At 45.7% G+C, this 115343-nt stretch carries 100 protein-coding genes, 7 tRNA genes and 2 pseudogenes (2 of these 109 cut by a window edge); 51 read left to right on the plus strand and 58 right to left on the minus strand.

Annotation, left to right across the window (positions count from 1 at the left end; all coding sequences use genetic code 11):
* The 13 genes from C9I99_RS07365 to C9I99_RS07425 form a co-directional block, all read left to right on the plus strand.
* Positions 1-922, plus strand: the 3' portion of a protein-coding gene (locus tag C9I99_RS07365; RefSeq protein WP_166645376.1) for a diguanylate cyclase domain-containing protein. Its footprint begins 863 nt before the window's first position; only the last 922 of its 1785 coding nucleotides appear in the window; its start codon lies off the left edge, out of view; the stop codon is at positions 920-922.
* A 180-nt stretch (positions 923-1102) separates the two neighbouring features.
* The gene (locus C9I99_RS07370) at positions 1103-2473 is read left to right on the plus strand and encodes an MATE family efflux transporter (RefSeq protein ID WP_107348214.1); all 1371 of its coding nucleotides are present in this window, start codon (positions 1103-1105) and stop codon (positions 2471-2473) included.
* Between the two features lie 99 nt (positions 2474-2572).
* Positions 2573-3670 carry a DUF3080 domain-containing protein gene (locus C9I99_RS07375; protein WP_107348215.1) on the plus strand — a complete coding sequence of 366 codons (1098 nt, stop codon included), beginning with the start codon at positions 2573-2575 and terminating at the stop codon, positions 3668-3670.
* A 117-nt stretch (positions 3671-3787) separates the two neighbouring features.
* Positions 3788-4048: a DUF5062 family protein gene (locus tag C9I99_RS07380; protein ID WP_107348216.1), complete on the plus strand. Its 261-nt coding sequence runs from the start codon at positions 3788-3790 to the stop codon at positions 4046-4048.
* Between the two features lie 70 nt (positions 4049-4118).
* Positions 4119-4907: a ParA family protein gene (locus tag C9I99_RS07385; RefSeq protein ID WP_107348217.1), complete on the plus strand. Its 789-nt coding sequence runs from the start codon at positions 4119-4121 to the stop codon at positions 4905-4907.
* Positions 4908-5179: 272 nt separating this feature from the next.
* A tRNA-Val gene (locus C9I99_RS07390) sits at positions 5180-5256 on the plus strand.
* A 29-nt stretch (positions 5257-5285) separates the two neighbouring features.
* A tRNA-Val gene (locus tag C9I99_RS07395) sits at positions 5286-5362 on the plus strand.
* A 20-nt stretch (positions 5363-5382) separates the two neighbouring features.
* A tRNA-Val gene (locus C9I99_RS07400) sits at positions 5383-5459 on the plus strand.
* A gap of 28 nt (positions 5460-5487) precedes the next feature.
* Positions 5488-5564: transfer RNA gene (locus tag C9I99_RS07405), tRNA-Val, on the plus strand.
* 20 nt (positions 5565-5584) lie between these two features.
* Positions 5585-5661 (plus strand) — tRNA-Val (locus C9I99_RS07410).
* Between the two features lie 34 nt (positions 5662-5695).
* Positions 5696-5772: transfer RNA gene (locus C9I99_RS07415), tRNA-Val, on the plus strand.
* 48 nt (positions 5773-5820) lie between these two features.
* Positions 5821-5896: transfer RNA gene (locus C9I99_RS07420), tRNA-Val, on the plus strand.
* Between the two features lie 259 nt (positions 5897-6155).
* Positions 6156-6911, plus strand: coding sequence for a glutathione S-transferase N-terminal domain-containing protein (locus C9I99_RS07425; protein WP_107348218.1), 756 nt, complete (start codon positions 6156-6158; stop codon positions 6909-6911).
* A 65-nt stretch (positions 6912-6976) separates the two neighbouring features.
* On the opposite strand, the gene katG is transcribed toward C9I99_RS07425, so the two are convergent.
* The 4 genes from katG to C9I99_RS07445 form a co-directional block, all read right to left on the minus strand.
* Positions 6977-9169: a catalase/peroxidase HPI gene (gene katG, locus C9I99_RS07430; RefSeq protein ID WP_208113367.1), complete on the minus strand. Its 2193-nt coding sequence runs from the start codon at positions 9167-9169 to the stop codon at positions 6977-6979.
* A gap of 136 nt (positions 9170-9305) precedes the next feature.
* Positions 9306-10202, minus strand: coding sequence for a hydrogen peroxide-inducible genes activator (locus C9I99_RS07435; protein ID WP_107348220.1), 897 nt, complete (start codon positions 10200-10202; stop codon positions 9306-9308).
* Positions 10203-10338: 136 nt separating this feature from the next.
* Entirely contained in the window at positions 10339-10677 is a 339-nt protein-coding gene (locus tag C9I99_RS07440; RefSeq protein WP_243734348.1) for a bactofilin family protein, read from the minus strand.
* Between the two features lie 8 nt (positions 10678-10685).
* The gene (locus tag C9I99_RS07445; RefSeq protein ID WP_107348222.1) at positions 10686-11639 is read right to left on the minus strand and encodes a M23 family metallopeptidase; all 954 of its coding nucleotides are present in this window, start codon (positions 11637-11639) and stop codon (positions 10686-10688) included.
* 198 nt (positions 11640-11837) lie between these two features.
* On the opposite strand from C9I99_RS07445, the gene C9I99_RS07450 reads away from it, so the two are divergent.
* The 3 genes from C9I99_RS07450 (at position 11838) to C9I99_RS07460 (ending at position 17652) form a co-directional block, all read left to right on the plus strand.
* Positions 11838-12956 carry an efflux RND transporter periplasmic adaptor subunit gene (locus C9I99_RS07450; protein ID WP_107348223.1) on the plus strand — a complete coding sequence of 373 codons (1119 nt, stop codon included), beginning with the start codon at positions 11838-11840 and terminating at the stop codon, positions 12954-12956.
* A complete protein-coding gene (locus C9I99_RS07455) occupies positions 12956-16171 on the plus strand; it encodes an efflux RND transporter permease subunit (RefSeq protein WP_107348224.1) in 3216 nt (1071 codons plus the stop codon). Before C9I99_RS07450 ends, C9I99_RS07455 begins: the two co-directional genes overlap by 1 nt.
* A gap of 239 nt (positions 16172-16410) precedes the next feature.
* Positions 16411-17652, plus strand: coding sequence for an NADH:ubiquinone reductase (Na(+)-transporting) subunit B (locus C9I99_RS07460; protein ID WP_107348225.1), 1242 nt, complete (start codon positions 16411-16413; stop codon positions 17650-17652).
* A gap of 82 nt (positions 17653-17734) precedes the next feature.
* Here C9I99_RS07460 and C9I99_RS07465 read toward each other — a convergent pair whose 3' ends face one another.
* The 3 genes from C9I99_RS07465 to C9I99_RS07475 form a co-directional block, all read right to left on the minus strand.
* Positions 17735-18409: a GNAT family N-acetyltransferase gene (locus tag C9I99_RS07465; protein WP_107348226.1), complete on the minus strand. Its 675-nt coding sequence runs from the start codon at positions 18407-18409 to the stop codon at positions 17735-17737.
* 163 nt (positions 18410-18572) lie between these two features.
* Entirely contained in the window at positions 18573-21326 is a 2754-nt protein-coding gene (locus C9I99_RS07470) for an EAL domain-containing protein (protein ID WP_107348227.1), read from the minus strand.
* A 131-nt stretch (positions 21327-21457) separates the two neighbouring features.
* Positions 21458-23437, minus strand: a complete 1980-nt coding sequence (locus tag C9I99_RS07475) for a tetratricopeptide repeat-containing diguanylate cyclase (RefSeq protein WP_107348228.1) — start codon at positions 23435-23437, stop codon at positions 21458-21460.
* Between the two features lie 506 nt (positions 23438-23943).
* On the opposite strand from C9I99_RS07475, the gene C9I99_RS07480 reads away from it, so the two are divergent.
* Positions 23944-24873 carry a carbamate kinase gene (locus C9I99_RS07480; RefSeq protein ID WP_107348229.1) on the plus strand — a complete coding sequence of 310 codons (930 nt, stop codon included), beginning with the start codon at positions 23944-23946 and terminating at the stop codon, positions 24871-24873.
* A gap of 87 nt (positions 24874-24960) precedes the next feature.
* Here the strand turns inward: C9I99_RS07480 and C9I99_RS07485 are convergent, their stop codons facing one another.
* A complete protein-coding gene (locus C9I99_RS07485; RefSeq protein WP_107348537.1) occupies positions 24961-27330 on the minus strand; it encodes an ATP-dependent helicase in 2370 nt (789 codons plus the stop codon).
* A gap of 269 nt (positions 27331-27599) precedes the next feature.
* Between C9I99_RS07485 and C9I99_RS07490 the strand changes: the two genes are divergently transcribed.
* On the plus strand, positions 27600-28703 hold the full coding sequence (locus C9I99_RS07490) for a phosphoribosylaminoimidazolesuccinocarboxamide synthase (protein ID WP_107348230.1): 1104 nt from the start codon (positions 27600-27602) through the stop codon (positions 28701-28703).
* Positions 28704-28886: 183 nt separating this feature from the next.
* Complete coding sequence (locus tag C9I99_RS07495) at positions 28887-29486, plus strand: START domain-containing protein (RefSeq protein WP_243734380.1); 600 nt, start codon at positions 28887-28889, stop codon at positions 29484-29486.
* Between the two features lie 250 nt (positions 29487-29736).
* Here C9I99_RS07495 and def read toward each other — a convergent pair whose 3' ends face one another.
* Both def and C9I99_RS07505 read right to left on the minus strand, forming a co-directional pair.
* Positions 29737-30252 carry a peptide deformylase gene (def, locus tag C9I99_RS07500; protein WP_107348232.1) on the minus strand — a complete coding sequence of 172 codons (516 nt, stop codon included), beginning with the start codon at positions 30250-30252 and terminating at the stop codon, positions 29737-29739.
* A 103-nt stretch (positions 30253-30355) separates the two neighbouring features.
* Positions 30356-30823: an ASCH domain-containing protein gene (locus C9I99_RS07505; RefSeq protein WP_107348233.1), complete on the minus strand. Its 468-nt coding sequence runs from the start codon at positions 30821-30823 to the stop codon at positions 30356-30358.
* Between the two features lie 164 nt (positions 30824-30987).
* Here C9I99_RS07505 and C9I99_RS27660 point away from each other — a divergent pair.
* A pseudogene (locus C9I99_RS27660) lies at positions 30988-31698 on the plus strand (IS110 family transposase); the annotation flags it as partial.
* Between the two features lie 183 nt (positions 31699-31881).
* On the opposite strand, the gene C9I99_RS07515 reads toward C9I99_RS27660, so the two are convergent.
* Positions 31882-32943 carry an alpha/beta hydrolase fold domain-containing protein gene (locus tag C9I99_RS07515; RefSeq protein WP_107348234.1) on the minus strand — a complete coding sequence of 354 codons (1062 nt, stop codon included), beginning with the start codon at positions 32941-32943 and terminating at the stop codon, positions 31882-31884.
* A 296-nt stretch (positions 32944-33239) separates the two neighbouring features.
* Between C9I99_RS07515 and C9I99_RS07520 the strand changes: the two genes are divergently transcribed.
* The 3 genes from C9I99_RS07520 to C9I99_RS07530 all read left to right on the plus strand — a co-directional run bounded on the left by C9I99_RS07520 (position 33240) and on the right by C9I99_RS07530 (position 36283).
* Positions 33240-34181, plus strand: a complete 942-nt coding sequence (locus C9I99_RS07520) for a LysR family transcriptional regulator (protein WP_107348235.1) — start codon at positions 33240-33242, stop codon at positions 34179-34181.
* Complete coding sequence (locus tag C9I99_RS07525) at positions 34178-35110, plus strand: LysR family transcriptional regulator (RefSeq protein ID WP_244916302.1); 933 nt, start codon at positions 34178-34180, stop codon at positions 35108-35110. The genes C9I99_RS07520 and C9I99_RS07525 overlap by 4 nt, the downstream gene beginning before the upstream one ends.
* A 216-nt stretch (positions 35111-35326) precedes the next feature.
* Positions 35327-36283 carry a DUF2860 family protein gene (locus tag C9I99_RS07530; RefSeq protein ID WP_107348237.1) on the plus strand — a complete coding sequence of 319 codons (957 nt, stop codon included), beginning with the start codon at positions 35327-35329 and terminating at the stop codon, positions 36281-36283.
* Positions 36284-36358: 75 nt separating this feature from the next.
* Here C9I99_RS07530 and tnpB read toward each other — a convergent pair whose 3' ends face one another.
* From tnpB to C9I99_RS07555, 4 genes are all read right to left on the minus strand, one after another.
* On the minus strand, positions 36359-36595 hold the full coding sequence (gene tnpB / locus C9I99_RS07535; RefSeq protein ID WP_107348238.1) for an IS66 family insertion sequence element accessory protein TnpB: 237 nt from the start codon (positions 36593-36595) through the stop codon (positions 36359-36361).
* On the minus strand, positions 36592-36915 hold the full coding sequence (gene tnpA, locus C9I99_RS07540; RefSeq protein ID WP_107348239.1) for an IS66 family insertion sequence element accessory protein TnpA: 324 nt from the start codon (positions 36913-36915) through the stop codon (positions 36592-36594). The genes tnpB and tnpA overlap by 4 nt, the downstream gene beginning before the upstream one ends.
* A gap of 323 nt (positions 36916-37238) precedes the next feature.
* Positions 37239-37700, minus strand: a complete 462-nt coding sequence (locus tag C9I99_RS07550) for a hypothetical protein (RefSeq protein ID WP_107348240.1) — start codon at positions 37698-37700, stop codon at positions 37239-37241.
* 635 nt (positions 37701-38335) lie between these two features.
* Positions 38336-38626, minus strand: a complete 291-nt coding sequence (locus C9I99_RS07555; RefSeq protein WP_107348241.1) for a hypothetical protein — start codon at positions 38624-38626, stop codon at positions 38336-38338.
* Between the two features lie 105 nt (positions 38627-38731).
* Here C9I99_RS07555 and C9I99_RS07560 point away from each other — a divergent pair, with 105 nt between their 5' ends.
* Entirely contained in the window at positions 38732-38917 is a 186-nt protein-coding gene (locus tag C9I99_RS07560; RefSeq protein WP_107348242.1) for a hypothetical protein, read from the plus strand.
* Between the two features lie 33 nt (positions 38918-38950).
* Positions 38951-39094, plus strand: coding sequence for a hypothetical protein (locus C9I99_RS27165; protein ID WP_166645377.1), 144 nt, complete (start codon positions 38951-38953; stop codon positions 39092-39094).
* A gap of 195 nt (positions 39095-39289) precedes the next feature.
* On the opposite strand, the gene C9I99_RS07565 is transcribed toward C9I99_RS27165, so the two are convergent.
* Positions 39290-39715, minus strand: a complete 426-nt coding sequence (locus C9I99_RS07565; RefSeq protein WP_107348538.1) for a GNAT family N-acetyltransferase — start codon at positions 39713-39715, stop codon at positions 39290-39292.
* A 114-nt stretch (positions 39716-39829) separates the two neighbouring features.
* Here C9I99_RS07565 and C9I99_RS07570 point away from each other — a divergent pair.
* Both C9I99_RS07570 and C9I99_RS07580 read left to right on the plus strand, forming a co-directional pair.
* Positions 39830-40183, plus strand: a pseudogene (locus C9I99_RS07570) (IS110 family transposase); the annotation flags it as partial.
* 627 nt (positions 40184-40810) lie between these two features.
* Positions 40811-40993, plus strand: coding sequence for a hypothetical protein (locus C9I99_RS07580; RefSeq protein WP_208113361.1), 183 nt, complete (start codon positions 40811-40813; stop codon positions 40991-40993).
* Between the two features lie 295 nt (positions 40994-41288).
* Here the strand turns inward: C9I99_RS07580 and C9I99_RS07585 are convergent, their stop codons facing one another.
* The 3 genes from C9I99_RS07585 to C9I99_RS07595 form a co-directional block, all read right to left on the minus strand.
* Positions 41289-42128, minus strand: a complete 840-nt coding sequence (locus C9I99_RS07585; RefSeq protein ID WP_107348539.1) for a hypothetical protein — start codon at positions 42126-42128, stop codon at positions 41289-41291.
* A gap of 145 nt (positions 42129-42273) precedes the next feature.
* Positions 42274-43029, minus strand: a complete 756-nt coding sequence (locus C9I99_RS07590) for a hypothetical protein (RefSeq protein ID WP_133638214.1) — start codon at positions 43027-43029, stop codon at positions 42274-42276.
* Positions 43030-43156: 127 nt separating this feature from the next.
* The gene (locus C9I99_RS07595; RefSeq protein ID WP_170108143.1) at positions 43157-43948 is read right to left on the minus strand and encodes a DUF2971 domain-containing protein; all 792 of its coding nucleotides are present in this window, start codon (positions 43946-43948) and stop codon (positions 43157-43159) included.
* A gap of 432 nt (positions 43949-44380) precedes the next feature.
* Between C9I99_RS07595 and C9I99_RS07600 the strand changes: the two genes are divergently transcribed.
* The 4 genes from C9I99_RS07600 (at position 44381) to cspE (ending at position 45871) form a co-directional block, all read left to right on the plus strand.
* Positions 44381-44689, plus strand: coding sequence for a hypothetical protein (locus C9I99_RS07600; RefSeq protein ID WP_107348246.1), 309 nt, complete (start codon positions 44381-44383; stop codon positions 44687-44689).
* Between the two features lie 17 nt (positions 44690-44706).
* Positions 44707-45048, plus strand: a complete 342-nt coding sequence (locus C9I99_RS07605) for a PDC sensor domain-containing protein (RefSeq protein ID WP_166645378.1) — start codon at positions 44707-44709, stop codon at positions 45046-45048.
* The gene (locus C9I99_RS07610) at positions 45032-45439 is read left to right on the plus strand and encodes a methyl-accepting chemotaxis domain-containing protein (protein ID WP_133638215.1); all 408 of its coding nucleotides are present in this window, start codon (positions 45032-45034) and stop codon (positions 45437-45439) included. The genes C9I99_RS07605 and C9I99_RS07610 overlap by 17 nt, the downstream gene beginning before the upstream one ends.
* Before the next feature lie 219 nt (positions 45440-45658).
* Positions 45659-45871, plus strand: a complete 213-nt coding sequence (gene cspE / locus C9I99_RS07615; protein ID WP_107348249.1) for a transcription antiterminator/RNA stability regulator CspE — start codon at positions 45659-45661, stop codon at positions 45869-45871.
* 51 nt (positions 45872-45922) lie between these two features.
* Here the strand turns inward: cspE and C9I99_RS07620 are convergent, their stop codons facing one another.
* The 9 genes from C9I99_RS07620 to C9I99_RS07660 all read right to left on the minus strand — a co-directional run bounded on the left by C9I99_RS07620 (position 45923) and on the right by C9I99_RS07660 (position 58274).
* Positions 45923-46390, minus strand: coding sequence for a 2TM domain-containing protein (locus C9I99_RS07620; protein WP_107348250.1), 468 nt, complete (start codon positions 46388-46390; stop codon positions 45923-45925).
* A gap of 312 nt (positions 46391-46702) precedes the next feature.
* Positions 46703-48241: an alanine/glycine:cation symporter family protein gene (locus C9I99_RS07625; protein WP_107348251.1), complete on the minus strand. Its 1539-nt coding sequence runs from the start codon at positions 48239-48241 to the stop codon at positions 46703-46705.
* Between the two features lie 523 nt (positions 48242-48764).
* Positions 48765-50213 carry a decarboxylating NADP(+)-dependent phosphogluconate dehydrogenase gene (gnd, locus tag C9I99_RS07630; RefSeq protein ID WP_107348252.1) on the minus strand — a complete coding sequence of 483 codons (1449 nt, stop codon included), beginning with the start codon at positions 50211-50213 and terminating at the stop codon, positions 48765-48767.
* Positions 50214-50948 (minus strand): 6-phosphogluconolactonase, encoded by a 735-nt coding sequence (gene pgl, locus C9I99_RS07635; protein WP_107348253.1) that lies wholly within the window; start codon positions 50946-50948, stop codon positions 50214-50216.
* On the minus strand, positions 50945-52444 hold the full coding sequence (gene zwf / locus C9I99_RS07640) for a glucose-6-phosphate dehydrogenase (RefSeq protein ID WP_107348254.1): 1500 nt from the start codon (positions 52442-52444) through the stop codon (positions 50945-50947). Before zwf ends, pgl begins: the two co-directional genes overlap by 4 nt.
* A 343-nt stretch (positions 52445-52787) precedes the next feature.
* Entirely contained in the window at positions 52788-54380 is a 1593-nt protein-coding gene (locus C9I99_RS07645) for an ABC transporter ATP-binding protein (protein ID WP_107348255.1), read from the minus strand.
* A gap of 2 nt (positions 54381-54382) precedes the next feature.
* Positions 54383-55405, minus strand: coding sequence for an ABC transporter permease (locus tag C9I99_RS07650; RefSeq protein ID WP_107348256.1), 1023 nt, complete (start codon positions 55403-55405; stop codon positions 54383-54385).
* Positions 55405-56490, minus strand: coding sequence for a microcin C ABC transporter permease YejB (locus C9I99_RS07655; RefSeq protein WP_107348257.1), 1086 nt, complete (start codon positions 56488-56490; stop codon positions 55405-55407). The genes C9I99_RS07650 and C9I99_RS07655 overlap by 1 nt, the downstream gene beginning before the upstream one ends.
* 2 nt (positions 56491-56492) lie before the next feature.
* Positions 56493-58274: an extracellular solute-binding protein gene (locus C9I99_RS07660; protein ID WP_420849225.1), complete on the minus strand. Its 1782-nt coding sequence runs from the start codon at positions 58272-58274 to the stop codon at positions 56493-56495.
* 275 nt (positions 58275-58549) lie between these two features.
* Here C9I99_RS07660 and C9I99_RS07665 point away from each other — a divergent pair, with 275 nt between their 5' ends.
* Together C9I99_RS07665 and C9I99_RS07670 are read left to right on the plus strand one after the other, a co-directional pair.
* Positions 58550-58882, plus strand: a complete 333-nt coding sequence (locus tag C9I99_RS07665; protein ID WP_107348259.1) for a PBPRA1643 family SWIM/SEC-C metal-binding motif protein — start codon at positions 58550-58552, stop codon at positions 58880-58882.
* A gap of 166 nt (positions 58883-59048) precedes the next feature.
* Positions 59049-59504: an RNA methyltransferase gene (locus C9I99_RS07670; protein ID WP_107348260.1), complete on the plus strand. Its 456-nt coding sequence runs from the start codon at positions 59049-59051 to the stop codon at positions 59502-59504.
* Positions 59505-59513: 9 nt separating this feature from the next.
* On the opposite strand, the gene C9I99_RS07675 is transcribed toward C9I99_RS07670, so the two are convergent.
* Positions 59514-61262 (minus strand): ATP-binding protein, encoded by a 1749-nt coding sequence (locus C9I99_RS07675; RefSeq protein WP_243734351.1) that lies wholly within the window; start codon positions 61260-61262, stop codon positions 59514-59516.
* A gap of 2 nt (positions 61263-61264) precedes the next feature.
* The gene (locus C9I99_RS07680; RefSeq protein ID WP_107348261.1) at positions 61265-61810 is read right to left on the minus strand and encodes a heme NO-binding domain-containing protein; all 546 of its coding nucleotides are present in this window, start codon (positions 61808-61810) and stop codon (positions 61265-61267) included.
* Positions 61811-62071: 261 nt separating this feature from the next.
* Between C9I99_RS07680 and C9I99_RS07685 the strand changes: the two genes are divergently transcribed.
* Together C9I99_RS07685 and fusA are read left to right on the plus strand one after the other, a co-directional pair.
* Positions 62072-62329 (plus strand): c-type cytochrome, encoded by a 258-nt coding sequence (locus tag C9I99_RS07685; RefSeq protein WP_243734352.1) that lies wholly within the window; start codon positions 62072-62074, stop codon positions 62327-62329.
* Between the two features lie 395 nt (positions 62330-62724).
* Positions 62725-64812 (plus strand): elongation factor G, encoded by a 2088-nt coding sequence (fusA, locus tag C9I99_RS07690; protein WP_107348263.1) that lies wholly within the window; start codon positions 62725-62727, stop codon positions 64810-64812.
* 116 nt (positions 64813-64928) lie between these two features.
* Here the strand turns inward: fusA and C9I99_RS07695 are convergent, their stop codons facing one another.
* From C9I99_RS07695 to C9I99_RS07705, 3 genes are all read right to left on the minus strand, one after another.
* Positions 64929-65726: a DUF4922 domain-containing protein gene (locus C9I99_RS07695; RefSeq protein WP_107348264.1), complete on the minus strand. Its 798-nt coding sequence runs from the start codon at positions 65724-65726 to the stop codon at positions 64929-64931.
* Positions 65727-66158: 432 nt separating this feature from the next.
* On the minus strand, positions 66159-67334 hold the full coding sequence (locus C9I99_RS07700; protein ID WP_107348265.1) for an amino acid permease: 1176 nt from the start codon (positions 67332-67334) through the stop codon (positions 66159-66161).
* Between the two features lie 459 nt (positions 67335-67793).
* On the minus strand, positions 67794-68051 hold the full coding sequence (locus C9I99_RS07705; RefSeq protein ID WP_107348266.1) for a hypothetical protein: 258 nt from the start codon (positions 68049-68051) through the stop codon (positions 67794-67796).
* A gap of 386 nt (positions 68052-68437) precedes the next feature.
* On the opposite strand from C9I99_RS07705, the gene nirB reads away from it, so the two are divergent.
* The 4 genes from nirB (at position 68438) to cobA (ending at position 73218) form a co-directional block, all read left to right on the plus strand.
* Complete coding sequence (gene nirB / locus C9I99_RS07710) at positions 68438-70996, plus strand: nitrite reductase large subunit NirB (RefSeq protein ID WP_107348267.1); 2559 nt, start codon at positions 68438-68440, stop codon at positions 70994-70996.
* Positions 70997-70998: 2 nt separating this feature from the next.
* Positions 70999-71322 carry a nitrite reductase small subunit NirD gene (nirD, locus tag C9I99_RS07715; RefSeq protein WP_107348268.1) on the plus strand — a complete coding sequence of 108 codons (324 nt, stop codon included), beginning with the start codon at positions 70999-71001 and terminating at the stop codon, positions 71320-71322.
* Between the two features lie 112 nt (positions 71323-71434).
* Positions 71435-72289, plus strand: coding sequence for a formate/nitrite transporter family protein (locus tag C9I99_RS07720; protein ID WP_107348269.1), 855 nt, complete (start codon positions 71435-71437; stop codon positions 72287-72289).
* Between the two features lie 170 nt (positions 72290-72459).
* Positions 72460-73218: a uroporphyrinogen-III C-methyltransferase gene (cobA, locus tag C9I99_RS07725; RefSeq protein WP_107348270.1), complete on the plus strand. Its 759-nt coding sequence runs from the start codon at positions 72460-72462 to the stop codon at positions 73216-73218.
* An 87-nt stretch (positions 73219-73305) separates the two neighbouring features.
* On the opposite strand, the gene C9I99_RS07730 is transcribed toward cobA, so the two are convergent.
* Positions 73306-73728 carry a YeeE/YedE family protein gene (locus tag C9I99_RS07730; protein ID WP_107348271.1) on the minus strand — a complete coding sequence of 141 codons (423 nt, stop codon included), beginning with the start codon at positions 73726-73728 and terminating at the stop codon, positions 73306-73308.
* A 13-nt stretch (positions 73729-73741) separates the two neighbouring features.
* Positions 73742-74161: a YeeE/YedE family protein gene (locus C9I99_RS07735; RefSeq protein WP_107348272.1), complete on the minus strand. Its 420-nt coding sequence runs from the start codon at positions 74159-74161 to the stop codon at positions 73742-73744.
* A 179-nt stretch (positions 74162-74340) separates the two neighbouring features.
* On the opposite strand from C9I99_RS07735, the gene C9I99_RS07740 reads away from it, so the two are divergent.
* Positions 74341-76044 (plus strand): FAD-dependent oxidoreductase, encoded by a 1704-nt coding sequence (locus C9I99_RS07740; protein WP_107348273.1) that lies wholly within the window; start codon positions 74341-74343, stop codon positions 76042-76044.
* 90 nt (positions 76045-76134) lie between these two features.
* Here C9I99_RS07740 and C9I99_RS07745 read toward each other — a convergent pair whose 3' ends face one another.
* Positions 76135-77097 carry a hypothetical protein gene (locus C9I99_RS07745; protein ID WP_133638216.1) on the minus strand — a complete coding sequence of 321 codons (963 nt, stop codon included), beginning with the start codon at positions 77095-77097 and terminating at the stop codon, positions 76135-76137.
* Positions 77098-77432: 335 nt separating this feature from the next.
* Positions 77433-77819 (minus strand): DUF805 domain-containing protein, encoded by a 387-nt coding sequence (locus tag C9I99_RS07750; RefSeq protein WP_107348275.1) that lies wholly within the window; start codon positions 77817-77819, stop codon positions 77433-77435.
* Positions 77820-77997: 178 nt separating this feature from the next.
* Between C9I99_RS07750 and C9I99_RS07755 the strand changes: the two genes are divergently transcribed.
* A complete protein-coding gene (locus tag C9I99_RS07755) occupies positions 77998-78354 on the plus strand; it encodes a YcgJ family protein (RefSeq protein ID WP_107348276.1) in 357 nt (118 codons plus the stop codon).
* A 29-nt stretch (positions 78355-78383) separates the two neighbouring features.
* Here the strand turns inward: C9I99_RS07755 and C9I99_RS07760 are convergent, their stop codons facing one another.
* A complete protein-coding gene (locus C9I99_RS07760; RefSeq protein ID WP_107348277.1) occupies positions 78384-79286 on the minus strand; it encodes a LysR family transcriptional regulator in 903 nt (300 codons plus the stop codon).
* Between the two features lie 166 nt (positions 79287-79452).
* Between C9I99_RS07760 and C9I99_RS07765 the strand changes: the two genes are divergently transcribed.
* Positions 79453-81141, plus strand: coding sequence for an L-lactate permease (locus C9I99_RS07765; RefSeq protein ID WP_107348278.1), 1689 nt, complete (start codon positions 79453-79455; stop codon positions 81139-81141).
* Between the two features lie 203 nt (positions 81142-81344).
* Positions 81345-84200 carry an FAD-binding and (Fe-S)-binding domain-containing protein gene (locus tag C9I99_RS07770; protein ID WP_107348279.1) on the plus strand — a complete coding sequence of 952 codons (2856 nt, stop codon included), beginning with the start codon at positions 81345-81347 and terminating at the stop codon, positions 84198-84200.
* An 83-nt stretch (positions 84201-84283) separates the two neighbouring features.
* On the opposite strand, the gene C9I99_RS07775 is transcribed toward C9I99_RS07770, so the two are convergent.
* The 12 genes from C9I99_RS07775 to C9I99_RS07830 all read right to left on the minus strand — a co-directional run bounded on the left by C9I99_RS07775 (position 84284) and on the right by C9I99_RS07830 (position 99734).
* Entirely contained in the window at positions 84284-85561 is a 1278-nt protein-coding gene (locus tag C9I99_RS07775) for a glycosyltransferase (RefSeq protein ID WP_107348280.1), read from the minus strand.
* Positions 85562-85709: 148 nt separating this feature from the next.
* Positions 85710-86669 carry a hypothetical protein gene (locus C9I99_RS07780; protein WP_107348281.1) on the minus strand — a complete coding sequence of 320 codons (960 nt, stop codon included), beginning with the start codon at positions 86667-86669 and terminating at the stop codon, positions 85710-85712.
* Positions 86666-88048, minus strand: a complete 1383-nt coding sequence (locus C9I99_RS07785) for a DUF3131 domain-containing protein (RefSeq protein WP_107348282.1) — start codon at positions 88046-88048, stop codon at positions 86666-86668. The genes C9I99_RS07780 and C9I99_RS07785 overlap by 4 nt, the downstream gene beginning before the upstream one ends.
* A gap of 20 nt (positions 88049-88068) precedes the next feature.
* The gene (locus C9I99_RS07790) at positions 88069-89472 is read right to left on the minus strand and encodes a DUF3131 domain-containing protein (protein ID WP_107348283.1); all 1404 of its coding nucleotides are present in this window, start codon (positions 89470-89472) and stop codon (positions 88069-88071) included.
* A gap of 26 nt (positions 89473-89498) precedes the next feature.
* The gene (locus tag C9I99_RS07795; RefSeq protein ID WP_107348284.1) at positions 89499-90821 is read right to left on the minus strand and encodes a DUF3131 domain-containing protein; all 1323 of its coding nucleotides are present in this window, start codon (positions 90819-90821) and stop codon (positions 89499-89501) included.
* Positions 90811-92676, minus strand: coding sequence for a glycosyltransferase family 2 protein (locus tag C9I99_RS07800; RefSeq protein ID WP_107348285.1), 1866 nt, complete (start codon positions 92674-92676; stop codon positions 90811-90813). The genes C9I99_RS07795 and C9I99_RS07800 overlap by 11 nt, the downstream gene beginning before the upstream one ends.
* 15 nt (positions 92677-92691) lie before the next feature.
* Entirely contained in the window at positions 92692-94359 is a 1668-nt protein-coding gene (locus tag C9I99_RS07805) for a glycoside hydrolase family 9 protein (protein WP_243734353.1), read from the minus strand.
* Between the two features lie 3 nt (positions 94360-94362).
* The gene (locus tag C9I99_RS07810) at positions 94363-96510 is read right to left on the minus strand and encodes a glycoside hydrolase family 2 protein (protein WP_107348287.1); all 2148 of its coding nucleotides are present in this window, start codon (positions 96508-96510) and stop codon (positions 94363-94365) included.
* Between the two features lie 19 nt (positions 96511-96529).
* A complete protein-coding gene (locus tag C9I99_RS07815; RefSeq protein WP_107348288.1) occupies positions 96530-96979 on the minus strand; it encodes an ATP-binding protein in 450 nt (149 codons plus the stop codon).
* Positions 96980-96997: 18 nt separating this feature from the next.
* On the minus strand, positions 96998-98179 hold the full coding sequence (locus C9I99_RS07820) for a nucleotidyltransferase family protein (RefSeq protein WP_107348289.1): 1182 nt from the start codon (positions 98177-98179) through the stop codon (positions 96998-97000).
* Positions 98180-98190: 11 nt separating this feature from the next.
* Positions 98191-98523, minus strand: coding sequence for an STAS domain-containing protein (locus C9I99_RS07825; RefSeq protein ID WP_107348290.1), 333 nt, complete (start codon positions 98521-98523; stop codon positions 98191-98193).
* Entirely contained in the window at positions 98475-99734 is a 1260-nt protein-coding gene (locus C9I99_RS07830) for a PP2C family protein-serine/threonine phosphatase (RefSeq protein ID WP_107348291.1), read from the minus strand. Before C9I99_RS07830 ends, C9I99_RS07825 begins: the two co-directional genes overlap by 49 nt.
* 241 nt (positions 99735-99975) lie before the next feature.
* On the opposite strand from C9I99_RS07830, the gene C9I99_RS07835 reads away from it, so the two are divergent.
* The 3 genes from C9I99_RS07835 (at position 99976) to C9I99_RS07850 (ending at position 103842) form a co-directional block, all read left to right on the plus strand.
* Positions 99976-100905: a hypothetical protein gene (locus tag C9I99_RS07835; RefSeq protein WP_243734354.1), complete on the plus strand. Its 930-nt coding sequence runs from the start codon at positions 99976-99978 to the stop codon at positions 100903-100905.
* Between the two features lie 530 nt (positions 100906-101435).
* Positions 101436-102851, plus strand: coding sequence for a DUF3131 domain-containing protein (locus C9I99_RS07845; protein ID WP_166645379.1), 1416 nt, complete (start codon positions 101436-101438; stop codon positions 102849-102851).
* Positions 102852-103047: 196 nt separating this feature from the next.
* The gene (locus tag C9I99_RS07850) at positions 103048-103842 is read left to right on the plus strand and encodes a family 16 glycosylhydrolase (RefSeq protein WP_107348293.1); all 795 of its coding nucleotides are present in this window, start codon (positions 103048-103050) and stop codon (positions 103840-103842) included.
* Between the two features lie 34 nt (positions 103843-103876).
* On the opposite strand, the gene C9I99_RS07855 is transcribed toward C9I99_RS07850, so the two are convergent.
* The 3 genes from C9I99_RS07855 to C9I99_RS07865 all read right to left on the minus strand — a co-directional run bounded on the left by C9I99_RS07855 (position 103877) and on the right by C9I99_RS07865 (position 106728).
* A complete protein-coding gene (locus tag C9I99_RS07855) occupies positions 103877-104152 on the minus strand; it encodes a hypothetical protein (RefSeq protein ID WP_107348294.1) in 276 nt (91 codons plus the stop codon).
* A gap of 179 nt (positions 104153-104331) precedes the next feature.
* Positions 104332-105549, minus strand: a complete 1218-nt coding sequence (locus tag C9I99_RS07860) for a NupC/NupG family nucleoside CNT transporter (protein ID WP_107348295.1) — start codon at positions 105547-105549, stop codon at positions 104332-104334.
* Positions 105550-105810: 261 nt separating this feature from the next.
* On the minus strand, positions 105811-106728 hold the full coding sequence (locus C9I99_RS07865) for a LysR family transcriptional regulator (RefSeq protein ID WP_107348296.1): 918 nt from the start codon (positions 106726-106728) through the stop codon (positions 105811-105813).
* A gap of 650 nt (positions 106729-107378) precedes the next feature.
* Between C9I99_RS07865 and C9I99_RS07870 the strand changes: the two genes are divergently transcribed.
* The 4 genes from C9I99_RS07870 (at position 107379) to pstB (ending at position 110855) form a co-directional block, all read left to right on the plus strand.
* The gene (locus C9I99_RS07870; protein ID WP_107348297.1) at positions 107379-108197 is read left to right on the plus strand and encodes a phosphate ABC transporter substrate-binding protein; all 819 of its coding nucleotides are present in this window, start codon (positions 107379-107381) and stop codon (positions 108195-108197) included.
* Between the two features lie 106 nt (positions 108198-108303).
* The gene (pstC, locus tag C9I99_RS07875; protein WP_107348298.1) at positions 108304-109215 is read left to right on the plus strand and encodes a phosphate ABC transporter permease subunit PstC; all 912 of its coding nucleotides are present in this window, start codon (positions 108304-108306) and stop codon (positions 109213-109215) included.
* Between the two features lie 5 nt (positions 109216-109220).
* Positions 109221-110087 carry a phosphate ABC transporter permease PstA gene (gene pstA / locus C9I99_RS07880; protein ID WP_107348299.1) on the plus strand — a complete coding sequence of 289 codons (867 nt, stop codon included), beginning with the start codon at positions 109221-109223 and terminating at the stop codon, positions 110085-110087.
* Between the two features lie 18 nt (positions 110088-110105).
* Positions 110106-110855 carry a phosphate ABC transporter ATP-binding protein PstB gene (pstB, locus tag C9I99_RS07885; RefSeq protein WP_107348300.1) on the plus strand — a complete coding sequence of 250 codons (750 nt, stop codon included), beginning with the start codon at positions 110106-110108 and terminating at the stop codon, positions 110853-110855.
* A gap of 685 nt (positions 110856-111540) precedes the next feature.
* Here the strand turns inward: pstB and C9I99_RS07890 are convergent.
* The 4 genes from C9I99_RS07890 to C9I99_RS07905 all read right to left on the minus strand — a co-directional run bounded on the left by C9I99_RS07890 (position 111541) and on the right by C9I99_RS07905 (position 113834).
* Positions 111541-112644: an endonuclease/exonuclease/phosphatase family protein gene (locus tag C9I99_RS07890; RefSeq protein ID WP_107348301.1), complete on the minus strand. Its 1104-nt coding sequence runs from the start codon at positions 112642-112644 to the stop codon at positions 111541-111543.
* 159 nt (positions 112645-112803) lie between these two features.
* Positions 112804-113001 carry a hypothetical protein gene (locus C9I99_RS07895; protein ID WP_107348302.1) on the minus strand — a complete coding sequence of 66 codons (198 nt, stop codon included), beginning with the start codon at positions 112999-113001 and terminating at the stop codon, positions 112804-112806.
* Position 113002: 1 nt separating this feature from the next.
* Complete coding sequence (locus C9I99_RS07900) at positions 113003-113578, minus strand: phage regulatory CII family protein (RefSeq protein ID WP_107348303.1); 576 nt, start codon at positions 113576-113578, stop codon at positions 113003-113005.
* A gap of 40 nt (positions 113579-113618) precedes the next feature.
* Complete coding sequence (locus C9I99_RS07905; RefSeq protein ID WP_107348304.1) at positions 113619-113834, minus strand: DNA-binding protein; 216 nt, start codon at positions 113832-113834, stop codon at positions 113619-113621.
* A gap of 91 nt (positions 113835-113925) precedes the next feature.
* Here C9I99_RS07905 and C9I99_RS07910 point away from each other — a divergent pair, with 91 nt between their 5' ends.
* Complete coding sequence (locus tag C9I99_RS07910; RefSeq protein ID WP_107348305.1) at positions 113926-114513, plus strand: phage repressor protein CI; 588 nt, start codon at positions 113926-113928, stop codon at positions 114511-114513.
* A gap of 74 nt (positions 114514-114587) precedes the next feature.
* On the opposite strand, the gene C9I99_RS07915 is transcribed toward C9I99_RS07910, so the two are convergent.
* On the minus strand, positions 114588-115343 hold the 3' portion of the coding sequence (locus C9I99_RS07915; RefSeq protein ID WP_107348306.1) for a hypothetical protein. The gene runs 606 nt beyond the window's last position; only the last 756 of its 1362 coding nucleotides appear in the window; the start codon falls outside the window, past its right edge; it ends in the stop codon at positions 114588-114590.

The raw sequence follows: 115343 nt of genomic DNA on the forward strand, positions 1-115343 counted from the left end.
CGCACAGGTTGATGAAGTCAAGATTGCTTTCTATTCACCGATGAGTGATTTTGCGCCCGAGCTCAAAGTGGCGCAAAACGTTGCGATTCTGCTCACCTTAGTTCTGATGTTCATCGCAATCATGCTTGGAAAAAAAGCGGCTCGTCAAATTAGCCAACCCATTCAGGCCCTCACCCATGCCGCAGAACAAATCAGCAGAGGGCACTGGGGAAGTAAAATTACAATAACGCGTGATGACGAACTAGGAACACTTGCTGAGTCTTTCAACAAGATGCAATGCAACCTTGAAAAAACCATATTCAAACTGGATAACGAACAGCAAGAAACAACACGCCTCAACGCCCTATTAGCCATTCAAAATCAAGAGCTTGAAGAGCGCGTCGAAGAGCGGACCCATGCGTTGAAAACAGCCAATAGCAAATTGCACCAAATGGCCTACTTTGATGCACTCACAGGCATCGCTAATCGCCGTTATTTTTGGCAGCAACTCGACGACAAATGCACCGAGAGCAGTGGTTGGCTACTCATCTTAGACATCGATAACTTCAAACAAATCAATGATGCCTTTGGTCATATCGAGGGGGATAATATTCTCAAGCACTTCACCGCAGTCTGCCTAGGTGTATTACCTGAACAGTGCCTGTTTGGTCGCATTGGCGGTGAAGAGTTTGCAATGTGGCTAAATGATATGCCAAGGGCTTGTATTGAGGAGTTGACTGATGAATTAGTATCGACGCTTGCCAGCACCCCTTATATCAATGATGGAACAACAGTGACGATTTCAACCAGCATTGGGGCCTGTCGTTGTTTCTCCCAACCACAAAAAGCCTATGCGATAGCCGACAAATTACTCTATGAGGCGAAACATCGTGGAAAGAACAGAGCAGTTATTGAACCGACAACAAGCGGTAATTGCACTTAACCAAGCCTAGTGACATTCAGTTCCATACTAAACAGAACGAGCACCAAAAAGCTCACACAAGCCTATGAAATTAATGATAAAGTAATTAATTCAAATAATTTCATTCAATGTGAATTGTGTCGGTTCCCTTAACCGTTATAATTCCCGCGTAATTTCCCCTCTTTTACCAGGAGCGCACCTGTGCACAACTACCGGCGTGAGACACGTCATTTACTCAAACTCGCGGTTCCCGTACTGATTGCTTCTGTCGCACAAACCTCAATGGGATTCGTTGATACCGTTATGGCCGGTGGTGTCAGTGCAACGGATATGGCAGCGGTGTCTGTGGCTGCAAGCATCTGGTTACCCGCAATCCTATTCGGTGTTGGCTTGCTCATTGCACTGGTGCCGATTGTCGCAACCCTAAATGGCTCAGGTAAACGAGAGAGCATTCCTTTCGAGGTCCAGCATGGCTTTCTGCTCGCGGCATTGATTTCTGTCCCCATTATATTGGTGCTATACAATGCCGGTATATTGATCGATATGATGGATGTTGAAGAAGTCTTGGCAGATAAGACCAACGGCTACCTTTTTGCCGTCCTTTTCGCCGTACCGGGCTTCCTGTTCTTCCAAACCTTAAAAAGCTTTTCTGAAGGGGTGTCGATGACGGTTCCCGCCATGGTGATCGGTTTTATCGGCCTAGCTGCAAACATTCCACTTAACTGGATTTTTGTTTACGGTAAATTTGGAGCACCAGCACTGGGCGGCGTCGGTTGCGGTGTCGCGACTGCAATTGTTTATTGGCTGATGTTCTTCTCGATGCTGGTGTATATCCGACTGAATAAAAGATTACATAACATTGGCATTTTCGATCATTGGCACAAACCTGAATTCAAAGCGGTTATCCGTTTATTCCGCTTGGGCTTTCCTGTTGCTGCTTCGATTTTCTTTGAGGTCTCTCTTTTTGCGGCGATTGCCTTGCTGATCTCCCCGCTTGGCTCAACCATTGTGGCCGCCCATCAGGTTGCCAGTAACTTCTCATCTCTGATTTTTATGATCCCGATGAGTTTAGGGGCAGCATTGAGCATCCGTGTTGGCCACTTACTCGGACAGCAAGATTTCACAGAAGCCAAAATCGCCAGTCGCTGCGGCTTGATCGTGGCTTTTTGCATTGCAGCAATAACGGCAGTAATGACCATTGTTCTGCGTGAACCGATTGCCCAGATGTACACCAATAACCACGAAGTGATTTCCATTGCAGGCCAGTTGTTGTTCCTCGCAGCTATTTACCAGTGTACTGATGCCATCCAAGTCGTTGCCGCGGGTGCGCTGAGAGGGTACAAAGATATGCGTGCAATCTTTATTCGTACGTTTATCGCTTACTGGATTCTCGGCCTGCCAATTGGCTATATCCTAGGTATGACAGACCGGATTGTCGAACCGATGGGACCTCACGGCTTCTGGATCGGTAATATTGTCGGCTTAACCGCCGCAGCAATCATGCTTGCGTCCCGGATGTTCTGGGTGCAAAAACAAGATAGAGACGCACAACGACAAATGTCATTGCGCTAACTTGTCACTTTCTACTGGTACCAGAATGAAAAGCGGCCTATGGTCGCTTTTCTGTTTTGCTGCGTATACTTGTCATACTCTCAGTACTGATTAGCTAGTATGCATACACGGCCAAGTTTTGCACTCTCACCGCGACTTTTCCCCTTTCGGCCCCCAGCGTGGAGAAAAGGTCACCTGTGTTTTGTTCTGCTGCTCATTATCTTCTTAGCCGGATGCGAACCCAATACCACGAAACGTAGCTTTGATACGTACAACAACAGGCTAGCCAACGTCCTTGAGACCTCGCCGGTTACCATCAACGACGGTGATCTCAGCGCTTTCCCTGTATCCCGTGAGTTGTTGCTGCCTATTGAAGATATTCGAATTGATTTGCTCGACGCCTATGAATTGAGAAAATGTGGATTGTTTAACCTCATTGCTGAACGCAACTCTATTCTGGGTAAGGTACAGGACAAAACCCGTCAGCTTCGCTATGAACTGATCCTGCTCAGCGGGCTAAACCACTGCCAGCAAGTACTCCCCGAAGACTCAGACGTTCTCCCGATGCTGGAAGGCTTTAAACAGCAAAAACAAGCCCAGCTAAACAACCACCTTTGGAATATGTTAACCACGGAAAAGGAATGGCGGCAACAACTAACAATACATTACCAACCTTTTGAGTTAGGGCTCTTTTATGGGTTTGATGAAAACTTAAATGCCTTTAACTATTTAACGTTTATCCAGCAGCATATACGCACGGGAACCAGTGTTGAAGAAAAGCAAGCCAATAGGCTGATACAACATCAAAAGCAACTTCATGCCCACCACTACTTCGGTCAGTTAATTTACTCAATGCACTACTCTTCCCTGTGGCTAGAAAGTATTACTGAGATGCTCGAACAACATGAAGCAACACTCATCTGCGGCCCTAACCGTAACCAACAAAAAGCGGAATACTTGAGTAATGTCTTCTACAAGTTCTTTGCCAATGAGCTACAACCTTACCTTGCCGAGCTCGATTCCCAGTACAGCCAAGTTACTCCCGCACTTATCGAGCTTCTGGCACCGGCACAATCACAAAGCCCGGCATTAGTGCCCTATTACAAACAATACTTGGGCGGTCGTTTGCATGATGATTTCAGGCAAGTAACGCTTAAACATGTCGGTTTTTGGCAACGGACTTTCAAACGCTGCAATATCAAAGTCGGTGTTCGCTAACTTGCTAGCCGCTCATATATAAATTCACAGACTCAGTGCAAAGAATTGTCCTGTCTTGGTATGAATGCATGGCAACAGGCTCTAAGATGAAACAATAAATATCAGGAGGAGCCTAACATGAAGAAAAACAAAAACGATGCAAAGCTTTTGAAAAAAGCGCTAGAACTAGGCATGTCCTTTGCTAAGCAACAAGGATTTGATGATTTGGACAAGTCTGTTTCATCAAAAGACAAAGTAGAGTGTGTTTACCGCTTACTGGTTCAATTCAAGCAAATCACCCCGCTTCCTGAAGACAAAGAAGATGGCCCCACGATGAAACATAAACTCATCTTGTGGATTTCTCGGCTGTTACCAGCTGATCACGAGTTACTACAATAAGCATTGCAGCTCATATTAGACTGAGTTACCGTATTCTTTTTCCAAATATACCAAGGTAGGTTCAAGCATTATGCGTCGTGTTGTCTTCAATCAAAAAGGTGGGGTGGGAAAATCGAGTATTTCAGCCAACCTTGCCGCCATCAGTGCCGCGAAAGGCTATAAAACACTGCTGATCGACTTAGATGTCCAGGGAAATAGTAGCCATTACCTCGGCTTTGATATCAATGTCGACAATAACAAGAATGTTGCTGAGTTACTCAACCAGACCGTCGGATGGTTCTCGGTTTCAACGCCTATCAAGTCTTATCCACAATCAACGGCATTCGACAACTTAGATATTATTCCTTCCAGCCCTAAGTTGGAAAAAATCGAATCTGAGCTAGAACGCCGCTACAAGATTTATAAGCTGCGTGACGCCCTCGACGAATTAGAAAAAGAATATGACCGTATTTATATCGATACCCCACCAAATTTAAATTTCTTCAGTAAGGCAGCCTTGATAGGTGCTCATAAATTGCTGATCCCTTTTGATTGCGACAGCTTCTCGCAACAGGCTTTAATGACCTTGCTCAATAATGTCTCCGAGCTGCGCGACGACCATAACCCCAACCTTGAGGTAGAAGGCGTTATCGTCAATATGTTCAATGCCCAGGCTAAGTTCCCAGCCCAGATCATTGAAGATCTCAAAGGTATCGGCTTACCGATTCTTGAGCCTTACCTACCGCTTTCGATTAAAATGAAAGAATCCCATTACCACCAACAGCCGCTAATTCACTTATTACCGAACCATAAGCTTAGCCAGTCGTTCATCGATCTATTTGCCACGCTGGAACAAACAGAAAACGTAGCAGTCAGTTAAGTACTCTTTTTATTAGGTATATATCGTATTTAAGCCAGCACCCGTCACTGCAATGACATGCTGGCTTAACTGTATCCATAACTATTCGCTGATCGTCCCTATTGAATTAAAGTGATTGAAATCACACTTTTACTCCCGTTTGCGGTGAGAATTAATCCGCCGCGCTCAAACCATAAGCAAACAGTCACCATAACTTAAAAAAGCCAACTCAAATGCTTGCACGAGGGATCATCAGTCGCTAATATGCTCCTCGTTCTCTGAGAGAACACAGTACGACCGTAGCTCAGCTGGTTAGAGCACCACCTTGACATGGTGGGGGTCGGTGGTTCGAGTCCACTCGGTCGTACCAATTTTCTCGTTTAAACTAGAACATAAAATGCGTCTGTAGCTCAGCTGGTTAGAGTACTACCTTGACATGGTAGGGGTCGGTGGTTCGAATCCACTCAGACGCACCATCTTCTTTTGAAGATACAGTACGACCGTAGCTCAGCTGGTTAGAGCACCACCTTGACATGGTGGGGGTCGGTGGTTCGAATCCACTCGGTCGTACCAATTTCTAGTTTTAATTAGAACACACTATGCGTCTGTAGCTCAGCTGGTTAGAGTACTACCTTGACATGGTAGGGGTCGGTGGTTCGAGTCCACTCAGACGCACCATCTTCTTTTGAAGATACAGTACGACCGTAGCTCAGCTGGTTAGAGCACCACCTTGACATGGTGGGGGTCGGTGGTTCGAGTCCACTCGGTCGTACCAACTTCTTACTTAACCACTAAGAAGAACAAAATTTGGGTCCGTAGCTCAGTTGGTTAGAGTACTACCTTGACATGGTAGGGGTCGGCGATTCGAGTTCGCCCGGACCCACCAAATTCCAATAAACGCACTACCTCGTTAGAGGCTCCCAAGCGTTTATTCGGGCGATTAGCTCAGTTGGGAGAGCACCTCCCTTACAAGGAGGGGGTCACTGGTTCGAGCCCGGTATCGCCCACCATTTCTTTCGTAAGAAGCAAAAGCCTGTTCATTGAGCAGGCTTTTTTGCGTTTGGCCCGAGCTCTTAGCTGATTGATTGCAATCTCACCCCCATCACCGTCCCCTGTTAATCATTGCTGATAACGGCACTGATTATGCAAACCTAATCACTGCAAGAGCGGGTTTTCATGCATATACTTATTTCTACATAACCGCTCGTTTCGTTGTTCAAAGGAAGGTTGTGCAACGGCTTGTTATCGCTAAAAGGAATTAGGCAAACAATGAATCATATAATAAATGTCACCAGTTCGCTTCTTGCCTCTACGTACCGCTGTTGGAATGGCACAATCGCTGATAAAGATGTCGTACAACCGGAGCAAACACTCATTTTGTTCGACCAGGAAAATGATGCCGAGTGTCGACAGGTACGCGAGTCACTCACCCAGCTTAACTTAGATATTCTCATTGTTCCCTGCCCAAAGGGCGGTAAAAATTTAGCGTCACTACAATCCGAATACGGTGATATTCGCCTTCCTCTTTTTGTCGATAACAACCAATCAAAAGCGATGTATGGGGCGGATTCAATACTCACCTATTTAAACCGCTACTACGGCAAAGTAAGCGTGTCGACGTCCTTGCTGGGAAAAGTGACCAACCAACTAAGTTCGACCATGGCGACAACAGTACGATTGAGGTCGGGGGTTAACGCCCGCCCCTCTTATCAACCTGAGCTTCCGCTAATTCTATATAGTTTTGAATCAAGTCCGTTCGCAAGATTAGTACGTGAAAAGCTCTGCGCACTGGAACTGACCTATATTTTGATTAACATTGGCAAGCAGCAAATCTCCGACATGGGGCCAGCCAAAATGCGATGGAGCCTAAAACCGTATCATCCCCTTCCTAATACCAAACGGGATGAATTCTTTAAGCTATACGGCAACGTACAGGTCCCCTTCTTGATGGATCCCAACACCAATAAGGCCATGTTCGAATCGAAAGACATTGTGGCGTATCTTGAACAGACTTATGAGCGATAAAAATAAAGCCGTGTTTGAGATAAACACGGCTTCTCTTTCAGAGATCGACACTCATAACCGGAGGATCACTGCAGATCAAAACGATCAGCATTCATTACCTTAGCCCATGCGTTGATAAAGTCATTCACAAACATCTCTTTACCGTCATCCGAGGCATAGACTTCGGCTACCGCCCTTAGCTCGGAGTTGGAGCCAAAGATGAGATCGACCGTCGTTGCAGACCATTTCTTATCACCGGACTGGCGATCATGACCTTCATAAATCCCTTCTTCTTCGGCTTTGCTCCACTTGGTTGACATGTCCAACAAGTTAACAAAGAAGTCATTGCTCAGGTTACCGGGGTTATCGGTTAAGACACCATGCTGACTTCCGCCAGTATTGGCATCAAGTACCCGCATCCCCCCCACTAACGCTGTCATTTCTGGCACCGAGAGATCAAGCAAACTGGCTTGATTTACCAAGGCTTCTGCAGGGCCATAGTAGCTGCCTTTACCAAAATAATTCCTAAAGCCATCGGCTTGTGGCTCAAGCACGGCAAATGATGATACCTCGGTTTGCTCTTGGCTGGCATCACCACGCCCCGGCGTAAACGGTACTTCAACCTCATAACCGGCTTTTTTCGCCGCTTCCTCAACCGCGACTGAACCGCCAAGGACGATCAAATCAGCCATCGAGATCTGTGCCCCGCCCGCTTTATTGAAATCAGTTTGTACTTTCTCAAGTGCAGCGAGCACTTTGCCAAGCTCTTCCGGATTATTCACCATCCAGTCTTTTTGAGGTTCGAGGCGAACCCTCGCACCGTTAGCCCCACCGCGCATATCACTGGCACGGTATGTAGAGGCTGACGCCCATGCGGTTCTTATTAATTCAGGGCTGGAGATCCCCGAGTCGATGATTGCCTTTTTCAAGTCAGCGATATCGCTATCGCCAATTTCAGGTGATGGTGCTTTGGGAATAGGGTCTTGCCACAGCAACACCTCTTCCGGTACTTCACTACCTAGGTACCGTGCCTTCGGTCCCATATCGCGGTGGGTTAATTTAAACCATGCTTTGGCAAACGCTTTATCAAATTCGTTAGGATCATCGCGGAAACGCTGGGTAATTTTCAAAAATTCAGGGTCTTTCTTCAATGCCATATCCGTGGTGAACATAATAGGCGCATGGCGCTTATCGGCAATGTGAGCATCAGGAACAAGACTGGCTGCACTTTCATCTGTTGGGATCCACTGGGTTGCTCCCGCCGGACTCTTCACCTGTTTCCACTCGAACTTGAGCAGGTTATCAAGGTAGAGAATTGACCATGCCGTCGGTGTCGAGGTCCAAGCCCCTTCCAGACCACTGGTAATCGTGTCTTCAGCGTTACCCTTACCACATGTATTCATCCACCCGAAACCTTGCTCTTCAATCGGAGCGGCGCCAGGCTCTGGCCCGACACAGTCTTTCGGTGGTTTCGCACCATGCGCTTTACCCAAAGTATGCCCCCCGGCTACCAGTGCGACGATTTCTTCATCATTCATGGCCATACGCCCAAAAGACAGCCTCATGTCTTTTGCTGCATCAAGCGGGTCATGATTACCACCAGGTCCTTCAGGGTTTACATAGATCAGCCCCATCTGAATGGCAGCAAGATCTCCTTGTAATTTACCATCACCCGTGCGACGTTCGTCCGCCAAAAATTCTGTTTCAGGCCCCCAGTAAACTAAATCCGGCTCCCAATCATCGACACGACCACCAGCAAAACCGAAGGTTTTAAAACCCATCGATTCCAACGCCACATTACCGGTTAATATCATTAAATCAGCCCAGGATAACGAACGGCCATATTTCTGTTTCACCGGCCAAAGTAACCGCTTGGCTTTATCAAGGTTGGCGTTATCAGGCCAACTGTTCAGTGGGTCAAAGCGCAACTGGCCACCATCAGCACCGCCTCGGCCATCCCCAACCCGATAAGTTCCGGCGCTGTGCCACGCCATTCGGATCATAAAAGGCCCATAATGATTAAAGTCTGCCGGCCACCAGTCTTGGGATGTCGTCAGCACTTGCTCAATGTCCTTTTTCACTTGTGCAAGATCGAGCGTTTTGAATGCTTCGGCGTAATTGAATTCATCGCCATAGGGATTAGAACGGGCATCATGATCACGCAAAGCACTCAGATTGAGCTGTTCAGGCCACCAAAACTGATTGGACTTTGCATCTCCGGCTATTGCCGAGGCAGGCTGTGCGATCAAAAGAGCTGATATGATCGCTGAAGCAAGCATAGTTCGTGAATAGGTTTTCATTATTAGACCCCTTTCAGCAAGCTCTAAGAGCAGTGACTTTAGATTAGGTGTGCTTAGTTGAAAACAACATTGGTTTTTTTCGAACACTGTTATCAGAAAATATGATTGATAAATATCAGCCGCTAAGCAGCGAGGATTTACAAATATCAACCAAGGCTTCAATGCTAGACATACAGGTATAATTGGGGCGAAACACAAACGCGATTCTTCGATGGGGGCCAGGTTCGTTAAGGTGAATAACTGAGAGTTGATCGTTGGCGGCAATCAATTGTTCTTTGGCCATCGCCGGGATAAAAGTGGTACCCAAGTTACCCTGTACCATCTGGATCAGGGTATTCAAACTGGTTGCGCCAAAACCATGGTTGGCTCTCTGCGCTGTCAACTGACACACATCCAACGCATGATCTTTCAGGCAATGCCCCTCTTTGAGCAGCATCAAGCGAGTTTGGGTGACTTGATCACTCGTGATTTCGCTCTGCTGCGAATGCATGGTGCCTTTGAGGGTAACCCAATAGAAATCTTCTTGCCAAAACTCCAAGCTCAATAATCCCTCACAGGGATAAGGTAAGGCCAAAATAGCGGTATCAATCTCACCGCTTCGCACCATCGCCACCAGTTGTTGCGACTGCTCCTCAACCACATTAATTTGCGCCAATGGAAAATGTTGATTTAGAAAAGGAAAGATTCTTGGTAGTAAATACGGTGCGATGGTTGGGATCACCCCAATACTCATGGGAAAACTCAGCGGCGCACTCTGGCTTCCAGCTAAATGCTCCAGATCCTCAATACTCAACAGAATATTTTTTGCCCGCTTGAGAACCTCACGGCCAATTGGCGTCACCAGCACTTGCTTGTTATTTCGCTCAAAGATCTGCAGCCCGAGCTGCTTTTCCAGTTCACTTAACGCAGCACTAAGAGCAGACTGACTCACAAAACAGAGATCAGCCGCTTTCTTGAAATGCAAAGTCTTCTCTACCGCAATGGCATAACTCAGCTGTTTGATTGATATCATTCTGCCCCAAAGTCAGTACTGTTTCCCCAAAACAAGCAGCGTAACTCAATTCGACGGCAACCAAACGGTACGTCAAGACGGCGACAATACGCTGCTAACTAATGAGTATAGACAGAGGGTTTCAGCTATAAATGTATCACTGCGCTTTTTTGATTTTTTGCTCCGTAACCCTTTTTTCTGTTTTTTCTTCAGACTTCGCTTTCGGGGTAAACTCGACCACCTGCTGGGTTTCGGCCGGGTGCGTGGTACCGAAGAACTTGCCACCACGATCGATGCTCAGGTTATCGCAGTAAATGCTGCCCGATACGACTCCCTTATCCAGGATCTCGATGGCATTGGCGCGGCACACGCCTTCTATCTGGCCATTGACGATGATCTTGTCAGCCCAGATTTCTCCTTTGATAGAGCCACTACGGCTGACAATCAAGCCTTTTTCCAGCTTGAGTGTTCCCTCGATGATCCCATCAACCTGCATATCGCAACTCAGCTTGAATTCTCCTTGGATGTCACATCCCGCTGCGATGACAGTTGTAGTTGTTTGCTGACTTTCTGTTCCACTTTGTTTATCAAAGATGCCCATTGAATATTTCTCTCTTTCTCAAAAATATGTTCAAAATTATCCAAGCTCCAATCAACGAATGGCCGTGGATTCAACGCCCGCCCTACAAACCGCACCTCGTAATGCAGGTGTGGTCCGGATGACAAACCGGAATTGCCGGAGTACGCAATGAGATCGCCCTTATTGACAAAATCACCGGATTTCACAGCAAATTTGTGTAAATGGGAATAAGATGACGAAAAGCCGAAGGTGTGCTGCAGGCGAAGAAAGTTACCTGAGCCTTCATTACTGGGTCGCACTGTTTCTACCACACCATCTGCAGGCGCATAGATTGGCGTGCCGGTATTCACGGCAAAGTCCAACCCCCGGTGCAGTCGACGACTTCCCGTTACAGGATGGACACGATAGCCATACTGGGAAGACTGCCGCGCCTTCCCCACCGGCGACCCATTAGGTAAGCTTTCCAAGATGGCTGTACGTACCGCAGAGTTGATCGCGGCAACATCCAAGCGCTGCTCGATAGCATCAACTTCTCCGGTAATATCTACGCCAAGCAAAGCTTCAAGCTCATGCAGCCTATCCGATACCCCACTCAAACGATTTTCACGGGCATCCAAGTCCGCCTCTAAATCGAATTTCAACGATTTCAATTGATCAAGCTCTTCAGTCAATGATGATGACTGGGCTTCCAATTCCATCTGTTTATATTTCGCGTCATCGGCCTCAGACTTCAAATACACCATCCAACCTGCCGCCGTCACCGTAACCACCACTGCAGAGATTGCCAGCCAGCGCAAATTACGCTGAGCTTTGATACTCAACTGGAAGTGCCTCGAACCATGTATCGATGAAACCGATATCGTGATTTGTTCCTTCATAGTAGTACTGCTATTTATAAATCACTTTTACATCAAACGACCGAGATTTCGTTGTTATTAAGCGAGTTAGGTCAAATTCTTCAAATTAACATTCAGCTAGTTTGCTGTTAGTATGCAATCAACTGTAGTTAAAGCCTTTTTTTACAACCTTTCTTTAACAATACATGTTGATATTTTGCTTACTAAGGACAGTAACAGATGATTTCTCTCAAGGAACTCTTAAGACGTAAACCTTGGATACTCTCCGCATTTATTTTGCTCGGAATAGGCCTTTGGTTGTTCAGTGGCCACTACTCTCCCCCCTCTGATACATCTGATTCTCAGGCATTAAAAGACCATTCATCCAGCCCTCCACCACTGGCCAAAGTGGTGACCGAACAGTTTATGGTACAACCGGTAACCCGCACTCTCTCCCTCTATGGCCGTACTGCACCAAACCGCAAAGCCACCCTAGGTGCAGAAGTAGCGGGAAAAGTTGATACCTTGCTAGTTCGCAAAGGGCAGCATATTAAAACCGGCCAGCCACTGATCCAACTTGATAAGGCAGACCGAGAACTTCAACTTGCCCGAGCCAATGCTATCCTCAAAGTCAGGAACCAAGAATTTAATGCCTCAAAGTCACTGAGAAAGCGTGGCTTGCAGGGTGAAGTGGCTTTCAGTCAGGCTGAAGCCAACCTGATTGAAGCCAAAGCTCAAGTCAGAAGCTTGGAGCTTGCATTAACTAATACTGAAATTTATGCCCCTTTCGACGGCGTTATCGAACGCCTTTATATTGAGAAAGGTGACTATTTAGGCGTGGGTGATCCCATCATTTCCATTGTTGATTTAAACCCATTAGTAATCAGTGCCGATGTCAGCGAGCGCCACATCGATAAGGTCTACAAGAACCAAAAGGCTGAAATCGAACTGGTTACCGGATTTGTCGCAACAGGTACCCTCAGCTTTCGGGGGGCTGTCGCCAATGAGTCAACCAATACCTACCCAATCGAAGTGGAAATCAGCAACCCAGACATGGCGCTAACGGCAGGCACCAGCGCTAACCTCGAATTGCTCCTAGCAACCGAACCGGCGATAAAAATCACCCCTTCCATGTTAGCGCTTGATGAAGCTGGCAATCTGGGGATAAAAACCTTGGCCGCAGGCGATAAAGTTCATTTCGTGCCTATCTCAATCGTCAAAGTCGAGCCCGACGGTGTGTGGCTGGCCGGTACCGAGAATACCGTGGAGATCATCACGACAGGCCAAGGCTTTGTCAGGGACGGTGATACGGTAATACCTGTTCGCCGCCATTCCGTTGACCTCGATGGGAGTGAGTAATGTTTGCCATTATTGATGCGGCGATAAACCGCTCACGCACCATGCTCACTTTGCTGGTTCTGATCTTGTTGGCAGGTGCCATCACCTACCGAATCATTCCAAAAGAGTCCAATCCCGATATCACTATTCCTGTGATTTATGTCTCGGTGGGTCATCAGGGGATCAGCCCAGCTGATGCCGAGCGGCTTTTGGTAAGGCCGCTGGAAAAAGAGCTGCGCTCTATCGAAGGGGTCAAAGAAATGAGCGCCATCGCCTCTGAAGGCCATGCTTCTGTGACACTTGAGTTTATTGTGGGTTCAGATATCAATGTCGCCCTGACCGATGTGCGTGAAGCTGTTGATCTGGCCAAAGCTAAACTGCCCGACGATGCCGATGAGCCGACGGTGCATGAAGTGACTCTGGCCAGTTATGAACCGGTATTGTCTCTGGTGCTGTACGGTACCGTACCAGAGCGGACCACGATTCAGGTTGCACGTGATCTTCAAGACAAGCTGGAGAGTTTCAAGCAAGTACTTGAAGTGGATATCGCTGGTGATCGGGAAGATGTTGTCGAAGTGATTGTCGAGCCGCTATTGATGGAGAGCTACGGTCTTGACCAAGAAGATGTCTTTCGTTTGGTTGCCCGCAATAACCGAGTGGTGGCCGCTGGTTTTGTCGATACCGGTTATGGCCGCTTTTCGGTCAAGGTACCATCGGTATTCGATTCGCTGAAAGATATCCTTGAGCTGCCGATAAAAGTGGATGGCAACACAGTCGTCACCTTCAGCGATGTTGCCACAATCCGCCGTGCTTACCGTGATCCTAACAGCTTTGCACGCCTTAACGGCGATACTGCTATTGTGCTGGATGTCAAAAAGCGCGCTGGCGAAAATATCATCGAAACAGTCAGCATCGTCAAGGCGGTTGTTGAAGAAGCGCAAAAACGGGAGGAGTGGCCAGATAACTTGTTGGTGGAGTACACCCTCGACCAATCTGAAGATGTTAATACCATGCTCAACGATCTTCAAAACAACATTTTGTCGGCCATTATCTTGGTTGTCATTGTGATACTGGCCATTTTAGGGACTCGTACCGCCTTTTTAGTCGGAGTCTCCATTCCCGGTGCTTTCCTAACCGGTTTACTCATGCTGGCTGTTAGCGGCATCACCGTTAACATGATCGTCCTTTTCGCTCTGATTATGGCTGTCGGTATGCTGGTAGACGGTGCCATCGTCGTCACTGAGTATGCCGATCGAAAAATGCAGGAAGGGACGGCACGCAAGCAAGCTTACCGAGAGGCCGCCAAACGCATGGCCTGGCCGATTACCGCCTCGACCGCCACCACCCTCGCGGCATTTGCGCCATTGCTATTTTGGCCAGATACCACCGGCGAGTTCATGCGCTACCTCCCTCTGACACTGATTGCGACTTTATCTGCTTCACTATTGATGGCACTGCTCTTTGTCCCCGTATTAGGTAGCGTTGTCGGCAAACCCCAGTACACCACAAAGGCGGAACAACAACGTAAAATCGCCATGGAAAAAGGCGACTTCAGCCAAGCCCGGGGCATCACCAAGCTTTACCTCACCACTTTGGCAGTCGCCATTAAACACCCAATTAAAATACTGATCTCCGCCTTTATTTTTGCCATTGCAGTCGGGGTGACCTATAGCAAGGCCGGTTTAGGTGTCGTCTTCTTCCCTGAGGTTGATCCGCCTCACTTTACCATCAAAGCTCGCTCCCATGGTGACCTGTCTATCTATGAAAAAGATAAGCTGATGAGCCAAATTGAGCAGCGAATTATCGATACAGAAGGGATAAAAAGTGTCTATACCCGCACAGGTGGCAGTAATGAAATCGGCCAGATCCAGCTTAATCCAATGGATTGGCAGGACCGCCGCCCCATCAAAGCGATCATTGCTGAGATGCGTGAAAAAACAGCCGATATAGCCGGTATAGAACTAGAGTTCAAATATCCGCAAGCCGGTCCGCCAAGTGAACATGATGTTGTCATTGAGGTGTCCGGTAATAACACCGAAGACATGAACGATGCCGTCCGCCAAGTCCGTTACTGGCTGGAATCGCACCAGGCGTTTACCAATATCTCCGATTCTGCCGATAAAGAAGGCATCGATTGGGAAATCAAGATTGATCGTGATGACGCCGCCCGATTTGGTGGGGACGCAACCTTGGTGGGCAATACCGTGCAGTTTGTCACCAACGGACTCAAGATTGGGGATTTCCTACCCGATGATACCGATGAAGAAGTCGATATTCTGGTTCGATACCCCGAGGACAAACGGGATATCGGGCGGTTCGATGAGCTGAGGGTCAAAACGGTTTACGGCATGGTACCAATCACCAACTTTGCCAGTATTACCCCCTCTCCGAAACAAGGCACTATTAACCGCCTTGATGGCAAGCGGGTTATTGAAGTGATGGCGGATATGTCCACTGGCTACAACCTCAGCTTGCAACTGCCTATCATTAATTCGGCAATTGCAGAGATGCCTCTCGCCACGGGCACGCAGGTTATCGTCAGAGGCCAAAATGAAGATCAGGAGAAATCTTCTGCCTTCCTGCAAAATGCCTTTTTGATCGCCCTCGCGGTAATGGGGCTCATATTGGTCACCCAGTTCAATAGCTTCTATCAAGCACTCCTGATACTCAGCGCGGTGTTGTTTTCTACTGTCGGCGTTTTCCTGGGACTGCTGATTTTCCAACGTCCCTTCGGCATCATCATGTCTGGTATTGGGGTGATTTCATTGGCGGGTATTGTGGTCAATAACAATATCGTATTGATTGACACGTATAACCAACTGCGCCACAGCGGATTGGATAAAGTGACGGCCATCATGCACACCGGCGCGCAGCGTTTGCGCCCAGTACTGTTAACCACAATTACCACAATCCTAGGCCTGTTGCCGATGGTACTTGAAATGAACATTAACCTGATTAGTCGGTTGGTCGAGTTCGGCGCTCCGAGTACCCAGTGGTGGTCACAATTAGCCACTGCTGTCGCCGGAGGGCTCGCCTTTGCAACGTTGTTGACGTTGATCCTCACGCCGTGCCTACTCATGCTGGGGCGGGATCACAAACAGCTGCTCGATCAACACCACTCACTCCCACCGCAGCAAAACAGTCAGCCTCAAATGGCCGATCCTGAGGATGTGGTTGAAAAACATCTTGGCAAAATGTTCACGCGTCCCCCAGAGCCAAGGCCCATTTGCAAATGAACAAAAGAGGTTAATTAAACGGTTGCTCACTAATGCATGGAAAGCGCAACATGTATTAGTGAGCAATGACAAGGGTAACGGGAAGACTACAATTCCCCCGGGTAAACGCTGCCATCCCCTACCTTGCCCAGCACACGAGTTGGGTTATAGTTAGATCATTGCTAATCGAATTTTCCACTCAGCCCGTAACAATAGTGATGCTGGCATCCACCTTGCCAGTTACTCGTGAGGGCTAAACTATGAGTCTAAAAACGACATTAGAGAAAGTTGAACACGCCTTTGAGCCAGGAGGCAAATACCAAAAGTGGTTCCCACTCTATGAAGCATTCGCGACCTTGCTTTACACGCCGGGACAAGTAACTCAACGTATTACCCATGTCAGAGACAGTATCGACCTGAAGCGGATCATGATCATCGTGTGGTTGGCCGTTTTCCCGGCCATGTTCTGGGGACTATACAATGTCGGGCACCAGACAGTTATTGCCATCAACAGCTTGTACTCCCCAGAGGAAATCCAGCAGTTAGTCAATGAAAACTGGCAATATTCAGCGACTCTAGCCCTAGGCGGCAGTTTGGCCGAATCCGCAGATTGGGCAAGTAAAATGCTTCTCGGCGCATTCTACTTCCTGCCACTCTATATCACTGTTTTTATCGTCGGTGGCTTCTGGGAAGTCCTGTTTGCCATTGTGCGTAAACATGAAATCAACGAAGGCTTCTTTGTCTCCTCCATCTTGTTTGCGCTCATTTTGCCGCCGACATTACCATTGTGGCAGGCGGCATTGGGGATCACCTTCGGGATAGTGGTTGCCAAAGAAGTATTCGGCGGCACAGGACGGAACTTTCTCAACCCCGCCCTCGCAGGTAGAGCTTTTTTGTATTTTGCGTATCCGGCTGAAATCTCTGGCGGGATGGTCTGGACCGGCGCTGATGGCTACACCGGAGCAACGGCACTGAGCCAATGGGCCGAAGGTGGTTCATCCGCTATGGTGCATAATGCCACGGGCGAAGCCATCACTTGGATGGATGCGTTTGTCGGCAATATTCCGGGGTCGATTGGCGAAGTGTCGACCCTATTCCTGCTACTGGGCGGCTTGATGATCATGCTAATGGGTATTGCTTCGTGGCGTATCGTCACTGGGGTAATGGTAGGGATGATAGTCACCGCAACGCTGCTTAACCTCATCGGCTCTGACACCAACCCGATGTTTTCGATGCCGTTTTGGTGGCACCTTGTGTTAGGTGGTTTCGCTTTCGGGATGCTATTCATGGCAACCGACCCCGTTTCGGCGGCGTTTACTAACAATGGTAAATGGGCATATGGGATACTGATTGGAGTGATGACGGTGTTTGTTCGGGTTGTCAACCCCGCCTACCCAGAAGGCATCATGTTAGCTATCTTGTTTGCCAATCTGTTCGCCCCGTTGTTTGATAATTTGGTTTCCAGAGCCAATGCCAAGCGCAGGCTGAGTCGGCACAGTTAGCGTCGTCATGCCAAAGACCATCATAGGTTTGAGTCGCTGTACCATTGGTATCCCCCTGGTAATACCTTGCTAGGGGGAGGCTTTAGGCAAGACAATCGACAAAAATCATGGGTTCCTGATAGCGAACAGGTACACCCTCCTCGATCAAGTCATCAATAACGTCATCGGCCATTTCAACAAACGATTCACTGAGCAAATCGCAAATTGCCTCACCACCTTCGGTGATTGCCAATGCTGAGAACCACAGTTTTAATTGAATAGATCGCTGTGCCAACTTTCGAAACAAGTCATCACAATCCGTTCGGGCAATATTGATAATCAACTCGCACAAACAAGTAGCAAGCCCTCGCTCCCGAAACGCCTTTTTCACATAAATCGTATGCAAAGTCACTTCATAGAATAGCTCGGTCGATTTACGTGGATTTCTATAGTCTTCCAAACATCGACTAAATGTCGCCACTGCAGCAATTTCCCCCTGGGCATAGACTTCCAAAGCAACGTCGCTTGCCTCATCCGGTTGTCGGTAATGAGAGGAGGCCACCTGGTTTTCATCTAGCACCGCCTTTACCTGATGGTAGTCATCATCTAAACAATCAACCTCCTTTGTCAGCTGAGACAAGGGTTTAATTGCTAATTGCCAATCTTGCTTTGGTAACGGCGGCGTAATACCTAGCATTGCTAATTCAGCCGGAGTAAGCAGCGCTAAGTTCAAGGAGTCAGAATAGATTGTTGAAGATGAATTGCGTGAAAACTCCATGTATTAACTCCCTTAGATTTTGCAAAACCGGAGTGTATCAAAACACCTTCAAATCACGCCTGTGCAATGACACTTCTGTGAGCAGGATTTCATTCTGTAGGCGTAGACTGGAAACTTTTTCATCAACATCATTACACTGGGCCAATTGATAAATTGGCTCAGCTTAGTTCGAAAGCTCTTCGACGGAAACCTGCAAAGCAGACTGTAATGCCGCCTGTGCCGACATTGACTCGTAGAAATAGAACCCCTGAAGTTCTGCAACATCCATAGACTGCATCGCCTTTTTTTGCACTTCCGTTTCCACCCCTTCTGCAACCATCTTGAGACCGAGCGCCTTTGACATCTTAACAATACTGCTAATTAGGGTCTCCCCCAGAGCCTCATGGCCGATACGTTGCACAAAACTGCGGTCGAGCTTCACAATATCTAGCGGGTACTTGCACAATGAACTCAGTGCAGAATAGCCAGTACCGAAATCATCGAGAGCCAACTGGATTCCCATCCCCTTTATTGCCTGCATCTGCTGAATCACTTTTGGCGTTGAATCTATCAGCATACTTTCGGTAATTTCTATAATCAGATGGACAGGGTTAATCTGGTAACGCTCAAGCAATGTGCGCAATTGAGGGATCAATGTCGGATGTGAAAAGTGTGGGCCCGCTAAATTAACATTGACCTTCAACGGACTGAGCCCTAACTTTTCACGATGGTTATTCATTTGGGACAAGAATTCACACGATTTTTCGAGTATTCGGCTACCCAGTGCAATGATCAATTCGCGGGATTCTGCCATAGGAATAAACTGATCAGGCGGCACATTCCCCAACTCCGGGTGGTGCCATCTTGCTAATGCCTCGAAACCACAGATCGCTTCTGTCTTACTACAGATAATAGGCTGAAACTCAGGGTAAATATCACCTTGGTTAATTGCACTGGCAATGTCTCGCTGAATAACAATATGATTTTTTAGCTGCTCTTCAATTCTTCTATTGAAAAACTGGATTCGCGACTTGTTGTTCCGTGCACAATACGTCGCAAACTCAACCGCACTCATCATCTGGTCAGCGGACGCAGTCATTGGCGAGACCTGTACCAGCCCAATAGATGCAGATAAGCGCAAGTCAACGCCTTCGACTTGCAATGGCTGTTCAAGAGCGGCAAGGATCGCTTTGGCACTGCGATAAGGAGCCAAACTATTCCCACCGCATAGCAACATCGCGAACTCACTCTCTGCCACCCGCGCCAATACTCCATCTCCAGACAAGCACTTAAGCTGGTTGGCAACGACGACCAGCGCTTCATCCGCCATCTGATGGCCAAACGCCCCCACAACGATATTAAATCTCTCGATTCGGATATAAACTATCGAACTATTTAAACGCTGATCTGAAGACAGCATACGATCCAACGAGGCCAAAAACGTCTGGCGATTTTCCAGCCCGGTTACCGGATCATACTTTTCCATCTGGTAAATCAAGCCTTCTTGCTCTTTCTGTCGGCTAACATCCTTGATAGAGAACATCAGTGCCTCGCCACGCTGCTGCTTGATTGGCATCACCTCTAACTTACATGCCACAACCCGGCCATCGAAAGCCACCAAATCAGTGTCAAAATGCCTGCGCCCCTCATTGACTGCTTGGCTCAGTGCCTCAACACCGCAATAGTGATGGGATGACTCCGGGCACAAATTAAGCAAAGGTTGACCTATAAGCCCTTGGCAAGAAGGATAAGCTAGAATCTTAGCAATGGTGTCATTTGCATCGACAATACGGCTGTCGAGCACCATCAGCAAGCCGAGGTTACTGGTGCGATAAAGCGCATCAAACTTTTGTGCGACATCGTTCAGCGCCGAATCAGTATGGGAAGATTTAGTTAGGGTCTGGTTAATCACTTCCTCGATTATCGAGAACTCATCGTTGCCTGCAGCTTTCATCTGCGAGCTATATTGATCCCTGACCAAGGCTTCCAGCCCTTTTTCAAAAGCCAAAAAACGGCTGCCTACTTTGAGTCTAAATGCCAGCATTGTCAGCGTTCCAATCACCACTGCCACCACAAACATAGCCACTGCCAACCAGATAATAAGCCGGTTCCCCTGCTGATAAATGGTACGCAGATGACTGCTGTTCAATATAGCCAGTGGCGTACCATTGATATCATTGAGAACAACACTGGCGGTCAAATACTCTCCGCCACTGTCACTCCGTAAAGCAGGAGCCGAAAAGCGGGCGACGTTATCATTGGGGGGTAATCGAACCAAGAAGTTGTGCGTATCTAAAATATCACTAAATTGACCGGGGAAAACCGATGACAGGTAGCGCCCCCATATTAACCACCCGCCTACCGGGCTGCTGCCAAGACTATTTCGAATCGGCACCATAGAAACAAGCATAATGTCATCCCCCCACGCGAGAAGACCCGCATAGGCGTTACCCGATATCACCCCGCTGTTGATTTCCGCAGCCAGTATTGAGCCAACGCCCTCTGGAGCCAGCAGTCGCTGCCTTAATTCAACGGGCAAGTTGGCAGATAACTCCCCTTCTGTGGCGTAGGTACTCTCGATAACGACACCATCTAGGGCAAGAAAAACCATCAGATCAATATCTAAATTACGCAGCCCATCGTAATATAAATTTCGATCTCGATATGCCGCATCGCCTTGAGTGACCAGCTGATAGCTCTCATCCCAGTACGCCCAATCAAATGTGCGTTTCTTTTGCTCGATAACGGTTATATTAATCATCTTATTCGCCTCTTCGACATGCCTAAGCACATGCTGTTGCTCAATCTCATTGAGGTTCTGCAAGAAAAAAAAGCGGGCACAAAGTAGGCAAAGGGCGGCAATCACAAAAAGCGCAACACCGAACAAAAGTGAAGTTCGTGTGCTCAGCTTGACTGGGGCTAGGTTTTTGATTTTCATTATCAGCTATTTAGCGCGAGAGATTCACAATAAGAATGTGGAGTTTACAATTACTCACAAGTTAAACATTGACTTAAGACAACCTGAGCAATCACTTAAGAAAATAGTAACGTCTTTTCAACGCCTCAACGTCATGTCACAGTTGAACCAGAAGATAACTGATAACCGTTTCGTCCTGATGCCTTCACCTGATATAGAGCCCTATCCGCAGCGATCAATAAAGATACCCACTCCTGGCTAAGTTGTTCGGCGCTAGAGGTAAATATTCCCCCCATCGAAACCGTGAGAGAATACTTGCCGCAACTGAGCACAAAATCAGCATCCGTAATTTGTTGCTGGATACGCTTGAGAACCCGCTCGCTCTCACTTTCTCGGCATGCCAAAATCATGATGAACTCTTCACCGCCCCAACGGACAACAACATCTTGCTGCCGCACTACCGATTTCAAGCGCTTGGCCATTTCCACCAGCACTTCATCACCGACACTATGGCCAAATTCGTCATTAAACCGCTTGAAATAATCAATATCGATAACAACAACTAAGCCACCATTACGATACTCCGAAGTCGGTATTTCCTTGAGCCAGTGCTCCAAATAGCGTCGATTATGCAATGTCGTCAAAGGATCTATGTTTGATTGCGTCATCAACTGGGCATTAGATTGCTCAAGAACCTGTTTGTCTTTATTTAACATGCTATAGCGCCGATAAAGCCAGTAAAGCAAAATAATTACTAATGCCGTACCAAGCTTGAGCATATTCTCACTGGCTTTTTTCTCTGCCAACCGTGAAATATTCAAGGCATTTTCAGCTTTAAGTAACTGGATTTCCTTTTCTTTGACATGCGTATCATAACGTTCTTGCATATCAAAAAGCTCTTTTCTCCGAATATCAAATAAGTACGTTTTCCCTAAGTCCGAATACTTTTTGTAATAAACCAAAGCTTGCTGGAAGTTATGGTTACTTTCATAGATTTTTGCCAGCAATTCATACATGTAAATCATTCGATGTTGAATACGGTTAGCTTCATAAACAGACAACGCCAATTGGGCATAATACAAGGCTTGGTCTGTACGCTGCGAAGAAAGAAACGCTTCAGATAGGCTTTCATGGCAGTTCGCCACGGTGATGCCATTTGAGCCACCGAAACGTCTTGCCATGGTCAAGCATTGTTCGGCTGTCGCCAACGCGGCGGGCTCATCACCATGATCCAAGTAATAAGCAGAAAGGTTAACCAACGCAATGGTCTTGATCCTTACTGAGCGCGTTTTCTCTGAAAGTTTTACTGCCTTGTCGACATGAAACTTTCTTTGCCTTTCATTCACTAAATACTTATCAATCACTCCAGCGTTAATATGAAGGATTGATTCAATATAGGCGTTATTCAGTTCACTTTTTTCGTACCGCTCAAAAGCACGCTGGATGTACTGTGAGGCTGTTTTCCATTCTTCCATATTAATATAAACGGAGGAGATATTAGAGAGTAACCTAGCTAACTGCTGATTATCAGAGCGTACGGAGAATATCTCGTAGGCTTCCTGATATTTATCTAGGGCCTCATTATAATTGGAGAGCTCAACATCAATATTCGCTAACCACTTTAAACTTCTCGCCAGTAACAATTGATAATCTAATTGCTCAGCCGTCTGTTTTACAGACTCAAGCTTCACTTGGGCCAGCGCATACTCCCGCTTCTCCATGAGCATAAGCGCATCAAGAAACAGGATTTCGGCCTTGATCCAAGCTTCACTGGATCGCTCTGCAACGCGCTCCAGCTGGTCAATAAAGGATGTAATATCAACTTCTGCCCGGTCTTCAGCCTGTTCGATGTTATATCGTCCCAGCCAATACAAGGCTTCCTCATTCTCAGTCACCCCCTCGTCAAGGCGCTTTTGCAAGTACACTGTTTGCTTATCAGCAAGATAAGGATTGTCCAAAGATAAGCTGTAGTACTTGATGAAGGCATTATCTTTACTCTCCACCTTACTGAATAAATAGCACTGCTCAGAAGCAATAAGACCTGCCGCTTGCGTCACTGGAGATAAAATACCGCCAGAGATAACGAACAGTAGCCCAACAATGAGCGCTTTAATTGGAATAGAAATAGGCATAGAACTACAGGTAGAAAAAATCAACGTCTTCCATAATCACGTTCCATCGAACAGTATTTTTAACAAGAATTCAGGCATAAATACAGCAAATATCAGCTACTAGCAAGACAAAAATGTAAACCCGTCCATGCATATGCGGCATCTTTACCTTCCCGACTAAAACTACGAGGTATAAGCCGCGATACAATGTGATCCTATTAACATTTTTCACTTTGTTTTATCGAAAATAACTATTCGCTTTTACTGATAAGCTATCTGAATTCAATGTGGTTATTAAACAAAGTTATGAATAACCTCGGATATTTACGCACTATTAGATTCGAAACTCACGGTTAACAGAAATTAATAGACATTTATTATTAGAGAATTATCACATTCCGTCATTGATAATTTCCTTAATCTACTTACAACCAAGCCTATTTATCAGCTTGGACATAAATAATTTTAAATACAAACAAGTACGTATAAGTACATATAAATACAAACTCTTTAATGGAGATACGATCATGCGCATAGTTCTAGCACTAGGCGGTAACGCCTTATTAGCCCGCGGCCAGGCCCTAACCGCTGAGAATCAAAGAATCAATATCCAAAAAGCAGCGGCCAGCATTGCTGCTATTGCCACCGATCATGAAGTCGTGATCGTGCATGGCAACGGCCCTCAGGTCGGCTTGCTCATGGAACAAAACAGCGCTTATCAAGAGTATTCACCAGAAACAACCCCATACCCTATGGATGTGCTGGGCTCACAAACCTGTGGCATGGTGGGTTATATGCTGCAGCAAGAATTGCGTAATATCGATGCCAATCTATCTGTCGCTACCCTAGTCACACAGACCGAAGTCAGCAAAGATGACCCGGCTTTTGCCAACCCGACTAAGTTTGTCGGCCCGGTTTATACAGAAGGGCGCGCCAAAGAAATCATGGCAGTCAGTGACAAGGAATTCAAAGCCGACGGCGAATACTTCCGTCGTGTTGTTCCATCGCCAATGCCGAAAGCCATTGTTGAGCAGCAACAAATTGAAACTCTGCTAACAAGCGGTAATGTAGTCATTGCCTGCGGCGGTGGCGGTGTGCCGGTTTGCCGTGAACAAGGACGAATGGAAGGCGTAGAGTGTGTTATCGACAAAGACTTAACCGCTGAGCTGTTGGCTGAAACGATCAATGCTGACCTGTTTGTGATTCTGACTGACGGTTCAATTTACCGTAATTACGGCAAAGAAGATCAAGCCGAAATGAAAGTGGCCACACCAGAGGGACTGTCTCACTTCAACTTCCCAGCGGGTTCTATGGGCCCTAAAGTGGATGCCGTGTGTCAGTTCGTCAACAGCGGTCGTGGAAATGCCGCTATCGGTTCGCTGTTCGAGCTTGATAAGATCTTAACCAACGAAGCTGGTACCTTGATTAAAGCAGGTGAAGGCGTCGAGTACTACTAAACCGAATAGCGTTAAGTCATTTAAACTAAGCCTCTGATGAGGCTTAGTTTATAATAACCATGAATAATTTCATCGGCGAATCAGGCCTTAGCGGCGAACTAGACTCCTCGCATTGGCGGCAACAATCAGGCGGTTCACCAGCACTTTCTTCTTCGTCTCAGAGACCGATTGCAACTCTCTAACAATGCGGCTTATCTCACCATCGAGGTATTTGGCATTCTTGGTTTTCACCATTGCCCTGATCACTTTCTCTGCATTATCCGGCAACGGTTGCTGCATAGCCCATTTGTAGCTGTAGTCACCGCTATCACTCAATCCAGTAAGGCTATTCTTACTCTCACCAATACCCACCGCTTTCGCTATAGGCTTTTTATTTACCTTCTTTACCGGAGGCTCAGCAACATCTTGCTCTCTCCCCATTCGACGGCAGTACTCTTCAGCAACAGGGCTTGAGTAATACGGTAACTCACCCTGCTGATACAACTTGCCCCCTAAGTCTTGCGCAATGTTAATTTTACCTTCCAATACAAACCGGCTGGCATTGGTTGCTTTAGCCGAAGGTTTATCTGGCGCGGTGTAATACACTATGGCTTTCTCTTTGGCTCGGGTTAAAGCCACATACGCCAATCGGCGCTCTTCTTCCAAATCAGCCCCGACGGTACCAGACGCACGATTGACATAGGGGAACGCCTCTTTGTCCCAAAAAGGCAAGTGAACATGGTGATACTCACAGCCTTTGGCGCGGAAAATCGTTGTCAGCTGAATACTATCTTGCCCTTCATTCTCTGAAGCGCTTGTCTTGCTATTATCGCTTTTCTGACCGGACTGCTGGGTGTAATACTCGAAATACTGCAGCGCTTTTTCACAGCTTTGATCCATCGCTTCCAGTACGGTTGCTACACTGTCCAACCGCTCAATCGCTTCCTCGATTTCTGATGCGGTCGCTTCTGTCTTCCAGATCCAACTATCCAATCCACTTTCACTACGGTACTGCTTATAGACCTGCGACGCTTTAAAACTCCCCTTGCGCATGAATCTTTGCAGCAATTCTAAACGCTCGATCAAATTATCCAGCTTTAGTGTCGCATTGGCCTTTTCATAGCGCCCAATAAACGTTACCCAATGTGAAGGCTCCATACCAGCCAGTTGCTCGCAAAGCGGCTTCAAGGATTTGTTGGGTACGTAACAATGGGGGAAACACATCAGGCTAAATAGCAAACCCGATTTTTGCGCCACAGGTAGATCCGCGAAACGCGCAGTGACTAAGGTGCTCAACTCCATCAGCAGTTTAACTTCCCGACTATGGGCAAGCACTGACGGTACTGGCATGTGGTAAGGCAATTGCTTACTAAGGAAAGCTAGCTCGAACAGCAAGGTCTGTGACCAGCGTCGTACCAAAATAGCGACATCGGAAGGCTGGCCGCCATCGGCAAGGTACTGTCCAATCGCATTGGCGATTTCCCCCACTTGACGGGAAGAGCCGCACTCAATGACTTGGGTATCTGAAACGCCTTCACCTGAAACCGTCAAAAATTCACTGAATCGCTCTTTGTTATTGGCAATCAAATGGCTTGCAGCCAAAGCAAGGCTATGGCCAAACCGGAATGTTTGTGACAAGGTGTATGTGGTCGCAGGGGCAAAGTCCTGTTCAAAATTAAGCATGAACTGCGGCGCACTGCCCCGCCATTTATAGATACACTGGTCAACATCACCCACCGCCAGCAACTGGGTTTGAGGCCCGAGTAATTGTTTGAGCAAGCGGTACTGAGCGGTATTGATATCCTGGAACTCATCGACCACCACCAGCTTACAATGCAGATGAAAGTGCTCACGAATCGCATCATCACTTTCGAGTAGCTTGACCGTTTCGACCAACCAATCATCAAAAAACAGCAAGCGCTGCTTTTTTCTCAGCGCCTCGAACTGCTCATAGGCATCAATAATAAACAGGTAGTCACGATTGATTTCAGCAATCTTGAAAACTTCATGCGGCGATAACATGTAGGCTTTGACCAAACCGATAAAGCTCAGCAGTAACTCGATGGTTTTCGGGTCTTTAATCATTTGCTGCCGCTGGTAGGTCTTTTCCAGCCCAGAAAGCTCTCTTAAGATGGCCTTCACCAACGTCTTGTCACTTTCTCCACTTTGGAAGTTTACCCGGTATCCTGTATTGCGGATAAAGCCTGTTTGATTAAGAAACTTCAGGCAAAAGCTGTGAAAAGTATGCACCGGTACCTGTGCTTGGATGCCGTTATCACGCAGTTTGGTCTGAAAATCAGTACGAATATCGCGGTTGAACATCAGTACCAGCATTTCTTGTGCCGGTATTGCCGCCATTTTCTGCTCGATCAATCCCACCAAGGTGGTGGTCTTACCCGTCCCAGCGCCGGCAATACACAGGGCATTCCCGTGCTGGTGATGAATAAATGCCGATTGTTCACTGGTATAACGGGTCATGATGGGCCTTGCATCGAAAAATGGAGACCGATTTTGCCATACTTCAGGCTGTCGCCCTGAATAAAATATGACCACTTGAAATCGGTTCACAAAATTTAAGAATGAGAATGAAAAATAATTTTGCGCAAACGTTTGCTTTTCTAGCTGAAAGGCCATGCGAGTTCTGTTATTATCGCCCCCATTATAGGTCTTAAGACCTTGGCATGAACAACTATTCTTGTCGTGCCACTTGGTATACCTTCGTTTAACTTTTGAAATAGGAATTCGCCATGAGCCTTGCTGATCAAGTTCTCGCTGTAAATGATGACCTGCCAATCCGAACTGATAAACCCGTTCATAGCGGTAAAGTTCGTTCCGTCTACTGGTTAACCGAAGAAGATAGCCGTCGCTTGATCAAAGAGAAAGGCTATAACGTTCAGCCTGATGCCCCTCTGGCTATCATGGTGATCAGCGACCGCATTTCCGCTTTTGACTGCATCTGGCATGCCGAAGGTGGCCTAAAAGGCGTACCAGGTAAAGGTGCTGCTCTTAACGCTATTTCTAACCATTGGTTCAAATTGTTCCGCGAAAATGGCCTGGCCGACAGTCACATTCTTGATATCCCCCACCCGTTCGTGTGGATTGTACAAAAAGCTAAGCCAGTTATGGTTGAGGCGATTTGCCGTCAGTACATCACCGGCTCTATGTGGCGTGCTTACAGCCAAGGCGAACGCAACTTCTGTGGTATCGAGCTGCCAGAAGGACTGGAAAAGGATCAGAAGCTACCTCAGCTACTGATGACGCCATCAACTAAGGGGATTCTTACGGGTATTCCGGGCGTGCCTGAAGTCGATGATGTCAACGTCACACGTTCTGATCTTGTGAACAATTTCGAAGCATTCAACTTCCGCAGCACAAATGACATCAGCCGTTATGAGCAGCTGCTTGAGGAAGGTTTTGATGTGATCAGCAAAGAGCTGGCCTCGCTAGATCAAATCTTCGTCGATACCAAGTTTGAATTTGGTTACGTAACCGATGCCGAAGGCAATGAAAAGCTGATTTACATGGATGAAGTCGGTACACCGGACTCTTCCCGTATTTGGGATGGAAAGGCATACCGTAATGGTGAGATCGTTGAGAACTCCAAGGAAGGCTTCCGTCAGATGCTTTTGAATCACTTCCCTGATGCAGACATCATGCTAAACAAAGATCGCATGGACGAGCGTTTCGCTCTCGCCCGTGACAACGAACTTCCAGTAGATGCGCTGATGAATCTATCCAAGGTCTACACCGAGATTGCCGAGAAAATCACTGGCCAGAAAATCCAGTTGTCTGAAAACCCGAAGGCTGAAATCGTCTCAGTGCTTCGCGAACAATACGATTTGATTGACTAATCATCCGTTAATTATCTTGATAATAAAGGCAGCCCTCAAAGGCTGCTTTTTTATATCGACTATAGTGACTCACGACAAACTGATTTTCCTTTTGAAATTGTATATGCTTGAAATTAATCTCAGTTTTTGGATAGGTGAACCATGGCCGCTTTACGGGTTAGTATACTCATAGCGACAGTATTGATGTCAGGTATAGTCGGCGCTGAGGTGGACAGCTACTGGCAATTTGATAGCGATAATAATGGGATTACTATCTACACGCATGAACATACAGATGGCTTGATTGAAATTCGTGCTCAGATGTACACTCCAACCAGTTACAGTGCTTTTTTATCTCTATTGGAAGATAGTGAGAATGTGCCCAACTGGATTGATAAAGCTAGCCACAGCCGAGTTATAAATCAGATATCTGCCACTGAAAATATCGTATATACCCAATTCACCGCCCCATGGCCTGCAAGAGATCGTAATATGATCACTTACTCTAAGTATTGGCTTAATGAACTAGGGTTCACGATAAACATTAAAGACGCTTCTGACTACACTCTTGTTGAACAAAGTGACGATATTCGCATCCGCTCCGTTGATGCCAGTTGGACACTAAGAAAGCTCACCCATGGCACCACTTTGATTGAGTACAAGGCATTTGCTGACCCAGGCGGTTTACTACCTGATTGGCTAATGAACAAGCTTTCTAAACAAAGCGCCCGAACAACATTTGGCAACTTACGAGACCAACTACCCAAGTACCAACAATACTCCCATCCACAGATAGAAGAATAATTTCAGCGCATTTTTGGACATTTCTGATTTAGATTCATTTATCCATACGTAAGGGATTGTCCTAAATTACATCGTCAGCATACTAAACATGTAACTAACACACTCACCGTCAGGCATGTTGACGACCTCAACATCAGTATTGTAAACGTGTTAAATAACTCATCAATTACATTGTTCATAGAACAAGCTTCAATTCTCGAACAGCCAACGTGATCTGTTTACCTATTAGCTTCGAGAAAGCTCATATTGATTATGAGCGAGGGGAAGAGTGTGCTTTGACGTATTTCTTGACCTTTTTCATTGCCATTTGACGCTTAAGAGGCGAAAGATAGTCAATGAACAAGTTACCCGATAAGTGATCAATTTCGTGCTGCATTACGATAGCTAGAAATTCATCACTTTCAATTGTAAATGGGTTACCTTCACGATCTAAAGCAGATACCACAACCGAAGTGAAACGCTCTACTTCAGCATAATAGTCTGGCACAGACAGACAGCCTTCTTGCCCTAGAGCTTTGTCTGTTCCACTAACAACTTCTGGATTAACCAAAATTAATGGCTCGTCGCGGTTATCTGAAAGGTCGATAATAACAACGGCTTCTTTATGACCAACCTGAGTTGAAGCTAAACCTATACCATTGTCAGTCGCATACAAGGTTTCCAACATATCGTCGATTAACGTTTGTATCGACTCCAGATCTTGCACCTTCTCCGCTTTGACCTTAAGCCTTGGATCTGGTGCCGTAAGAATGTCTAATACTGCCATATTTTCCTTTCTATTCTTGGAAGCTCATAACAAATAGTACGGACTCCCCCTCATCAAGCTTTACCACAATTGGGAACCCGTCTTAGTTTCTTTGTATCGATAATTACTTGTACACCAACTCAAACGAAACCAGTACGAGCTCAGTAGAGTCATTGAAGTCTATGTCGTACGCTAATTTACAGTCTTGCGTAAAGAAATCATTATGTGCTTTATACCACCACTCAAAAGTACCGTCTCCTTCCCCCTCTGATTCTGCAAATTCTCGACTAACCTGTCCAAATGGGCAAAAATCAACATTGGTGATCTTAACTATACAGACTGGATTCTTTTTCCAGTCCAATACTATTTGGTGTTGTCCTACTTTTGGTAACTCTTCACCTTCGATACGATAAGCTTCCTTTACACTACATGTTGCGCGCTTTTTGCCAACAGATACCAATCTAGCACACTCGTTTGTGTTGTATTCATCGTCACAAAAGTAAGTAGTTTCTACATCTAGAATCTCAGAACGTTGAGGCTCTGATAATGTACTTGCATAGGATTGAAAATAACCCTTATACCTTGCATCCATGCTAAATTCTCCATGTGATTTATAACTCTGGGTATAAGATTAACCCAACGAAACAAGGTTACCCCATCGTTTTAATTTAAATACCCGTAACGAATGACATGGACTCCCCCTCATCAGGCTCTGCCACGCTTGGTAAGTCTGATTAACAAATGCTGGAAGCCACCATGTCGCCATCAATTTATGACATTGATTTAGCCAAACATTCGTTCAGTATCCACGGCGAAGATGAACAAGGCAAGATACTGTTCCATAAAACAATAACTCGCTCGAAAGTCCTTGTTATATTTGCCAACATTCCACCTGCGATTATCGGGATGGAAGCCTGCGAGGCTTCCCATTACTGGGCTTGAGAACTGGTAAAAATCAGTCATACGCCAAAGATCATGGCATCGAAATATGTGGCACCTTTCAGGACGGGTGCCAAGAACGATCTCAACGATGCGGTGGCTATTTGTGTGGCTGTCACCCGCCCTCAGCGCGCTTCGTTAAGACAAATCGCCAGAGCTATTATCTCCGACAGTGACGAGCACTTGCTGAGTATAAATCAGCGTATTGCTGACCAAGAACACTGCTTCAATATGCTCGTTTCTCGTAGCCATAATGCACAAAAAATAATGAAAGTTGCAGGTATCGGCCCAATTACGGCTACTGCCGTTATCGCCAGTATTGGTAAAGGCGAACAATTTGATAGAGGCCGGGACTTTGCAGCTTGGCTCGGGTTGGTACCGTCACAATATTCAACCGGTGGTAAACCCAGACTTGGCCGAATAACCAAAAAAGGAGACAAGCACCTCAGGACATTATTGGTTCACTGTGCCAGGGCTGTTATCTCGGCCATTGGCAATAAAACCGATCGGCTTAGCCTATGGTGCAAATAACCTTCCTGCACGCTTATCATAGAACCGGAGATATGGTGAATATCGAAACGTCGAGCTGACCAGGAATGGCAAACACTGATCCTTGATAAACGCCAGTTTCAAGAGATGACTGTATTGAGTGGTTTTGATGAGGAAGAAGTCATAGAGCTGAGAGATCCCCCCAACTCTATATCATCGTCTTTATTTCACCAGATGACTATACATAAACTTGCTCAGTGCCTGATAATGCTCTGTTGACTCAGGCGTGCCTAGTGCAAAAATATAATCTCCGTGAGATTGCCCCTCATACACATTAAGTTGTGTATAAGCCCCCGCTCTTTTTAGTTCTCGATCTAGCCGGATGGTATCGCTAAGTAGTAAGTCGCGTGTACCGGTAATAAGATAACTTGGGGGGAAATTATCAAAATTTCCATTGATAGGCGACACAATAGAGTTTTCTGGGTCTATGTCACCAATATATACGCTGATTATTTCTTTAGAGATTCCTCTCCATGCCCCTAATACATGATCCAGCCCTTCATTGATATAACGGCTATCACCCGTCATTGTCATATCAACTGACGGAGTACCAATATAAAGTGCCGCAGCCGTTGGTAATTCTTGGTTAAGGAGTTCCTGATGGGTTAATACAGTTAAAGTGGCCCCAGCTGAGGTTCCTCCCATTACCATTGAATCCGCACTTCTCGTTTTGAGCAGCGCTTTCCATACCTCAACAATGTCGTTACGTGCAGCAGGCGCTGGGTGCTCTGGTGCTTTTGCGTAATCGATCGCTAATACCGGCATTTGCAGAAAGTGAGCAATGACATGGGCTTCAGTTGTTGAAGCCAGCCCACTATTGAACATATACGCCCCGCCCTGATTGACGACAAAGAGCTTGTCTTCCAGCTCAGGGGTAATGGCTTTAGGAGTAATCCAATACACGTCTACGCCCGCAATATTGTCTTTAACAATGGAAGTGCCAAACTTTTCAGATAACTCTTTAGCCGTTTGAATGGCAGCCATGTCTCTCTGATTAATCAATGCCTTCCAATCCGATTTAGTTTGCGGGATGTTCTTATACATAGCTTCAACGTTCGCAGCAGGAACGCGTGCTGAGAACTGATAGAACTCATCACTCACCGCAGTTGAAAGCGGTACAGGTTGGGTGGACAAGGACAAAACCTTTTCATTTTCTTTTGCTACCACACCAGTACTTAGAATACTTGTTGCCAGAAGAGAGAGAATGATTTTACGTGCCTTCATCTTTTCACCTTAACAGTTAGTTTGGACTAGCATTCCTTGCTGCGATGGGTGTAATTTAAATGCACAGAATCATAAATTCGATGAATTATAGAAATTCATTTCTGACACTAAACATGAAGAAGGAGGCTTTGTTTTTCTCTAAAGTGGTATAGGCAAGCATTGCATTTGAATATTGATCTTGCAGGTTGTGCTTGTAACTTATTTTTTACGTTGTATTTAGTTGGGGCATATAAGAGAAGTACTACTAATAGCCTTTTGCTATTATTAACTTATCATCTCCAACTTACAGGGACAGTATGGACGCAAAGTTAAAAGAGCTTGATCTCAATCTTTTAAAAATCCTGCAAGCGGTAGTTGAAACACAAAACTCACATGCAGCCGCAGAAAAACTCAAAATTTCACAGGCCAGTGTTAGTCGAGGAATGGCTCGGCTACGAGAAAGTTTTGGTGATCAACTGTTTATTCGAAAGGCTCATGGCGTTGAACCTTCGGAATTAGCTAAAAAAATGGCAGAAGCTACAAGTGAGATGCTTAACCCATTATTAAAAGTGCTGGATACTTATCAAGATTTTAATCCTGAAGACTTTGATGGAAACATCACGATTTTAGTGAATACCTTTTTGCTGGAATTTTTCGGGCCATCGCTGATCATGCAACTGAAGCGTTCTTTACCTCATGCTTCTTTTAACATAGCTCAATGGCAGAAAGACTCCCTGTACGAGGTACTACAGGGCAATATTGACTATGTTCTCCAGTTTGCCTCTTACAGCATGCCCCAAGAAGTGTATTGCCGTAATCTGGCTCAAATTGAAAACGTTGTACTTGCCCGAAAAGCACATCCGGTGTTAACGCTCAGTAGCGAGTGGGAGCGAATACACGGCTTGCCAATTGTGAGGCTATTTTTGGATGGCATTAACCCTAAGCGGGGTATTCTGGATAAAATATATGAGCAGCAAGGCTATAAAGCGAATTTTGTGCTTACAACGCACAGTGTGCGAACTGCTGTTGAGCTTGTCAAAAATACAGATGCAATTATGTATTCCAGTGAGTACGTTAAGGATATAGCCCCGGAAATAGAAGCCTACTCGTTGCCACCTTTGACTAAACGTTATAATCAATTGGATATTAATGGCGCGTATTTACAGACTCGCCGTGGTAATCCAGTTAATCAGTATCTTCATCAGGTGCTCCAATCGTTTTTTGATAAAGCTGTCTATCCGGTTACAAAGGAGCAATGATGAAAAATAATCTAAAAGATTTAGACCTGAATTTACTCAAGCTCCTACAAGCCGTTGTTGAAACACGTAACACACATGCTGCTGCTAATAAATTAGGCATCTCACAAACCAGTGTCAGTCGCGGTTTGGCCAAGCTTCGCGAAACATTTGGCGATCAGCTATTTATTCGCAAAGCTCATGGTGTTGAACCCTCTGAATTAGCAGCAAAGCTTGCCGAAGCCACCGATGAAATGTTCACCCCTTTAATCAAGGTGGTAGAGTCCTACCAGAACTTCGAGCCCAATGAATTCCATGGCGAAATTACTATCGCCATGAATGTTTTTTTCTTAGAACTCTATGGAGATGGCATCTTTAACGCACTGAGAACTGTATTACCTAAAGCGAACTTTAAGCTAATTTATTGGCAAGAAAACTCATTGGCTGAAATGTTAAGTGGCAATATTGATTATATGATCCACTTTGCAGCTTACCCGCTTCCTCAGGAGATTTATCAGCACACACTACAAAGGATAAAGCTTTGTCTGGTTGCGAGAGAAAATCACCCGGTATTGAGTCAAACCAGTAACTGGGACGATATCCATCAACTACCATTAGCTCGCGTTATTATTGATGGGATCAGCTCGAAACGTTCACCCCTTGAAGAACTCTATATATCAAGAGGCTATCACCCCACGCTATCGCTAACTACTCACAGTATTCGATTACTGCTCAGTAAGTTAAGTAATTCTGATGCGATCTTATTTGGTAGTAGCTTTATGACACAATTGCATATGGGGCTTGGCACTTATCCGTTACCACCTATGCCAAAGGAATTAAGGCAAATTCATATTAATGGTGGTTATTTACAATCGAAACGGGGGTTTCCTCTTAACCAATTAATCCATCAAACGATGCAAAGTTTCTTTGATAGCGTTATCCAACCCGAGTAAAAAAGTGTATCTAGTGGGTGATAATTCAGCATTAAACCAGACACTCTACGCACTCCTCAGGGCAAGGCCGCCAAGTCTGCGTTCAATCGGATATGTCATAAATGAATTTCTCTAATCCATTGGTTAGATAAGAACATTAGCTTAATCTTCTCACCAACGAAATGGAGTTGAGCCTAAGGAAAGATGCGCCACATTTTCTATTGATGAGTATTGATTATGAAAAAAACGCAATTTTGTCTGGTTACACTTTTCTCTGGTATCGCTTTCATTGCTCAGGCCTCTGATACTTCACGTTTTAGTGGGGAGCTTTCTATTAATGCCGGTTTTGCAACATCTGACTCCAACCTTAATCCGAATGGTGACAAGACACTGGCTAGCTTGAATGATCAGGTTTCTCACACCAACAATGCATTTGTAGCTCCACTTGGTAGCGTTAGCTATGCATTAGACAACCAAAACTCACATCGAATTTATATGGGGACATCCCGTGATGATTTGGCTGTGGGCACGCTCGCTTTTGAACTAGGTTACCAGTATGATTTTCTAGATGGTACTCGACTCGATATCGGTGTATTACCGACAGTGCTCTCCGGCGAAGTGTGGGCTGACCCTTACCTGGTTGGGGAAAGTAGAACGACAACGGATATAGATGGAAATGCCTATCGCCTGAAGTTATCCAACATTTGGAATAGTGGTGTTTCCTTTGATATGGCTTACGCAACGTCTGAGATTGACAACGATCAGATAACCGAGCAGGCCTTGCTAAGGGATAGTTCAACCTATTACCTTAAAGGCCAGTATCGCTCAATGTTGGGGTCTAACTCCGGATTAATTTCGGCATTCAGCTATACAGGTCGTGATGCAGAGGGAAAAGCGGCTTCTTACAATAAGTACAAAGCAGAGCTGACTTATTTATATTTTTCATCCGGTCATTCGCTGGCGTTAACTGGCAGTTATGCTTATCGCGATTTCAATGCTGTGAATCCCATTTTTGGCAAAGAGCGTTCAGATGATATTTATAGCCTATTCTTGGCCTATGAGTATGCCAATATTCCTGGTTGGGACAACTGGAGCGCAATATCGTTTGTTGGCAGCACATTTACAACATCGAATATCGACTTCTATGAAAGCAACGACTTACTTATGTCTGTAGGCTTGAACTATAAGTTTTAACCCCCGCATGGCAAGTTCAAAAGACTATTTTTCATGGCGTATTTTGTTCTTTGCCTACTCTATTTATTTACTTTACTAAGCTATTGCCCTTGATGATATTCTGTAAGCAATGATGTGGATACAGCTCACTCCAGTAACTTGTTGCTCAACTAATTTGTCGCGCTGTTTGTTGGTCAACAAGAACAGCGCCCCTGAGTCTAAAGACAAATCAGTTTCAGATTCGACCAGCGCCGCCAGGCCGTTGATAGATTTGAGGAAGTCAAGGAACTCACGGTAGAAGTAAATAGCAGGAGGATTGATTAACCCTTTCATGACTGGAGAGCGCCAATAAGCTCTGCCAAATAAACCGCAGGTGTACCCTGCGGAATGCTCAGCTCAATATCGTTAAAACTGAGCGTCATATTCGCCGCTACAGGTTTAGCAATTTGGTAGTGGGTGCTTTGTTCAATAACTTCAGCTCGGATAAATCCGCTATGACGATTTTCAGTGGAGAGTTGCAGCAGACGTCGTTTAGCGAAAAAGGTGGAGGTGCTGATTTTATTCTGTCGGCAGAACTCTCTTTGAGTCAGGGAACTACTTTCATACTGCTGGAATATTGCCAGCCATTCCTGGTCACTACGTCGATTGGCCATGATCTTGTCTTCTCATGTGTCGGAATTAAGATCATAAAAGGCTCATCATTCTATTTGAATGCGGGGTTTATGGGGTGCTTACAAAGGAATAAATAGCTTCACCGGGTCATGGCAACAAAGCCAGTAAACAGACCGAATGTAGAGCGGCAGTCCCAAACCTTATATTACCTGACGCTGTTGTTGGCAACCGGGGGAGCTATAGCCACATTAAAGTGTGAAGCACGCAATACCTATGCTTCCGCAGACACCTTAACCACAAAAACAATGCATAGTAAAAATGCTACGCGTGCCGAATCACTCTTGAACAATTTGTTGAACCGTGACTAAAACCCGACCTCTAAGCCAGACAACTTGTATCTTGCCCAAGCATCCATATAGTAGCCAGAGTTACTATCCCAGAACTCTGCTGGCATTTTTCTTTGGTATTTTACATTCAAAATACTATGTTCTTCCGGCGTTACAATACAGTAGACACAGTAGCTGTCGATAACATCATAAACATCTGAGATTTGAGGATTCGTTAACGAAAGTAAGATGCGCACAACCTCTGCCATTGGCACAACATGTTCTTTCTCAACCTTGTCAGTATTTCGAGCAGAGGCTGTCCATTGGCAATGCTCTTTTATCTTCTTTGTATCCCACTTGCCAGTCCCATTTACTGCACCGACACGGTACGCATACAAATTATCAACCAAATTACGATAACAGTACGAATCATCTACTCCACCATCAACAAGAGCTAGAATAGCGCTAGCAAGAGCCTCAGACTTAACTTCATACGACATATATAGAACCGATTTAAAAAGCCGAATCGTAAACTACTTTCTGGTATGCAGAAACTCAATTTCTCACATAGTGGTATAACGAAAGACATTGACTCCCCCTCATCAGGCTCTGCCACACTTGGTAAGTCTGACTACAATCCTTGGAGGCCACCATGTCACCATCAATTTATGACATCGATTGAGCCAAACATTCGTTCAGTATCCACGGCGAAGATGAACAAGGCAAGGTGTTGATCCATAAAACAATAACTCGCCCAAAAGCCCTTGTTATGTTTGCCAACATTCCACCTGCCATTGTCGGGATTAATGTTCTTGATGATCATCTTACAGCGTGAGATGACGTGTGTCGGCTCCACCCGACCGAGATAGCCGCAAGGCAGACTGAATAAGGATAATGGCACTCAACACCTACGAGGAGAACGCCAACGTAACACCGAACTCAGGCAGTAAGCTACTGAAGTGAATAGCATTGTTATCACTTCTAGGCTGCGCTCGTCTTGAGCAAAGTCACGGGCGCAACGCCCATCAAACTCCCTCCGAGCAATTTACTTAATAAGGTTATACGGGCTTGTCTAACAACCGGATAGAAGTGTCGGCTGCGCGACACGTATCCTTATTTGTTATATTGGCATTTTCTAAGACATTATCGCTTTACTTTTAAACAAGATTTTTTTGCATGATAAACAAATATGCTTATATCTTGGGTCTTCATGACTGGTCAGTGGCTGGAAAATCACCTTGTCTGAGCCACAGCTATAGCACTTTGCACTTTCGGGATCTTCTGTTTTACACTCTGGATGCTTCGCTAGATACTCTGAAAGCGATGGTAGTTTGTGCCAATCATCATCTTGTGGCTTTGAATATAAAACGAAATAGTAAAATGCACCTGCTCCAATTAAAACTAACGTTGATAGTAGAAAATCCATTTCTTAACTCCCAATTTAATTTGCCAATATAACGAATGACATGGACTCCCCCTCATCAGGCTCTGCCACACTTGGTAAGTCTGACTACAGTCCTTGGAGGCCACCATGTCACCATCAATTTATGGCATTAATTTAGCCAAACATTCGTTCAGTATCCACGGCGAAGATGAACAAGGCAAGATACTGATCCATAAAACAATAACTCGCTCGAAAGTCCTTGTTATGTTTGCCAACATTCCACCTGCCATTGTCAGGATGGAATCCTGCGGGGCTTCCCATTACTGGGCTTGAGAACTGGTAAAACTCAGTCATACGCCAAAGATCATGGCATCGAAATATGTGGCACCTTTCAGGACGGGAGCCAAGAACGATCTCAACGATGCGGTGGCTATTTGTGTGGCTGTCACCCGCCCTCCAGCGCGCTTCGTTAAGATCAAATCGCCAGAGCAACAAGCAATCAACGCTTAAAAAGGCCAAGCAGCGTGTAGATAACCATCTGATAAGATTAAACTCTTAGTCTTGTCATGACAGTGTTCGCCTTGTGAAAATCATCAATGCGATGCCACATCTAAACATGATCGCACAATTTACTTATATCGAGGCTTCGGGCTTGTTCAACAATCGGGATTTAGCGCTGGCTTCGCAGCGTTTAATCCTTATTTGTTATGCGCCCGAAATCATTATGTACTGTAAGTGGCCCGTTTTTTCACCGACTTCTTCATTAACCACCCGAAATCCTTGAGATAGATAAAAATCGTAACTAGCCTTATTTTCCTTGTATACCGTAAGTGTCAATTCCTCTCTTTGCTCTCTCGCATGACTCAGAAGTTGCTTGCCAATACCATGGCCTTGACATTCAGGTAAGAGAAATATTGCGGCTAGCTCATTATCCTTTAGCGCATAAAAGCCAACTACACTTGAGTCTAATTCGTAAACATATAGCTCTGAAGCCGGAACATAGACATTTCTCATGCTTTCGAGTTCGGATTCCCAAAACTCCGCAGGAATGAAGTTGTGAGCTTTTATTGATGTTTTGAGCCAAACATGAAGAACAGACTCGATATCTTTTTCACGATATTTTCTAATCATATTTTCAATCTCTATAGATAGATTTATGCAAGGGCTCATAACGAATGACATGGACTCCCCCTCATCAGGCTCTGCCACACTTGGTAAGTCTAACTACAGTCCTTGGAGGCCACCATGTCGCCATCAATTTATGGCATTGATTTAGCCAAACATTCGTTCAGTATCCACGGCGAAGATGAACAAGGCAAGATACTGATCCATAAAACAATAACTCGCTCGAAAGTCCTTGTTATGTTTGCCAACATTCCACCTGCGATTGTCGATATGGAAGCCTGCGGGGCTTCCCATTACAGGGCTCGAGAACTGGCAAAACTCGGCCATACGCCAAAGATCATGGCATCGAAATATGTGGCACCTTTCAGGACGAGTGCCAAGAACGATCTCAACGATGCTGTGGCTATTTGTGTGGCTGTCACCCGCCCTTCAACGCGCTTCGTTAAGATCAAATCGCCAGAGCAACAAACAATCAACGCTTAAAAAGGCCAAGCAGTGTGTAGATAACCATCTGATAAGATAAAACTCTTAGTCTTGTCATGACAGCGTTCGCCTTGTGAAAATCATCAATGCGATGCCACATCTAAACATGATCGCACAATTTACTTATATAGAGGCATCGGGCTTGTTCAACAATCGGGATTTAGCGCTGGCTTCGCAGCGTTTAATCCTTATTTGCTATGTGAATTTGACAAAATTGCAGACAAGTGTTGTAGAAACCTAGTCGAAAACAATTACATTCAACAACCTATCGTTAATGAAGACAAAGGCAGCCTTTGTACCATCCTTAAATTTCACTTTCATTGTGCGATATTTTAAATTTACTCCATCCAAGCTCTGAGTCCCTGAAGATAAACCATAGAGTGAACCACACTTTGATTTAACAAATTCATAAGTATCACCAGACTTTACTCTTCCATTCGGGCACATAATCAATGGATCAGCTAGGACTCCGAAACTCATAAGAAGACCCAATAGAAAAACAGCTAAACTTTTCATCCTACCAGTAAATCCTCCGTTTCGCATAACGAATGACATGGACTCCCCCTCATCAAGCTCTGCCACACTTGGTAAGTCTGACTACAGTCCTTGGAAGCCACCATGTCACCATCAATTTATGGCATTGATTTAGCCATACATTCGTTCAGTATCCACGGCGAAGATGAACAAGGCAAGATACTGATCCATAAAACAATAACTCGCTCGAAAGTCCTTGTTATGTTTGCCAACATTCCACCTGCGATTGTCGGGATTAATGTTCTTGATGCTCATCTTACAGCGTGAGATGACGTGCGTCGGCTCCACCCGACCGAGATAACCGCAAGGCAGACTGAATAAGGATAATGGCACTCAACACCTACGAGGAGAACGCCAACGTAATACCGAACTCAGGCAGTAAGCCACTGAAGTGAATAGCATTGTTATCACTTCTAGGCTGCGCTCGTCTTGAGCAAAGTCACGGGCGCAACGCCCATCAAACTCCCTCCGAGCAATTTACTTAATAAGGTTATACGGGCTTGTCCAACAACCGGATAGAAGTGTCGACTGCGCGACACGTATTCTTATTTGTTATGTGTCTTTATAGGTAACCCCTTCTAAAAACGAAGAAATTTCTGGTCTTAGTTTCTAATAGTCCCAAATCAAGCCCATACAGTAACCATCTAAATTTGGGTTTCTTAGGCATTTGTGTACTGCAACCTGCAAACATTTCTTCTGCAAAATCTCGGCTATCTACCTTGTGATCAATTTGACTAATTACATGCCAGTATTCATGAGTCATGGAATTGATATGGAGTGGGTGCCCTGACGTAGTTATAGGGTATGACATGTAAACTGAATTCGGTGGAAGCTCTCTAGCTGCTATATGGTCAGATATAGCCCACATTCGCCGCCTTTCTTCGGACATTTCATGTCTGTCATAATCAAAAACAGAGTGGTCAAACAAAGCTACCGCCGTAAGTTTATCTCTGCTAACTTGCGCGAACAGTACAATACTCCCCTTTTTCGACTTTCCAGCATGTAAATGTAGATGATGAAAACCTTTAGTGTTTAACAACTGATCTTTATCTGTCCATGCGTCACCCTTAGCAATGATGTAGTCCTTAGGAGTGTAGCCTTTCGTGAGCACCTTATTGGAGAGATGTTCAGTTAAGTCTTCTCCTAACTCGACTTTTCTAAGTAATTCCCGTACATCGTTTTCGTATTCACTCCAGCGAGAGTCCTGTAACAAATAAGGCTCTATACTTACCACCCTTGGTCTAACGGGAATAAGCCTAGACGCCCAATGCAGGTAATGGAACATAACCGAGCTTAAATGCTGTTCTAGTAACTCTGTCTGAACTTCCTTTGTGTTTGGAAAGTAAGGCATTATTTTTATAAGCTCACTTTTGAAGGCTCTAATTGTTTTTGATTCTTCCATTTCTGCTATCTCTGACAGACACATAACGCTTGCCATAATACGCCAGTAACGCATTACGATAATGTTGATAGACCACCGAAAACACCACAGCCAATTCAGACCCAGAATGCCGAGCGTTGGTCGTATTGATGGCCTTGTTATAAACTCATTGTAGTAAGCCTGCTATGCCATCTTTTAATTTGTCGCCATTTTCAACTAATTTGACAACTGCACTCACAATTTTGTCAGCCTCAACAGCAGCACCGCCTACCTTGCGAAGTTTGACCCAAAATTCACCCACTTTACTTCTAATATCTGCATCTTCTTCTCGGATGTTATCTGCACGACTACAGATATCAGAAAATCCCTCAGAAAATGCTCTTTTTATAGAGTCGACACCCGTAATAGGATAATTTTGTATCGCTTTTTCAATTATTGAAATTTGCGACAATACAAAGCTTTTAGTTACTTCATGTAAATCGGAATTTTCGACTTGCTCTCGAAGCTTAGTTATTGAATCAATAATTTCGGTTAAAGAGTCAAAGTCACACTCTGACTCATCAGGAAGGATTTCAGCGCAAAAATTAATTGCCAGTATAGTATCTGCGCCAAGGTTAGATGAATAACTACTCCAAGCTGCTCCTATATTAGTCACTGAAACAGTTCTTGAGATATTGTTAATATATGGCTTGTAAAGCTTTTCTGAGAAACCTGTTGTTGCCATCGCCGAAGCGAGTAAATCGAGTTCAGCTCTAAATAGAGTTAACTTCTGATGCACAAAATGCGGGTCACTTTTAGCTAACTCTGCATCTAAGCCAAAAACGTTAGCCCACACTGTTGTTGTTGGGTTATTGCCACCAGATGGAGCTGCTATCTGTATTATATTCAATATTCTATGGGCTGAATTACTATATTTTTTCACTAAAACTCCTTTGAGCTTATAACGCCTAACATAAGTTGCGCTACGATGAACTAACCAAGCACACCGAATTTCATACCAAAAATGCCGAGTAAAACGGGTGAAGTCCAGCGTCAACTTGATGTTTTTGTTATATGCCGCTATCAAGAATAACACCAAAGCTTCCTTTCTCTCTTTTTGCTGTTTTAAAAGCAATCGGATATGGATGAAGCTCGAACAATACTTTTAATGCGTCCCTCTGTTTTTCTGACATTTTCTCTCCAAAAATGACCGATTTTATTGCTTGAGGGGGATATTTAAGAAACTGCCCTGACTTTTTCTCGCAAAAGCTTTGGTAAATAATTCTAATCTCTTCTTCATATTTCCAATCTAAGGGCTTTGTTGCTAACATTTTCATATATATTTCATTGCTATTAATTAAAGATTTATCAAGCCCACTCTCATAACATAATGCCTCATCATCACTACTTACTGACTCTAGAGCACATGTGTTGTAATCAATTTGATCCATTAACACAGCTATAAGAGCAGTATCTATCTCTGCTGGTTGATCTTCATACTCAACTTCATATATTTTGGCAAAATTTGGATTGTTAACAAGTATCAGATTTGGATCAAACTCTAGACAAAACCCTCTTAACCCATCAGCGTAATGTGACCACATTAGTAAATTATCTGGTCTCTTACTAAAACATGTAATTCTTGCATGATCTATAAGTCCTGGAATATCAGGTTCCATACTTGATATCGAATCAACATATAAATCATAATTTTCAAAGGCATCAGAATCGCTAATGTCTTCAAATCTCCAAGCATTTAAAATCTTTTTCAACCTTTCTGATTTTTCGTCTTTTGACGGAAATCCAGTAACGATATTACACCAACACTCAAAAGGGTCATTAAATGATTCATAGTGATTCATATACAATTCATCATTTAAGATATTAGTAACTGTATATTCTGAAAACGAACAATATTTGTACATCATTTTTTCCATTTTTGCTTAGGCATATAACAGCTTTATATAAAGACAATTTCATCTTTACAATTCATCATATCAACCAATTTAATCACACATCGCCACAACAATAAACATATAAAACAGATACTTAAAACCAGAAAGAGACATAACCAACAGATTAATGACGAATGATTCTACATATGCCATCATCATTTATACACGATGAAGTTAGGTGCTGGCCCTACTACATGAATACCACTTATTATGCCGCACCAAAATAATCACCAAGTAGCACACAACGCCGACATTATAACTACTCTAGTTTCTGTGCTTGTTGAGGGATCTAATGAAGTTCAGCCATAAAGTTGTCGCACATCGTCGGCAATCCTGTTGATGGCACTCGCGCTACTTTCTGCCAACCAATATTCCAATACTAAAAAACAAATCCAGCCTTTGGTTATGCAAAGCATGAAGGAAATCATTTCCGGCATGAGCAATACGGTTAATGCCGAATTATCCAGTAAAAAGTCGTTGACCGCTTATACCGCCAGTCTGGTGACCAGCGATATATCGCTGGAAAACATCCATACCGTCATTGAGCACCCCACTCTCAAACACGCTTTCTTGCTCACTTGGCTGGGATTTGAAAAAGACGCTAGCTTTACCAACAATGCTCCTAACTGGAACCCTGGGGAATCTTAGGAGCCACGTACTCGTCATTGGTATATCGACGCAAGCAAAGCCGCGATATCGTTATCACGGCGCCTTACGCATATTCGGTCACCAATGAAATATTGGTTTTCATCGCTAGCCCTTTAATTTTGAATGGACAGTGCCAAGGTGCGATCTTTTTCGATATGAGTTTGTCGAGATTAGCCGAACTGGTTAACCAGGTGTCTTTGTTTAATGCTGGTTACCTCTTCATCGTAGACGGAGATGGGACCACCATTGCCCATCCCGACGCGAAATATAACGGTAAGCCAATGGCCGATTTTCTTGGCAACCACCCCATTTCAACAGATGCCGTGCACGCTGAGCTAGACGGTGAAAGCGTGGCATGATCATTTACTCAAATCACTGGCCAAGAATGGTATATCGGGGCAGTACTGGATGAGAGTGTCGCCTTTGCGGCCGTCAATCAATTACAAACAGATGCGATTAAATACGAATACCGATCAGAAGTTTGCCGTGCTGGCAACAAGTTTCAACGCCTTCACCAAGCAATTGCAAAACCTGATCTTGCAGTCGAAATCACTCGTCAGGATCAGTGAAGCGATTCAGCAGATCAACGATATGTATTTACAAATTGCGTCTGCCGCAGAAGAGCAAAGCCTTGTTGCTGAAGAAATTAATACCAATACGTTAAACATCAAGGAGCTTAGTGTTCAGGTTGCCGATGCCGCTGTAAAAGCCGATCAGGCGTTGGAAAGGAATGACCATTCAAAAATATAACTGTACAAAAAACGTACAGGTGTTAATATCTCTCTCGCTCTATTGTTTAGATAGTTATTAAATGCAACATCAAGTACAAGTTAAGCCTTTAGCTACACTTACGTTATCGTTTGTACCTCAATGCTTCCCTTATATTTATCGTAACATTAAATAATTCAACCATTTAGCACATCGCATTCTGGCGGTTTATTTACTAATTAATTTTATAAGGGGCATGATATGTCTAATTCAAATACTGGTATCGTAAAGTGGTTCAACGAAGAGAAAGGTTTTGGTTTTATTACTCAAGATAACGGCGGTGCTGACGTATTCGTTCATTTCCGTGCTATCGCTTCAGAGGGTTTTAAAACGCTTGCTGAAGGCCAAAAAGTTTCCTTTGAAACTGAACAAGGTCAAAAAGGACTCCAAGCAGCGAATGTAGTTGCTTTGTAAGTCAAAGACTCTGATTCATAAAATGCCGGCTATCAGCCGGCATTTTTTATGTCAGAGTTTTCTGCCGAGGCGTTTTTCAATCTGACGCTTTTCCCACTCTGCGCCAAAAAAGTTGAACACTTCAAAAGCACTCAAACCGTGTGACACAATCCCAATCCCCCAGCCCATTGCAGGCCACCATGCCCAGATATAGCTCGGGTCGGTCATGAAATTAATCACAAACAGCATGGCAATAACCAATACGTAGGTGACCAAGTGTGAGTAGAAGCCCTTAATCTCTCTCACCTGCTCAATCACTTTTCTTTCCTCTGAGGTAATTTGCGTTTTCTCGTTCATTTCTGGTTCTCCCTGAAGATCGGTAACTGGAATTTCAAACACAGCAGCCAATGATTTTAAGGATTCCAATCCGGCCTTCTGGCCTCGCTCGATACGTTGGATAGTCCGGACACTCAAACCAGACAAGGCTGAGAGGTGCTCCTGAGACCAGCCACGCTGTAACCTTAATTTTCTAACAATCATCGTAGAATCCTTCCTGCTGTTTGATTCCAATGTACATCTCTACTGGATGATGGTGAACGACATGAGCCTGACAAACACATGACACATATTACTTTTCAATAACTTAATCATCACCCTGTCGGGTAAATGGCATGTACTGCTGGCACGGTAAAGCCAAAACCTGATCATGGCGATATTTTGCCATCAACACTAACATTACCGTAAAGCCGCTTCCTATTATCCAGCCCGATTCACAAGTTTCTCATGGCAATAAATACCAAAAGGCCATTGGATACAATCCAATGGCCTTTGCATTATTTAAATGTTAATCGACTAGATAGTTGTCTTAACGGGCTCTGCGCCTTCAACCTCTTCCGATGTCACCTTTCCGTGGAGTTTCTTCTCCCAAAAGTCAGCGTTCTTGATGCCAAGCTTAACAGGGTCAAACGTAAAGTCTGTCACGCCCGCTTTTTGCTGCTCTTCATAATCTTTCAGCGCTTTTAGAGCGGGTTTCGATAGGAAGAAAATAATCAAGATACCGACGATGTTCAACCAGGCCATCAAACCCACGCCCACATCACCCATTGCCCAAGCAAGGTTGGCTGTTTTCACCGTGCCGTAGAATACCGCAACAATCAGCACTGCTTTCAGGACAAACATCATGCCAGGCACTTTTACTGAGCGGCGAATGTAAGCGATGTTAGTTTCTGCAATGTAGTAGTAAGCAAGAATCGTCGTAAAGGCGAAGAAGAACAGTGCAAAGGCAATGAATGGTTTACCGATGCCTGGCATTGCGCTCTCAATAGCCATCTGGGTGAATACCGGGCCGTTAGCACCAATGTCCGCCGCCAAGTTCTGGACAAGGAACATGCCCTCTGCACCACCGTGTACGTTGTATGCACCCGTAATCAAAATCATGAACGCCGTTGCCGAACACACTAGCAAGGTATCGATGTAGATAGAGAACGACTGTACCAAACCTTGCTGAGCTGGGTGCTGTACATCTGCTGCCGCTGCTGCATGAGGACCTGTACCCTGACCGGCTTCGTTCGAGTAAACGCCCCGCTTAACACCCCAACCGATTGCGGCACCAACCCCGGCCATAGGCGTAAAGGCATCACCTAAAATCATCATAAAGATACTTGGTACCATGTTGATGTTCAGTAGGATGATAATAAAGGCAACCACAATGTAGGCCAGCGCCATGAAAGGTACAACTATCTGAGTGAAGTTAGCAATACGCTTTACACCACCGAAGATAATGAACGCTAGGATAATAGAAACAAACGTACCGGTAACAATTTTCGCGAGGCTAATTGTACCGATGGTTGTTTCAATCATTTGACCAGGACCAAAAGCCGCCTCTACCGCATTACCAATACTGTTGGATTGGACACCCGGAAGCAGAACACCACAGGCAAAGATTGTCGCGATAGCGAATAACCACGCATACCATTTCTGCCCCATTGCTTTTTCAATGTAGTAGGCAGGTCCACCACGGAACTGACCATCTTCATCTTCTTCTTTGTAAATCTGAGCCAACGCAGACTCACTATAAGCGGTTGCAGCACCAAGGAAGGCAACAACCCACATCCAGAACACTGCACCCGGACCACCAAAACCGATCGCCGCAGCAACGCCAGCAATGTTACCTGTACCTACACGCCCAGAAAGAGAAACGGCTAATGCCTGAAAAGAGGAGATACCCTGAGCGGAACTTTTACCTGATAACAATAGGCGCCACATCTCTCTGAAGTGACGAAGCTGTACAAAACGTGTGGTAATGGAGTAAAACAGACCTGCACCCAGACACAGATAAATAAGCACTGGGCTCCAAATTATTCCATTAAGAAAATCGACTAACGACTGCATTAAAAAACTCCCTGTATGATTGGTTAATGCTTCGTCAGTATAATAATCACATTGTAACCCGATTGTTAAATATTTTATTTCATCATTCAATTTAGCGTGATCTACAGCTCATAAATCGAGTATTACAAACAACTAGCAGTTATACCCCCTACCTAGTAGCGTGATCTAGGTCGATTAATCCAAACTTGTTGCTGCAGGAATGTTACTCCACTGTTTAAAAACCAAGCAAACAAACCTAAAAACCCTCCTCTGCTCACAATTTTTCTCTGTTGAACCGTTAAAAATCATTTATCGATAAGATCAATTAGCAACTCGATCAAAACCAACAAAAGCAATCAGTTGCATTTGAAGAGAAAAAGTCAGCGTTTACACTCTGGCTTAGCTTAATCGCGTAATTATCGACTTCACCGAAAAATAATTCCCTTACCGTTTTTCGCTGATATCCGGCAACGACTATCCATAAAAAAGGCGCTGATGATTCAGCGCCTTATCGTTATATTAATTGTCTTCGTTTAGCTACGAATTACACATCGTACGTTGTTGAAGAAATATCACCACCGGTACCGGTCCAGTTGGTGTGGTAGAACTCACCACGTGGCTTGTCGGTACGCTCATAAGTGTGGGCACCGAAGTAGTCACGCTGTGCCTGTAGCATATTCGCTGGAAGGCGAGCTGTGGTGTAACCATTTAAGAATGTCAGCGCCGAAGACATACACGGCATAGGCAGGCCGGTTTCGAATGACTTAGCCACCACTTTACGCCATGCTGGCAGACAGCTTTCTAGGATATCCTTGAAGTAGTTATCCAGACCAAGGAAGGCCAACTCAGGGTTTGCTTCAAATGCATCACGAATATTGCCAAGGAATGCGCTGCGGATAATACAACCACCACGCCACATTAGAGCGACGTTACCGTAGTTCAAATCCCAGTTGTTAGACTCAGATGCTTCGCGGATCAACATAAAGCCCTGTGCGTAAGAAATGATCTTAGATGCAAGCAGTGCCTGACGAAGTGCGTCCAACCACTCAGACTTATCACCATCTACAGCGGTAATCGGGTTGTTGAATAGTGACGCTGCGTGTTCACGCTGCTCTTTCAGTGAAGACAGGCAACGAGCAAACACTGAGTCAGTAATTAGCGTTAGCGGAATACCGTGGTCTAGGGCATTGATACCTGTCCATTTACCGGTACCCTTTTGGCCGGCTGTATCAAGGATCTTTTCAACTAACGGCTCACCATCTTCATCACGATAGCCAAGAATATCAGCAGTGATTTCAATCAGGTAGCTGTCCAGTTCGGTTTTGTTCCAGTCAGCGAACGTCGCCTGCATCTCGTCATGCGACATGCCTAGACCTTCTTTCATGAAGTGGTAGGCTTCACTGATCAGCTGCATATCGCCATATTCGATACCGTTGTGGACCATCTTAACAAAGTGTCCTGCACCTTCGTTACCGACCCAGTCACAGCACGCTTCACCTTCTTCGGTCTTAGCGGCAATGGCTTGGAAGATTGGCTTCACATACGGCCATGCTTCTGGATCACCGCCCGGCATGATAGACGGCCCGAAGCGTGCACCTTCTTCACCACCTGATACACCGGCACCGACATAGCGAATGCCTTTTTCACGAAGCGCTGCCACGCGGCGGTTGGTATCTGGGTAGTTAGTGTTGCCACCATCAATGATGATGTCGCCTTTGTCTAGCAGCGGGACTAGGTTGTCGATAAACTGATCAACAACGTCGCCAGCACGAACCATCAGCATCACCTTACGCGGTGATTCAAGCTGGCTAACCAGATCTTCAAGAGAAGTCGCACCGACAATGTTGGTGCCTTTCGCCGGCCCCTGCAAAAACTCATCGACTTTCGCAACGGTGCGGTTGTAAGCAACCACTTTAAATCCGTTATCGTTCATGTTCAGGATCAGGTTTTGACCCATTACGGCCAAGCCGATAACACCAATATCTGCTTTCATTTACTTTTCTCCTTGTGCCAGCTCTTTGGCTGCTTCTGAATCTAAAAACCACTCGGTCGTGCCAGCCGTCGAGCTGACGTTCGCTGCAGGATACGTTTGTGCAGCCGGTGCGTTGTCAGCAATCTCTTTGATCACCGACGCTTTACTTGCACCTAAAACCAAGTAAGTAATACGTTTAGCATTCGCCAACAAGTGTGCCGTTTGGGTCACGCGTAGCTGGCGAGTTTCAGGATGTGCTGCGATGGCAGCAACCTCAGTTGTTTCGTAGTTTGTTTGCCCCGGGAACAAGGAGGCGGTGTGGCCATCCGTTCCCATGCCAAGCAAGATCCAATCAAACTCCGGCGTCCCATCTTTTTCGGGAATGACCGTCATCATCTCCTCGGCAAAACGGATAGCTTCCATGGCGGCGAAATCTTCACCGCGAATGCGGTGGATATTCTCGGCAGGGATCGATATGTGATCAAACAGCAAAGCTTTGGCCTGGCCGTAGTTGCTCTGTTCATTATCCGGTGCGACACAACGTTCGTCCCCCCACCAAAAATGGAGGTTCTGCCATTGAATAGACAGGGCAAATTCCGAACCGGACAAATAGGCAAACAGCTGAGATGGCGTGCTACCTCCAGACAGAGAAATATGGACTGGGCGACCAAGCTCACTGTATTCCTTCAAGCTTTTTGCTAGAGCTTGGACAACCTGTTCAGAGCTTTCAAATACGTGGTAATTCATGTTACTCATAGCTCGCAGTAATCAGTATTAGTCAGGTTCTTACATGGGAAGCGCCATTCACGACCGTCACGAGACAATAGCTCGTCGGCTTCTTTCGGTCCCCAAGTCCCCGCAGCATAACCATAGAGATGCTCTGGGTTTTCTTTATAATCCAAAATTGGCTGAACAAACTTCCAGCATGCCTTCACCGCATCGGTACGCGCAAACAGGGTGGCATCACCTTTCATCGAATCAAGCAGCAGACGCTCATAAGCGGTCAGCATATGTGTTTCTTCAAGGCTTTCGTAGTGGAAGTCCATACTCACTTCCTTTGCCTCAAAGCCCGCGCCAGGCTTTTTAAGGCCAAAGCTCATCAGGATGCCTTCATCCGGCTGGATACGGATGATCAGTTTGTTTTCTGGCGCATTGGCACCAAAGACAGGGTGCGGCGTTTTTTTGAAGTGGATAACGACTTCAGTGACGCGGGTTGGCAAACGCTTACCGGTACGGACATAGAAAGGTACACCGTTCCAGCGCCAGTTATCGATAAACATCTTCAAACCGACGTACGTTTCTGTACGCGAATCTTCTGCAACACCGGGTTCTTCACGGTAACCTTTAAGGTGGTTACCACGAACATCAGATTCAGTGTACTGACCAAGTACCAGGTTATTGTTCAAATCATTTTCAGACAATGGCTGCAGGCTCTGGAAGACCTTCATCACTTCATCTCGCATGGAGTCGGCATTAATAGCAGCCGGCGGCTCCATACCTACCATTGCCAATACCTGTAGCAAATGGTTTTGGAACATATCACGAACAGCACCTGCGCCATCGTAATATCCACCACGCTCCTCAACGCCAAGAAATTCAGCAGCAGTGATCTCGACATAATCGATGAAATTACGATTCCAAAGCGGTTCGAACATGGTATTGGCAAAACGGAACACCAGTAGGTTTTGAACCGTTTCTTTACCAAGGTAGTGATCGATACGGTAGATTTGGTGCTCTTGGAAGTGTGCGTGCAAGTCTTTATCAAGTTGCTCGGCCGTTGCCAAATCATACCCAAAAGGCTTCTCGACAATCAGGCGTTTCCAACCGTTTTCTTCGCTATTCAGACCATGCGCAGCAAGACATTGTGGGATCACGCTGTACAAGCTCGGCGGTGTCGCCAAGTAGAACGTGGTATTGCCTTTAGTGTGATACTTCTGCTCGATGTCATCCAAACGCGTTTTCAGCGTGGCGTAATCTTCTACACTTTTAGTATCAATGGCTTGGTAATGAAGGCGTTGACAGAAAGCATCAAGCACCTGAGGGTCAACTTTTTCGTTGGCGGTCAGCGACTCTTTCAGTCTCTGCTGAAACTCAGCATCAGAATAGTGAGTGCGGCTTACCCCTAATATAGCGAATTCTTCTGACAGCAATCCATTCGCGAAAAGATGGTAAAAGGCAGGGATCAACTTGCGATGGGTCAAGTCACCCGACGCCCCGAAGATGACGATACAATTATTTTCAGGCTTAACCATAATGCTTTCCCGCTTGCCTGAATCAATCAGGGCAAGTTATTCATTTTATTGTAGTGATACCAAGATGAGCAATGTAATAAGCATATCAGCGCTACGCTAATCGCATTGATGCGCAAGAACATAGTTCAATTCGGTATTGATGTTATCAACACGACTAAAAAGCACCAGTAGGTTTTCCCTATCACAGCGATAGGTAAAACCGTCAACTGGTCATATTCTAGTCAATAATAACAACTGCGCCTTTTGGGCGACTTATTATGTAGGAGAAGCACATTACATCCCAGCTACATTTATCTGGTATTACCAGGTCTCCCAAATCATGTGACGTTATTTGGGGTTAGTTCTAAACAACTGAAAGGGAAACTAATTGCTTGGTATAGTCCTGCTGCGGATCACTGAATAAGGTTTGGGTGTCACCTTGTTCAACCACCTGCCCTTCACGCAGTACCAAGGTATAGTGACAGAGAGATTTCACCACATTAAGATCATGGCTAATGAAAAGGTAGGTTAAGTTATACTTCAGCTGCAAATGCTTAAGCAGTGTAAGCACTTGAAACTGAACCGTTCTGTCCAGTGATGATGTCGGTTCATCTAATAGGATGAATGAAGGTTTCAGTACCAGCGCCCGCGCAATCGCAACACGCTGGCGCTGGCCTCCGGAAAATTCATTGGGATAGCGGTGGCGAGTGTCAGGGTCGAGTTCGACATCACGCATCACATCACAAATCATTTTGTCTTCTTGCTCTGGCGTTAAATCTTGATGAACTTTTAACCCCTCACCGATGATTTGTGCCACTGACATTCTCGGGTTAAGGGCAGAAAATGGGTCTTGAAATACCACTTGAAACTGACTGCGTAGAGGTAACATCTGCTTACGATTAAATGCCGAAATATCCTCACCGCAAAACACTATTTCCCCAGTACTTTCTAGTAGCTTAAGAATAGCCATACCCGTTGTCGACTTTCCCGAACCACTCTCCCCGACCAAACCCACACTGTGGCCTGTACGCAGTAGAAAACTTACATCAGTCACGGCCTTGATATGATCTTTTACTCGCTTGAGGATACCGCCCTTAATAGGAAACCATACCCTTAAATCCTTGATTTCAAACATTGGGCTTGCCGCCATATCAACAGGTACCGGCTCGCCACTTGGATCTGAGTTGATCAGTTTAATGGTATAGGGATCTTGAGGGCGTTCAAACACTTCGGTCATGGTATTGGTTTCAACCAACCGCCCCATTTGCATAACGGCAACACGATCGGCAATCTTGCGGACAATACTAAGATCATGGGTGATAAACAGCATTGCCATCCCCATTTCCCGCTGCAGATCATTGAGCAAATCCAAGATCTGAGCCTGAACCGACACATCCAATGCGGTGGTCGGTTCATCGGCAATCAACAACTCCGGCTCATTGATAAGGGCCATCGCGATCATCACTCGTTGCCTCTCGCCACCTGAAAGCTCATGCGGATAGGATTCTAGTCGCTGTTCAGGGTTTCTAATCCCGACTTTTTTCAACCATTCTAGCGCTTTATGCTGCGCTTCCCGTTGCCGGGTACCTCGGTGTATGGCCAGTGTTTCACACAGCTGACGACCAACCTTGTGCAGCGGATTGAGTGACATCATCGGCTCTTGGAAAATCATACCGATTCGATTCCCCCGCAGGCCACGCATCTCCCTCTCGCGGCACCTCATCATATCAATGCCATCATAATGGATATGACCGCTAAGGTAGTGGGTCGATGACTTCGGCAACAGGCGCAAAATGGCATTGGCCGTCACAGACTTCCCTGAACCACTTTCCCCCACCAGCGCCAGCGTTTCACCACGTCGGATATCCAAGCTGACATTGTAAGTCACCTGGTTGACAGTATTTCCGCTCTGAAAGCCCACCGACAGATTTTCAATGGTAATAATTGGTTGTGACATGGTTACCTCTGGTGGTGGGGATCAAATGCATCACGCACGGCTTCACCGACAAACACCAGCAAGCTCAGCATAATCGAAAGAACAACAAAGGCAGACAAGCCTAACCATGGTGCCTGCAAATTGGTTTTACCTTGCGCCAGTAACTCCCCCAATGACGGCGAGCCGGCGGGCAAGCCGAACCCCAGGAAGTCCAACGACGTTAATGTTGTCACCGAACCACTAAGAATAAACGGCATCATGGTGAGTGACGCCACCATGGCATTGGGCAGCATGTGGCGTAACATAATGCGCCCATCACCGACCCCCATCGCCTGTGCGGCCCTCACATAATCAAGGTTTCGACAACGGAGAAATTCAGCACGAACAACCCCCACCAAGCCCATCCAGCTAAACAACACCATAATGCCAAGCAGCCACCAGAAATTAGGCTCGACAAAACTCGACAGGATAATCAGCAAAAACAGAGTTGGCATACCAGACCACACTTCAATAAAACGCTGGCCGAACAAGTCGACCCACCCGCCGTAATACCCTTGGCAAGCCCCGACGATGACGCCAATCACGGTAGAGATAACGGTAAGGGCAAAGCCAAACAATACCGATATCCGAAATCCGTAGATGATCCGCGCCAAGACATCCCGCCCTTTATCATCGGTGCCCAGCCAATTAACGCTATCTGGCGGTGACGGTGCCGGGCCGGATAGGTCGTAGTTGATGGTATCGTAGCTAAAGCGGATGATCGGCCAGATCATGAAGCCGTCAGCTTCGATCAAATCGGCGACATAAGGATCGGTATAGTCGGCTTCTGCATCGAACTCACCACCAAACTCCGTTTCGGCGTAAGGGGTTACAATTGGGAAGTACCACTGTGATTCAAACTGGATCACCAGCGGTTTATCGTTTGCTATCAATTCAGCAAACAGACTGCCAAAAAACAAAATCGAGAAAATCCATAGCGACCAATAGCCCCGCTTATGTGCTCGAAATCTTGCCCAACGTTCCTTGGTTAATGGGTTAAGTTTCACTAACGTGCCTCAAAATCTATCCGTGGGTCGACCAATGTATAGGTGATATCCGAAATAATGTTCAGGAGCAATCCCAATAGGGTCATGATATACAGCGAACTAAAAACGACGGGGTAATCACGCTGTATGGTCGATTCAAATCCCAGCAACCCTATTCCTTCTAAAGAGAACATCACCTCAATCAACATTGCCCCGGTAAAGAAGATACTAATAAATGCCGCGGGGAATCCGGCGATAATAATCAACATGGCATTACGAAAAACATGGCGATAGAGAATGCTGTTCTCATCCAGTCCTTTGGCACGCGCCGTTACCACGTATTGTTTATTGATTTCATCGAGAAAGGAGTTTTTGGTGAGCATGGTCAAGGTCGCAAAACCACCGATAACCATAGCCAAAATTGGTAGAGCTAAATGCCAAAAATAGTCGATGATTTGCTGGTACCAGTTCAACTGTTCAAAGTTCGATGATACTAACCCACGCAATGGGAACCAGCTGAAGTAGTTGCCACTGGCAAAGAAGATGATCAACAAAATAGCGAACAAGAATCCGGGGATCGCATAACCCACGATCACCACCGCACTACTCCAGACATCAAACCGCGAGCCATGTTTTATCGCTTTGGCAACCCCCAGCGGAATAGACACCAAGTAGATGATCAGGGTGCTCCAAAGGCCAAGTGAAATGGAGACGGGCAAACGATCGATGATCAGATCTATGACATTGCCACCTTTGAACAGACTGTCACCAAAATTGAAAGTGGCGTAATCCTTGAGCATATCGACATAACGCTCAAGCAGCGGCTTATCAAAGCCAAATTGCTTCTTAATAGCGTCGACCACTTCAGGATCTAAGCCACGGGAACCACGATAGCCCGAACCATTCTCCGAGGACTCGAGCGCCCCGACTTCCTGCCCGCCGCCAGTAAAACGCTCCATGATCCCTGAGCTATGACCTTCAAGCTGGGCTACCGCCTGCTCGACCGGCCCACCGGGAGCAATTTGAATCACAAAGAAATTGATAGTGATGATCGCCCACAAGGTGGGGATCACCAACAACAGACGCCGAATGATATATGCCGACATAATTACCGCCGTTTCTCAGGCAGCTTGGCCGCTTTTTCGGGATCAATCCACCAAGTATCTCGACCTAATGAAAACTTGGGTCGCTGATCGGGCCGTGAAAATTTATCCCAACTCGATACTCGAAACATACTGATGTGCCATTGTGGTATGACATAAAAGTTCCACTGCAATACCCTATCGAGTGCCCTGCCAAGGCTGAGCAACTTGTCTGGGTTTTCCTGATTCTCTGCAATTTGCTCTGTGAGGTAATCAACGGCCGGATCCTTAACCCCTGCGGTGTTGTAGGTACTGTCGATAAAGTTACTGTTCCAGGCGATCATCAAATTCGGGCTCGGATACGGGTTAGCACCGTAGCCTGCAGACACCATATCAAAATCTCGGTCCCTTAACCGCTTGATATATTGCGTGGTATCCACGGTTCGCAAGCGCATATCAATACCCAGTAACTTGAGGTTCTTCTGCAGCGGGATCGCCAACCGCTCTGTTGTCGGGCTGTACATCAGCAATTCAAAGGTAAAGGCGTCGCCAGTCTCGACATTGGTCATCACCTTGTTCTGTACTTCCCAACCGGCTTCTTTCATCAAGGCCAGCGCTTTGCGCAGCTGAACACGAATACGACCAGAGCCATCAGACTTCGGTGGTTGATATTCTTCGGTAAAGACTCTGACTGGCACTTTGTCTTTTACCGGTGCCAATACCGCGACTTCTTCTTTGGATGGAAGGCCCTTGGCTTCATAATCGGTATTCTGGAAATAACTGCGAGTTCGGGTGTACTGGTTATAGAACAGACTTTTGTTCATCCACTCAAAGTCCATGGCATAAGACAACGCTTCGCGGACTTTGGGATCCCTGAAATAGCTGCGTTCAGTGTTAAAGACAAACGCCTGCATCGACTGTGGAATTTGATGCGGGATCTCTTCTTTTACTATGTAGCCTTTGTCGAAATTCGTTCCTTGATACATGGTGGCCCAAAACTTCGCCACGTTTTCTTCCCGGACATCATATTCACCCGCCTTAAATGCCTCGAGGGTGACCGTTTCATCGCGGTAATAGTCGTATTTGAGTGTTTGAAAATTGTGCCTTCCCACATTCACTGGTAAATCTTTCGCCCAGTAATCCTTGACCAGCGAATAAGTGACATTTTGTCCAGGCTTATAATCCGTAATTTTATATGCACTGCTGCCGACCGGTGGTGTGTTAAGAGGCTCGCTAAGGTTTTTGTCTTTCCAGAAGTGCTCAGGCAATACGTTCATTCCCTGCACCAAAGCCAGCAATACCTCGCGGTTTGGCTTGACCATTTCAATCCGTGCAGTGCGCTCTGACTTGGCCGTTACCGATTTAACATCCTTGAAATATACCTTGTACTGGGCAACGCCTTCCTTCATAAATTTATCAAAAGTAAAGGCGACATCAGCAGCGGTGATTGGCTTGCCATCATGGAACTTGGCATCTGGATTGATATCAATTTCCATCCATGCGTAATCATTAGGATAGCGGACCTTTTCAGCAATCAGCGGATAATAGCTGTCGATTTCATCTTCAGATGAGACAAACAAGGTGTCGTAAATAGCCTCACTACCTGCAGCCGATACTCCCCGCGAGGCGAAACGGTTGAAGCTGTCATAGGTGCCAACCTGGGCATAAGTCACCTGCCCCCCTTTAGGGGCATCGGGATCGACGTAATCGAAATGCGAAAAGTCAGCAGGATATTTAGCACTGCCAAACCCGACTAACGAGCGGCTTTCAATCACCTCGTTAGCAGAGACCGAGCCAGCTATAGCCATCGCAACTAACAACGATGAGACACATTTGTACATCCAAGCCTCCATGCATAAATCTATATTTCAGACAGCGCTTGCGTCCGCTATCTTACTCGTTGAATTAGATATAATTCTTTTATGATATATATTTACGATAGGACACTAATGACAAATGAACAACCACTCAATAGGCAATATGAAAAGGTGTGATCACTTGCGACAAGCTGTTGAAGTCGTTAATATCGCCCGCTTTCATGCTTTCGAGCCTGAAACTCTCTTATTTAAGCCAGGATCATCATATGTCTAAGTTTTTCTTTAAAGGTCGCATTGAGAAAAAGCCTAAGCACGAAAGCTACGGCTTCAATACCAATCAGGCCAAAAAACTGGGAACTGAAATCAACCCGCTACAACTTGTCGTAAATAGCGATGAGAAAAAAGCTGAGACCGAAGCCCTACTCAAGCAACACGAATTGTTTGCTACGATAACGGTAAACAGTGAGGCAGAAGAAAACCTTGTTGAGCTTGAGACACTGATCAACAAACCAAAAACCACAGTTTTTGAGAAAACACCAAACCGTAATGACCCATGTTCATGCGGTAGCGGCAAAAAATTCAAGAAGTGCTGTGGCTAACGTAGTCACCCAGTAATCAGAGTTAATGACCCCGGTACACTCTCCGTGCCGGGTTGTCCCTCTTATGCGACTATCCGCTTCTATACTTCATTAGCCTTCCCCCTGCCATTTTCCGTCAGAATCCGTATAATCTCGCGCTGTTGAAAATTTCGGAAAGATACGTGTTATGAGCAAAGGTTACGCCTGTGTTGGGCTATTCAATCCCAAAACCCCTGAAAATGTTGGTTCTGTCATGCGTGCCGCTGGCTGCTATGGCGTCAATAGTGTGTTTTACACAGGCACACGCTATGACCTTGCTAAGAAGTTTTGTACTGACACCAAAAATACCATTCTCGATATCCCGCTAATTGGCGTCGAAGATCTCAAAAACATTATTCCACACGATTGCGTGCCGGTTGCCGTTGATCTGGTTGAGGGAGCCAAACCGCTGCCTGATTACAAACACCCTCAGCGGGCTTTTTATATCTTTGGGCCTGAAGACGGGACGTTGAAAAAAGAGATCACCGAATTCTGCCGCGAAACCATCTATGTGCCAACCAAGGGTTGTATGAACCTGGCCGCTGCAGTCAATGTCATTCTTTATGATCGCATGGCGAAGGGCGAAGGGTTTTCAAACCATTAACTGTGGGCCCTAATCTTGGGGGACAATTTCTGTGCCCCATTTTTCTATCATATCCCTAAGCTCAATGCTCTGGTAAGGCTTGCAAAGAATATCGTCCATACCGGCATTAAAACAATCTTCCCGCTCCGCCTTGGTGGTTCCAGCTGTTAACGCAATAATCGGTTTACTAAAACCGGTACTGCGCAACTGCTCGGTCGTGGCATAGCCGTCAAGAACTGGCATACGACAATCCATCAGTACAATATCGAAATCCTGCTGCGCTAAGATCTCCAGTGCCTTTTGTCCATTATCTGCAATCGCAGGAGTAATACCAAACTTACCTAACATCAGTTTGATAATCATTTGATTGGTTTTTAAGTCTTCCACCACCAAGATAGTCAAATCATCAATTGAAGTTATACCGCCTTGCTGACCTTCTTTCTCGTTAACCGTTGAGAGACAAACGTCTAATGGAAGAGTAACGGTAAAAGTAGTCCCTCGGCCATCGTCACTGTCTACCTCTATCCAGCCTTTCATCTGCTCAGCGAGCTTTTTACAAATGGCTAACCCCAAGCCTGTACCTTCATGCTGGCGGTTGCTGGAGTTATCCACTTGGGTAAAGGGCTGGAACAAAGTGCCCACTTTTTCTTTCGGAATACCGCAACCTGAATCTCGCACGATAAATTTAAGTGCTTCGTCGTGCCAACCAATCGTGACAGAGACGAAACCTTTCTGGGTAAATTTAATGGCATTACCAATAAGGTTCACAAATATCTGTTTGATTCTGTCTTCGTCGCCGATAAGCCATTGCGGAGTATCTGGCAGGTAGTGAATAGAAAAGTCGAGCTGTTTCTCATTGGCTGGATGCTGGAAAATATCATTCAGCATATTGCTCATCAAGTGACTGTCAAAAGGTTTAATAGCCAACTCCATCATTCCTGCATTAATCTTACTGTAATCAAGCAAATCATTAATAATGGCCCGTAGCAGTTCACCAGAATGGTGTAACGTGGACAGCAGCCCTCTTTGATGATTATCAAGTTCGGTATCTGATAACAGTTCAGCGGTTCCCAATAAACCGTTCAGAGGCGTTCTCAGCTCATGGTTTATCATCGCCAAAAAATCACGAGTTGATTTTTCCGATTCCTCTGCAGACTTTCTCGCCCATATTGCATCCTCAAGCTTTAATTGACGGTCAATAGATGAACGCAGCATTTCACCGATCAAATTCATATGCTTACAAATGGTGGTGTGCCACTCTCTTCGCTCATCGATTCGGGTAACGAAATATCCCTTGACCACCGAATTACTGAGTGAGAACCAATGTAACTGTTGTTGTTCGTCCCAGTGCTCACCTATCGATCTAAGTTTGTCTGGGGGAATGACCTTCGCATCAGTACCTGTGAAATAGGCAATATTGAGTGCGGGTGTCAGATCGCAGCGAATATTGATTCCACAAGCACTGACGGCATGGCTTGTAATCAACGCATCAAGCAATTCTTTGATGATGCCAAAAGAAGGTTGGTATTTTAGGAACGTATGACCGAAGCGAAGCAGCAAATTGTCCATCTTTTGCTGATAGGACAGAAAATCAGACCCACTGGCTACCTTATCTCTCATTTTCTCAAGGTTTTGCTCAATCATTTGTTTAGTCTGATAGAGCTCTAAGCTTTTAGACTCCAGTAGCATCTCTGCCATTTTCCTGGCTTCTCGCTCACGGTCTATTTTCTTTTGCATTAAAGCAACTTGGCGTTCAAGATCCATGCGTTCAAGGCCCATAGTTACCCCACGTTTAATGTCAACGTAAATCGAACGTGGCTCTGATCTTGACTAACCGGTTCCATTTCAATATCCATATTCTCATTGAAATGATGAACGCAGCCCCGTATCAAGCCAAGGCAGACATGGGAGAAACAGCGCGCCGAAATATAGTCGAGTATCATTTGAGCGGAAGTCTTTGAAATGAAATCAAACTGGGGAGGATTGGCATTAGGATAGAGCTTCTTCACTTCGATATGGATATGACGCTCAACTTGCTCAATGAAACTGAAAGTGCCCGTGGGTAGTTCCCAATTATCCATCATTGGCATCGTTGACAGCAGGCGCACGAACAATGCTTCACCGTAAACTTCTTGCAATGCTTCCGAGGATATGTCCGTAATTTTACTCAAGCAAACAATCATTTTTACCAATATCCGGTGGTCATAACTCCCTACAGTCGTGTAAATGCCGTCAACACCAGCATCATCAAGCATCTGTTGACATACATCTAATCCGAAACGGCTTTCAACGATATCCAGAAACTCAGTAAAAATAATTCCTTTCATAGGTTTACTCTCCCTTACTCCTTGATTTGAGTATGGGAAACGAATCACTAATGGTCAACATTATTGCAACCCAATCCATTTAGCAGAATAACGCGTATTTATTTAGTAAACAGGTGTGATCAATGAATTGCTATATTCTGTCAGTAACATTATTTTAATGTCACTCTACATAAGATAGTACTAACCATGAGACACCTGTATCTCCTTTCCCTCTTTTTTATATTCAACCTAGTTATCAGTACATCCTCGTGGGCCAACGCCATGCCTCAGGGTAACAGCGAAGCCGGCAAGGTAAAGTCGTTTACCTGCCAATTCTGTCACGGACAACAGGGGCTCACGAAAAAAGATGGTTATCCCCACATTAACAACCAAAGTGCCTTATACCTCTATAAGTCGATGAAATCTTACCAAAACGGCGAACGTGGTGGAGCCTATGGTGAAATGATGAAACAGCAGCTGTCTGTTCTCAATGAACAAGATTTAGCCGACATTGCGGTTTACTATGCCGAGCAACCCTAAGCTTCAGCGCATTGCCCTAGCAGAAGTAAATTACAGCAAGCCACTGGTAGCTTTTATCTATTGATACTAGAATTAAGCGGATTTAGTGGCTTGCTAGCTACTATTAATCCATTTAACATCGTTCAGATTCAGTGAACAATGAACCGGTAAAAAGCCGTTATGACTGTTCCGGCGCCACCTTTCAAAGCGCAATTTGGCGGTGATTAACGAAACAGAATGTGTTACGGCCGACTTGTCTTGTAGGTTTATTGAGCGTTTGCGTCAAAAAACCCAAAAAGACGGAGCAAAAACAAGCAAATGTTCATTTTATCTTGAATGACCTATGTAATGTTTGTTGGAATCAGTGATATACTCCCCCACCGAATAGTGACAGTAATTGTTTATAGAGAAAAACAATGGCAGATTTATCTAAATACAGAAACATTGGTATTTTCGCGCACGTTGATGCGGGTAAAACCACTACTACTGAGCGTATCCTTAAGCTTACTGGTCAGATCCACAAGACTGGTGAGGTTCACGACGGCGAATCAACTACTGACTTCATGGAGCAGGAAGCTGAGCGTGGTATTACTATCCAGTCTGCAGCAGTTAGCTGTTTCTGGAACGACCACCGCCTAAACGTTATCGATACTCCTGGACACGTTGACTTCACAGTTGAAGTATACCGTTCTCTTAAAGTACTTGACGGTGGTATCGGTGTATTCTGTGGTTCTGGTGGTGTTGAGCCTCAGTCAGAAACTAACTGGCGTTACGCGAACGAATCAGAAGTATCTCGTCTGATCTTCGTTAACAAACTAGACCGTATGGGTGCAGACTTCTTCAACGTTGTTGATCAAGTTAAGAACGTTCTTGGTGCTACTCCTCTAATCATGGTTCTACCAATCGGTCGTGAAGATGACTTCGTTGGTGTTGTTGACCTACTAAGCCGTAAAGCTTACGTTTGGGACGAAACTGGTCTTCCAGAAAACTACGAAATCACCGATGTTCCAGCGGACATGGTTGACGAAGTAGAACAGTACCGTGAAGAGCTAATCGAGACTGCTGTTGAGCAGGACGATGACCTGATGGAAGCTTACATGGAAGGTGAAGAGCCTTCTATCGAAGACATCAAGCGTTGTATCCGTAAAGGTACTCGTGACATCGCGTTCTTCCCAACATTCTGTGGTTCTGCGTTCAAAAACAAGGGTATGCAACTTATCCTTGATGCTGTTGTAGATTACCTACCTTCTCCAACAGAAGTAGATCCTCAGCCGCTAACAGATCCAGAAACTGGTGAGCCAACTGGTGAAGTTGCAACAGTATCTGTTGACGAGCCACTAAAAGCGCTTGCGTTCAAAATCATGGACGACCGTTTCGGTGCTCTAACGTTCATCCGTATCTACTCTGGCCGCATGAAGAAGGGTGACACCATCCTTAACTCTGCGACAGGTAAAACTGAGCGTATCGGCCGTATGGTTGAAATGCAGGCAGATGACCGTAACGAGCTAACTGAAGCACAAGCTGGTGACATCATCGCTGTTGTTGGTATGAAGAACGTTCAAACTGGTCACACTCTATGTGATGTTAAGCACGAGTGTACTCTTGAGCCAATGATCTTCCCAACTCCGGTAATCTCTATCGCAGTTACGCCGAAAGACAAAGGCGGTTCTGAGAAGATGGGTATCGCTATCGGTAAAATGGTTGCAGAAGATCCATCATTCCAGGTTGAAACTGACGAAGAAACTGGCGAAACCATCCTTAAAGGTATGGGTGAACTTCACCTAGACATCAAGGTTGATATCCTTAAGCGTACTTACGGTGTAGACCTAATCGTTGGTCAACCACAGGTTGCTTACCGTGAAACTATCACTCAAGCAATTGAAGATAGCTACACGCACAAGAAGCAGTCTGGTGGTTCTGGTCAGTTCGGTAAGATTGACTACCGTATCAAACCAGGTGAAGTTGGTTCTGGCTTCAAGTTCACATCATCTGTTGTTGGTGGTAACGTACCTAAAGAATTCTGGCCTGCTGTTGAGAAAGGTTTTGCTGGCATGATGGACACTGGTGTCCTTGCTGGTTTCCCTGTTCTTGACGTTGAAGTTGAGCTATTCGACGGTGGTTTCCACGCAGTCGATTCATCTGCAGTAGCATTCGAAATCGCAGCGAAAGGTGCATTCCGTCAGTCTATGCCTAAAGCAGGTGCACAGCTTCTTGAGCCAATCATGGCTGTAGACGTGTTCACTCCTGAAGATCACGTTGGTGATGTTATCGGTGACCTTAACCGTCGTCGCGGCATGATCAAAGATCAGATGGCTGGTACTACTGGTGTTCGTATTAAAGCAGACGTTCCTCTATCAGAAATGTTCGGCTACATCGGTCACCTACGTACAATGACTTCTGGTCGTGGTCAGTTCTCTATGGAGTTCGCGCACTACTCACCATGTCCTGCAAACGTTGCAGAGCAGGTTATTGCTGACGTTAAAGCGGCTAACGAGAAGAAGTAATTCTTTCTTAAGCTTTAATGGCTGATAAAAACCCGGTAGCTTGGCTATCGGGTTTTTTTATACCCTTAGATTGGGGTTGGCGTAACTTGTGATAGACACCGGCCAGACCCTGTACACTAAGAATGACGGCTACAATTAGTCAGGTAGTTCATCAGTCCATACTGCTGGAGCCACTCCAATTGTTCAGCTTGCTTAACCAGAAAGCGTCCTGAATAGTTTATTCCGTTAGCAAAAACCCCTTCTATATTATTCTTACTGCGGGGAAACAATAACATCCAACGCTCAGTGAGTAACAGGTTATAAGGGGCACAGTCCCCACACTCTTTATCAGCTAACAGTCCTAACTGCGCCATCATCGACAAATAATGACGATACAGATCCGCAGCCTCCAGGGTGTGTAATAGTGCGAGGCAATGTACAAAAGGCAGCTCCCCTTGTGAGATAACCTTCTCCAGCGGTATCGGCGATCGAACTAACTGCATATGGCGGTGAGCTTGGCTCGCTCCTGCCTGTGGGCCACTGTTATAAAAACCAAAGACATCAGGATAGTCAAAACCTGCCAGCCAAGCTTGAAAATCACTTAAGGTTAAACAAGATTGTTGCGGGATGAAGGTTTTTGAGCAGATAAGCAAATGCGGAGTCAGAACGGGAAACTTGTTTAACAGGCAGACATGCTCTTGACCGACTTCATCAACATAAAGTGATTGTTCATAGGGCAAAAACGGATTGCCTTGGGTCGAGGTTGCCCGGCACTTTTTCGTCGCGTTGGCGGTGACAACATGAGCAAAATACGAAATCCCCTCTTCTTCTATCCGCTGGGCATCCGTAACTATTGGCATCAAGCGACCCGCAGCCAATGCTCGCGTAGCAACAGAAATCGCCCTATCCCAAAGCGTCTCAGTTTTACCAGACATATCGACTTCCTCGCCATCTACTTACTTCACAAGTCTATACCCAAGTCACCTCAAGATGCTTGTTTTAACTGGAAGTATTTAAGAATATCTGATGGAGCCCCATTACACCTCGGGAGTGTATAATTAAGTTTACAAACAAGGCTCTTTTCGGCACCAGCAGGATGTAGGCTAGATATAGCTGCAAACCACGAAAGTTTGTATTATCAATGCCATTGGAAAACACTGCTTTATCCTATTACCAATAGTACTCCATAGGGCAGTGAGAAGTTTTTGTTTGGTCGCTAAAACTTCAACAGGTAGTTTTGTTTGGTCGCATCCTGCCTATCCAGCCTGTGTATTTGCCTTGTGCATTAATCAGGTAGAAACAAAAAGGGCGTTTACTCAGTAAACGCCCCGCTTCTTATTTAGTTTGCTAACAGCTATATGCAGCGGTTAAATCAACTCTGCCGCGAGCAAGAAGCATCCGAACAGGAAGCTCAATCCCATCGCCAGTTGGCCACCTGATGCTTGATACAACATACCTGAAGCATCAACTTCAAACGCACTGTCATCTTCTTTGCGAAGTTTCATCGTCATTGCCATTGGAATGAACACTGCTAGGAATACCAAGATAATACCTGCGTATCCTAATACTGACAGGAATTGATCGGCAGCGAACAATGCACCGGCAAGCGGCAAGATAAACGTCAGTACATAGGTAACAACACGGTTTTGGCGGAATGTATCAACATTCTGGTCAAACAACGCCATTGCAACACCTAGGAAAGAGGTCAGCAATGCCAGCCCTGTGAATACTGACAAGATAAGGTTAATCATGCTGTGGTTTGAGCCCAGAACGGCGATTAGCTCAGACACGCTGTTGAAATCGACCATTTGCTCTGCACTTAGGTTACCCATTGCGGCATACAGCCACAGTAGGTAGCTAAACAGTGGGACAAGAGAACCAATCACAACCATATTTCGCAGTTGCTGGTGCGTGGCTTCTTTGTTGTATGTCACCAATGACGGGATCACCACCATGAACCCGAAACTGGTGAACAGCACCGAACTGGTTTTGATCAGGTCAACCTTACTATCACTGGTAGCAACCATTAGGTTATCGATTGAAATGGTAGGAACCAAACTAAGCAATGTCAGCACTAACATGACAACCATCACGGCAAATAGCGCACGGTTTAATTTATCAATCACAGCTGTACCCGCTGCAACGACCACACCCGCAAGCAGAGTAAAAGCAATTTGGCTTTGCATTAGGCTCAGCTCAAGGCCGATACTGGATAAGAGTTTCATAACCAAATCACCCGCCCCAATGATGTACGCCATTAGTAGGCAAACCAATAGTGCGTAAAGCAGGCCATTGGTCACTACCTGGCCCCCTTTACCTAAGGTTTTTCGGGCTATTGTATTCATACCAAGCCCGCCACCGGCCTTAATACTGGCTTCTAGCAACAATAGTGCCGCATACGTCGTACCCAGCCAGATCACAAGCATCAACAACGTCCCCCAGAGCAGGCCAAACTGGGCCAATACCATAGGAATAGCCAGCATACCGGCACCCAGTGCCGTACCCGCAATAATGAGAGAACTACCAAGCAGTTTTACATTCACAATTTTGTCTCATAATAATGTGTTTCCGCCACATTTGAGGGCAGAAAACGAAAAGGTTTAAATAATCTATTTATCAGTGCGCTGCAGACGAAAAAGCAGCAATAGAGAATTAGTGACTAAATCGAAATGCGGCAAAATAGCCGTAAAACTGAATGTTTGCGGAAGGTGCAGCGGGATAGGAATGGCAGGCACAAGCGTGCGTCAAGGTATCAGCGGAGGGCAGATGGCTCTTCCCCGTGGTTTTATGGTTCATTAATCGTACTCCAACAACGATAAATCCCTATAAGCAAGGTAACCGTCCATTGATTACCCTAGTTTTGTTTGGTCAGATAGCAACTTATATGGTCAACAGGAGCACATCAACACTCACAATTGCAATCTTACATACCAAAAATGAAACCTTCTTCACCGGCAAATAAAAACCCTTCGACCAGTAGTTCAAAGGGTTGATATTTAAACTTATGCTGGCAAAGCAACACCAGGTTTAGCCGCGATCAGCGTGAGCTTGTTAAAGGATGTTGGATAAACACTGATAGTACTGCCGTCGTCGAACAGAAGGCCATCATATAAATTGCCACTCCACTTCACCCGGGTAAAACGCGCATAGCGAGCTTTACTGTAAACCTCCTCGAGGGCATTAATGGCACCTTGCTTTTGCACCTGATCCAGTATTTCTTGGCTCAGTAATTTCTCGGCCACCGATTTATTTGTTGTCATCCCTGCCTCCGGAACCTCATCGTTACTTGTTTGTACCAAAACCAAACTGAGATTCAAGCACCAATATCACAACACTTCGGTATACGCCGATAAATTAAGCAATTTACTGATATTTACCCTGACCATCAAACCGCGTAGTGGTACCCGTTTGTTATGCCATTACTAACCTAAATAAATATAAAACAAGTGGTATCTCTTTCATATTTATTGTTTTAATTCTTCATATTTATTCTTGTAGTACAATACAACTAATCGTAAGCTACTGATTTAAAGGAGGGTACCTCTTTAGGGCTATTCAAAACTGTAATTGATTTACGTCATATTTATTCACACTCTGTCTCATTAAGATTCCATTCAGAATTTATGACTTTGTAGTAGAGGATCTTATGAGCAAAGTGAGATTGGCCATCATCGGCAACGGAATGGTGGGCCATCGCTTTATCGAGGAATTAGTCGATAAAGCCAATATGGACAATTACGAGGTAACGGTATTTTGCGAAGAACCTCGTGTCGCCTATGATCGGGTTCACCTTTCATCGTATTTCTCCCACCATACCGCCGAAGAACTTTCGCTCGTTAAAGAAGGCTTCTACCAGAAACACGCCATCAATATCCTCCTCGGTGAACGCGCCATTAACATCAACCGAGAAAAACGCATCGTACACTCCAGCACTGGTCGTGAAGTTCAATACGACAAGTTAATCCTCGCGACCGGCTCCTTCCCGTTTGTTCCACCTATCAAAGGCAATGAAAGCAAAGACTGCTTTGTCTACCGCACTATCGAAGATCTCAAAGCAATTGAAGCGTCAGCAAAAAACAGCAAAGTCGGTGTTGTTGTCGGTGGTGGCCTACTCGGCCTAGAAGCCGCTGGTGCTCTAAAGGCACTCGGTGTACAAACCCACGTTGTTGAATTTGCGCCAAAGCTAATGGCTGAACAGCTAGACATGGCAGGTGGTAATCAGCTTCGCCAGAAAATTGAGCGCATGGGTGTAAATGTCCATACCAGCAAGAACACACTGGAAATTGCTCCGGAAGGTACTAGCGCTAGGAACGTGATGCGCTTTGCTGATGGTACTGAGCTAGAGACTGATTTCATTGTTTTCTCTGCCGGTATCCGTCCACAAGACAAATTGGCTCGCCAAATGGAGCTTGATGTTGCTCCTCGCGGCGGTATCGCTATCAATAACACCTGCCAGACCTCAGACGATAATATCTACGCTATTGGTGAATGCGCCTCTTGGAATGAAATGTTCTATGGCCTAGTTGCACCGGGTTACAAAATGGCACAGGTCGCTGTTTCACATATTATTGGTGACGATAACCAATTTGAAGGCGCAGACATGAGCGCCAAGCTCAAACTGCTTGGGGTAAAAGTAGGCTCAATTGGTGATGCCAATGGTCGCACGCCTGGCTGTAAGAGCTTTGTATACCAGAACGAAGAGCAAGAAGTTTACAAGCGAATCATTGTGTCCGAGGACAACAAGAAACTACTCGGTGCTGTAATGGTGGGTGATACCTCTGACTATGGCGACCTGCTGCAGTTGATGCTCAACGAAATCGACCTGCCGGAGCACCCGGACACATTGATCCTGCCTGCCCACGCCGGTGCTGAAAAACCGGCGTTAGGTGCAGATTCGCTACCTGATACTGCCGTGATCTGTTCTTGCTTCGATGTGACCAAGGCAAAAATTGCCCAAGCTGTCACTGACGGCAACCATACTCTCGCTGATATCAAAGCCGTTACCGGTGCCGGTACTGGCTGTGGGGGTTGTATTCCGTTGGTCACGTCAGTGCTCAATGCTGAATTGGCTAAATCAGGTATCGAAGTGAAAAACGATGTGTGTGAGCACTTCGCCTATTCACGTCAGGAGCTTTTCCATCTGATCCGCATCGAAGAAATCAAAACCTTTGATGAGCTACTAGAGAAATACGGTCAAGGCTACGGCTGTGAAGTTTGTAAACCGCTAGCAGGCTCTCTTCTGGCTTCGTGCTGGGGTGAGCATATCCTCAAACCTCAATTGGTTAAGCTGCACGATACCAACGATAACTTCCTTGGTAACATCCAAAAAGACGGTACCTATTCGGTTATTCCGCGTATGGCCGGTGGTGAAGTTACCCCACAAGCCCTTGGTGCGCTTGCTGCGGTTGCCGAAGAATACAACCTGTACACCAAAGTAACCGGTGCTCAGCGTATCGGCCTATTTGGTGCTCAGAAAGATGATCTTCCTGTGATCTGGCGCAAGCTGATTGACGCTGGTTTCGAAACAGGCCAAGCCTACGCAAAAGCGCTGCGTATGGCGAAAACCTGTGTGGGTTCGACGTGGTGTCGATACGGTGTTCAAGACTCTGTCGGCTTGGGCTCTTACATTGAGAACCGTTACAAAGGGATCCGTACTCCTCACAAGATGAAGTTTGGTGTCTCTGGCTGTACCCGTGAATGTGCGGAAGCGCAGGGTAAAGATCTTGGCATAATCGCAACCGACGCCGGCTGGAACATGTACGTATGCGGTAACGGTGGTATGAAACCTCGCCACGCCGATCTACTGGCCAGCGACCTAGACCAAGAAACGCTCATCAAGTACATCGACCGCTTCATGATGTTGTACATCCGCACCGCTGCGCCACTGCAGCGTACCTCTGTATGGATGGACAACATGGAAGGTGGCGTGGACTACCTGCGAGAAGTGATTGTTGATGACAAACTTGGCATCAACGCCCAACTAGAACTGGACGTTGCCAAGTTGGTTGATGAGTATGAGTGTGAGTGGACAGCCACGATCAACGACGAATCGCAGCTAACGCGTTTTGCCCACTTCATCAACGCCGATCTTCGTGATGACAACGTGGTCTTCGTTGCCGAGCGTGACCAGCACCGACCTGCGACGTTCACCGAAAAACACCCCGATGCCATTGGCGATATCCTGCACGTTGAATTGGAGAGTTAATCATGGCTTTTGAGCTAATCTGCGATATCCAAGATATCACCCCAGGGACAGGCGTTTGTGCGCTGTTCAACGGCCAGCAAGTTGCCATCTTTCGCCCGAGCGTTGTCGAAGAAGTTTTTGCTATCAGCAATATGGACCCGTTTGCCCGCTCAAACGTGTTATCTCGCGGCCTGATTTGTCAGCACCAAGATGAACTTTGGGTCGCAAGCCCGCTGAAGAAGCAACGCTTCAACCTGTCTACCGGTGTATGTATGGAAGATGAGCGCTTTAACATTAAAACCTTCAATGTCCGTGTAGCTAACGGCAAGGTTGAAATCGCCGCGTAAAAGCAAAAACGGTTAATCACCAAAGATTTAATAGCGAAAAGGCTCCTTGCCCAACACAGGAATGAGAGCCTTTGACTATTCAATTTTTATTTTAACTTTTTGGAGTGACATGATGTCCTATTCAAAACCGATGGAATTCGTTCAGACAATGATTGACACTGGCGAAGCGAAAATGCGCACCTCTACACGCGATTTGATATTACGTGGCACGATGGCGGGTATTATCCTTTCGTTAGCGGTTGTAGTGGCGATCACCGCTATCACACAAACCGGTATTGGCATTGTCGGTGCGCTCGTCTTCCCTGTTGGCTTCTGTATTTTAAGCCTGATGGGCTATGACCTGGTTACCGGTGTGTTCGGTCTTGCCCCATTGGCAAAATTCGACAATCGCAAAGGAATCACCTGGAGTCATGTTCTGCGTTGCTGGGGGCTTGTGGGGCTGGGTAACCTCATCGGTTCGCTTATTGTTGCTTTCCTCATCGCTCTTTCATTCACCATGAACTTCACAGTTGAACCTGGAGCCGTCGGTCAAACTTTTATTAAGGCAGCAACAGCACGTACCGTTGGCTTCGAAGAACTTGGCGCAAATGGCTGGATCACCTGTTTTGTTCGCGGCATTCTTTGTAACTTAATGGTTTGCTTGGGCGTGATTGGTAACATGACGGCCCGTAGCGTAGCAGGGAAAATTGCAGCAATGTGGCTACCTATCTTTATTTTCTTCGCATTAGTCTTTGAGCACGCAGTGGTGAACATGTTCCTGTTCCCACTGGGCATGATGCTAGGCGCTGATTTTGGTATTGCGACTTGGTTGAACTTCAACCTTATCCCAACCATCCTAGGTAACCTAGTCGGTGGCCTGCTATTTACGTGTATTCCGCTATACCTAACGCACGCAAAAACAGCGCCGGCAATTAACGTAGAAAATGATTCCGCGATTAATGCAGAGCCTGCATTTAGCACTAAGTAAGCATTTCATTTGGTCCCGGGTGAGTACTCGGGGCCTACACTTAGCTACAAAGCGAATGTATCAATAAAGCTATTGTACTGTTTTGGCTATAAAAAGTAATAACTCCTTAGGGTAAAGCTCACCAAACGAGTGTTACTTTTTATAACCAAATTTGAAGGAAAGACATTGCTATGACGACCAATCACGCAATATCAAACAGCGGCTTTGTCTCACTTGTCGGCGCAGGTCCGGGTGATCCGGATTTGCTGACTGTAAAAGGCCTGAAAGTTATCCAAGCTGCAGACGTCGTAGTGTACGACCGTCTGGTTTCAACAGATATCCTGGCGCTGGCAGATGCCTCCGCCGAGATGATTTACGTCGGTAAAAAACTCGATTTCCATTGTGTCCCACAAGATCAAATCAACCAGATTTTGGTTCAAAAAGCGCAAGAAGGTAAGCGTGTTGTCCGCCTGAAAGGTGGTGACTCATTCATCTTTGGCCGTGGTGGTGAAGAACTCGAAGAGTTAGCCAAATTTGGTATTAAATATGAAGTTGTACCGGGGATCACCGCCGCAGCAGGTGCTACCGCCTATGCCGGGATCCCGCTGACCCATCGCGACCACGCCCAAAGTGTCCAGTTTATCACCGGCCACGTGCAGAAAGACGGCCGCGAAATCGAGTGGGGCTCACTGGCTCAGTCCAATAACACCCTCGTCTTCTATATGGGTTTGAAACAGAGTGGCCATATTTGCGACAAGCTGATCACCCACGGTCTGGCTGCCAAAACACCTTGCGCGATTATTGAAAATGGTACTCGCCAGGATCAACGTGTACTTACCGGTACACTTGCAACGCTGCCAGAACTGGCAAACGGTGCAGTGAGTCCCGCATTAATTGTTATTGGCAGTGTGGCGTCACTGAGTGAAACCTTGCAGTGGTTCAATCAGTGATTAACCACACCATCCAATGACCAACCAATAAAAAAACCAAAGGGCACGTATCTGTGCCCTTTGACTGGATTTTTAGTACGCGACAGCTTAACGTTTGACCAAAACAGAACCAAGCCCCATCCCGATCAGCATCATCGCTATAAAGACCAACATCGATGGATTTAGTCCTAGGGTCGACGTTACCGCAGGTCCAGGACAAATACCGGCAATCCCCCACCCTAAACCAAACAGTGCGGCCCCAGTAACCAGCTGTTTATCAATCACTTTGTTGTTAGAGATTTCGAATTTTTCTGAACATACGGGAGCAGAGCGTTTCTTTACCACCAACAGATAAACAGGCAGGAACACCGCTAATGCCCCACCCATCACAAACACCAAGCTAGGATCCCAAGCACCTGCGATATCTAAAAAACCCAATACACGGTGGGGATCGACCATACCAGATACCATCATTCCCAAACCAAACAGTAGCCCTGTCAATAACGCCACAAGTTGCGATAAGCCTTTCATCTTGAATCCCCTGTTACAGAACATGTAGGCGAACAAAGACGGTTGCAATTGCAACGCCCATAAAAATACATGTCGCGACAATAGACCGTTTAGACAACCGCCCGATCCCGCAGATACCGTGGCCACTGGTACACCCGTTACCGATTTTAGTACCAACCCCAACCAATAGACCGGCTAAACCAACCCACAAAAACGACGACACCGGTAAGGTTTCAGGTAACGTGAATCCTATCGCGGGAGCCAACAAGCCACTCACCAACATGCCAATGACAAACAATAATCGCCACGACACCTCCCCTTGTTTAGGTGTCAGCAAGCCCGACACAATACCGCTGATCCCTGCAATTCTGCCATTCATCACCAACAAGACAGATGCAGATATACCAAGCAGTATGCCTCCGGCCAGTGCATCCCATGGAATTTCAAAAGCCATATTTACTCCTATCAAATTCGCCCGGATTCATTGCTTTAGAGAATACTAAAATAAAATAATCAGTCAATACTAATTTAGCGTAAATTAAATTAGCTTTTTCTAATTTAATTATTTATATTGGAAGCCAACATGAATCGAGATACTGTAGTTCCCTAATTTTAGGGCAGACGGAGAATGCAATGACCAAGATTTTGATTGTAGGTGGCGTCGCAGGTGGAGCTTCTGCTGCCGCACGTGCTCGCCGATTAAGTGAAGATGCTGACATCATCATGTTTGAGCGAGGCGAGTTCGTCTCCTTTGCCAACTGCGGCCTTCCCTATCATATTGGTGGTGATATCACTGACCGCAGCAAACTGTTGTTGCAAACGCCAGAAAGCTTTCTTGCTCGTTTCAATGTCGATGTCAGGGTGATGAATGAAGTTACCGCCATTGATCGTCAAGCCAAAAGTGTCACGGTGAAAAATTTGCTCGATGGTTCAGAATACAGTGAAACGTATGACTTCCTTCTCCTGAGCCCAGGCGCAGCGCCTGTCATTCCGCCAATACCGGGGATTGATAACCCGCTGACGCACTCTTTGCGCAATATTCCAGATATGGATAAGATCCTTAAAACGATCGAAATGAACAAACCCGAACATGCAACGGTCGTGGGCGGCGGTTTTATTGGCCTTGAAATGATGGAAGCTTTCCACCAACTAGGGATAAAAACCACACTGGTCGAGATGGCAGATCAGGTCATGACACCCGTTGATCGTGAGATGGCCGGTTTTGTCCATCAGGAAATCCAAGACAAGGGCATTGATCTGCGCTTGGGGGTTGCACTTGAGTCTGTTGACTATACCCCCAGTCAGTCTGTCGCTAACGAAGATGCTGGCGAGAGCGCGGCACACCAGCACCTGTGCGGCGACCTAAATCTGCAGCTTAATAACGGAGATAGCTTCAGTACCGATATTTTGATCATGGCCATCGGCGTACGGCCTGAAACAACACTGGCTGTTGAGGCGGGTTTAAAAATTGGTGATCTCGGTGGCATCTACACCAACGAAAGCATGCAAACAAGTGACCCATCAATCTATGCTGTCGGTGACGCCATCGAAGAACAAGATTTTGTCACTGGTAAACAAACATTGGTACCGCTAGCGGGCCCAGCCAATCGCCAAGGCCGTATGGCTGCTGACAACATGCTAGGACGCAGCGAAACATACCAAGGCACGCAGGGTACGGCAATTTGTAAAGTGTTCGAACTCGCTGTTGCTTCCACCGGTAAGAATGAAAAGCAACTTAAGCGTGAGGGTGTCGATTATGAAAAAGTCTACGTTCATACCGCAAGCCATGCCAGCTACTACCCGGGCGCTGAAACCGTCTCGCTGAAACTCATGTTTGCCCCTGATTCCGGCAAGATCTTCGGTGCCCAGGCTGTCGGTAAGGACGGTATTGATAAACGTATTGATGTAATGGCTGTCGCCCAGCGCGCGGGCATGACCGTTCAACAGTTGCAGCACCTTGAGCTGACCTATGCGCCACCTTACGGCAGTGCCAAAGATGTGATCAACCAAGCGGCATTTGTCGCCAGTAACATCATCAAAGGGGATGCTACGCCCATTCACTTTGATGAGATTGATTCACTGAGCGAAGACCAGCTATTGCTCGATGTGCGTAACCCAGGAGAGCTGGAAGCAGCCGGTTATCTTGAGGGGGCGGTCAACATTCCTGTCGATCAGCTACGTCAGCGCATGAACGAGCTACCGAAAGATAAAGAAATCATCATCTATTGCGCTGTGGGCTTGCGTGGTAATGTCGCCTATCGCCAGCTAGTCAATAATGGTTTCAAAGCTCGAAACCTGATTGGCGGATATCGTACTTATACGTTTGCACAAAAGTAATTCGTAGCAATACCCCACATAATAAAGCCTGAGCATCTGCTCAGGCTTTATTCAATTTTTCAAACACATCGCTATTTCACTCACAGAGCATTAGTCATAACTATCGCCCTTCCCGTTATGGCGCTTGTAATAGCCTTTTCCATTATTACTCTTGTCTTTGTTATAACCCGAGTCATCGCTATCGTCATAGCCACTATCATCATTCTTACCGTAATAGCTATCACTATGATATTCATTATAATAGCTGTCATTATAATAACGGTAGCGGTACCAATCATACCAAGACTTGAATTCAGGTTTGTACTCTTCCAAATCGATAACAAACAGGCAATCAAAAAACATCGGATCACCTTCGTTACCTCCAAATTTGGTTAAGTCGACCATACCAGACAGGCGCACTGTACCCTTATGCCATTGATACTCCCCATAACCTTTTACTACCGCATTGTCGTCACTGGAAGCACCTGTAATATGCGTTATGGTCTGGCCGTCAGCTGTAACAATAGGCTTCAGCACTGGCTGAACCGTGGTATGCCCTCGGGTAATTAAGAGTCCGTCAGGGAGATAAAAGAAGGTGGTGCCAATTAACGACACCCCATTACCGCCAGTTTCATCAGGGGTGATTTCAGACAAACAATCCGTCGCCCAGCCAATGTGTTCTCCATCGTGGATATTCTTCAACTCAACATCAAAGCACTGCGCATCCAATGGTGGTCCATATTTTTCCAAAGGAGGCACCGTCTGTGGATACATTGCACCGGTACCGACAAGATTTAACGCCAGGCGCTTTTTAGCATCATCGCCATCGTCTTTGTAGTCACCCGAACCATCATTAGAATAGCCATCACCATTGGAATAGCTGCTATCGCTGTCACTTTTCGAATATGAATCATCATCTCTTTTACTTGAATAGGACGAAGAATCATCATCGTCATAATATTTAGAATCCGAATACGATGAATGCTTATCATCGTCGTCATATTTTCCTGAAGCTAAGCTCCCCGTAGAGAACCCAACACAAACCGCCAACACCGAGAGTGCTATCTTGTTCATTCTCATCATGCTACTCCACGTAACGCTGTGGTATCACTTGAATTATTAGCCAACTGATAAGCCATAAGTGATTTACTACCATCCAGAAAGAACAGTCAATCCAGACGAAATCACTAAATATCGGTTTAATTGTAGATTAATAAGAGAGATGCTTTAGACAGGTATTTAAAAGCCATAGCGGCCTAAACTGTTAATTGAATGGGTTTTAATCAGAAATACAGCTTATTTTGAAAATGAGAAATCAGTACCAATTCTTAAAAATGATACTGCCCCATCGCTCAATGACAGCCAGAGATCCTTATCCGGCTGCCACCTCAACATTGCGAACGAAAGATTTAGATCGAAAGGTTTATCGAGGAAGGATCTTTCGGATTCGGGCCGTATTCGTTGACCGCAGGTTGGCTGTCCTGAATAAAGAAATACAACAATACCAACAGCCCGATCACCGGGATCAAACCGATCAACATCCACCAGCCCGTTCGGCCGATATCATGCAGGCGGCGAACACCAACAGCAATACTCGGAATAAGTACCGCAAGGGAATAAATCGCCCCGATAGCTCCCGCCCCTTCACCGGCACCGGGATTACCCAGTGCCGAGTCAAGCATCGACAATGCAATGCTGATGATGATGTTGAACAAGAAGAAATACCAATACTCTTGCCGCCTCGCCCGACCTTTAAAGACAGCATATTTTTTCAATACGTGGATATACCAGTTCATATTAGGACCTAATTAATTAGAATACCTTTATCATATTGTATTAAAACGTCATTTTTTGCTAACCATATCAAAATTATAGCCAGAGAATGTATATGACTGCGTATTCATTACGAGTAACTTGGGAATACGTCAGTTCTGATCAATACTAGTTGAAACCCATTGCGGCAAGGTGTCGGTCATGAAATCACTATTACTTCCACTTAGCTTGTTACTCGCCAGTCATTCGGTTCTGAGTGAAAACCACACTATCCATGAGCCTCTTTTCACACCAGACAAAGGCGTGATCTGCGATCGAAAAGCCGGCTTCTGTGTCGATAGTTTCGGGATATCCATGGCTTTTACTGAAGAGTATTTAGGCGTTGAAGCGCAAGAAAAAATGCTGGAAATGATCAACCGAATCGGCAGTAAAAACTTCGACACCACCCGCTATTCATTCAGTAATAAAGTGTATTGTGATTCTGAACAGCGGGCCTGTTTTGTTGACCGGTTTTCCGAAGAGCAACTGGCAGATTACACCAGTATCTTGTTTGACTAAATTTATCACCTCACAGAGCAAACAACCTGCTAGAAAACATGCTTAATCGCAAGGTATCGCGCTCTGATGTGCTCAATCAGCAGCTTTATTTTTTGCGAGGGTTGGCGGGTATAAGGGTATACCGCATAAATACCTAACCGCTTGCCCACTTGTTCAGGAAAGAGGTCAACGAGCTTGCCTGCCATGAGATCGTGATAGACCAAACAACGCGGCACGTAAGCAATTCCATACCCACCTAGCGCCGCTTTTCTTAAAGCTGTTGCATTATCAGTGGAAAAATTACCACTCACCCGAAGAATATAATTACCCTGCTCTCCGATAAACTGCCACTCCGAAGCACCTGTGGTTTGATACGCATACTGCAAACAGTTATGGTCAACGAGATCTTGTGGCAATTCCGGTTTGCCATTCAGGGCGATATATCTTGGGGCAGCGCAAATCACCCATTGTGAATCGAGGATATGTCTGGCTATCAGGCTTGAGTCTTCCAAATAACCGGTACGGATCACCAAATCGTAACCATCTTCAATGAGGTTCACAAAACGGTTATCCAATGACATATCGACCGTAAAACCGGGGTGGTCGGTACAAAACTCCGCAACCGCATCGGCCAGCAGCAAATCACCGGAGATGGTCGGGACAGACATCTTGACGTGTCCGCTGACTTTTTCTCCAAACCCGCTCACCGCATCCAAGGCTTCCATCGCGGCCTGCTTCACATTTTTAGACCCCTGATATAACACTTTGCCAGCCTCACTCACCGTGAGTTTCCGGGTCGTCCGGTACAGCAGCTGTACCCCGAGATCATCTTCCAACCGGGCTATTCGTTTGCTAACCACGGAGTTTGTAAGGGAATTCAACTCAGCGACCTTACTGAAAGAACCATATTCCACTACCTGAGCAAACAAGATCAGGTCATCTGCTTTCGCCATTATTTATCCACTTTTGGAAGAAATGTTTTTCATTATTTCCCTATATCTAATAAAAATAAAGCGATATCGTCACGCCATGTTAACAAAACCAATAACAAACGTAACAACCATGTTCGTCGATGCATAAGACATGCATTACAAAACAGCACGCCGAAGGACTGATAACATGAACGATACCCTACTTGCACTTGTTGCATTTTCACCGATAGTGGTCGCCGCTATCTTACTGGTCGGGCTAAACTGGCCAGCCAAAAAAGCAATGCCTGTTGCTTTTTTACTTACCGTTGCCATCGCTCTTTTTTGCTGGGACATGTCGGCAAACCGTGTTCTGGCTTCCTCACTTCAAGGTCTCACTATTACCGTCTCGGTTCTGTGGATTGTATTTGGGGCAATATTCCTCCTCAACACACTGAAGCATACCGGTGCCATTACCACCATACGCAATGGCTTCACCGACATCTCCTGTGACCGCAGGATACAAGCCATCATCATCGCTTGGTGCTTTGGCTCGTTTATTGAAGGGGCATCCGGCTTCGGTACCCCAGCAGCAATTGCAGCCCCTCTTTTGGTCGCTATCGGTTTTCCTGCACTTGCCGCGGTTTTGATGGGCATGATGATCCAATCTACCCCCGTATCATTCGGCGCGGTCGGTACCCCTATTATTGTGGGGGTTAACAAAGGTCTTGATACTCACAACATCGGCGAAACTCTGATCAGCCAAGGTTCCAACTGGGATGTCTATCTGCAGCAAATCACCACCAACGTGGCATTAATCCACGCCACTATCGGCACGATGATACCTGTGCTGATGGCAATGATGCTGACTCGCTTTTTCGGTAAGAACAAAAGCTGGACTGAAGGTTTGGACATCTTACCTTTCGCTCTGTTTGCCGGTATCGCCTTTACCGTGCCATATGCCCTGACCGGTATGCTGCTTGGGCCTGAGTTCCCATCTTTGATTGGCGGCTTGTTAGGCTTGGCGATTGTGGTTTCTGCGGCAAAGAAAGGCTTTCTTGTGCCAAAAAAACAATGGGACTTTGAAAGCGAAGACAAATGGCCTGAAGAGTGGCTCGGCTCGCTGAAAATCAACCTGAAAGCGACCGATAAACCCATGAATCTCGTCATGGCTTGGGCACCGTATGTCTTGCTTGCCGTCGTCTTGGTTGCAAGCCGTGTCAGTGCTGACTTCAAAGCGCTTTTAGTCAGTGTCAGCCTTTCCTTTTCTAATATTCTGGGGGAAACCGGGATCAGTGCTTCTATCCAGCCTCTATACCTACCGGGGGGCATCTTGGTGTTTGTTGCGATTGTCGCGGTAATAATGCAATCACGCCAGCTCAGCCCATTATCCGAAGCGTTCAAAGAATCGAGCAAAACGCTCATTGGAGCCGGCTTCGTCTTGGTGTTCACCATCCCGATGGTACGTATTTTTATCAACTCCGGTGTCAATGCGGCAGACTTGGCCAGTATGCCCGTCACAACAGCAAACTTTGTGTCTGACTTAGTCGGTGGCTTCTTCCCAGCATTGAGTGCCACTATTGGCGCTTTAGGGGCTTTCATCGCAGGCTCGAATACGGTTTCCAACATGATGTTCAGCCAGTTCCAGTTCGAAGTGGCACAAACCCTGACGGTATCCAGTGCGGCGATCGTTGCCCTGCAAGCTGTTGGCGCTGCAGCCGGTAACATGATTGCAATCCATAACGTGGTCGCCGCATCCGCTACGGTTGGTCTACTCGGGCGTGAAGGTGCAACGCTGCGCAAGACAGTGATCCCAACGTTCTACTACCTCGTTATGAGCGGCATTATCGGCCTTTTTCTCATCTATGGCCTGCATATTACCGACGTACTTATGGGCTAAATGTCCCGAATCACTACAACGTCATCAGGCCATCTAATTAGCTGGCCTGCATCGCTAAATACAAACAGAGCAAGTACGACAAACAAAAGAATTTATAGCCCAGACTCTCAATCCGAGACAAATATTCCAACAATAGTGTTTTATAACAGTAAGATAAAAAATAAGTCAACAATTCAGTAACACTGACTGATGCAGGATCAGCAATGGAAATTAAATATCAACAGCTAGAAGCCCTACTCGCGACCCAAATCGATAAAGAGCGCATCGTCACAGATGCTGCTAAGCGACTTGCCTATGGCACCGATGCCAGTTTCTACCGCCTAATCCCAAAGCTCGTTCTGCGCTTGCGTCATTTGGATGAAGTCATTTTCACCATTCAAACTTGCCGCCAATTGGACGTGCCTTTCACCTTCCGAGCCGCAGGAACCAGTCTGTCTGGTCAAGCCGTGTCTGATTCGGTACTTATTACCCTGACAGATGACTGGCGGGGGCACAGCATTCTTGAGCAAGGTGACAAAATACGACTTCAACCCGGTGTTATCGGTGCCGATGCCAACCGCTACCTTGCCCCTTATCAGCGGAAAATCGGCCCAGATCCAGCGTCAATCAACACCTGCAAAATCGGCGGGATCGCCGCCAACAATGCCAGTGGCATGTGCTGCGGCACTGCGCAAAATTCCTATAAAACTGTCGACAGCATGACCATCGTCTTTACTGACGGTACTGTGCTCGATACGGGCAGCGCAGAGAGTATTGCCGCATTCAAAACCAACCGACCCGATCTGATTGATGGCTTAACTGATCTTATACAGGTAACCCAGCTCAATACCGAATTGTCAAAAAAAATCCGTCACAAATATCGGCTGAAAAATACCACCGGTTACGCCCTCAACGCCCTCGTTGACTATCATGACCCCATCGATGTTATTGAGCACCTGATGATTGGCTCAGAAGGCACCTTGGGTTTTATCGCCGATATTACCTATAACACGGTTATCGAACATCCGCACAAAGCCTCTGCCCTTCTGGTTTTCCAAGATATCGAAACGGCTAGCCTGGCTGTCTCGGTCATTGCCAAAACCAATGTGTCGGCTGTCGAAATGATGGATGGCCGAGCATTGCGCTCGGTCGCCGATAAATCGGGGATGCCTGATTATATTCGGGCACTTGATCTTGAATCGGCTGCACTGCTGGTCGAAACCCATTCCAGTTGCAGCCAACAGCTTGAACAACAGTGCCTTGATGTGATGGCGGCATTGGCTGACTTTACCATTACCCACTCCACGCCGTTTACCACCGATGCCAATACCGTTGCGACCCTGTGGGCTATCCGTAAAGGGATGTTTCCTGCCGTCGGCGCTGTCCGGGAAACCGGCACGACGGTGATCATTGAAGATGTCGCGTTTCCTGTCGAGCACCTTGCGATGGGCGTAAGGGAGCTGCAACAGCTATTCGATAAGTACCATTACAACGAAGCGATTATTTTCGGCCATGCGCTAGAAGGAAACCTGCATTTCGTTTTCACTCAAGGGTTCGATGATGAATCAGAAATCAATCGTTACGGCCGCTTTATGGATGACGTCGCCGAGCTAGTGGCGGTCAAATATCAAGGTTCTCTCAAAGCAGAGCACGGTACGGGAAGAAATATGGCCCCCTACGTTGAGCTTGAGTGGGGTCATGACGGCTATGCCTTGATGAAACACATCAAGGCCCTTTTTGACCCACAAGGCTTATTGAATCCCGGCGTGATCATCAATGATGATCAACGGGCTCATGTTTCCAACCTCAAGCCGATGCCTGCTGCTGATGAGTTGGTTGATCGTTGTATAGAATGTGGGTTTTGTGAGCCCGTCTGTCCATCACGGACACTCACCTTGTCGCCGCGCCAACGAATTGTCCTCTACCGCGAACTGCAACACCGCGAACGCCAATACCAGGCGGGTAATAGCCAACAGCTTCCGGTCGATGAATTGAAGGCGGTGTTTGAGTATCAAGGCATCGATACCTGTGCCGCAACCGGCCTTTGTGCCGACCGTTGCCCTGTCGGTATCAATACCGGTGATCTTGTTAAGAAGCTGCGTATTGAGAAATACCAGCGCTTTACCCCTATCGCCCGCTGGACTGCCGAACACTTCAGTGCGACAACAACCTTGGTAAAGGCTAGCCTGAAGAGCAATCAAATTGCCCGCTACATTATCGGAGATAAAGCTGTAGGCACGATGACCAATAGCCTACGAAAAATCACTGGTGGCGCAACGCCAATTTGGATGCCAGAGATCCCCACACCAAACCCGCATAAGCTACCGACTAAGCAATCACTTACAAACAGTACAGATAGCAGCCAACCCATAGCGTCAACGAAAAAGGTTGTCTACATGCCCTCTTGTGCCAGCCGAACAATGGGGCAGCAGGATTCAGCCAAAGACAATCGCCCGCTAACGGAAGTGACGCTGTCCTTACTTGAGAAAGCGGGCTTTGAGGTGATCACCCCAGACAAACTCAACAGCCAATGCTGCGGTATGCCCTATGACAGCAAAGGCATGAATGATATTGCCACACAAAAAGCGCAAGAGTTAGAAGCCTTATTGTGGCAAGCCAGCGAGCAAGGGAAATTCCCAGTGTTAATGGATACCAGCCCTTGTGCCAAACGCAGCATCGAAAATTTCAGCAAGCCATTAGACATACTCGAACCGGTTGGTTTCGTGTCGCGCCACTTGCTGCCGTACCTGACACTGTCGCCGATTAAAGAAACCGTCATGCTGCACGTCACCTGTAGTTCGCGCCGAATGGGGCTGGAATCAGAAATGCTATCATTGGCAAAAGCTTGCGCTGTCGATGTCATTCTGCCAGAGCATATCCAATGCTGCGGGTGGGCGGGTGACAAAGGGTTCACCACGCCCGAACTTAATCAAGCAGCCGTTGCGCCGCTCAAGCAGCAAGTACCGGCAGACTGTACCCGAGGCTTCAGCAACAGCCGGACCTGTGAAATCGGTTTGTCGCACCATAGCGGTATTCCCTACCAATCTATCCTCTATCTTGTTGACGAGGCTGCAGTCTAATTTACGGTTTCCATAAAAAGCCCAATCAGCTAATGCCGTTTGGGCTTTATTATTACACTTAGTTTATTTACCCATTATAGAAATTATGAAACACCTTCCAAGGCGGCCTGCTTTTGTTCCACCAGCCAATGTTCAATCTCACGCGGGGCAAAAACCAATGGGTCACCGATATCAACATCGTCAATATCCTCGAGTTGCTCGGGTAATATATCAATGATCAACTCAAGATCTTCATGACTATGGATATGCTCCTCAAAAATCCTGACCATCTCATGGTTATGATCGATCCCCCTCGCCTTGGCCGCGGTCGACAAGCCACTCAATAAGGTATACCAAGTGGTCATTGGCCCCTGTGTTATCGAGGCAGATTCCGCATCAGAGTCAATAAAGGCAAATGGCACAGTGAACAACGGATATTCACCCTTCATGGCAGCAAAGATCCAGTCAGTATCAAATGAAAAATCATATACTGATGGCTTGATGAGAATATCTTTTATCACGTCGCGATCATATAGCTTAAACGCAGCCTGAGTATCTTTAATATTATTACTGAAAATTGCCCGACCAATCATTCGCTGCATATGCCGCAATGTTTTAATGCCGACTCCCCATCGCTCTTCTTGTTTAACCAGGATTGAATCTTGATGCTTGCGGTTACCTAATACAACTTTCGCATTTTCTGACACATAAGGTTTAAGCAATAACCCTAACTGGCCAAGATGTACAGAATTGTCTGCATCGGTATATATGACGCAGTCTGCTTTCTCGGCTATTGCTTGCTGGCACCCCAAAATAATCGCCCCGCCTTTACGCGAATCATCCGCCGATACCAAGTTCTTTAATGGGCCAGAAGAAACAGGTAATACATCAGCAAGCCGTAACACCGAAACGTTCTCTTTATCCGGGTGGTTTTCGAGAATATGCTCTGCAATGCCCGCACTGTCATGTGGGCAACCGTCGTCAACCGGATACAAATGCCAATCCACCACCGAACCTTGGGTGATCCAATTTAGCTGGTCAATTTTCATTCGTAGCGAATCTTCACCATTTGGATTCACCGATGTTTTTTCTTTTAGCCGGTTATGCTCTCCCCACATGGCAAATACAACGCCAACCAGCAGGGGACGCTTTAATTTCAACACATAACGTTTGGACTCAACTAATTTAACGGCTAGGCAAAACTCAAGAGGGCAATTATCTGAGGATGCTAGCTGTTGATAGTAATGCGTGGAAATGTCAGTTAAGCAATATAACGTGTTGGCTAGTTGCAATAATCGCTTTTGATGTGACTTCTCGGTTAGATCAAAAAAACCACTGGCGTCATCAAAAGCTTGTTGAACAATTTTATTTGATGCTGTCATTGCTTATCCCTCTTCGTTACTCCTTAAATGCTCACCCACAACGACAACAGGGCTTAAGTTAAGCTTAGTAATGGTAATAACAATGACAATTCTTTTACGCAACCAATTGCAATCCTATATGGGAGGGGAAAGGCCGCCCTGTATTTAATTACTGAGAGACAGGGGCAAAACTTCTCCGCTGCAAGGGGGCAACAATGTGTTTTTCTGGTTGTTCGAAGTGTCCAGAGGGTATAGTAATCGGCTCTACTTCAGCATCTAACTGCTTATTTATTATCTGCTTGTCCGGCATGGCCATTAACTTTAATTCTTGCTCCTTATACTCTATTTCCTCGAAAGGCGTAACGATTACCTTACCTGAAATATCAACAGGAACTGACTCCGATAACGGTTGAATCTTTTGGGGGATCGGAGGCGTATTCTTAGTCGGCGCCAAGGCTTGCTCTCCTGTCGGCAAGATATGCTGCTCTCTACTGTAAGAGGTGTTCAACCCACTTAACTTCTTTCCTCCCTGCGGGGGAAGATAAGCTGGGATCGCTTTAGGTTGAATGTCAACCGGCTGGTAATAAGCCGCCCTCTCTTGGCTGTCCGCCAACCCCAACTTAGGGCTTTCAAAGCTGAATAGTGATAACGTCTCATCCCAACTTTGTAGCACTGCCAACTCACTTGCCCACTCGCTATCAATACTTGCAGCTAAATCAACAACCTGTAACTGCGTAGACAGCAAGGTGTTGGCATGTTCGTAGCGTCGATGCAATTTTTTCTTCATCTGCTGCCAGTTGGTGCCTCCCGTCATCAAATACCGGGTGCTATCAGCCCAATACTGATAAGCCACTGCCTCATTGGCCTTATCTGCAGAAATGGCGGCCAGTGCTGCAGATAGCCCTGCATATTGCCACATTGTCTTTCGCCCAAGTTTGGCTTCTGAGCTCAAAAACACAATAGTTAGCCGGTGCCAATGTTGTGATGCTTGCAGGTAACGCCCCGAATTAACCAAGTGACTCGCTTTGGAGTAATAATGTAATTCTACATCAACCGCAGAAGCATTAACCGGTATTGGCAATAAAACAAACACACACACCGCAATGGCAAACCGACATACTCGACTCATCTGAATGTCTCCACCAGGCATTTTTGTGGGTGGTAAAAACGAGAGTCAAACTGGACATCACGGTATTCACGGGCTTTGGTTGGCTGATACAACTTACCATTGGCTTTGTAGAGCAAGGCTTCGAGCACACCAGCGTTAGTTTGCAGTGAAATGCTCTTTTCATAACGACTGGTTAATTCATACCGCCCTTCATACCAGCCACGTTCGGGATCATAAAGCTCACGCACGAGTGTCAACAGGCGCTCGGTATAGTCGGTCTTCCACAGTGCCCACATTTGAAATGCAACCCGGGTAGACACCAGTGCTTTTTCGTCATGATCACTGCCATCTTCCGCCACTGTGATCCACGGCGTACCCAGCGCATAGATAGCATCGTAGACAAAATAAGGTTCACCGGTGACGACGTGTTCTCCTCGTGCGGTATAGATACGATCAACCGCCCAGCGCGACTCCTGAAGACGGTAAACCGAATCTGCCATCGCAGCCAAAATCGCATTGCTGTGTTCAGCGTCGGAAGAGTGTCTATCATCAATATCATCCCAGTTAAACTCCATCCCCAGTAATAGGTATGGTGTACTATAGACAGGACGCAGAACATCGTAATCACGCGGATCACGACCATCAAACAACAAGTCGATACCGTTTATCGTGACCACATCATACGGTTCAAGCAACATGGCTTTTTCCGGTACGATATGCCAGTCGAGGTAACCATAAGCGGTGTATTCTTCGACGCCTAAGCGCCCTTCTTTATACCGGTGGACATTGCCATTGTTGATTGCCGCCCCATACAGCTCGCCCTCTTCAGTCACTAATTCACAGAAGTTCCAGCGCAGCACCGCTTTATCGACATACTCAGAAAACTCAGGGTGGCGCTGCTTGACCATCGCCAAGGCAATCAACAGCCGACCGATATCAATCGAGGACCAGCCGAGTTCACCCGGCTGGTTGGCATAATCAACCATCATTCTGGTGTGAGTGCTATAGACCTTATTCGGCACACCCGTCAGCCCCAGCGGCATTTCATTGAGAAACGAGAGCACTAACGTCAATCGCTCATCGTGTTCCTTGCTGGTGATAAATTCAAACTCACGTGCGGCTATCAAAGCAATAAGGTAGTCAGCCAAATTCGAAAGATTGGTGGTTGGGTAGTTATCTAATGCGTTCACCAACCCTGTGGTTAAATTGGTATTATTTTCAATATACCTCCATGCAATCTGCGCCCACTCCATTTCCTGCTCGGTTAACGAACCATAACGTCCTTGACGCAATAATTGCGACTCGTTAACCGAAGCCATCCCGCTCTGCACCCCTTGATATACCACTCCACAAGACGTTAAACAGAACAAGCTGACGGCAATCACCGTATTTTTCAACATCAAATCCCTTTCTACGGCAGTTAGAGCTTACTATTAAAAGCCCCTTTGCGAGGTAGGCACTGGCCCTCATAGCCAAATGGTGACTCAAGTGCTTTTTCCCACAGGCTGGGGGCAACATTGTCTTGATACTTGAGCAGTTTACCCTCTTGCTTGTACAGAAGGATCTCAAGAGTGATACCGTTATTATTCGACGTGAAGGTATTAATTAAGCCAGTACCATTCTCGAAGATACCTTCATAGAAGCCTTTTTCTCGGTCATATACATGAGCGATATGATCAAACAGCAAATCGGTATACTCGGTGTCCCACAGCACCCACATCCCCATTGCACCTTTTATTGCAACCGCGGAATACTGAGGCAGATATTCACCCGCTTCCGAAATGGTATTCCAGGCAAAACCATCGGTATAGATGGTGTCGTAGACGAAGTAAGGAGGCCCCGCGAGCTGGTGCTCAGTACGGGCTGTGATAATACCGGTTTGCTTATAGCGCTCTTCTTGCACGCGGTAAATCTGCAGAGCAAACTCGGCAATCCAATCATTAGAATAGTTATAGTCATGGCCGGAGCGGTCTTCGACCAAATCCCAGCCTAACTCGATACCATCCAACACATAACTCTCTGTTACCACATAACTGTGTGCTTTCAGCTTACGGGGATCACGGGTATCGTAAGGGACATCATAGCCATAGAGATTAATTGTGCTGTAGGGTTCAGCCATCGAAGCCTGTGTAGTGTCAAAGCCCCATAGCTGGAAGCCTTTGGCCGCATACTCCTCGTAACCTAAGCGCCCTTCCTGCAAATACTGCACAGGCTTGTCTTTCTCCAGCAATGCGCCGAACATGGTGCCGTTTTTATCAACAACATTACAGAAGTTCCAGCGTAAAACAGCCGAATCGACGCTGGTCGCATATTCTGGGTATCGGTGCTTAATGATATGTAGCCAGATCAATAAACGACCAAGATCCAGTGCCGAATAGCCTATCTCACCAGGTTGGTTTCCGTAATCTACCTTAGCCGCTGATTGGGTATTATAGGCCTTATTGGGCAACTCATTCATGAACAAGTCTAGTGTATTCAATGTGGTCAAAATCCGAATAAGGCGGCGGTTAAATTCCTCTTTTTCAATAATTCCTAATTCATAGGCACTGACCATCCCCGCCATATAGGACGCAGCATCCCACCATGTTACTGAGGGGTAGTTGTTTACCGCATTGACTAAGCCCGTTGACTCCTGATAGTTATTTTCAAAATACTTCCAGGCAATTCGGGCCATATCCATTTCTTGTTCTGTCAACACGCCCTGACGCGCCTTAGGAACACTCCAGTGGCTTTTCCTGTCAACGACATCTTCAGAAAAACTATTATATTTGTTACCGCAACCGGTAGCCAAAACCCCTAAAAGGCAAACAATGACATAACGCATTCGATACTCCCTATCAAAGTTGCGGTTTACTTCAAGCCTACGCTCAGCAAGGCCCCATTTTCAATATATGCAAGAGACTCCAGAACAATCCCGTTGGTATTGGCCGTAATGGCTTTGTTCACTCGGCCATCATTTTCATAACGGCCTGAATACCAGCCTTTTTCTTCTGAGAATAGCGATTTTGCATCTGCAATCAGCAAATCGGTATATGCCGTATCATACAAGGCATACCAGCCAAACGCGGCTTTAGTCGACAGTGTTTTAAGGTGAGACGCATCGTCGCCTTGGTCAGTGATTGCATTCCATTCTTTACCGTCAGAGAAGACCGTGTTGTAAACAAAATACGGGGCTTCATCGACGTTATCTTCACTGACGGCGGTCAATATGCCGGTACGGTGGTAACGGTTTTCTTGTGCTTTATAGACGCGGTGAGCAAAGATTTTTGACACACTGTCGGCGCCAAACTCCAAACTATCGAGGATATAAGATTCACTGACGACATAGTTGTGGGCATGGAATTTGGCTGGGTCTCGCAAGTCAGTCGGAATATCTACACCATCGATATTTCGCATCTCAAGATAGTCGATATATTTCATGGCATTGAAAACATCACGCCCCATTAGCGACATCGCTTTCGAGGCATACTCTTCATAACCGATACGGCCTTCCTGAACCAGTTCCATCTCGGCTCCCCCTTCTTTGCGAGGACGCGAACCGTACAGGTAACCATCTTTGATCATCACCCCCACGGCCCAGTGGTTTAGGACCGCGTTCACATGGGTGTTAAATTCAGGGTACTGCCAAACCAAAATATTCAGTGGTACCAGGATTCGGCCAATATCAATCGCCGACCAACCGATACCATTCTCTTTCGGGTTATTTTGATAATCCACCATTTGCACGGTTTGAGTGTTGTAGGCCTTGTTCGGCAGCTTGCCGTCAATGAGCGGAAGACGCGCAAGGGTATGCAACACTTTTTCCATACGCAGTTCAAAAGTACTCTGGCTGATGATATTGAGCTTCTCCGCTGCCAGTAGCCCCATCAGGTAAGAGGCGGTATCCCACATCGTTGTCGACGGATAACCATCAACCGAGTTCACCAAACCGGTATTTTCCTGATAGTTATTCTCGAAATAGGCCCACGCCGTATTGGCCCAAACAAACTCCTCCTCGGAAAGAACACGGTTTTGTCGCACCGGGATCTCTTCGGTTGCTTCGAACGTAATGTTGCCTAAAATATGCCCGTAGTCTCGAGTCTCAATATTAAACGCAACAATCAGTGCCGTTAACAGCCCACATAAAAAGACGATATGATGTCGCGCATTGACGACTGCTTGCTTAAATTCCATATTCTAATTCCTCAGATTCCTGTTCCTGCTTTTTATCTGCTGGTGGTGGCGTCCAATAAGCGGCAGCAATCATCCCCCACATCGCCATCATATTGTTAATGGTCCAAAAACTATTGAATACCAGTCCGCCGATAGAATAGCTGCCAAACATGCCGGTGAAATAACTGAACCAAGCAAAGCACATACTGAATAAACTCAGGCCAAAAACGAGTTTTTGCGGAATAACTAAGTGACCAAAAAAACCATCCTGCCTTTCTTTGGGGGTTGCCGGGAAACTGATCTTGCGACCACGAAGTACTGTCCATAGCGCCCGCATATTGACCGGGAAGAAGGAGAGGAAATTGGTTTTCCCCTTATAGCCAGCTACCCCCCAAGTACCGACCATCATGGCCAGCTCAGCGGTTAATACGAAAGGAATGAAATGTAAGTAGAAAGTCACATCATAGGCACTGACTGGCGCAATACTGGTCAAGAAATAAATGATCGGACAGGTGAGGAAAATAATATTCCAGATAGCCGACAAATTTGACCAGAAACTGGCACCGTACATCATCTTCTGTTTCAGGTTCATTCCCTTTTTAAACAGAGGATTATCATTCAAGAAGATATCAATTGAACCACCGGAATACTTAAAACGTTGTACCGTCCAGGTCTGGAGATCCTGCGGTGACAGCATCTTGCTCTCTACCTCTGGGTGCTGCACCGAACGCCAGTTCCTTTCAGTATCTGAGTGCAGGACAATAGAGGTATAAATATCTTCTGATACATGGAATTTATAGGGCGTAAATTCGGTATCAAAGATAATTTCTTGACGAAGGTTATCAGAAACATCTTTATCAACCGCTTTCTCTTTGGTGATCTTCCTGATCTGCTTTTCTATTTCCTTGTGCTCTTTGCTTATCTGCTCACTGTAACTCCGCAGCGCCGCTTCCATGACAGCCTCACGGCGGTGGATCGAACCGGCTCCGCAACAGAAAGAGGCATTCACCCAATTACGACGACGCTGAATAACGTCGTAGAACATTTGCGGATCATTGACATAAGGGTCTTCACCTATTTTCACCGGCCCGTAGAATTTCTCAAACCCACGGCCAAACGGAGCCGCCCAGTTACCGAGTTTACGCTGCAGCCAATTCGGTAAGCGCTCCCCTTCAGGCAAGTCAAAGAACCATTGTGGTGTCTGAACCCAAGCAACGTCAGGATCGCGGAAGTACCCCATAGTATGCTCAAGGATGGTTGGAAATGGCCGGGTATCAGCATCACAGATAACAATAAAATCGCCATAAGTCTGCTCTAGGGCATTACGCAGGTTACCGGCTTTAAAGCCGATATTCGTTTCCCGAGTAATATACTCAACACCCATTTCTTCAGCCAGCGCCTTCATTGCCGGACGCTTGCCATCATCGAGTATAAATATCTTAATCTCGATATCATGGGGATAGCGGATCGTCTGCGCATCTTCAATACTCAGTCTGACCAAGTCAGGGTCTTCGTCATAGCTTGGAAAGAAGACATCAATACTGATCGGCCTGGTTTCATTCCCCTCTGGACTGTCTTTTGCGACACATTCATTTATCGTATGCGGTGGCGTCTTTTTCGGCTCGTCCTTGGTTTTCCATAAATTGAAGGTAAATAACACCGAGCCAATAAAAGCACAGGACTCAGCGAAGACCAGCGGAAAGGAAAACCACATTGCGTCATAGTTCAACGCATAGGTCCACCTCCACCATAAATACCAAATACCCAACGTGAGATTACAGGTAGCAAGGTACTGATAGAGCAGTTCTCTCGACATACTGTAAGGCACCGGTTGCGGTGGCTTACGGTGTTCGAATTCCTTGAAATAAAAATCCATGAGCTCTCACTCCGGTTAATAATGATTAAAGTAAGCGTGATGCACGGCAATCAAACCAATCAGACTGGCGTTGTAGTCAATGGCGAACTCGTTCACTGCATACGACTTCTCACTATCTACGTAACTCAGCATCCCCATATTTTTCGGTGCAACGCCGGATTGCGCCATTTCATTAGGCCCGCCGACGAGATAACCCGGCAAACTGACCCCTGTCGCGATTCGGTACAAGTGGTGAAGATTACGTACCGAGTAAGTACCGCTATTGGTGACAAAACTCATATCAAACGCATTCGCCCCTAATAGGTAATCCATTTGAGATTGAACAGATGAGCGATTGTCTATCCGGCCTTTGGCAAAATCAGCCCAAGCAATTAATATCCCTGCTTCGGCTGTCATTTTATTTGAGCCCCAGATAAAACGCTGATTGGCTACCCTAAACGGCGACTGCTGAGATTGCTGGCGATAGCGCGAAGCCACTTGATCCAAGTCGTTGACCAATTGCTCTCTGAGTTCTCCTTTTTCTTCTGCGAGAAGAAGATGCCATACCCCCATCGATGTTGGGTTTTTCCATTCAAAAATGTCTATCCATTGCGGGTCGTAGCTTTCTTGAAAAGCGCGTTTGAATTTATCCTGACCTGTCGTGATATAAAGTTCAGCGTACGCCCACAGCCGATCATCAACATCGGTATCCAATGATGGTTCGGTATCGAATTTGTTGGCGATATACGGGCCAGAGCCACTGTCATCTCCAACCTGCCAATCAATATATTGTTCTTCTTGGATTGCCAGATAATTGACCGCATGAATCGCAGCACTTAAGTATTGGCGAGACAAATTGGTATCGTAGGGTTTGATGACTCTTGCCGCAAAAGCCATGGTAGCAGCGAACTTGGCGGTTTCAGGTGTACTCACGCCATAGATAAAACGCGGTTGGTTGTCTTGCCACGGGCCAACTTTAGCGGGCCAACTCGCGCCAGAGACTTTGCGGTATACTGCCCCGTCTTCGCGTTGCATTTTAAGCAGCCAATTCAACGCATACATTGATTCATCGATAATGGCGGGCTTGTCGCTACCCGGACGCTTGGTTGCCGCATACAACTGAGGGGCTTGGCGGTATGCTTCTAGTAATCTCGCGACGGTTATTGTTGTTGTGGCAACATATTTACCGAAATCACCAGCGTCATACCATCCACCAACCACGTCCAATTGAGTACCTGTTTTATGGAAGGCATCCGTACGGAATATTTGACCATCTTGCATATGGCTTTGGGGACGGTTCATCCCCGTCATACGGTCTTTCACCGCCATACCAGAACGTTGAAGATAAAGTGCATGAACCAAGCGTTCATTCAAAGGCTCATAAACATCCGCTTCAATGGGAAACGGGACTGACTGACCCCCCTTCGTTACCAACTGATACCAACCGGGTGCAGTAACTCGGCTGAAATCAATCGCAGCAATCTGTCGCTCATCGGGCAGCGAAACAGAATCAGCACGTTCAAGCTTGGCAATTACCCTGCCATCAGCCACAGAGACTAACTGGACATCGGAAGCGACCTCCGACATAACATAGGCAAATTTATCCCCGCTTGGCAGGTAGCCCATTTGGTTGACCATGATATTGCCAGCTTGGGCTGAGAACGCCGCTGTTGCAATCATGATATAGCTGAGCCTCTTTATCATTCTCTACCCTTCCAAATCCTTGGCAACATAGTGATTAGTGCTCACCGTCTTACCCTTATTGTCCTTTATTTCAAGGGTTAGGTATGATGCCAGCCCATCAAATGACTGTTGTTTCACAACCTGCAGTGTCGAGTTGGCAGCTACCGACAAACCACTAAACGCCCAGCTTTTGTGGTTGTAGCTGTTTGTCACCACCAAGGTTGCCCCCGTATAATCACTCAATGAATCATTGATGATAGTCACAGTCAGTAAAGAGCGCTCCGAGAGTAAGTCTGCCTGGGCCACCGCCAACAAAGGCTGATAAGATTCCTTCAATGCCAAATAGCCTGGCTTGGGTGCCCTATCAACATCCAACACTGACCAAGTGATAGAGGGCCAGCTATCGACAAACATAAACTGATAGATAGCCGCGACGCCTGCGCCTTTTCTCAACCTTAGGTTTTCAGCGGCTAACTTAGTTACTAGCCGTTGATATTCTTGAGAGTTATGCCAAAAGCCCGACATGTTTTTACCCTGTTGAATATGGGCAATATTCAACGTTTCATGATGCTGGTAATTGTGATAGCTAAGAGTGCTTAACACATCCTCACTCGGGGGCCATCCCATCCGCCCCTGCAGGATCTCTTCCATCAAAGCCCAGCTCGGCATCGCCTGTGCGCCGAACTCGCTAACAATCATTGACGGCCGGTAGGTGCGGTAATCTTTGTATGTTCCCGAATACCAGCCCAACCACGGGTGCTCGTGGGTGTAAGAGGCTTTGCGCACCACCCTGCCATCCCCCGCGCTGGTAAGTGCTTGATAAACGCGCTCAGTTAAGAATTTGTTTTGATTCGGCTGGTATGAAGGGTATTTATACTGCATCCATGTTGCGTCCCAGGGCGGCTCATTATGCCCCGACCAGAATGCTATTGACGGGTGGTTATACAATAAGTCGGTCATCGCTTTGGCTTGGCGAGCCGCTTCCAACGCAAATCTCGGTGAATCGATGTAGCCCCACTGCAAAGGAAAATCTTGCCAGATAACCAAACCTGCTTTATCGGCTAAATCATAAAACGCTTTGCCGGCAACGTGAGCATGTACCCGAACACTGTTGATATTGGCTTCTTTCATCAGGTTCAGGTCTTGCTGGTATTGCTCAGCAGTTACTTCACCAAGCCATTGGCTAGCAATGTAATTGGTTCCCCTGACAAAGTAGGGCTGTCCATTTACCAGAAACTGTTTATTCTCGCTATCAAGTCCCATCTCCCTAAAGCCAACAGGCACTGTTTTCTGATCAGTCAGCTTTCCATCAATAAAAACGGAAACCGAAAGGTCATAGAGGTTGGGTTTACCCCAGTCCCAAGGCCACCACAACGCTCGGGTTGCTTGAGGTAAAGCGAGTTCAACGGTCGTTTGGCCTGGCTGTATTTGTTCTTCAATAACGTAATGCTCAGAGTCAACGCCTTGATGCTGTAATACCATCTCTATAGTCGCCGACACCTCTCGGGCGGAATCTACATCAAGCTGAATACCTGCTGATGTAAGACTCTTTTCAATACTGTTCACTTGGGGACGCACTTTTACTGCCCGTAACGCAATTGGGCCTGTTTGCCTAATGGTTACATCTCCCCATATCCCCCCTGAATTCCAATCTTGACCTTTATCAGACCAGGCCCCTCCAGGGCGGGTATCATGGTGATTCAATACGCCTTTTATCAGTGTTTTATGCAATGACCAGTCGGCGGTTTGGTGCTCATTGGGGCTATTTACCCACACATTCAAAGCATTTGTGCCAGCCTGAAGATGGCCGGTAAGTTCGATCTGATGGGGGATAAAATACCCAACATTACGAGAAATATATTGATTATTAACCGTCACGGCAGATTCATAGTCGACACCCTCTAACTCAAGCCAAACCCGGCCCGAATCAAACAGACGCTCAACATTGAATTGCCGGTGATAATTCGCAGCTCCAGCATAATTGATGCCAGACATTTTCCAATGCCCCGGCACAGTGACACTATATTGCCCAGCCCAATTGTCATTTTCATCAATTATCTCGAGGCGCCAATTTCCGTTCAATGATTCTATATTAACAATCCAATCATTATTCTCTGAAAAAAAAGCACACGAAGATAATGAGAATAATGCCAATAGTAATATTATTCTCATATTGTCCTTATTAACGTTTTTATTTTGCGCGTTTTAAAATTTTAAACGTATTTTTATTACCGTTTTGAATATATTCAAGATCATCCGTTAGCTGCACAACGATAATGAACCCCCGCCCCGATGTCATCCACGTTTCAGGATCTTCAGGGTCAGGCTCCATAAACTCACCATTAACCGCTCGGTTGAATTCCTCTTTGGTCATCGACTTTCCATAATCTGACACTTCAAAGACCAATTCATTATCCGAGTTAAAAAAGCATGAGCATTCTATCGGCAATTTATCCGAATATTGATATGCATGCTCATAAGCATTATTAACCACTTCTACAAGACATAGCTCAACTTGATCTATGACCTCTTGTGACACTTGATTACTCCGTAAGTATTGCTGCATATCATCAGCAATATCCCGGGAGACATCTGGAGAACTGCTGTATTGCTTACTAAACTGCTCAGTGACTAAATCCATCAGGTAAGCCCCACTTAACTAGTTAAGAATCTGTTCCTCGCCATCAGGTGCAGAGGGTACATACGTCGAAATACCACCTATCGCGCCCATCATAGGCTGCACATGACGTCGGTCATTGAGCATATTTACAGCGTTTAGCTCACTTAGAGATTGCGTGTATCCGTCATGGCTGATGAAGTAGTCACCAAACACTGTTTTCTCTTCAACAAAGGCTGCCGAAGCGACATGGATATATTCACTCACCAAACTCTGTTTGATAATTGCGCCTGATTCCACTTTGCTATTTGCACCAATAACAACTGGACCTTCAATCGTTACTCCGGGTTGAATTTCACATCCGCTGCTAATAATAATCGGAGGTGTAATATTGCAGCTATCAAAATCAAAGACCGTATTAATACCGACCCATACACCCGGCTTGACTTGTGTACCCGGTATTGGATACCCCGGAACCTTACCTTTCATGATGTCACTGGTTACTGTCCATATATCACTGATATTACCGACATCCAGCCACTGAAATGCCATACTGGTTGCAAAGAAATTCACCTTGTTTTCGACCAATTTAGGAAACAGTTCACTACCAATATCGTACTCCTGCTCTGCAGGAATAAAATCAAAAATAGCGGGTTCAAAAATATAGATACCCGTATTAATCTGTGTCGATAGCGCGTCTTCTACTGACGGTTTTTCTTGAAAGCTCGTCACCTTTCCGTAATTATCGGTAACAACCACACCGTACTTTGGCACCTCCTCCACATCGACATCGCGCGTCACGATGGTCGCGATACCGCCATTTTGTTTATGCCGCCGGACCGCTTCGGTCAGATCCAGATCTATCCATGCGTCCCCGCACACAACGACGAAGGTTTCATCAAAAAAGCCAGAAAAGTCCTGAATTTTCCTCATCCCACCAGCCGAGCCCAGCGCCTTACTGACAAAATTGCCATCTACAATTTCACCTTCATAAGAAAATGAAAGTTGAACATTAAAATGATGTCCATCACCAAAGTAATTCTCGATCACTTCAGCTAAATGACTGGTATTGACAACAATTTTGTCTATACCGTGGACAGCAAAAAGCTGGATCATAGACTCCATGACCGGCTTACCCAATATGGGGATCATCGGCTTAGGGATTATCTGGGTAATCGGCCTAACGCGTGTTCCTTTCCCTGCAGCGAGGATCATTCCTTTCATGCCATACTCCTTCACGCCATGGTTGCAACTGCATCTTCAATAGAATCGTAACTGGTGATCAGCTTATCCATACGGGTGAGTTTCAATAGCTCTTTGACAGCACGTTGCGGGTTAACCACACTGATTTGCTTGCCTCGCAGCATTTTGTAAACTGCCATTACTGAGCCCAAACCACTGCTATCCATAAACCGGACATCTGTTAAGTCGAGTACGAGATGGCTACCAACCTCCTCCGACAGTTTTCCGACCACTTCCCTGAAACTTGGTGCTAACTTCGCATCAAAGCGCTCTTCTTTTATTTGAAGAATTGTGCATTGACCTTGGTTGATAGCTTCATATTGCATAGCTGCTCCCTTTCTGGATTGCCCTTCCATTCAACAACAAGCACGCTGACATCATCATCAAACTGTTCAGCCTGCTGCCAATCTCTTACCCTATTGACTAACAATTCTGTTTGTAATGTGGTTGGCTGTTCATTCAATTGAACCACCGTTTTTCGAAAGCCTTCTTCCGAAAACATCTCACTGCCTTTTTCTGCTTCAGTGATCCCATCGGAATACATCCACACCTTATCGCCCGGATCTAGCTGAATATAAGAGGTTTCATACTCAACGAAATCAAAAGCCCCAACCACAAAGCTTTCCTGGCCAATAAGCTCAGCATCTCCATGCAGAGAATGCAGCCACACCAAAGGCGGATGACCTGCACTAGAAAACGCCATCTTTCCCGTTTTAATATTCAGCACGGCATACACCATGGTGAAATACAGTAAATTGAGATCATCACTGAGATATTGCTCATTCAGGTGCTTTAATACCTCGTGAGGCTGATTTACTCGATAATAAGGCGGCTCTTCAATGGCTGTTTTCACTATCGAGCTATGCCCTGAGCTCACAGCAATACTCTGCTGCACTGAAAAAGATAACAACGCCGATGAAACCCCATGCCCCGCTACATCCAGCAGGTATATCGCCACATGCTCTTCATCCAAATTCATATAACCGAGCATATCCCCACCGATTTGCGCGCTGGGTATAGAAACATAACTCAGCTCAACACCCGACATGGTCTTTTCTGTTGGCAGCAGCCTCTTCAATAACTCACCGGCTGATTCCAAATCTTTTTTCATGGTGGCGTAAGCATTATCTAGAGCATCATTCTTCGTCGTTATTTCATTATGCAATGCCAGCGTTCGAAATCCGGCCTGAATGCGAGCAACCAACTCATCAACATGCGTATCTTTCACGACAAAGTCATCAGCACCGGCATTAATACCACTGACAATAGACTCTTTGTCATCTTTTCCAGACAGCAACATAAAGAACAGGTATCGTCCGTAGTCTGCTGACTTCACCCTTGAGCACAATTCAATGCCATCTATTTCGGGCATCATCCAGTCGCTCAGCACAAACTGAATATCTGGACGATCCTCTAGAACTTGCAAGGCATGCATACCATCACTAGCCGTAATGACGTCAAAACCCCGCTTTGACAAGACTTTCGCCATGAAGATAAGCATGGTTTTGTTATCATCAACCAGTAAGATTTTCTTCATAACGTCACCCGTAAACCATGCCACTCAGGTATGAACACATTGTTGCATAACCATTTTTTTTACGCCAACTGATATGCAATTAATTTTATTTACAACTACATTCTAGTAAGGTTTATTAGACACAACAAAAATTTGTTCTTTTTCTGATACATCTCAGCACACAAGGATGATGGGCTTGCGTTGTTTTAGCTTGATACTTTTACCTCTATGCTTTGCTATACCCTGTGGGGCTGATGAGTATATGAGTGAGACACGCAAGCACGCCCCTGGCCCCTCCTCTCCTTCACTGACACCCTCAAGTCAGATCCCTGTTATAGGAGAAGACGAAGAACCAACAGAAGCGGATTTGATTTGGAAAGGCGTATCCAGTTCATTTCACTTACCCTTTGAGGAGTGGGATGAGAATAAAGACAAATCATTCTTGCATGGTTTAAGTGGTAACCTTAGTTTCGGCTATCCCTTACTGGAAACACCAGCGGCTAATATTCCTGCCAACGCAACCAATGGGCCGGCCAATAACAACATGACCACGACCCTATCACTCAAATACACCCTATTGGGCAACTGGTTTGTCTCCGGCACCCTCTATTACTATTGGGATGGTGAGCAACAACAGCCTTGGAACCCCGACTTCACCTATGCCTTTGGCTACAGTGACTGGCGTCCCTATACCTTCAGTCTGATGTACGCCAATTACGGGGGTAACCGCTTTAAAGCAACGGACGAACAGCCTGTCACCCACTTCAATCAGGGAACATGGTCATTAGGCTGGAAGTTTCCAGTCGTGGAGCCGGTCAAAAGCTGGCTAACGTTTACTGATGAAGGTGCCATTGGCTGTCAAATTGACTTCAATTACACACCTGAGTATTTCGACCTCGCCACCACCTCTTATATGACAGGACACCAAACCCTTAGTCTTGGTTGTAAGTACTCCATTTTTGGCAATTGGTATGTCAACGGTACTGCGTTTTATTACTTTGACAGCGCCCAGAAACAACCATGGAATCCAGATTACACCTATGGCTTTGGCTATTTTGACTGGCGACCGGGAACCATAACTATTCAATACAACAACTACTCGGGAAACCGATGGAATTCCTCTGATCGCGCCGAGGATACCGGACGCTTTAAAGATGGTTCTATCTCTATCGCCTACTCATTCGCCTTTTAAATGACTATGGCGCACCAGCTCTAAGTCCTATCTGCACATGACACTTGGGGCAAATATATGACCGTCTATCGATTTCTAAATGGCATGAAGGACATTCAATATGCCGCCGGTCTTTGCTCATAAACATCAGCAAGGCACCAATTGGACCCAGTACATACCCCAATAGAATACCGGCTATCAAATTGCCTTTTTGATAACCCAAATACGTTGATAGGCAAAAAAATGCCAAATAAAAACAGAACCAAAAAGCAATATCAAATTCCATACTCTCACCGCCGCTCATGAGCTTCTGCATTCTGCTAGCACTATGGCTAACGTTTCCTTACCCCCAATACCCCACAGGTGGCATATAAATTGTAGAACAGGCAGAAATAATACAATGACAGATTCACACATAATTAACTGAACATCATGCAGTTACCTGCGCGATCGCTATCACATTTTTGCTCTGTACTCATAGCAAAGCATCACAACTGATGGATTAAACCGATATAACTTAATAAGCCGTCACGAAAAGGAAAGTTGGGGTAATGCAGAGAGCCACGCCACAGCACAGAAATGCGCTCAGCACATCAACAGTATTGACCGCATTACTGATGCCATTTTCTGTGTTTGCTACTTTCAACACCGACATAGATGAAGCAGAACCCAGCTTTTATGGTGGCCGTAGTGTGACCCATAGCAATAAAGATGTAATGACTAGCGACATACAGTTTCAGCGCCGTGCCATTGCCCCCACTATCACCATGAATGAAACTGAACGCGAAAAGGTTCCCTCTAAGATTGAAGCTGCCTCGCCAACCATGGCGGTCCCCCCAGTTGAACTCGGCCGCAACGAAAAGCTACTCGCCAAAAAGGCCTATTTTTATTTCGAGCAAAACTGGAATGAAGAAACCGGTCTGTTCAATTCAGTACAAAGTTATCATCACAGTACGATGTGGGATGTTGCCAGCGGTATTGCTGCGATTCTGTCCGCAGAAGGCCTTGAACTCATTTCCTCCGAAGAAGCAGACAGTAGGCTCCAGAAAACACTGGCCACACTCCAGGCGTTACCGCTATACGATAACTCTTTGCCCAACCGAGAATACAGTACCCATAGCGCCCAGCCTTCAGGAAAATATAGCTCGACCCCCTCAAATGGAAACGGGTGGTCGGCTTTAGATATTGGCCGGCTACTCATTTGGCTCGAAATTACCCAACGGCATAAACCCGCGTTCAAAGACTCCATTCGGCGCATCTTAGATCATTGGAAATTAGAAAAAGCGGTATCTCAAGGCACATTGTACGGTGAACTCAAAACGTCCAAGACGAAGCATTACCGCCAAGAAGGCCGGTTGGGATACCTACAATATGCTGCCTATGGGTTCGATCTTGCCGGATTCGATGTTTCAACGGCCTATGAGCAACAAGATATAGAACAAATCTTAGTGGATGGGATCCCTCTGTTAGTTGATCAGCGCAACTTACCGTATTTTACCACTGATCCCTATGTTCTAGCTGGTATTGAAATTGGCGCCAAAACACAGTGGTGGAACCAACTCGATGCCTTATATCAGTTACAAAAAAATAAATCCTCACAACAACAAAGCCCGTGGATTTTTGCTGAAGATGCCATGAGCCGTTCGCCTTGGTTTTCCTACAACAATATCTATATTTATGGCAGTGCTTGGCTAAGCATCGCGCCTGGCGGCAAGCCAGTGGAGAACCCCCAAGTTTTTAGCAATAAAGTCGCTTTTGGCTTGAGTGTTTTATTTTATGATGATGACTTCAGTCATCAGCTTGCTGACAAGGTGATAAACAACAGCCTCACACACCGCTCTATCCCTACCGGTATTTATTTAAACGGAGGCCCTAACAGTGCTTACAACATCAACACTAACTCACTCATTTTAAGTGCACTATGGTATAAAAAACGGAATTTTGTCCCACTGATTAAACCGGGCTGATTGCATTCCAGATACAGCATTTCAAACTTTGTCGCATAAAATAAGCATACGTCTCAGATCCAATACAGCTTTGCTGCGATAAGGCAAAGAAATCCTGCTAATTTATATCCACGTGACTTCAAGTTACTTGGAGCCCCCTAAGTCGTTCCTGTTACGTGAACATTGCGCTGGCTCTACATTCTAAGGATCTGTATTTATGTTGTTGCGATCACTCACCCAAACGGCAGGCGTTATCACTATGCTATCGTTTTCACCCCTTGTACTTGCCGGTACCTCTATAGAAGATCCCTATACCGAGCTCAACTCTGAGCTTTGGTGGAAATCCGACGGTTGGAGCAACGGCTTTCCTTTCTTCAACCGTTGGGAAGGTGAAGCAATTAGCTATTCTGCCGATGGGATGACTATAACGTTAAGCTACGCACCGAAGAGTGCAGATGACTTCGAATTTCAATCTGGCGAGTTGAGAAGCCATCAATTTTACGGCTATGGCTGTTATGAAGTGGAAATGAAGCCGAGTGCCGAGCCCGGCGTGATCAGCTCTTTTTTCTTGTTTGCAGGGCCTTATGACAAGCCTGAAGATGGCAATGGCATGCACAACGAAATTGATGTCGAATTTCTGGGTCATAACACCAATCTCATGCAGGTTAACTTCTGGACCAATGATGACCGCTATGCCCGCAGCCATGAGCAGCTTATTTATTTGAATTTCGATGCATCAAAAGACTTCCACCGTTACGGCATCAAATGGACCCAAGGTGCGATCAAATGGTATGTCGATGGCAAACTGGCTTATGGGGTGAAAAACACTCGCCATGATCCAATCCCGTCAGTCGCCGACAGTCGCCTACGGATCATGGCCAATGTATGGGCAACGGATGAGAGAATATCCAATTGGGCGGGAGAATTTAGCAAAGATCCAACGACCTCCGTCACCGCCGAATACAAAAACTTTCGCTTTATCCCTGAACGAAAGTGTTCACTGAGATATTAGCTCTGGCTTGTCCACCTTCCAGCGGTTTTCTTCGCTAAGCACGTTTAATGCGAACCACTTTCATCACTTCAAAACTCAATCCAGCCACAATCTCGGTGGCTGAATAATAGGTCAGATTAACCTTTGCCCCTGCCAGCGAACGATACTTTTTCTTGCGCTTGAATTTGAACGGCACGTCGTAACCATCGAGCATTATGGCGTGCATAATCCAGTCCCCGGTCTCACGTTGGGTATGTGACACCACTTTCTTATCTTCAGAATGAATAAGTTTATTATGTTGATTCAGTAACTTATCAACCTCAGATTTCATCTTATCGCCTCCTTATCACTTGTGAGACAAACATTACCGGATTGACTACATATACTCAATTGGTCCTTAGGTCTTATATTTCAGTTCAAGTGATCATAGTGTGAAGACACGATTGATACATACAAAAACAGAGTGCATTGCACTCTGTTTTCTTTTGTTCGTCTGTTATCTTTGCAGCATTAGAAAGACAAGAAGACACCCGCAATCGTCGCGCTCATCAAGTTAGCCAAGGTCGCTGCAAAAATTGCTTTAAAGCCTAAGCGAGCAATATCAGGGCGTCGGCTAGGTACAACACCACCCAAACCACCCATCAGCATAGCGATTGATGTTAAGTTAGCAAAACCGCACAACGCAAATGTCACAATCGCCTGAGAGTGGCTGCTCAACTGATCTTTCACCGCCATCAAATCGGCAAATGCCACAAATTCATTTACCGCAATTTTCTTACCAATCAAACTCGCGGCAACCGTCGCTTCAGACCATGGCACACCGATCAGCCAAGCAACTGGCGCAAAAAGATAACCGAAAACCAATTCCAAGCTCAGGTTGTCGATACCGGTCCAGTCACCCACGTGGGCCAGACCGCCGTTGATCAGTGCAATCAAACTGATGATAGCCAACAAGCTTGCTCCTACGGCCATCACAATCTGCAAACCGCTCAACGCCCCTTGCGTCGCCGCATCGATAATATTGACGGGCTCATCATCACCTTGGTCATCGGCAGCGCCATCATTGTCGATCGTTTCTGTCTGAGGGACCAGAATTTTAGCCATCATCAACCCCGCAGGTGCGGACATGAAACTGGCTGCGATCAGGTAGCTGATGTCAACCCCTAGGCCGGCGTAACCCACCAAGGTACCACCAGCAACAGAAGCCAAACCACCCACCATAACGGCAAACAGTTCAGAGCGGCTCATTTTAGCCAGATATGGACGAACCACCAGTGGGGCTTCAACAGAGCCAACAAAGATATTTGCAGTTGCAGACATGGATTCAGTGCGGCTAGTGCCAAGAAAGCGTTGCAGCAGACCACCGATACTGCGGATGATAAAGCCCATCACGCCCAAGTAGTACAGCACAGAGATCAATGCAGAGAAGAAGACGATCGTCGGAAGAACGTTAACCGCAAAGATGAAGCCTAGTTTGAATTGAGCCAGTTCACCAAACAGGAATTCAGTGCCTACACGGCCGTAGTCAATAATACCTGAAACAGCCGATGATACGGAGTTGAGGACCTCACGGCCTACAGGCACATATAAAATAAAGCCTGCAAAAACGAGCTGAATGGCAAATGCGCCACCGACAGTACGCCAGTTGATTTCACGACGATTTTCAGAGAATAGAACTGCAACCGCAAAAAGCGTAACAACGCCTAGTGCACTGACCAGATAGCTCATGGTCAAACTCCACAAATTTGTTAGTAAACGATTGCGGAGGCATTCTATTGAGAATTAAAACTGTGACAAGGATCAACTTGTTACACATATTTACACTTTAGATACATTGAGCGGGATTTTGCCTATATAAACGCCAATCAATGCCAATAAGCCATGATTGGTGCGCCTGAGGGATACTATTGTTACCATAGTTGACAATAGTATCCCTCGAATAGCGATAATAAACGAAAACGATACCGTAGCCTCGAGGTCGTTTGGTGATTAAAGCACCTTGTCCCAGTACACCGGCTCACCGATTTTGTCTCGGATGAAACCGAGAAAAGCTTGCACCTTCTTGGGTAAATACTGATAGCGAGGGTAGATTGCGTATAAAGGCATATATTGGGTCAGCTGCCAGTCTGGCATTAAACGGACCAATCGCCCTTCCTGAAACTCTTTATCCAGTAAATAGGTGGCCAGATAGCCAATCCCATGGCCTGACAACGTTGCATCAAGGATCGCATCAGCCGAGTCTACCCGGTAATTACCGGCTACTTTGATATTTTTCTGATCATCATTTTTCTGAAAACTCCATACATTATCTTTACGCTCCCTGCTGTAATAGGTAATGCAATTATGGGTATCGAGATCTTCTGGTTTGTAAGGCACGCCACAGCGCGCAAGATAATCCGGGCTGGCCGCGAGGACAAAATGACAATCTGCCAAATGACGGGCAACAAACCCTTCTGGTGGAGAGTCTGTCATCCCTATCCACAAGTCCAGCTGCTCAGCAATGAGGTCGACCTTGTGATCAAATAAACTCATCTCCACATCCAACTGCGGGTATTGATGATGGAAAGAGGCAAGGTAAGGGGCGATATGATGCCGGGCAAATGACTGGGCGCTGCCTACCCTTAAGATCCCTTGCATACAATCACTACTCTGCAATAGCTCACTTTCTGCTTCGTTCATTTCAGCAACAATGTTGGCACAATGTACAGAAAACCGCTCGCCTGCTTCGGTCAATGCGAAAGAGCGTGTCGTGCGCTGCACCAGTTGCACCCCTAGCCTTTGTTCCAATTGCTGGACCAACTTACTGACTTGGGTACGTGAAATATCAAGCAGCTGTGCTGCCTTAGTGAAGCTGCGCTGGTGGGTCAACGCATTGAACACCACCATCTGTTGGGCTTTTTTAATCATTTTTGTGTGTTTCTGCTATCTCATGGCAATCATTGTATCAGAGGCAATACCAACTATGGGTTTCCCTTTTGGTAAACAGCGACGGTCACAAACCTTTCGCCACCACGTAAATCATGGTGATAAAAACAGCAACTCGCTCAATCAGACACAATTCTCGACGGGAATAAAAAAAATTTCTGATCAAAACTTTCCGATAGTGACAATGTGCAATTTTTATCAACAATGACGGACAGAAATGTAACCGACACATATCTCATTCTCCAGCCAACCAGCCTATATGACAAAACCCCACCAAGAATATAAAACCACAATCAAAAGACTTGGTAGGATAAAATACCGCAAATAATGAGAGATTAATGCAAACATCCAAAGCAAGAGCTTACCTAAGAAAAACACATATACATCAAAGTGCTTTAATTTCACAGGGCTAGGCACTCTCTATGCGATTCTTTTAGACGGAAGAGCTCAAGAAAAAGCATATCCATCAATAAGTAGGATCAAGATCAAATTGGGCACTTATTAAACATTTATGAACAGCGTCATAGAGTGTTCAAAGTACTGAAACATTACTGTCATACTTCTTCCCTAATCTTGGCCTCGTTCATTCAAAACCTATTGGCAATCAGGCCAGATTTTTAAGGATTAGGAAAATGAAAACACAGGTTATTGGTGCTTTAGCCCTAGCAGGTTCAATGGTATTCAACACTGCAGTAGCGAATGAAACTATTTCAGTTGTAGGTTCAAGCTCCGTATCACCAATCATGGAAGTTCTCGGTGAAACCTATGCACAGTCAAACAGCGTGACAATCGAAGTACAGGGCCCAGGCTCTTCAGCGGGTGTTCGTGCTGCACATGATGGTTCTTCTGATCTTGGAATGAGCTCTCGTGAGCTTAAAGATTCAGAGAAAGCTAACAACATTCAAGAAATCGTTATCGCTCGTGACGGTATCGCAGTCGTCGTGCACAACGACAACACGGTTGATGACCTTTCTATCGAAGAAGTTTCTAAAATCTATAAAGGCGAAATCACTAACTGGAACCAAGTTGGTGGCGAAAACAAGCCAATCGTTGTTGCGACTCGTGACACAGCTTCTGGTACTCGTGGTGCTTTCGAAGACATCATGGACCTAAAAATGAAAGTTAACGGTATTTCAGTTTCCGCTATCTCACAGCGTGCACAAGTTGCAAGCGGTAACGGCCAGCTGAAAACGATTGTCGCTAACAACCCATTCGCCATCGGTTATATCTCACTAGGCTCAGTTGATGGTTCTGTTAAGCCGCTTTCTATCGACAACCATGCGCCTTCGGTCGAAGCTATCCAAGCGGGTGAGTACGGTGTACAGCGTCCATTCCTCGTTGTTTACAAAGATGGCCGCCCTTCAACTGCCGCTCTTGACTTCCTTAAGTGGGTAAAAGGCCCTGAAGGCCAGAAGATTGTTGCTGACAACGGCTTCATCGCTGTTAAGTAAGTTATAAGATTAATTTACCGGTCGTCATCAGTTGATGACGACCGGGTTTTTGTTGATTCCTTGGTATTCGGATAAACCTTGTTTAACCAATATCTGGAGTAAGAATATGACCATCGCAAATAATATTGAAAGTTCAGCAAAGGGCTCATCGCTAAAAGCGAAAGATAAAGTCGACTGGCGTGAACTGTTTTTTAAATATCTATTTTTATCGAGTGCTGCACTTGGCATTCTTTCGCTAATTTTGATTGGCTATTTTATCTTCCGTGAAGGTTACGCTGCCTTTGCCGAAGCTGGTGTAGGATCTATCGTTTTAGGTACCAACTGGTTACCACCTGCACTTTACGGTATTGCCCCAATGATCGTGGCATCGGTGGTTTCTACTGCTGGTGCAGTTGTTATCGGTGTGCCAATCGGCGTGCTAACTGCAATTTTCATTTCTGAAGTTGCACCGAAACGCCTTGCAGATATCATTCGTCCGATGATCGAACTACTTGCGGGTATTCCGTCTGTTGTTTACGGTTTCTTCGGCTTAGTTATCATCGTCCCCCTAATTCAAGATGTATTCTCTGTACCAGCGGGTAACACCATCCTAGCAGGTATCATCGTACTTTCGGTGATGATTCTGCCAACCGTTATTACAGTGTCAGAAACATCCATTCGTGCTGTACCGCGTACTTACAAAGAAGGTTCTTACGCACTGGGTGCTTCGCAAATGTTCACAATCTTTAAGCTGCTTGTACCTGCAGCGCGCTCAGGCATCATGACCGGCGTTATCTTGGGTGTTGCCCGTGCACTTGGTGAAACCATGGCGATTATCATGGTCATGGGTAACTCACCGGCCATGCCGAGAGGTATTTTGGACTCAGCCCGTACGCTAACGGCAAACATTGCGATTGAGATGTCATATGCAACTGGCCTCCACGCAAGTGCACTATACGCAACGGGTATCGTTCTTCTGGTGTTCATTATGGTACTAAACGGCGCGCTTCTTTACTTGAACCGTGAGCGTGCGAGGTAATTACGATGGCTCTACAAGGTACAAATACACAAAAGCAGCAGATGAAAGATAAAATTTCACTCGTGCTTATCTGGTCAGCCGCTTCTATCACTGTCGGCTTTCTACTCTGGGTTGTTTGGTACATTCTGAGCAACGGCCTTTCACATGTTGATTGGACGTTCATTTCCAGCAACTACACCACCATCGGCCAAGAATCAGGTATCTGGCCAATGATTGTTTCCACCCTGTATATGGTTGCCGCTTCTATCGGTGTGGCAGCACCACTGGGTATCATGACCGCTATCTACCTCACCGAATACGCAAAGGTTGGTAGCCGTCTAGTAAAAGTGATTCGTTTTTGTACAGAATCACTGGCCGGTATTCCGTCGATTATCTACGGTCTATTCGGTATGACATTCTTCGTTGTCGTAATGGGCTTTGGTTACTCTATCCTGTCAGGTGCCCTGACCCTGAGTATCCTCATCCTACCGGTAATCATCCGTACAACGGAAGAAGCACTAATGGCTGTTCCTCAGACTTACCGTGAAGGTTCATATGGTCTAGGCGCATCTAAGATTTACACCATCTGGAGACTGATTCTACCAAGCGCAATGCCGGGTATTGTTACCTCCATCATCCTCAGTGTAGGTCGTGTTATCGGTGAATCAGCACCGGTCTTCATGACTGCAGGTATGGTTGCCCGTATCCCAGAGAGCATGTTCGACTCTGGCCGTACGCTAACCGTTCACCTGTACAAACTAACGCAGGAGCTATACACGATTCACGAATGGAACCAGGCGTACGCAACAGCCACCATTCTGATCATTATTGTTCTTGTTATTAACTTGCTAACGAAGCTTATCGCTAGCCGATTCAATACTGCGACTTACTAATCTTTGAGGAAGAGAACCATGAATAAATTTAACATTGAAAACCTAGACCTGTACTACGGCGAAAACCAAGCCCTTAAGCAAATTAACCTGCCGATTCCAAACCGTCAGGTCACCGCACTCATTGGTCCGTCAGGCTGTGGTAAATCAACGCTGTTGCGTTGCCTTAACCGTATGAACGACCTAATTGAAGGCGTAAAAATCGAAGGTCACCTTTCGATGGATGGTGAAGATGTGTACGGCAACATCGACGTTTCGCAACTTCGCATCAAAGTCGGCATGGTATTCCAGAAGCCAAACCCGTTCCCGATGAGCATCTACGAGAATATTGCCTACGGCCTTCGTGCTCAGGGGGTTAAAGACAAGAAAATCTTAGACGAAGTGGTTGAGCGCTCACTACGTGGCGCAGCACTCTGGGATGAAGTGAAAGACCGTTTGAAGTCACACGCATTCGGCCTGTCGGGTGGCCAGCAGCAGCGTCTGTGTATTGCCCGAACGATTGCAATGGAGCCAGAAGTGATCCTGATGGACGAACCAACATCAGCACTTGACCCAATTGCCACCAAGAAAATTGAAGATTTGATGGAGACTCTGAAAAAAGACTTCACCATCGTTATCGTTACCCACTCCATGCAGCAGGCACGTCGTATCTCTGACCGTACGGCCTTCTTCCTGATGGGTGAACTGGTTGAGCACGATTCAACTGACGTGCTATTCAGCCAGCCAGCAGATGACCGTACCCGCGGTTATGTCAACGGTGACTTTGGTTAATCTCTTTTAATCACTTCCTCAAATCGTATGCAGAATTTTGACGAATAATAACAGCGATGGTAAATATTGCCCCCTCATGTAGGGGGCCTTTTTTTGTTTAAATACAACCATATAAACGCCGTTACATTTGCTATTTTCAATGTAATGGCGACAGATAATTTTTTACCAATCACTCCCCCCTCCACTAGGCTTGTACAAAAACCTATTCTGCGTATTTCAGTTATAAAAAGAGGGATTCGTTTATAGTTATTTATTCTTCAGTGACTTAAAGCATACTCTCATGCAAACGATCATATCTAGATCAACCAACCCGCCACGTAAAACACATAAAACCCTTTTAATACACGGGGTTAGCTGGCACCCCGATTGTTATCCAAGATCATTTAAATGAAATCCTCTGAAATTTTGATCATTCGTTGAGATTTTCCCTGGTCTTCACTGCAGCATTTTGTAGATTTCCAAATCTCCCCTGCCCCTCTATCCAAGCGGTCTGAGCATGCAATGCATTCCTAATGCAGGTCTCAGAACTACGTAAAAGCAAAACTGAAAAACTTTTTGATCGAAAAGCGCGCGGGAGGGGAGGAAGAGTGCGGATTCCGTGAGAAATATTTCTACGCCGTGGCCTGCTATAGGTAACAAAAAAGGGTAAGAGAACAACTCTTACCCTTTTTAGGCGACCTAGCTTTTACGGTACTGTCACTGTCACAACTACTGGGCAATGATCACTTGCTTTTGGCCTATCCCATCCTATGCGTGGGAACCTCACCACATCATCAGTATTAGGCACTCTTAATGGCATACCATTACGTATAATCTCAGGTTGTACATCGTGGTTAGCATTCGCGATTGCAGGTGATACAAGAATATAATCCAGCTGAGATTTTGTTTTTCCCCAACTATAATAGTGAGTCCATCGTTGCATCGGCTCGAGTCTAGATACTAGGTTTACTGCAAACCCGCCATCTAATAGAGGATCTAAACCAGAACTTTCTTCAGTAACTAAGTATTCAGAACCATCGGCTCTAACTTTTACTTGCTCTCTATAATCATTTAAGTCGCCAATTACAATCCAGTTAGCTTTTTCAGGATTATCAAATTTACTTTCAATCAAATGTCGAACGGCTAGAGCTTCAAGAGTACGCTCACCTATAGTCTTATCACGTCCACCTCCCATAGACTTAAAATGACAGACAAAAACCGTCAACTCTTTACCATCTTTACGAACCTCGAGTTCAAGACAATCTCGGTTGAAAATACGCTCCCTTTTATTCATTTCTTTTTTTGCTACTGGAAATTTATTTATAAGTTCATCTCTATGTTCTTTACTACCCAGGTCTGCTCTCGTCATATAGGCATGTGACCTTGAATAAATCGGGAATTTGGCTGTTGCCATCGCAGCAACATCTATCCCTCTTCTGTCATTTCCTTCATGCAAAACAACTTGTTTATAATCATTTCCTTGAGTTTTATTTAAATACAAGTCACGGAATTTAAGTAGCGCATCAATACTGTCAACTTCTTGCAAACATAGTAAATCGGCGTCAGCTTCTTTGATAGCAAGTGCGGTGTGTTGGCGTTTATCATCTTCCTGAGAAAGGAATGCTGCTCGTAATGTCTGTTTGAAATCTTCAAACTCAGTAAGATCATTACTCCTAAAATCAGTTAGATAATTAACAATTGGTGGTAGATAACGCTGGGAGCGCTCTGCATCTTGACTATTACCAAAGGCAGAAAAATCAAAGCGATTAAAAATATTTTCTAGGTTGTAGTTCGCAATACGTATTCTCACAATTGCCTCCTATGCATTCAATTTGATGTGGCATAAACGTATTACTTGGTAGTCAGCCGCTCTACCGAAAACAACAAATAGGCTATATGCAAAGCAAACATAGTCCAACATTACCGTACTACAAACCATGCAAACTTAATTTTTGAGCCACTTAACATTTCAGACTAAATTGTGTAGCCCCTCAGAACTCCCGCCCTTCACATCAGCTTTGGCGTTCTGGATGATTTCATCCACCACGGCATTGGCGATGGCTTCGGCCATGCTCCCAGCTTGGGTAAACTCCCCTTCAGTGACGAAGCCTTTGGCCTGAAGCTCTGTGATGATTCGTTGCTTGAGTGAGGTTTTACTGAGTGCCATATTACTTCCCTGCAAATACGGTTTTAGATACATCCACGTGTGGTTTGCCTGTGAATGGGCAAATCGTTGCACCAGTACAAACACCTGTATCGCTATTCATCTTGATTGTACTGGCATTTTCGGTAATGTACTTGGCAGTGGTCACCTTGTGCCCTTTAACCGTTTCAGTATGGTCGCCATTGATTTCAGCTAACCGGTTCTCCAGCACCTTGATGCGTTGATTAAGGCATTCCAGCTGTTCATCTTTGTCGGTTTTACGTTCGAAGTTACCCTCTTGGTCGACCAGGTGATAAACACCTTGCCGCTGTTGGTAACGACTTTCCCCTTCTTTGATACCTGGTAACTTGAAGCCAAACGGGAGAACGCAGCGAATGAATGGTTTATCTGGTTGGCCGAAGATGAATACCAGCAGCTCTTCAGCGAATAGCTTGTGGGGTTTGTTGGCGTCTAACTTATTGCACTGCATTTGAGCATCCAAACCGAACTTTGCAGCCAGATGCTTGATGACATGCGTGTTGCTGAAGGTGGTGCAAGCGTTGAAGAACGCTGTATGTTTTGGACATTCATTTGCAGACATAGTGGGCTCCTATCCCAATTGCTATATTCAAATGACTTAGTTAAAACACATATGAATCCGCTTCTCGCATTAGGGCAACCATGTTGATGAGCGGTTTTTCTTTGGGTTTGCCCGGTGTTTTAGGGCGGATAGGGAGCTTGCCTTCATGAAGCATTTTGTTGACCTGCCCAATTGTTATCCCTGTGATATCAGAGAACTTTTGTACTGTGACAAAGGGGGCAAGTGGTGCAGTAAAGACTATTGAAGTTGATTCCATGGTGGTATCCTTATCTGTTAGTTCTCATTCAGCTTGAGTCAATTGCTTACCATTTAATTCATTTGACTCATATCTATATAGTGTATCGTCAATGGAATTAAGTCAACATAAAATTGAGCCTTTTGATTATCAAGGGGGCGCTGACTTCATCAATAGACTTAAAGAAGTGTATTCAGTGAGTCATAGGATGGATCTTTCAAACATCATTGGTGTATCCAATGGAACAATGTCTACATGGAGAACACGTAACCAAACACCGTTTGAGATCGCTGTACGAGTACATCTTGCTTCAGGTGTTTCTCTTAAGTGGCTATTACTTGGTGAGGGGGATATGTATGACTCGAGCAAATCAGCAGAAGAATCCAATCAAGCTCAATTACCTTACGCAGAACTCGAATATGGTGAATTGACAGATAAAGGTACATTACTATTCGATACCAAGTTTTTGGACGAAAATCCAGAATATGAAATGGTGCTAAAATACGAAGGGAAAACTCTTTTCGTCGATACCAGCAACACCAAAATAATTAGTGGTAGATATTTAGTTGAGTTTGATGGGGTAACATCAATTAATGAATTACACCGCATTCCTGGCGAAAAGATATACATGAACTTCAATGGCAAAGATATTGCGGTTGAGGAAGCGCAGATTAAAGTGTTGGGTAAATTAAACAAATAACACCAATATAACTATATAGATTGGTGTAAGAGAGCTAACTAAACTTTTCAAAGCTTAATTAGCTCTTAAATATATCATCGTCTCATTGCATCCAATAATGATGATGGTGAAATAATTATACTTTTCGATGTACCATCACGTTCAACTTTAAACCATCTGGTAGGTGTTGATTTATTTAAGTTGATTACTCTTCCGTCAATAGTGTTAACTTTCAATAAAAACGATTTGTACCTCTCGGGCAATTCAAAACTTACTGCCTCTCCCCAGTTAAGTATGCCTTCTCCAAGTACTTTTTTTGATGGTACTGGAGTATTTTTAAATTCGGTCCAGCTTACTTTTCCAGATTCACAGCCTCTGCCATCCCAAGACACTACAGAGCCGAAGACAGGGTCCCTCACACATGTTCCGCTATTTGTTGCAGTGGTTTTTATTTGAAACCCTACAGAACTAAGATTTACTATTTGATAACTGCTTCTCCTGACACATTCTCGACTAACTGCAATCGAATTTACATCGATCTCCCATCCAGGCTTATGTGGACCAAAGTTATATTCGTAAGACTGATCCTTTTTACAATGTTCGTTTGTTCTTCCGTAAGCTTCTGTACGAGGTACAACTTGCTTATTGTCTATTTCATGATAGGCAATAAGATGATAAGTCCCTAGCTTATTAGGTATTACTGTTAGAGGTATTTTATAAGCTTTTATAGGTTTGCTACCACCTAAAATATTTCCTATTTTATCCAAAAAAGACATTTCTCCTGTTAATACCAAGTCACCACTATAGTAGTTAATTTTATCAATGTCTTTATTGAATATTGTCGAAGGACA

It is taken from the genome of Photobacterium lutimaris, from assembly GCF_003025555.1.
Taxonomy (GTDB): Bacteria; Pseudomonadota; Gammaproteobacteria; order Enterobacterales; family Vibrionaceae; genus Photobacterium; species Photobacterium lutimaris.

What these genes read in the sequence shown, in the direction of transcription:
- C9I99_RS07375 (WP_107348215.1), top strand. Translation starts at nt 2,573, where the DNA reads ATGCATACACGGCCAAGTTTTGCACTCTCACCGCGACTTTTCCCCTTT.
- C9I99_RS07380 (WP_107348216.1), top strand. Translation starts at nt 3,788, where the DNA reads ATGAAGAAAAACAAAAACGATGCAAAGCTTTTGAAAAAAGCGCTAGAA.
- C9I99_RS07385 (WP_107348217.1), top strand. Translation starts at nt 4,119, where the DNA reads ATGCGTCGTGTTGTCTTCAATCAAAAAGGTGGGGTGGGAAAATCGAGT.
- C9I99_RS07425 (WP_107348218.1), top strand. Translation starts at nt 6,156, where the DNA reads ATGAATCATATAATAAATGTCACCAGTTCGCTTCTTGCCTCTACGTAC.
- katG (WP_208113367.1), bottom strand. Translation starts at nt 9,169, where the DNA reads ATGCTTGCTTCAGCGATCATATCAGCTCTTTTGATCGCACAGCCTGCC.
- C9I99_RS07435 (WP_107348220.1), bottom strand. Translation starts at nt 10,202, where the DNA reads ATGATATCAATCAAACAGCTGAGTTATGCCATTGCGGTAGAGAAGACT.
- C9I99_RS07440 (WP_243734348.1), bottom strand. Translation starts at nt 10,677, where the DNA reads ATGCAGGTTGATGGGATCATCGAGGGAACACTCAAGCTGGAAAAAGGC.
- C9I99_RS07445 (WP_107348222.1), bottom strand. Translation starts at nt 11,639, where the DNA reads ATGAAGGAACAAATCACGATATCGGTTTCATCGATACATGGTTCGAGG.
- C9I99_RS07450 (WP_107348223.1), top strand. Translation starts at nt 11,838, where the DNA reads ATGATTTCTCTCAAGGAACTCTTAAGACGTAAACCTTGGATACTCTCC.
- C9I99_RS07455 (WP_107348224.1), top strand. Translation starts at nt 12,956, where the DNA reads ATGTTTGCCATTATTGATGCGGCGATAAACCGCTCACGCACCATGCTC.
- C9I99_RS07460 (WP_107348225.1), top strand. Translation starts at nt 16,411, where the DNA reads ATGAGTCTAAAAACGACATTAGAGAAAGTTGAACACGCCTTTGAGCCA.
- C9I99_RS07465 (WP_107348226.1), bottom strand. Translation starts at nt 18,409, where the DNA reads ATGGAGTTTTCACGCAATTCATCTTCAACAATCTATTCTGACTCCTTG.
- C9I99_RS07470 (WP_107348227.1), bottom strand. Translation starts at nt 21,326, where the DNA reads ATGAAAATCAAAAACCTAGCCCCAGTCAAGCTGAGCACACGAACTTCA.
- C9I99_RS07475 (WP_107348228.1), bottom strand. Translation starts at nt 23,437, where the DNA reads ATGCCTATTTCTATTCCAATTAAAGCGCTCATTGTTGGGCTACTGTTC.
- C9I99_RS07480 (WP_107348229.1), top strand. Translation starts at nt 23,944, where the DNA reads ATGCGCATAGTTCTAGCACTAGGCGGTAACGCCTTATTAGCCCGCGGC.
- C9I99_RS07485 (WP_107348537.1), bottom strand. Translation starts at nt 27,330, where the DNA reads ATGACCCGTTATACCAGTGAACAATCGGCATTTATTCATCACCAGCAC.
- C9I99_RS07490 (WP_107348230.1), top strand. Translation starts at nt 27,600, where the DNA reads ATGAGCCTTGCTGATCAAGTTCTCGCTGTAAATGATGACCTGCCAATC.
- C9I99_RS07495 (WP_243734380.1), top strand. Translation starts at nt 28,887, where the DNA reads ATGTCAGGTATAGTCGGCGCTGAGGTGGACAGCTACTGGCAATTTGAT.
- def (WP_107348232.1), bottom strand. Translation starts at nt 30,252, where the DNA reads ATGGCAGTATTAGACATTCTTACGGCACCAGATCCAAGGCTTAAGGTC.
- C9I99_RS07505 (WP_107348233.1), bottom strand. Translation starts at nt 30,823, where the DNA reads ATGGATGCAAGGTATAAGGGTTATTTTCAATCCTATGCAAGTACATTA.
- C9I99_RS07515 (WP_107348234.1), bottom strand. Translation starts at nt 32,943, where the DNA reads ATGAAGGCACGTAAAATCATTCTCTCTCTTCTGGCAACAAGTATTCTA.
- C9I99_RS07520 (WP_107348235.1), top strand. Translation starts at nt 33,240, where the DNA reads ATGGACGCAAAGTTAAAAGAGCTTGATCTCAATCTTTTAAAAATCCTG.
- C9I99_RS07525 (WP_244916302.1), top strand. Translation starts at nt 34,178, where the DNA reads ATGATGAAAAATAATCTAAAAGATTTAGACCTGAATTTACTCAAGCTC.
- C9I99_RS07530 (WP_107348237.1), top strand. Translation starts at nt 35,327, where the DNA reads ATGAAAAAAACGCAATTTTGTCTGGTTACACTTTTCTCTGGTATCGCT.
- tnpB (WP_107348238.1), bottom strand. Translation starts at nt 36,595, where the DNA reads ATGAAAGGGTTAATCAATCCTCCTGCTATTTACTTCTACCGTGAGTTC.
- tnpA (WP_107348239.1), bottom strand. Translation starts at nt 36,915, where the DNA reads ATGGCCAATCGACGTAGTGACCAGGAATGGCTGGCAATATTCCAGCAG.
- C9I99_RS07550 (WP_107348240.1), bottom strand. Translation starts at nt 37,700, where the DNA reads ATGTCGTATGAAGTTAAGTCTGAGGCTCTTGCTAGCGCTATTCTAGCT.
- C9I99_RS07555 (WP_107348241.1), bottom strand. Translation starts at nt 38,626, where the DNA reads ATGGATTTTCTACTATCAACGTTAGTTTTAATTGGAGCAGGTGCATTT.
- C9I99_RS07560 (WP_107348242.1), top strand. Translation starts at nt 38,732, where the DNA reads ATGTCACCATCAATTTATGGCATTAATTTAGCCAAACATTCGTTCAGT.
- C9I99_RS27165 (WP_166645377.1), top strand. Translation starts at nt 38,951, where the DNA reads ATGGCATCGAAATATGTGGCACCTTTCAGGACGGGAGCCAAGAACGAT.
- C9I99_RS07565 (WP_107348538.1), bottom strand. Translation starts at nt 39,715, where the DNA reads ATGATTAGAAAATATCGTGAAAAAGATATCGAGTCTGTTCTTCATGTT.
- C9I99_RS07580 (WP_208113361.1), top strand. Translation starts at nt 40,811, where the DNA reads ATGTCACCATCAATTTATGGCATTGATTTAGCCATACATTCGTTCAGT.
- C9I99_RS07585 (WP_107348539.1), bottom strand. Translation starts at nt 42,128, where the DNA reads ATGGAAGAATCAAAAACAATTAGAGCCTTCAAAAGTGAGCTTATAAAA.
- C9I99_RS07595 (WP_170108143.1), bottom strand. Translation starts at nt 43,948, where the DNA reads ATGAATCACTATGAATCATTTAATGACCCTTTTGAGTGTTGGTGTAAT.
- C9I99_RS07600 (WP_107348246.1), top strand. Translation starts at nt 44,381, where the DNA reads ATGGCACTCGCGCTACTTTCTGCCAACCAATATTCCAATACTAAAAAA.
- cspE (WP_107348249.1), top strand. Translation starts at nt 45,659, where the DNA reads ATGTCTAATTCAAATACTGGTATCGTAAAGTGGTTCAACGAAGAGAAA.
- C9I99_RS07620 (WP_107348250.1), bottom strand. Translation starts at nt 46,390, where the DNA reads ATGATTGTTAGAAAATTAAGGTTACAGCGTGGCTGGTCTCAGGAGCAC.
- C9I99_RS07625 (WP_107348251.1), bottom strand. Translation starts at nt 48,241, where the DNA reads ATGCAGTCGTTAGTCGATTTTCTTAATGGAATAATTTGGAGCCCAGTG.
- gnd (WP_107348252.1), bottom strand. Translation starts at nt 50,213, where the DNA reads ATGAAAGCAGATATTGGTGTTATCGGCTTGGCCGTAATGGGTCAAAAC.
- pgl (WP_107348253.1), bottom strand. Translation starts at nt 50,948, where the DNA reads ATGAGTAACATGAATTACCACGTATTTGAAAGCTCTGAACAGGTTGTC.
- zwf (WP_107348254.1), bottom strand. Translation starts at nt 52,444, where the DNA reads ATGGTTAAGCCTGAAAATAATTGTATCGTCATCTTCGGGGCGTCGGGT.
- C9I99_RS07645 (WP_107348255.1), bottom strand. Translation starts at nt 54,380, where the DNA reads ATGTCACAACCAATTATTACCATTGAAAATCTGTCGGTGGGCTTTCAG.
- C9I99_RS07655 (WP_107348257.1), bottom strand. Translation starts at nt 56,490, where the DNA reads ATGTCGGCATATATCATTCGGCGTCTGTTGTTGGTGATCCCCACCTTG.
- C9I99_RS07660 (WP_420849225.1), bottom strand. Translation starts at nt 58,274, where the DNA reads ATGGCTATAGCTGGCTCGGTCTCTGCTAACGAGGTGATTGAAAGCCGC.
- C9I99_RS07665 (WP_107348259.1), top strand. Translation starts at nt 58,550, where the DNA reads ATGTCTAAGTTTTTCTTTAAAGGTCGCATTGAGAAAAAGCCTAAGCAC.
- C9I99_RS07670 (WP_107348260.1), top strand. Translation starts at nt 59,049, where the DNA reads ATGAGCAAAGGTTACGCCTGTGTTGGGCTATTCAATCCCAAAACCCCT.
- C9I99_RS07675 (WP_243734351.1), bottom strand. Translation starts at nt 61,262, where the DNA reads ATGGGCCTTGAACGCATGGATCTTGAACGCCAAGTTGCTTTAATGCAA.
- C9I99_RS07680 (WP_107348261.1), bottom strand. Translation starts at nt 61,810, where the DNA reads ATGAAAGGAATTATTTTTACTGAGTTTCTGGATATCGTTGAAAGCCGT.
- C9I99_RS07685 (WP_243734352.1), top strand. Translation starts at nt 62,072, where the DNA reads ATGCCTCAGGGTAACAGCGAAGCCGGCAAGGTAAAGTCGTTTACCTGC.
- fusA (WP_107348263.1), top strand. Translation starts at nt 62,725, where the DNA reads ATGGCAGATTTATCTAAATACAGAAACATTGGTATTTTCGCGCACGTT.
- C9I99_RS07695 (WP_107348264.1), bottom strand. Translation starts at nt 65,726, where the DNA reads ATGTCTGGTAAAACTGAGACGCTTTGGGATAGGGCGATTTCTGTTGCT.
- C9I99_RS07705 (WP_107348266.1), bottom strand. Translation starts at nt 68,051, where the DNA reads ATGACAACAAATAAATCGGTGGCCGAGAAATTACTGAGCCAAGAAATA.
- nirB (WP_107348267.1), top strand. Translation starts at nt 68,438, where the DNA reads ATGAGCAAAGTGAGATTGGCCATCATCGGCAACGGAATGGTGGGCCAT.
- nirD (WP_107348268.1), top strand. Translation starts at nt 70,999, where the DNA reads ATGGCTTTTGAGCTAATCTGCGATATCCAAGATATCACCCCAGGGACA.
- C9I99_RS07720 (WP_107348269.1), top strand. Translation starts at nt 71,435, where the DNA reads ATGTCCTATTCAAAACCGATGGAATTCGTTCAGACAATGATTGACACT.
- cobA (WP_107348270.1), top strand. Translation starts at nt 72,460, where the DNA reads ATGACGACCAATCACGCAATATCAAACAGCGGCTTTGTCTCACTTGTC.
- C9I99_RS07730 (WP_107348271.1), bottom strand. Translation starts at nt 73,728, where the DNA reads ATGAAAGGCTTATCGCAACTTGTGGCGTTATTGACAGGGCTACTGTTT.
- C9I99_RS07735 (WP_107348272.1), bottom strand. Translation starts at nt 74,161, where the DNA reads ATGGCTTTTGAAATTCCATGGGATGCACTGGCCGGAGGCATACTGCTT.
- C9I99_RS07740 (WP_107348273.1), top strand. Translation starts at nt 74,341, where the DNA reads ATGACCAAGATTTTGATTGTAGGTGGCGTCGCAGGTGGAGCTTCTGCT.
- C9I99_RS07745 (WP_133638216.1), bottom strand. Translation starts at nt 77,097, where the DNA reads ATGAACAAGATAGCACTCTCGGTGTTGGCGGTTTGTGTTGGGTTCTCT.
- C9I99_RS07750 (WP_107348275.1), bottom strand. Translation starts at nt 77,819, where the DNA reads ATGAACTGGTATATCCACGTATTGAAAAAATATGCTGTCTTTAAAGGT.
- C9I99_RS07755 (WP_107348276.1), top strand. Translation starts at nt 77,998, where the DNA reads ATGAAATCACTATTACTTCCACTTAGCTTGTTACTCGCCAGTCATTCG.
- C9I99_RS07760 (WP_107348277.1), bottom strand. Translation starts at nt 79,286, where the DNA reads ATGGCGAAAGCAGATGACCTGATCTTGTTTGCTCAGGTAGTGGAATAT.
- C9I99_RS07765 (WP_107348278.1), top strand. Translation starts at nt 79,453, where the DNA reads ATGAACGATACCCTACTTGCACTTGTTGCATTTTCACCGATAGTGGTC.
- C9I99_RS07770 (WP_107348279.1), top strand. Translation starts at nt 81,345, where the DNA reads ATGGAAATTAAATATCAACAGCTAGAAGCCCTACTCGCGACCCAAATC.
- C9I99_RS07775 (WP_107348280.1), bottom strand. Translation starts at nt 85,561, where the DNA reads ATGACAGCATCAAATAAAATTGTTCAACAAGCTTTTGATGACGCCAGT.
- C9I99_RS07780 (WP_107348281.1), bottom strand. Translation starts at nt 86,669, where the DNA reads ATGAGTCGAGTATGTCGGTTTGCCATTGCGGTGTGTGTGTTTGTTTTA.
- C9I99_RS07785 (WP_107348282.1), bottom strand. Translation starts at nt 88,048, where the DNA reads ATGTTGAAAAATACGGTGATTGCCGTCAGCTTGTTCTGTTTAACGTCT.
- C9I99_RS07790 (WP_107348283.1), bottom strand. Translation starts at nt 89,472, where the DNA reads ATGCGTTATGTCATTGTTTGCCTTTTAGGGGTTTTGGCTACCGGTTGC.
- C9I99_RS07795 (WP_107348284.1), bottom strand. Translation starts at nt 90,821, where the DNA reads ATGGAATTTAAGCAAGCAGTCGTCAATGCGCGACATCATATCGTCTTT.
- C9I99_RS07800 (WP_107348285.1), bottom strand. Translation starts at nt 92,676, where the DNA reads ATGGATTTTTATTTCAAGGAATTCGAACACCGTAAGCCACCGCAACCG.
- C9I99_RS07805 (WP_243734353.1), bottom strand. Translation starts at nt 94,359, where the DNA reads ATGATAAAGAGGCTCAGCTATATCATGATTGCAACAGCGGCGTTCTCA.
- C9I99_RS07810 (WP_107348287.1), bottom strand. Translation starts at nt 96,510, where the DNA reads ATGAGAATAATATTACTATTGGCATTATTCTCATTATCTTCGTGTGCT.
- C9I99_RS07815 (WP_107348288.1), bottom strand. Translation starts at nt 96,979, where the DNA reads ATGGATTTAGTCACTGAGCAGTTTAGTAAGCAATACAGCAGTTCTCCA.
- C9I99_RS07820 (WP_107348289.1), bottom strand. Translation starts at nt 98,179, where the DNA reads ATGAAAGGAATGATCCTCGCTGCAGGGAAAGGAACACGCGTTAGGCCG.
- C9I99_RS07825 (WP_107348290.1), bottom strand. Translation starts at nt 98,523, where the DNA reads ATGCAATATGAAGCTATCAACCAAGGTCAATGCACAATTCTTCAAATA.
- C9I99_RS07830 (WP_107348291.1), bottom strand. Translation starts at nt 99,734, where the DNA reads ATGAAGAAAATCTTACTGGTTGATGATAACAAAACCATGCTTATCTTC.
- C9I99_RS07835 (WP_243734354.1), top strand. Translation starts at nt 99,976, where the DNA reads ATGAGTGAGACACGCAAGCACGCCCCTGGCCCCTCCTCTCCTTCACTG.
- C9I99_RS07845 (WP_166645379.1), top strand. Translation starts at nt 101,436, where the DNA reads ATGCAGAGAGCCACGCCACAGCACAGAAATGCGCTCAGCACATCAACA.
- C9I99_RS07850 (WP_107348293.1), top strand. Translation starts at nt 103,048, where the DNA reads ATGTTGTTGCGATCACTCACCCAAACGGCAGGCGTTATCACTATGCTA.
- C9I99_RS07855 (WP_107348294.1), bottom strand. Translation starts at nt 104,152, where the DNA reads ATGAAATCTGAGGTTGATAAGTTACTGAATCAACATAATAAACTTATT.
- C9I99_RS07860 (WP_107348295.1), bottom strand. Translation starts at nt 105,549, where the DNA reads ATGAGCTATCTGGTCAGTGCACTAGGCGTTGTTACGCTTTTTGCGGTT.
- C9I99_RS07865 (WP_107348296.1), bottom strand. Translation starts at nt 106,728, where the DNA reads ATGATTAAAAAAGCCCAACAGATGGTGGTGTTCAATGCGTTGACCCAC.
- C9I99_RS07870 (WP_107348297.1), top strand. Translation starts at nt 107,379, where the DNA reads ATGAAAACACAGGTTATTGGTGCTTTAGCCCTAGCAGGTTCAATGGTA.
- pstC (WP_107348298.1), top strand. Translation starts at nt 108,304, where the DNA reads ATGACCATCGCAAATAATATTGAAAGTTCAGCAAAGGGCTCATCGCTA.
- pstA (WP_107348299.1), top strand. Translation starts at nt 109,221, where the DNA reads ATGGCTCTACAAGGTACAAATACACAAAAGCAGCAGATGAAAGATAAA.
- pstB (WP_107348300.1), top strand. Translation starts at nt 110,106, where the DNA reads ATGAATAAATTTAACATTGAAAACCTAGACCTGTACTACGGCGAAAAC.
- C9I99_RS07895 (WP_107348302.1), bottom strand. Translation starts at nt 113,001, where the DNA reads ATGGCACTCAGTAAAACCTCACTCAAGCAACGAATCATCACAGAGCTT.
- C9I99_RS07900 (WP_107348303.1), bottom strand. Translation starts at nt 113,578, where the DNA reads ATGTCTGCAAATGAATGTCCAAAACATACAGCGTTCTTCAACGCTTGC.
- C9I99_RS07905 (WP_107348304.1), bottom strand. Translation starts at nt 113,834, where the DNA reads ATGGAATCAACTTCAATAGTCTTTACTGCACCACTTGCCCCCTTTGTC.
- C9I99_RS07910 (WP_107348305.1), top strand. Translation starts at nt 113,926, where the DNA reads ATGGAATTAAGTCAACATAAAATTGAGCCTTTTGATTATCAAGGGGGC.